At 52.8% G+C, this 115,343-nt stretch carries 100 protein-coding genes (2 of these 100 cut by a window edge); 78 read left to right on the top strand and 22 right to left on the bottom strand.

What is annotated here, in order from left to right; genetic code table 11:
* Positions 1 to 279, bottom strand: partial view of a 5-dehydro-4-deoxy-D-glucuronate isomerase gene (gene kduI, locus PRIO_RS19525; protein WP_020429209.1) — the 5' portion only. The gene continues 555 nt to the left of window position 1, outside the view; the window shows 279 of its 834 coding nt (coding positions 1–279); its start codon is at positions 277 to 279; its stop codon lies beyond the left edge, outside the window.
* 420 nt (positions 280 to 699) lie between these two features.
* Between kduI and PRIO_RS35630 the strand changes: the two genes are divergently transcribed.
* The 10 genes from PRIO_RS35630 (at position 700) to PRIO_RS19475 (ending at position 9,516) form a co-directional block, all read left to right on the top strand.
* On the top strand, positions 700 to 906 hold the full coding sequence (locus PRIO_RS35630) for a hypothetical protein (protein ID WP_231869723.1): 207 nt from the start codon (positions 700 to 702) through the stop codon (positions 904 to 906).
* Between the two features lie 94 nt (positions 907 to 1,000).
* Positions 1,001 to 2,677 (top strand): hypothetical protein, encoded by a 1,677-nt coding sequence (locus PRIO_RS19515; RefSeq protein WP_046504242.1) that lies wholly within the window; start codon positions 1,001 to 1,003, stop codon positions 2,675 to 2,677.
* Positions 2,678 to 3,526: 849 nt separating this feature from the next.
* Positions 3,527 to 4,009: an SRPBCC family protein gene (locus tag PRIO_RS19510; RefSeq protein WP_039790614.1), complete on the top strand. Its 483-nt coding sequence runs from the start codon at positions 3,527 to 3,529 to the stop codon at positions 4,007 to 4,009.
* A gap of 234 nt (positions 4,010 to 4,243) precedes the next feature.
* Positions 4,244 to 4,762, top strand: coding sequence for a YfiT family bacillithiol transferase (locus PRIO_RS19505; protein WP_020431665.1), 519 nt, complete (start codon positions 4,244 to 4,246; stop codon positions 4,760 to 4,762).
* Positions 4,763 to 4,860: 98 nt separating this feature from the next.
* Positions 4,861 to 5,112: a YolD-like family protein gene (locus PRIO_RS19500; protein WP_020431666.1), complete on the top strand. Its 252-nt coding sequence runs from the start codon at positions 4,861 to 4,863 to the stop codon at positions 5,110 to 5,112.
* 40 nt (positions 5,113 to 5,152) lie between these two features.
* Entirely contained in the window at positions 5,153 to 5,626 is a 474-nt protein-coding gene (ybaK, locus tag PRIO_RS19495) for a Cys-tRNA(Pro) deacylase (RefSeq protein ID WP_020431667.1), read from the top strand.
* A 261-nt stretch (positions 5,627 to 5,887) separates the two neighbouring features.
* Positions 5,888 to 6,583 carry a response regulator transcription factor gene (locus tag PRIO_RS19490; RefSeq protein ID WP_020431668.1) on the top strand — a complete coding sequence of 232 codons (696 nt, stop codon included), beginning with the start codon at positions 5,888 to 5,890 and terminating at the stop codon, positions 6,581 to 6,583.
* A 1-nt stretch (position 6,584) separates the two neighbouring features.
* Positions 6,585 to 7,640, top strand: coding sequence for a HAMP domain-containing sensor histidine kinase (locus PRIO_RS19485; protein WP_046504238.1), 1,056 nt, complete (start codon positions 6,585 to 6,587; stop codon positions 7,638 to 7,640).
* A 209-nt stretch (positions 7,641 to 7,849) separates the two neighbouring features.
* The gene (locus tag PRIO_RS19480; protein ID WP_020431670.1) at positions 7,850 to 8,803 is read left to right on the top strand and encodes an ABC transporter ATP-binding protein; all 954 of its coding nucleotides are present in this window, start codon (positions 7,850 to 7,852) and stop codon (positions 8,801 to 8,803) included.
* Positions 8,800 to 9,516 (top strand): ABC transporter permease, encoded by a 717-nt coding sequence (locus tag PRIO_RS19475; protein WP_020431671.1) that lies wholly within the window; start codon positions 8,800 to 8,802, stop codon positions 9,514 to 9,516. The genes PRIO_RS19480 and PRIO_RS19475 overlap by 4 nt, the downstream gene beginning before the upstream one ends.
* Positions 9,517 to 9,580: 64 nt before the next feature.
* On the opposite strand, the gene PRIO_RS19470 is transcribed toward PRIO_RS19475, so the two are convergent.
* Positions 9,581 to 10,327, bottom strand: a complete 747-nt coding sequence (locus PRIO_RS19470; protein ID WP_046504234.1) for a YdcF family protein — start codon at positions 10,325 to 10,327, stop codon at positions 9,581 to 9,583.
* Positions 10,328 to 10,496: 169 nt separating this feature from the next.
* On the opposite strand from PRIO_RS19470, the gene PRIO_RS19465 reads away from it, so the two are divergent.
* The 11 genes from PRIO_RS19465 to PRIO_RS19415 all read left to right on the top strand — a co-directional run bounded on the left by PRIO_RS19465 (position 10,497) and on the right by PRIO_RS19415 (position 25,259).
* The gene (locus PRIO_RS19465; protein WP_046504231.1) at positions 10,497 to 11,444 is read left to right on the top strand and encodes an ArsR/SmtB family transcription factor; all 948 of its coding nucleotides are present in this window, start codon (positions 10,497 to 10,499) and stop codon (positions 11,442 to 11,444) included.
* A gap of 170 nt (positions 11,445 to 11,614) precedes the next feature.
* Complete coding sequence (locus PRIO_RS19460; protein WP_020431675.1) at positions 11,615 to 12,976, top strand: ABC transporter substrate-binding protein; 1,362 nt, start codon at positions 11,615 to 11,617, stop codon at positions 12,974 to 12,976.
* A gap of 77 nt (positions 12,977 to 13,053) precedes the next feature.
* Positions 13,054 to 13,944 (top strand): carbohydrate ABC transporter permease, encoded by an 891-nt coding sequence (locus tag PRIO_RS19455; protein WP_020431676.1) that lies wholly within the window; start codon positions 13,054 to 13,056, stop codon positions 13,942 to 13,944.
* Complete coding sequence (locus tag PRIO_RS19450) at positions 13,944 to 14,750, top strand: carbohydrate ABC transporter permease (RefSeq protein ID WP_020431677.1); 807 nt, start codon at positions 13,944 to 13,946, stop codon at positions 14,748 to 14,750. Before PRIO_RS19455 ends, PRIO_RS19450 begins: the two co-directional genes overlap by 1 nt.
* A gap of 57 nt (positions 14,751 to 14,807) precedes the next feature.
* A complete protein-coding gene (locus PRIO_RS19445) occupies positions 14,808 to 16,568 on the top strand; it encodes a glycoside hydrolase family 2 protein (protein ID WP_020431678.1) in 1,761 nt (586 codons plus the stop codon).
* 309 nt (positions 16,569 to 16,877) lie between these two features.
* A complete protein-coding gene (locus PRIO_RS19440) occupies positions 16,878 to 18,476 on the top strand; it encodes a response regulator (protein ID WP_046504227.1) in 1,599 nt (532 codons plus the stop codon).
* A gap of 29 nt (positions 18,477 to 18,505) precedes the next feature.
* Positions 18,506 to 20,260, top strand: coding sequence for a cache domain-containing sensor histidine kinase (locus tag PRIO_RS19435; protein ID WP_046504223.1), 1,755 nt, complete (start codon positions 18,506 to 18,508; stop codon positions 20,258 to 20,260).
* A 99-nt stretch (positions 20,261 to 20,359) separates the two neighbouring features.
* Positions 20,360 to 21,688: an ABC transporter substrate-binding protein gene (locus PRIO_RS19430; RefSeq protein WP_020431682.1), complete on the top strand. Its 1,329-nt coding sequence runs from the start codon at positions 20,360 to 20,362 to the stop codon at positions 21,686 to 21,688.
* Positions 21,689 to 22,047: 359 nt separating this feature from the next.
* Positions 22,048 to 23,403: an ABC transporter substrate-binding protein gene (locus tag PRIO_RS19425; RefSeq protein WP_020431683.1), complete on the top strand. Its 1,356-nt coding sequence runs from the start codon at positions 22,048 to 22,050 to the stop codon at positions 23,401 to 23,403.
* Positions 23,404 to 23,488: 85 nt separating this feature from the next.
* On the top strand, positions 23,489 to 24,421 hold the full coding sequence (locus PRIO_RS19420) for a carbohydrate ABC transporter permease (protein WP_020431684.1): 933 nt from the start codon (positions 23,489 to 23,491) through the stop codon (positions 24,419 to 24,421).
* A 1-nt stretch (position 24,422) separates the two neighbouring features.
* A complete protein-coding gene (locus tag PRIO_RS19415; protein WP_020431685.1) occupies positions 24,423 to 25,259 on the top strand; it encodes a carbohydrate ABC transporter permease in 837 nt (278 codons plus the stop codon).
* Positions 25,260 to 25,412: 153 nt separating this feature from the next.
* On the opposite strand, the gene PRIO_RS19410 is transcribed toward PRIO_RS19415, so the two are convergent.
* On the bottom strand, positions 25,413 to 26,330 hold the full coding sequence (locus PRIO_RS19410; RefSeq protein WP_020431686.1) for a helix-turn-helix domain-containing protein: 918 nt from the start codon (positions 26,328 to 26,330) through the stop codon (positions 25,413 to 25,415).
* A gap of 173 nt (positions 26,331 to 26,503) precedes the next feature.
* Between PRIO_RS19410 and PRIO_RS19405 the strand changes: the two genes are divergently transcribed.
* The 3 genes from PRIO_RS19405 to PRIO_RS36915 all read left to right on the top strand — a co-directional run bounded on the left by PRIO_RS19405 (position 26,504) and on the right by PRIO_RS36915 (position 29,997).
* Entirely contained in the window at positions 26,504 to 28,618 is a 2,115-nt protein-coding gene (locus PRIO_RS19405; RefSeq protein WP_046504219.1) for a glycoside hydrolase family 52 protein, read from the top strand.
* Between the two features lie 512 nt (positions 28,619 to 29,130).
* Complete coding sequence (locus tag PRIO_RS36920) at positions 29,131 to 29,622, top strand: PadR family transcriptional regulator (protein ID WP_046504216.1); 492 nt, start codon at positions 29,131 to 29,133, stop codon at positions 29,620 to 29,622.
* Positions 29,623 to 29,637: 15 nt separating this feature from the next.
* The gene (locus tag PRIO_RS36915) at positions 29,638 to 29,997 is read left to right on the top strand and encodes a DUF4180 domain-containing protein (protein WP_020431697.1); all 360 of its coding nucleotides are present in this window, start codon (positions 29,638 to 29,640) and stop codon (positions 29,995 to 29,997) included.
* Between the two features lie 900 nt (positions 29,998 to 30,897).
* Here the strand turns inward: PRIO_RS36915 and PRIO_RS19390 are convergent.
* Entirely contained in the window at positions 30,898 to 32,004 is a 1,107-nt protein-coding gene (locus PRIO_RS19390; protein ID WP_046504213.1) for a glycoside hydrolase family 88 protein, read from the bottom strand.
* 248 nt (positions 32,005 to 32,252) lie between these two features.
* Between PRIO_RS19390 and PRIO_RS19385 the strand changes: the two genes are divergently transcribed.
* A complete protein-coding gene (locus tag PRIO_RS19385) occupies positions 32,253 to 33,695 on the top strand; it encodes a glycosyl hydrolase family 28 protein (protein ID WP_020431702.1) in 1,443 nt (480 codons plus the stop codon).
* Positions 33,696 to 33,700: 5 nt separating this feature from the next.
* On the opposite strand, the gene PRIO_RS19380 is transcribed toward PRIO_RS19385, so the two are convergent.
* Complete coding sequence (locus PRIO_RS19380) at positions 33,701 to 34,558, bottom strand: AraC family transcriptional regulator (protein ID WP_046504210.1); 858 nt, start codon at positions 34,556 to 34,558, stop codon at positions 33,701 to 33,703.
* Positions 34,559 to 34,695: 137 nt separating this feature from the next.
* On the opposite strand from PRIO_RS19380, the gene PRIO_RS19375 reads away from it, so the two are divergent.
* Complete coding sequence (locus PRIO_RS19375; RefSeq protein ID WP_020431711.1) at positions 34,696 to 36,279, top strand: glycoside hydrolase family 43 protein; 1,584 nt, start codon at positions 34,696 to 34,698, stop codon at positions 36,277 to 36,279.
* 206 nt (positions 36,280 to 36,485) lie between these two features.
* Here PRIO_RS19375 and PRIO_RS19370 read toward each other — a convergent pair whose 3' ends face one another.
* Entirely contained in the window at positions 36,486 to 36,800 is a 315-nt protein-coding gene (locus tag PRIO_RS19370; protein ID WP_020431713.1) for a winged helix-turn-helix transcriptional regulator, read from the bottom strand.
* 200 nt (positions 36,801 to 37,000) lie between these two features.
* Here PRIO_RS19370 and zwf point away from each other — a divergent pair, with 200 nt between their 5' ends.
* The 10 genes from zwf to hydF all read left to right on the top strand — a co-directional run bounded on the left by zwf (position 37,001) and on the right by hydF (position 49,243).
* Entirely contained in the window at positions 37,001 to 38,533 is a 1,533-nt protein-coding gene (zwf, locus tag PRIO_RS19365; protein ID WP_020431715.1) for a glucose-6-phosphate dehydrogenase, read from the top strand.
* A gap of 40 nt (positions 38,534 to 38,573) precedes the next feature.
* Positions 38,574 to 39,470 carry a phosphogluconate dehydrogenase (NAD(+)-dependent, decarboxylating) gene (gnd, locus tag PRIO_RS19360; protein WP_020431717.1) on the top strand — a complete coding sequence of 299 codons (897 nt, stop codon included), beginning with the start codon at positions 38,574 to 38,576 and terminating at the stop codon, positions 39,468 to 39,470.
* A gap of 631 nt (positions 39,471 to 40,101) precedes the next feature.
* A complete protein-coding gene (locus tag PRIO_RS19355) occupies positions 40,102 to 40,452 on the top strand; it encodes a Na-translocating system protein MpsC family protein (protein ID WP_020431720.1) in 351 nt (116 codons plus the stop codon).
* Between the two features lie 132 nt (positions 40,453 to 40,584).
* A complete protein-coding gene (gene fdhF / locus PRIO_RS19350) occupies positions 40,585 to 42,729 on the top strand; it encodes a formate dehydrogenase subunit alpha (RefSeq protein ID WP_046504205.1) in 2,145 nt (714 codons plus the stop codon).
* Complete coding sequence (locus PRIO_RS19345; protein WP_046504202.1) at positions 42,726 to 43,370, top strand: 4Fe-4S dicluster domain-containing protein; 645 nt, start codon at positions 42,726 to 42,728, stop codon at positions 43,368 to 43,370. The genes fdhF and PRIO_RS19345 overlap by 4 nt, the downstream gene beginning before the upstream one ends.
* The gene (locus PRIO_RS19340) at positions 43,370 to 44,794 is read left to right on the top strand and encodes a [FeFe] hydrogenase, group A (RefSeq protein ID WP_046504196.1); all 1,425 of its coding nucleotides are present in this window, start codon (positions 43,370 to 43,372) and stop codon (positions 44,792 to 44,794) included. Before PRIO_RS19345 ends, PRIO_RS19340 begins: the two co-directional genes overlap by 1 nt.
* Positions 44,791 to 45,375: a 4Fe-4S dicluster domain-containing protein gene (locus PRIO_RS19335; protein ID WP_020431737.1), complete on the top strand. Its 585-nt coding sequence runs from the start codon at positions 44,791 to 44,793 to the stop codon at positions 45,373 to 45,375. The genes PRIO_RS19340 and PRIO_RS19335 overlap by 4 nt, the downstream gene beginning before the upstream one ends.
* Before the next feature lie 50 nt (positions 45,376 to 45,425).
* On the top strand, positions 45,426 to 46,472 hold the full coding sequence (gene moaA / locus PRIO_RS19330) for a GTP 3',8-cyclase MoaA (protein ID WP_231869722.1): 1,047 nt from the start codon (positions 45,426 to 45,428) through the stop codon (positions 46,470 to 46,472).
* A gap of 6 nt (positions 46,473 to 46,478) precedes the next feature.
* A complete protein-coding gene (locus PRIO_RS19325; protein WP_020431741.1) occupies positions 46,479 to 47,933 on the top strand; it encodes an aspartate ammonia-lyase in 1,455 nt (484 codons plus the stop codon).
* Complete coding sequence (gene hydF, locus PRIO_RS19320) at positions 47,930 to 49,243, top strand: [FeFe] hydrogenase H-cluster maturation GTPase HydF (RefSeq protein WP_020431744.1); 1,314 nt, start codon at positions 47,930 to 47,932, stop codon at positions 49,241 to 49,243. The genes PRIO_RS19325 and hydF overlap by 4 nt, the downstream gene beginning before the upstream one ends.
* 512 nt (positions 49,244 to 49,755) lie before the next feature.
* Here hydF and hydG read toward each other — a convergent pair.
* The 3 genes from hydG to fdhD form a co-directional block, all read right to left on the bottom strand.
* The gene (gene hydG / locus PRIO_RS19315) at positions 49,756 to 51,171 is read right to left on the bottom strand and encodes a [FeFe] hydrogenase H-cluster radical SAM maturase HydG (RefSeq protein ID WP_046504191.1); all 1,416 of its coding nucleotides are present in this window, start codon (positions 51,169 to 51,171) and stop codon (positions 49,756 to 49,758) included.
* Between the two features lie 41 nt (positions 51,172 to 51,212).
* Positions 51,213 to 52,265 (bottom strand): [FeFe] hydrogenase H-cluster radical SAM maturase HydE, encoded by a 1,053-nt coding sequence (gene hydE, locus PRIO_RS19310; protein ID WP_081487287.1) that lies wholly within the window; start codon positions 52,263 to 52,265, stop codon positions 51,213 to 51,215.
* 126 nt (positions 52,266 to 52,391) lie between these two features.
* The gene (fdhD, locus tag PRIO_RS19305) at positions 52,392 to 53,210 is read right to left on the bottom strand and encodes a formate dehydrogenase accessory sulfurtransferase FdhD (protein ID WP_020431753.1); all 819 of its coding nucleotides are present in this window, start codon (positions 53,208 to 53,210) and stop codon (positions 52,392 to 52,394) included.
* Positions 53,211 to 53,447: 237 nt separating this feature from the next.
* Between fdhD and PRIO_RS19300 the strand changes: the two genes are divergently transcribed.
* A complete protein-coding gene (locus tag PRIO_RS19300) occupies positions 53,448 to 54,734 on the top strand; it encodes an L-cysteine desulfidase family protein (protein ID WP_020431754.1) in 1,287 nt (428 codons plus the stop codon).
* Between the two features lie 60 nt (positions 54,735 to 54,794).
* On the opposite strand, the gene PRIO_RS19295 is transcribed toward PRIO_RS19300, so the two are convergent.
* Positions 54,795 to 55,550: a DeoR/GlpR family DNA-binding transcription regulator gene (locus tag PRIO_RS19295; protein ID WP_039835841.1), complete on the bottom strand. Its 756-nt coding sequence runs from the start codon at positions 55,548 to 55,550 to the stop codon at positions 54,795 to 54,797.
* Positions 55,551 to 55,902: 352 nt separating this feature from the next.
* Between PRIO_RS19295 and PRIO_RS19290 the strand changes: the two genes are divergently transcribed.
* From PRIO_RS19290 to PRIO_RS19170, 25 genes are all read left to right on the top strand, one after another.
* Positions 55,903 to 57,054 carry an iron-containing alcohol dehydrogenase gene (locus PRIO_RS19290; RefSeq protein ID WP_046504184.1) on the top strand — a complete coding sequence of 384 codons (1,152 nt, stop codon included), beginning with the start codon at positions 55,903 to 55,905 and terminating at the stop codon, positions 57,052 to 57,054.
* Positions 57,055 to 57,081: 27 nt separating this feature from the next.
* On the top strand, positions 57,082 to 58,536 hold the full coding sequence (gene rhaB / locus PRIO_RS19285; protein ID WP_046504180.1) for a rhamnulokinase: 1,455 nt from the start codon (positions 57,082 to 57,084) through the stop codon (positions 58,534 to 58,536).
* A gap of 101 nt (positions 58,537 to 58,637) precedes the next feature.
* On the top strand, positions 58,638 to 59,894 hold the full coding sequence (rhaA, locus tag PRIO_RS19280) for an L-rhamnose isomerase (protein ID WP_020431766.1): 1,257 nt from the start codon (positions 58,638 to 58,640) through the stop codon (positions 59,892 to 59,894).
* A 52-nt stretch (positions 59,895 to 59,946) separates the two neighbouring features.
* Positions 59,947 to 60,792, top strand: a complete 846-nt coding sequence (gene rhaD, locus PRIO_RS19275; protein WP_020431772.1) for a rhamnulose-1-phosphate aldolase — start codon at positions 59,947 to 59,949, stop codon at positions 60,790 to 60,792.
* A gap of 176 nt (positions 60,793 to 60,968) precedes the next feature.
* Entirely contained in the window at positions 60,969 to 62,063 is a 1,095-nt protein-coding gene (locus PRIO_RS19270; protein WP_020431774.1) for an NADH:flavin oxidoreductase, read from the top strand.
* Positions 62,064 to 62,279: 216 nt separating this feature from the next.
* Complete coding sequence (gene miaB, locus PRIO_RS19265) at positions 62,280 to 63,887, top strand: tRNA (N6-isopentenyl adenosine(37)-C2)-methylthiotransferase MiaB (protein WP_046507168.1); 1,608 nt, start codon at positions 62,280 to 62,282, stop codon at positions 63,885 to 63,887.
* Positions 63,888 to 63,947: 60 nt separating this feature from the next.
* Complete coding sequence (locus PRIO_RS19260) at positions 63,948 to 64,364, top strand: YlbF/YmcA family competence regulator (protein ID WP_269847221.1); 417 nt, start codon at positions 63,948 to 63,950, stop codon at positions 64,362 to 64,364.
* 50 nt (positions 64,365 to 64,414) lie between these two features.
* Positions 64,415 to 65,185 carry an NUDIX domain-containing protein gene (locus tag PRIO_RS19255; RefSeq protein ID WP_020431780.1) on the top strand — a complete coding sequence of 257 codons (771 nt, stop codon included), beginning with the start codon at positions 64,415 to 64,417 and terminating at the stop codon, positions 65,183 to 65,185.
* A 12-nt stretch (positions 65,186 to 65,197) separates the two neighbouring features.
* Entirely contained in the window at positions 65,198 to 65,740 is a 543-nt protein-coding gene (locus PRIO_RS19250; protein ID WP_020431782.1) for a cysteine hydrolase family protein, read from the top strand.
* Positions 65,741 to 65,755: 15 nt separating this feature from the next.
* Positions 65,756 to 67,228 (top strand): nicotinate phosphoribosyltransferase, encoded by a 1,473-nt coding sequence (locus PRIO_RS19245; protein WP_020431783.1) that lies wholly within the window; start codon positions 65,756 to 65,758, stop codon positions 67,226 to 67,228.
* Between the two features lie 896 nt (positions 67,229 to 68,124).
* Positions 68,125 to 69,357 (top strand): family 8 glycosyl hydrolase, encoded by a 1,233-nt coding sequence (locus PRIO_RS19240; RefSeq protein WP_231869721.1) that lies wholly within the window; start codon positions 68,125 to 68,127, stop codon positions 69,355 to 69,357.
* A 420-nt stretch (positions 69,358 to 69,777) separates the two neighbouring features.
* A complete protein-coding gene (locus PRIO_RS19235) occupies positions 69,778 to 70,788 on the top strand; it encodes a 2-oxoacid:acceptor oxidoreductase family protein (protein WP_020429385.1) in 1,011 nt (336 codons plus the stop codon).
* Positions 70,789 to 70,814: 26 nt separating this feature from the next.
* Positions 70,815 to 73,121 carry a thiamine pyrophosphate-dependent enzyme gene (locus PRIO_RS19230; RefSeq protein WP_046504175.1) on the top strand — a complete coding sequence of 769 codons (2,307 nt, stop codon included), beginning with the start codon at positions 70,815 to 70,817 and terminating at the stop codon, positions 73,119 to 73,121.
* A gap of 139 nt (positions 73,122 to 73,260) precedes the next feature.
* On the top strand, positions 73,261 to 74,289 hold the full coding sequence (locus PRIO_RS19225; RefSeq protein ID WP_046504172.1) for an ROK family protein: 1,029 nt from the start codon (positions 73,261 to 73,263) through the stop codon (positions 74,287 to 74,289).
* A gap of 12 nt (positions 74,290 to 74,301) precedes the next feature.
* A complete protein-coding gene (locus PRIO_RS19220) occupies positions 74,302 to 75,501 on the top strand; it encodes an MFS transporter (RefSeq protein ID WP_020429379.1) in 1,200 nt (399 codons plus the stop codon).
* On the top strand, positions 75,498 to 76,100 hold the full coding sequence (locus PRIO_RS19215; RefSeq protein WP_020429377.1) for a DUF1349 domain-containing protein: 603 nt from the start codon (positions 75,498 to 75,500) through the stop codon (positions 76,098 to 76,100). The genes PRIO_RS19220 and PRIO_RS19215 overlap by 4 nt, the downstream gene beginning before the upstream one ends.
* 386 nt (positions 76,101 to 76,486) lie before the next feature.
* On the top strand, positions 76,487 to 76,843 hold the full coding sequence (locus tag PRIO_RS19210; RefSeq protein ID WP_020429376.1) for a NifB/NifX family molybdenum-iron cluster-binding protein: 357 nt from the start codon (positions 76,487 to 76,489) through the stop codon (positions 76,841 to 76,843).
* Positions 76,844 to 76,871: 28 nt separating this feature from the next.
* A complete protein-coding gene (gene nifH, locus PRIO_RS19205) occupies positions 76,872 to 77,750 on the top strand; it encodes a nitrogenase iron protein (RefSeq protein WP_020429374.1) in 879 nt (292 codons plus the stop codon).
* A gap of 28 nt (positions 77,751 to 77,778) precedes the next feature.
* A complete protein-coding gene (gene nifB / locus PRIO_RS19200) occupies positions 77,779 to 79,098 on the top strand; it encodes a nitrogenase cofactor biosynthesis protein NifB (protein ID WP_231869720.1) in 1,320 nt (439 codons plus the stop codon).
* Between the two features lie 20 nt (positions 79,099 to 79,118).
* Positions 79,119 to 80,438 (top strand): O-acetylhomoserine aminocarboxypropyltransferase/cysteine synthase family protein, encoded by a 1,320-nt coding sequence (locus PRIO_RS19195; protein ID WP_046504167.1) that lies wholly within the window; start codon positions 79,119 to 79,121, stop codon positions 80,436 to 80,438.
* 32 nt (positions 80,439 to 80,470) lie between these two features.
* Positions 80,471 to 81,574: an ABC transporter substrate-binding protein gene (locus PRIO_RS19190; RefSeq protein WP_020429368.1), complete on the top strand. Its 1,104-nt coding sequence runs from the start codon at positions 80,471 to 80,473 to the stop codon at positions 81,572 to 81,574.
* Entirely contained in the window at positions 81,571 to 82,572 is a 1,002-nt protein-coding gene (locus PRIO_RS19185) for an ABC transporter permease (protein WP_052741492.1), read from the top strand. Before PRIO_RS19190 ends, PRIO_RS19185 begins: the two co-directional genes overlap by 4 nt.
* Positions 82,569 to 83,378, top strand: a complete 810-nt coding sequence (locus tag PRIO_RS19180) for an ABC transporter ATP-binding protein (RefSeq protein WP_020429363.1) — start codon at positions 82,569 to 82,571, stop codon at positions 83,376 to 83,378. Before PRIO_RS19185 ends, PRIO_RS19180 begins: the two co-directional genes overlap by 4 nt.
* Before the next feature lie 28 nt (positions 83,379 to 83,406).
* Entirely contained in the window at positions 83,407 to 84,888 is a 1,482-nt protein-coding gene (locus PRIO_RS19175; protein WP_020429361.1) for a nitrogenase component 1, read from the top strand.
* Positions 84,872 to 86,194 (top strand): nitrogenase component 1, encoded by a 1,323-nt coding sequence (locus PRIO_RS19170; protein WP_046504163.1) that lies wholly within the window; start codon positions 84,872 to 84,874, stop codon positions 86,192 to 86,194. The genes PRIO_RS19175 and PRIO_RS19170 overlap by 17 nt, the downstream gene beginning before the upstream one ends.
* A gap of 62 nt (positions 86,195 to 86,256) precedes the next feature.
* On the opposite strand, the gene PRIO_RS19165 is transcribed toward PRIO_RS19170, so the two are convergent.
* The 5 genes from PRIO_RS19165 to PRIO_RS19145 form a co-directional block, all read right to left on the bottom strand.
* Positions 86,257 to 87,075, bottom strand: a complete 819-nt coding sequence (locus tag PRIO_RS19165) for an ABC transporter permease (protein ID WP_046504160.1) — start codon at positions 87,073 to 87,075, stop codon at positions 86,257 to 86,259.
* Entirely contained in the window at positions 87,072 to 88,097 is a 1,026-nt protein-coding gene (locus PRIO_RS19160) for an ABC transporter ATP-binding protein (protein WP_046504158.1), read from the bottom strand. Before PRIO_RS19160 ends, PRIO_RS19165 begins: the two co-directional genes overlap by 4 nt.
* Positions 88,098 to 88,112: 15 nt before the next feature.
* Positions 88,113 to 88,916, bottom strand: coding sequence for an ABC transporter permease (locus tag PRIO_RS19155; RefSeq protein WP_020429347.1), 804 nt, complete (start codon positions 88,914 to 88,916; stop codon positions 88,113 to 88,115).
* Between the two features lie 31 nt (positions 88,917 to 88,947).
* On the bottom strand, positions 88,948 to 89,970 hold the full coding sequence (locus PRIO_RS33990; protein ID WP_167345641.1) for an ArsR/SmtB family transcription factor: 1,023 nt from the start codon (positions 89,968 to 89,970) through the stop codon (positions 88,948 to 88,950).
* Between the two features lie 237 nt (positions 89,971 to 90,207).
* Complete coding sequence (locus tag PRIO_RS19145; RefSeq protein WP_020429343.1) at positions 90,208 to 90,723, bottom strand: MogA/MoaB family molybdenum cofactor biosynthesis protein; 516 nt, start codon at positions 90,721 to 90,723, stop codon at positions 90,208 to 90,210.
* A 204-nt stretch (positions 90,724 to 90,927) separates the two neighbouring features.
* Between PRIO_RS19145 and PRIO_RS19140 the strand changes: the two genes are divergently transcribed.
* From PRIO_RS19140 to PRIO_RS19100, 8 genes are all read left to right on the top strand, one after another.
* Positions 90,928 to 91,950 carry a CobW family GTP-binding protein gene (locus tag PRIO_RS19140; protein WP_020429340.1) on the top strand — a complete coding sequence of 341 codons (1,023 nt, stop codon included), beginning with the start codon at positions 90,928 to 90,930 and terminating at the stop codon, positions 91,948 to 91,950.
* Positions 91,951 to 92,042: 92 nt separating this feature from the next.
* Entirely contained in the window at positions 92,043 to 92,390 is a 348-nt protein-coding gene (locus PRIO_RS34965) for a four-helix bundle copper-binding protein (RefSeq protein ID WP_039834980.1), read from the top strand.
* A 184-nt stretch (positions 92,391 to 92,574) separates the two neighbouring features.
* The gene (locus PRIO_RS19130; RefSeq protein WP_052741490.1) at positions 92,575 to 93,543 is read left to right on the top strand and encodes an ATP-binding cassette domain-containing protein; all 969 of its coding nucleotides are present in this window, start codon (positions 92,575 to 92,577) and stop codon (positions 93,541 to 93,543) included.
* Positions 93,540 to 94,250 (top strand): hypothetical protein, encoded by a 711-nt coding sequence (locus tag PRIO_RS19125; RefSeq protein ID WP_020429334.1) that lies wholly within the window; start codon positions 93,540 to 93,542, stop codon positions 94,248 to 94,250. The genes PRIO_RS19130 and PRIO_RS19125 overlap by 4 nt, the downstream gene beginning before the upstream one ends.
* Before the next feature lie 39 nt (positions 94,251 to 94,289).
* Positions 94,290 to 94,754, top strand: coding sequence for a hypothetical protein (locus PRIO_RS19120; protein ID WP_020429331.1), 465 nt, complete (start codon positions 94,290 to 94,292; stop codon positions 94,752 to 94,754).
* 1,360 nt (positions 94,755 to 96,114) lie between these two features.
* A complete protein-coding gene (locus PRIO_RS19110) occupies positions 96,115 to 96,795 on the top strand; it encodes a response regulator transcription factor (RefSeq protein WP_020430801.1) in 681 nt (226 codons plus the stop codon).
* Positions 96,796 to 96,904: 109 nt separating this feature from the next.
* Positions 96,905 to 98,140 carry a sensor histidine kinase gene (locus tag PRIO_RS19105; protein WP_231869719.1) on the top strand — a complete coding sequence of 412 codons (1,236 nt, stop codon included), beginning with the start codon at positions 96,905 to 96,907 and terminating at the stop codon, positions 98,138 to 98,140.
* A 148-nt stretch (positions 98,141 to 98,288) separates the two neighbouring features.
* Positions 98,289 to 99,443 (top strand): alpha/beta fold hydrolase, encoded by a 1,155-nt coding sequence (locus PRIO_RS19100; protein WP_020430799.1) that lies wholly within the window; start codon positions 98,289 to 98,291, stop codon positions 99,441 to 99,443.
* A 133-nt stretch (positions 99,444 to 99,576) separates the two neighbouring features.
* On the opposite strand, the gene PRIO_RS19095 is transcribed toward PRIO_RS19100, so the two are convergent.
* The 3 genes from PRIO_RS19095 to PRIO_RS19085 all read right to left on the bottom strand — a co-directional run bounded on the left by PRIO_RS19095 (position 99,577) and on the right by PRIO_RS19085 (position 104,996).
* The gene (locus PRIO_RS19095) at positions 99,577 to 100,833 is read right to left on the bottom strand and encodes a winged helix-turn-helix domain-containing protein (protein WP_039790178.1); all 1,257 of its coding nucleotides are present in this window, start codon (positions 100,831 to 100,833) and stop codon (positions 99,577 to 99,579) included.
* 215 nt (positions 100,834 to 101,048) lie between these two features.
* Positions 101,049 to 103,139, bottom strand: coding sequence for an ABC transporter ATP-binding protein (locus PRIO_RS19090; RefSeq protein ID WP_020430796.1), 2,091 nt, complete (start codon positions 103,137 to 103,139; stop codon positions 101,049 to 101,051).
* Between the two features lie 108 nt (positions 103,140 to 103,247).
* Complete coding sequence (locus tag PRIO_RS19085) at positions 103,248 to 104,996, bottom strand: ABC transporter ATP-binding protein (protein ID WP_020430795.1); 1,749 nt, start codon at positions 104,994 to 104,996, stop codon at positions 103,248 to 103,250.
* 533 nt (positions 104,997 to 105,529) lie between these two features.
* Here PRIO_RS19085 and PRIO_RS19080 point away from each other — a divergent pair.
* Complete coding sequence (locus PRIO_RS19080; RefSeq protein ID WP_020430794.1) at positions 105,530 to 105,847, top strand: HesB/YadR/YfhF family protein; 318 nt, start codon at positions 105,530 to 105,532, stop codon at positions 105,845 to 105,847.
* Positions 105,848 to 105,933: 86 nt separating this feature from the next.
* Here the strand turns inward: PRIO_RS19080 and PRIO_RS19075 are convergent, their stop codons facing one another.
* Positions 105,934 to 106,449, bottom strand: coding sequence for a hypothetical protein (locus PRIO_RS19075; RefSeq protein ID WP_020430793.1), 516 nt, complete (start codon positions 106,447 to 106,449; stop codon positions 105,934 to 105,936).
* A gap of 113 nt (positions 106,450 to 106,562) precedes the next feature.
* Here PRIO_RS19075 and PRIO_RS19070 point away from each other — a divergent pair, with 113 nt between their 5' ends.
* The 3 genes from PRIO_RS19070 (at position 106,563) to PRIO_RS19060 (ending at position 109,423) form a co-directional block, all read left to right on the top strand.
* Complete coding sequence (locus PRIO_RS19070) at positions 106,563 to 108,311, top strand: ABC transporter ATP-binding protein (protein ID WP_046504144.1); 1,749 nt, start codon at positions 106,563 to 106,565, stop codon at positions 108,309 to 108,311.
* Positions 108,312 to 108,458: 147 nt separating this feature from the next.
* On the top strand, positions 108,459 to 108,878 hold the full coding sequence (locus tag PRIO_RS19065; protein WP_020430790.1) for a MerR family transcriptional regulator: 420 nt from the start codon (positions 108,459 to 108,461) through the stop codon (positions 108,876 to 108,878).
* Positions 108,875 to 109,423, top strand: coding sequence for a hypothetical protein (locus PRIO_RS19060; protein ID WP_020430789.1), 549 nt, complete (start codon positions 108,875 to 108,877; stop codon positions 109,421 to 109,423). Before PRIO_RS19065 ends, PRIO_RS19060 begins: the two co-directional genes overlap by 4 nt.
* Before the next feature lie 85 nt (positions 109,424 to 109,508).
* Here the strand turns inward: PRIO_RS19060 and PRIO_RS19055 are convergent, their stop codons facing one another.
* Together PRIO_RS19055 and PRIO_RS19050 are read right to left on the bottom strand one after the other, a co-directional pair.
* On the bottom strand, positions 109,509 to 109,952 hold the full coding sequence (locus PRIO_RS19055) for a DUF441 domain-containing protein (protein WP_020430788.1): 444 nt from the start codon (positions 109,950 to 109,952) through the stop codon (positions 109,509 to 109,511).
* 79 nt (positions 109,953 to 110,031) lie between these two features.
* A complete protein-coding gene (locus tag PRIO_RS19050) occupies positions 110,032 to 111,018 on the bottom strand; it encodes a YpdA family putative bacillithiol disulfide reductase (protein WP_020430787.1) in 987 nt (328 codons plus the stop codon).
* Positions 111,019 to 111,210: 192 nt separating this feature from the next.
* On the opposite strand from PRIO_RS19050, the gene PRIO_RS19045 reads away from it, so the two are divergent.
* The 4 genes from PRIO_RS19045 to rsgA all read left to right on the top strand — a co-directional run bounded on the left by PRIO_RS19045 (position 111,211) and on the right by rsgA (position 114,795).
* Positions 111,211 to 111,807, top strand: a complete 597-nt coding sequence (locus PRIO_RS19045) for a DUF2087 domain-containing protein (protein WP_039834996.1) — start codon at positions 111,211 to 111,213, stop codon at positions 111,805 to 111,807.
* Positions 111,808 to 111,928: 121 nt separating this feature from the next.
* Entirely contained in the window at positions 111,929 to 112,387 is a 459-nt protein-coding gene (locus PRIO_RS19040; RefSeq protein ID WP_020430785.1) for a DUF3939 domain-containing protein, read from the top strand.
* Between the two features lie 140 nt (positions 112,388 to 112,527).
* Positions 112,528 to 113,199 carry an HAD family hydrolase gene (locus PRIO_RS19035; protein WP_020430784.1) on the top strand — a complete coding sequence of 224 codons (672 nt, stop codon included), beginning with the start codon at positions 112,528 to 112,530 and terminating at the stop codon, positions 113,197 to 113,199.
* Positions 113,200 to 113,706: 507 nt separating this feature from the next.
* Positions 113,707 to 114,795: a ribosome small subunit-dependent GTPase A gene (gene rsgA / locus PRIO_RS19030; RefSeq protein WP_020430782.1), complete on the top strand. Its 1,089-nt coding sequence runs from the start codon at positions 113,707 to 113,709 to the stop codon at positions 114,793 to 114,795.
* Between the two features lie 188 nt (positions 114,796 to 114,983).
* Here the strand turns inward: rsgA and PRIO_RS19025 are convergent, their stop codons facing one another.
* Positions 114,984 to 115,343, bottom strand: the 3' portion of a protein-coding gene (locus PRIO_RS19025) for an FMN-dependent NADH-azoreductase (protein ID WP_020430781.1). 267 nt of this gene lie beyond the right edge of the window; only the last 360 of its 627 coding nucleotides appear in the window; its start codon lies off the right edge, out of view; its stop codon occupies positions 114,984 to 114,986.

Below are 115,343 nucleotides of genomic sequence, written 5' to 3'. Positions count from 1 at the left end.
TGTTCCGTCTACAACAACCGAACCTTTGCCTCCGACATTGATCACACCCAGTTCACGGCGTTCCAGGAAATAAGTAACCCCAAGCTCTTTCAGGTCGGTGGTGAGCGCTACATCTTTATTCACCGGATTAGCGCCGCCTACGATCATACGGTCTTCATGGGTCAGGACAAGCTTCAGTTCATCCGGAGCAAAAATGACTGGAATGTGGAACTCCTTGCGCAGACGCGCGGTGTCAAATTGCTTCACTTCATTGGGATGGGATGCGAAACGTCTTTCCATTGAATATTCAATCTCCTTCGCAAACATATTTTCGTTCGTATAGGTACAATTTAATCCATATAAGTTCATTTTGCAAGAGATAATCTTTTTTATTACGTTTATTTTAGTTTATTTATTAGGTTTAGATATTGCCATGTGAACTGAAAGCGTGCACAATAGAACTGGAATAAGAATGAATTTCCAGCTGGAGAGACTGCGGAAAGAGCTCTGCGTGAACGTGGCAGTCATCCCGGAAACGAGATTCAATCATTAGAACATTCCGCTGGGCAAGTGATTGCAGCAGAGTTTCTGGCAGAGGGCCGTGACGGGGGTGGGGGTATCACCGGTATGAATGCTGCCGATCGGCAAGACCGTGCAGAATAGGTGGGTGCGCTGAAATGAAAGGTAGAAGTGCCTTTGAATTGGCTCGACGTACCGGATTTGGCGAAATCAAAGGTAGAAATACCCTTGAATTGGCTCAGCGTACCGGATTTGGCGGAAATCAGAGGTAGAAATACCTTTGAATTGGCTCGACGTTGCGGATTTGGCGAAATCAAAGGTAAAAATACCCTTGAATTGGCTCAGCGTACCGGATTTGGCGAAATCAGAGGTAGAAATACCTTTGAATTGGCTCGACGTTGCGGATAGGCCGGAATCAAAGGCAGAAATACCTTTGATTCCGCCACTCATGCGCGGGCAACAACATATTTAGAATAAAAGAAATGGTGGGGGGCGAACGGAAGTGGGAGAAATTAAATCTGCGGCGGGTGCGTATCAGGCCCGGCAGAACGAAATTATCTATAATATCGCAATCGAGGCGGAACGCCTCCCGCTGCTGGACAGCGGGCTGTGGTTCCATGATGATGTGCGAAACAACTTTTATTATGCTTCATATCTATTTGCTGCTGCGGTGGAGCCCGGCTTTGAGCTGCCTTTTGACCGGGAGGCCGGCAAGCGCAAAGCCGAGGCTGTGCTGCTGGAAACGGTGCTGCTGCAGAACCGGCAGCCTGGCACCCGTTTATACGGGCATTGGCCGCTCGGCCTGCATCCGCTGCCGCGCGAGGCAGCGCCGCATGAATTGCCCGTGGAGATCATGGGCAGCCTGATGGTCTGGTTCTGCAAGCATTACGGAAGCAGGCTGGGTGCCGGATTGCGGATTGCTTTTCATACAGCGATCGGGCATATTTACCGGAGCGGCTTCTACCGCAAGCCGGTGGTTCACTTTGGTCACCATGAGGCCAAATATACGGTGGCGAAGCTGATTTTCGGCAAGCTGTTCGAAGATGAGGAACTGCTGGCAGACGGGCGGCAGAGCCTGGAGAAAACACTGGCGTATATCCGGGACAAGGGAATGCCGGAATACGGCAGTCTGCCGTGGTTTTGGCACTGGGTGCAGGCATTCACCTGCGCGTGGGAGCTGGAGGAAGACAGCGGGCTGAAGAGTACGCTAGCTGAAATGCTGGATCACCTGTGGAAGGAGCGAGGCCAGTTTTATCTGCAGGGAGCCTGGGTGGGCGCGCATTCCCGGGGCTGGCCGCATGATGTTCCGGCGGATGGCAACGTGCTGCACGACTATGTGCAATTTGGGGATTTCAAGCTGCCGCAAGCTATTCCCCGCACCGAGTACGCCGGATTCCTGTTCTATGAAGCGCCGGGTCAGGTGCGGGCGGCAGCGATGAACCGGCAGATCCCGGTGGAGGTCGCCAAGGTTACGCAAAAAGCCGTTCCCGAAGATCCGGGCCCGCAGCCGCTGATTCATTCGTATGCGTATATTACTGAGAGCTTTGCAGCAGGCGGACTATGGGAGCGTGTAGATGAGTTTGACAATGAGCAGCTGCGTTGGGCCTTTTCACTGCCGGTGTCTCCTGAATATGCCGTGAACCGGCTGTATTTCTTCCATCCCGGTCAAGGCTATCACGCGGGCGATCCCCGTCATCAGAGCCGTTATATGGAGGTGCTGTATCATCAGGGCATTATCCTGGCCTTGTTCCCGGTGCCGGAGGGTGAAGCGGACACGATTGTGGGTGTGCTGCCCAATGGCCAGTGGATGAAGGAGCCCGCCGCGCTGTTCGGCAAGGCAGGGGAGGTCTATTTTGCCGTATATCTGTCCCATACCTATCAGCTGAAAGAGCGGGAAGGATACCTCGAAGTGTCTGCCCAAGGGATGCGGAGCGGAGTGGTTGTGGAGGCCATTAGCGTTAAAGAAGCTGCCGGGCGGGGGACCGGTGATCTTGCGGCATTTGCGGCAGAACGGGCAGCACAAGCTCCATCTTTTGAAACAGGAGCCGTCTTGGCAGTTCAATATAACTCCATCAAAGGAGACCACTTGCAATTAAGCACAGATCGTCTTACTTCAACAAAAGCTCTACTGAACGGCAGTCCCATCTCATTGGACCATTATACGGTTAGCAGTAGCTAGATAGGTGAACTTGTCCAGTTGATTTCTGAAATGTGAAAAGAACCCGCAGGCACCTCGTGGCCTCCGCGGGTTCTTTGTTGTATAGGAAACTATGGTTACTTCTGCAGGTGGATAAAATTCTGCTTAAAATTGTAGAATAAATACTTTGAAACGAACAACGGCAGAATTACCGTTGTTGGAGCGTCGAAGGCCGAGTTCTGAGGGGGGAGCCGTTCCGTTTCCACTTAAAGAGTTGCCGCAGAATTCATGGAGGATGGGGCTCCATCCGCGAACTGAAGCGGACCGTGGAGCCCTTATTCTGCCAAAAATCTTGTTTTTTCAGCAGTTACGGACTCAGGAGCCGTTATATCGTTCGATGGGGCCTGGAATGATGGGGAAAGGGACAAATAAAGGCACACTCAGTCCGTAGTCCTGCGGAAAAGAAGAATCTTCCTTCAATAACGGTATTCCTGTCCGTAACGGCTGCGGATCAATCGTGAAGGAATAGGGCGGTCCGTCTTCAGCATGCCCCCGCTGATTTTGGAGTGGTTGGGAATCCGTGCGGCCATAAGCCCCGGTTGCTATTCACCCGCCAGGGAGATTTGGTTCTTCCTGCCACAGGGACGGATTCAAAACCTTGAAATCTTTTAAGGGGTCTGTACACAGCGGGATGTATTTCAGGGTCAATTACAAAATGCCACCGCTTGTGGTGAATAGCACCTCGCCTGCTGAGCCTTGCATCCTCCCCCGATTTGCTATTAGACTGGTTATCCTTTACAGTAAAATAACTAAAGACATCTATTTCGTTGCCAATTTCCGAACAGGGAACAGTGACTGAAAATGTACATCTACAACAGGGAGGAACATCAAATGATTGCTGCACTTCAAGCCTCCCCACAGGGAGCAACCGCTGTGTTTGAACGCTATTACAAGCATCCGGTGAACAGGGTATGGGCAATGCTGACGGATAATACGCTGCTGGCTAAATGGTTTCCAGAACTGAGAGTCCAGGACCTGTCGGCAGGCGGGAGCATGAAGTTCGACATGGGGGACGGCCATTTTGAAGTGATGGAAATTAAGGATATGATCTTGAATTCCATCCTGGAGTATACCTGGGGGAACGACAGGGTGCGTTTTGAGCTGAGTCCTGATGGGGACGGCTGCCGGCTGCTGCTGATCGAGAGCATAACCGAAATCACCGGGCATACGGCCAAGGACCTCTCCGGCTGGCATGTCTGTCTCGATGTAATAGGGGTACTTCTGGACGGAGGGGAGCTGAATAACCGCAAGCAGGTATGGGAGCAATGGTACGCCGAGTATACCCGGCTGGTGGCGGATTTCCGCCAAGACTGATCGGCAAAATCTGGCGGCGTTTTTTGGCAGGAAGTACCTTTGCCGTAAGCGGTTCTGCTTGGTCTCACAGCGCTTCGGCATCATGATGGTAATTGAATTCCCGCGTACACGGCAGTTGAATGACCAAGATGGAAGTCGCCTTTCGGTATTCATGCCTTTTACACGTGCCAAAGCTGCTTATGAACTATAATGGGAGTCTTATTTTAGCGACATATTTTTAGGGGGATTAGATAGATGGATATGAAATACCCGATTGGCACTTTTCAATTTGACGATGAAATTACTAGCAGTGTTACAAGTGTTTGGATCAATGAGATTGAAGCTTTACCAAGATTATTGCGAGAGGCTGTAAAAGACTTAGATAATGAACAGCTTGAAACACCATATCGTTCTGGAGGATGGACTGTTCGACAAGTCATACATCATCTTGCAGATAGTCATATGAATGCCTACATCCGCTTTAAATTGGCTCTTACAGAAGAAAATCCTATAATTAAACCATACGACGAAACGAAATGGGCAGAGCTATCAGACTATAAATTGCCAATTGAACCATCACTTTTACTCCTCGAATCCTTGCACAAACGCTGGACTACCCTTTTACATGGTCTAACTCCTGCTGATATGGAAAAGACATTTATTCATCCGGAATCAGGTAAAGTTTCAATAGGTAAAAATATAGGAATCTATGCTTGGCACGGTAAGCATCATCTTGCACATATTACTTCTCTGTGTAATCGTAAGGGCTGGTAAATGATTTTATTGAGAGCGCTGTGGTTGACGGGGAGGTACCAAAGATATAACCTAGATGATAACACATGGAAACAGACTTAACTTATTGGAGGATTAGCGTGGCAAAAGCGAAAGTGGCCAAACGGCCGACAAGAGATGAATTTGTGCTGGAGGAAATCGGCAATCAATTAACAGAAGCGATGCAGGAGGCTTCCGAGATTTTATTGACGGTCTGGGGCAAAGAGGAGCAGGTGCGGGGAACGATCGTCGGCATGGACCCGCGAACCGGCAAGGTGCATGTGAGCCGGGGCGAGGAGCTCATCAAGGTTCCTTTTATGGACATTATGGCCATGGATTATCCGAGAGATTAGTAGAGCAAGCAGATAGAGCTGCCTGAAAGGTCGATGAAGGATGCAAGTTACCAAAACCAATGCGATGCGGATTCTGGATACCCGGAAAATCGCTTACGAGATCCATATGTATGACAATGAGGACGGCCAGATTCATGGAACAGCGGTAGCTGAGAAAGTGGGGCTGCCGCCGGAGACGGTCTTTAAGACGCTTGTTGCCCATAGCGGGGTGAACCTGTATGTGTTTGTCATCCCGGTGGCCGAAGAGCTGGATCTGAAAAAAGCCGCCAAGGCGGCGGGTGAGAAGAAGATTGAGATGCTCCCGGTGAAGGATCTGCTGAAATGGACCGGCTACGTGCGCGGCGGCTGTTCTCCTGTAGGGATGAAAAAGCTGTATCCTACCTTTATTGACAGCAGTGCCGGGGCGCTCGCAACAATGGCTGTCAGCGGCGGTAAGATTGGCCTGCAGATGGAGCTGGCGCCGGAGCAGCTTGCCGGGGTTATAAATGCCGGATTCTGCGAGCTGATTAAATAGGGAGGCCTGTCAACGTTTCGCGGATAAAGATTTCCATAAAAAAAGCAGCGGCGGATGAAAATTCATCCGGTTCACTGCTTTTTGCTGTCCTGGCACGGAGACAATGTTAAATCCAACATTTCCCAAGGCGTGCTCAAGCTCTTATTCCAGCGTATCCGGAACTGGAGAGGCGCTTTGAGCGCGGCTTTTTTTGTCAATTCGAGTCCATGCGGCTCTTGTGTTATAAATGCAGTCCATTTAAAGAGGCTGGGTGGTATAAAGATGCCAAAAACGATATTAGTTGTAGACGATGATGAAGAAATCGTGAAACTCATCACCAAGAGCTTAAGGTACGAGCAATTTGCCGTAATCACGGCAAGCTCCGGGAGAGAAGCCTTATCTGCAGTCGATGATCACCATATTGATTTCATTGTTCTGGATATAGTAATGCCTGATATGAATGGACTGGATGTCTGCAGAACTATCCGGTCCTCGTATAATGTTCCCATTCTGTTATTAAGTGCACGGGATCAGGATATTGATAAAATTGTCGGTCTTGAAATCGGCGCAGATGATTATATGACCAAACCTTTCAGTATTCAGGAGCTGGCCTCCAGGATAAAGGCTCATTTCCGGAAAGTGGACAGGCTGCATAAAGAGTGGGGCGAACTTAGTCCCGCTAAAGAAAAGGCCGATGCTCCGCTCATTTTGAATGATAAAACGTTTGAAGCCTTCCTGTACAGCCGGAAGCTCGACTTATCCGCGAAGGAATTTCAAATTTTGTCTATCCTTATGCGTCACCCCAATCAGGTATTGAGCCGTGAGCAGATCTATGAGAACGTCTGGGGAGACGAATACGGAGAAATAAATACCGTAACGGTTCATATCAAAAATATCCGCAAGAAACTGGGTCCTGAACATAACTTTATTAAAACCATTTGGGGCATAGGCTATAAATACACAGAAAGAGAGCAATAGGATGAAACTGAAAATAAAGCTTCCCCTATTATTCCTGCTGATGCTGCTAATTCTTATGTTTTCTATTGGTTTGTATTTAAAGTTTGTCTTTGCAGTATACTCTCCTATACGTACCACCTTGCTGGACTCAAGATATATAGCATTGCTGCTGCCCATATTCGCCATTGCTGGCTGCATATTTTTTATTCTGATCATCTATATTCATTTTCGCATAGAGAAGCCCATTCGGCGTCTGAATACCCGGCTGGGGGAAGTAAATGTGGTTCATCCCCTGCCTCCGCTGGCTTTGAAGCGTAAGGACGAGATCGGAGAACTTTATAAGCACTTCAATAAGATGGAGCATAGGCTTCAACTCGCCCACAGAGAACAAACCGATATGATTGCAGCTATCGCCCACGATTTGAAAACACCCCTGACCTCTATTAACGGTTTTACTGAACTGCTGGCTACACACAAGGATTTACCCGAAACTGAAAAGCAGGAATATTATGAATTGATTCAAAGGAAGTCAGAATATATGGTTGAACTCCTCAATGATTTCTCCAGCTTCACCAAAGAAAAACTGGAGCTCGAATCCATGATAGCTACACCTGTAAAAGCAACAGAATTATTTGAAGACATTGCTTTTGAATATGAGTACGAGCTGGCGGGACTTGACATCGAACTGACTTGCCGCCATTCTTTCACGGACAGTATATGGCTAACGGTCAATGAACCGATGATCCGCCGGGTGTTCGGCAATCTCTTTAGCAATGCTGTAAGATATGGAGGAAAAAATAAGCTGAAGGTGTATATGACCGGATACCTGCGGGAACATTATGCCTATTTCCAAATTGAGGATAACGGAATTGGAGTGCCGGATAAGGATATGTCTTCTCTGTTCCTTAAATTTTTCACGGTAGATCAATCGCGGCAGATCCAAAAGGGCGGACTGGGGCTGGGGCTGGCAAGCTGTAAATCTATTATTGAACATCACGGGGGCGAAATTGTTGCCTACTCCTCCGAATATGGCGGTTTGGGGATCAGATTCAGCCTTCCCCTGGCAGTACAACGCTGATTTTATTCACTTCTTCTTCAACTATGCTACAGGCTGTTGCCGGGTGTGAACCCGGGTAACAGCCTTTTTTTGTTTTTAAGTTTATAGTTTTTTATATTCTCTTTAGATATATTTATTTTTCTTTTAAAAAAGCTTCATGTTTGGATGTGAAAATAAGTTGTAGCAGAACACAACAATCACTGGAACTTGACAAGTAGGAGGTCTGACGAATGAGTATTTTATCAAAGAAAAGAATCGGCAGCACGCCCGCTATACAAATTGACGGAGTGCACAAAAAATTTGGCGACTATACCGTATTAAACAATCTTTCGCTGGAGGTCAGCCGGGGAGAGATCTTTGGATTCCTGGGATTGAATGGCGCCGGGAAGACAACGACCATCAAGATGCTTCTGTCGATGATCAAGCCAACTTCCGGCAAGCTCTATATGTTAGGCGAAAAGGTCGATGCCGGAAACTCTAAATTATGGAGCAAGGTCGGATATTTGGAGGAGGCAACTTTTTATCCTGATCTGACTGTAACGGAGAATCTTGACATCGCAAGACGCATGCAAGGGTTACCGGACAAAGATGCCGTACATCAGGTGATCTATAAGCTGGGGCTTGAGCCGCACAAAAAGAAAAAAGCAAAACATCTCTCATTAGGAAACAAACAGCGCCTGGGACTTGCGAAAGCGATGATTCACAATCCGGAAATTCTAATCTTGGACGAGCCGATCAATGGCCTTGATCCCGCAGGCGTGGCGGAGATACGGAATATGTTATATAATCTGGCGAACAATTTCGGCATAACTGTTTTTATATCCAGCCATCTGTTAGAGGAGCTCTCGAAGGTGTCTACACGGATTGGAATTATTCATAGCGGCCAGCTGGTTAAAGAAGTCGCAATGGATAAGCTGGAGCAGTCCTTAGAGAAAAGCCTGGTCGTGAACGGCCGGAACAAACCTGCCTTAAAGAAGGTGCTGGAAGAGCATGGCTATGCCTTTGAGGATACCCCGGACGGCTCTATTAAACTAACCAATGAACATGCGGCAGATCATCCTGAAAGGCTGGCCGAACTGCTCGTTCAAAGCAATCAGCCGCCAACGTCGCTCCGGGTGATTACAGAGGATCTGGAAGGATATTTTCTCCGCACCATCGGAGTCAACAGGGGGATTAAAAGATGAATATTCTATCTGTGTTACATTGTGAGATTCGCAAGATTATCCGCTCCAATGTGTTCTGGATCATGTTTTTGGTTTTAGGCTTCGGGCCCGTCATGATGGGCGTCGGAAATGTATTATCCAGTGACGCCGGCGGTGTACAGTGGGAAGCGTATTTAACCGGATTGCTGGATACGCTTGCCCCGCTGGGACTGATCGGATACACCTTTGTTGCGGCATGGGTATTCGGACGGGAATTTTCGGATAGAACCATCAAAGATTTACTGGCCAAGCCCATTTCCAGAGCGAAAATTGTATTGTCCAAATTCCTTGTCATTTTAGCATGGTGCCTGTTACTTTCCATCTATATGTTTGCCGTAGGTCTTGCCGCAGGAGCCCTTCTGGGCGCCCAAGGCGGGTCAGCCGCTTTAATTTGGAGCCTGTTCATTAAGTTCCTGATCACCTCGCTGTTGTACATTTTTGTGACCGCACCAAGCATTCTTTTGGCTAATGTGACCAAGGGCTACCTGGCACCCCTGGGGCTCATCCTGATCATCGTCATTCTTTCCAATGTGCTGGCCTCTTTTGGATTTGCACCCTATTTCCCATGGACCATCCCGTCGGTATTTCAAAGCACCGGTTCTCTACAGCTGAGCAGTATAGTCATTCTTGCGTATACGGGGATAATCGGAATCGCCGGAACCTTTGCCTGGTGGAGATTTGCCGAGCAGCAATAAAAGCGGCCGTAAACTTTATTTTTCCCCAGATTGGGGCGATCCATGGTAAGCCCATTTCCCCGGATCAGAAACGGGCCGCAAGCAGACCCAGGTATTCCTTAAGTGCTGTTCCGGTATTATTCATTGCACCTGGAGAAGGCGTGAACATGGCCGGATACAGGCCGCTTCCCCGGCTATCCGTGTAATCTGTTGGATAGGCAAGCGGTGCCAGTCCGTTATCCTTGAAAAAGGCCATCGCCCGGGGCATGTGAAAAGCCGAGGTAACCAGAATGGGGTGGCTGAGCCCCTTGCTGTTCATCATGGCTGCGGTATTGGCGGCATTCTGCTCGGTATTCAGCGACCGGTTCTCGGCCAGAATATCGCGCTCGGGAACACCAAGGCCAATCAGCTGCCGCTTGGCGATATCCGCTTCGTTGCCGCTGTCGGGAAAAACCTGGCCGCCGGAGAACAGGATCGGCAGTCCGGTCTGGCGGTACAGCCGCACCGCGGTCAGCAGCCGGTTGGCTGCTGAGCCGAACAGATTGCCTTCCCCGTCGATATCCGGGGTTCCGGAGCTGGCCCCGCCGCCCAATACGACGATTACATCGCCCTGCAGCAGCTCAGGCTTATCATACTGGCGCTCCAGTCCGCCCATCAGCAGGTTACTGATCCAGGGAGTCATGGAGAGATAGAGCAGGAGGGTGACGCCGAGCAGGGCCAGGGCCGGGCGGCGGCTGCGCCGCCACAGCCAGACCGTCAGCCCCAGCAGCAGGATAACGAAAAGGCCGGGGGGCAGCACGAAGCTGTACACAAATTTTATGAAATAGATCATCGGGTTCACCTCATTATGTATATATCTGGTTGTATTGTACCATGAGCAAAGGAGCGGGGCACAGAGGCTGCGGCGCCATACCGGATGATTTTCCGGAGAACACCGGTTGATTTTGTGACTCCAAGCACGTACTATTATGGTATTACTTGGGGCCGAAGGAGTGTAGTCTGTGCTTGAACTAGGTTTTGGCGATCCGGAGAAGCTGGTGGCAGTGGCGCATGCATTGTCGACCCGTTCCCGGGTCGATATTCTCCATTTGCTGAATTCGCAGAATTTGAACGTAATTGAAATCGCAGAGGCACTGAAGCTGCCTGTATCTACGGTGGCCAGCAATGTGAAGGTGCTGGAAGCGGCCCGGCTGATCAATACGGAGCTGCTGCCTGCTTCCCGCGGGGCGATGAAGGTATGCAGCCGCAATTACGATGATATACATATTTCCCTGAATGAGGAGAAGGCTGTGCGCAAGGGGGCTGTGAGTGTCTATGAAATTGAGGTGCCGATCGGCCATTACAGCGATTGCGAGGTATCGCCGACCTGCGGCATGGCTGATGCGGAAGCCATGCTGGTCCGCGAGGATGAACCGGCGGGCTTTTACCATCCTAAGCATGTAGGCGCGCAGATTATCTGGTTCCGCAAAGGATATATCGAATATTTGCTCCCGGTGGAAGTGCCGAAGGGCTCAAGAGTCGAATCGCTGGAGGTGTCGATGGAGATTTGCTCGGAAGCGCCTAATTACGACAATAACTGGCCGTCGGATATATCGGTATGGATCAACGGGGTCGAGATAGGCATGTGGACAAGCCCCGGTGATTTCGGGGGCAGACGGGGCAAGCTGAATCCGGCCTGGTGGTGGGATTCCTCTACACAATACGGGCTGCTCAAGACATGGAGGGTCGACAGGGACAAGACAACACTCGATATGGAAAAAGTATCGGATGTAAGCCTGAGCCAGCTTAATCTGACCCAAAGCCCGAAGATCCGGCTGCGCATTGGCGTGAATCCGGAATCTGTACATCAAGGCGGCGTCAATTTGTTCGGCCGGAGCTTCGGCGACTATCCCCAGGAAATTTTGATGAAGCTGAGCTTTACCAGTGACGAAGAAGATCAGAACCATTAGTACAGTTAATCTGTAACTAATGGTTTTTTTGAGTCTATTATTACTAAAATTCGATATGAAAGCGTTGACATATCGACTAAAACTCCTTATAATCGTCATTAGATACAAAATAAATGTAATAAAACAAATAAACTGTTTTGTATCCAGAACAGAATAAAGGGGAGACAGAAATGAAGAAAAGAAACACGGGTTTTCTGGCTTTAACCTTCATGCTCTCATTTTCACTGGTACTCGGCGCTTGCGGCAGCAATAACAATGCCGGAGGCGCAACAGGCGGCAACACAGGCAGCAGCCCCGCTCCTTCTGCGGACAACAGCACAGGGGGGAATACAGGAACTGAAGGCAGCGGTGAAGCCGTCAACCTATCATTCTGGACCTTGTTCGACGGCGGCGACGGGGACAACATGCAGAAGCTGGTTGATGAATTCAACAAAAGCCACCCTGACATCAAGGTGAAGAACACGAAGCTCGTCTGGGCGGAATACTACACCAAGCTGATTACCGCTGTGGGCAACGGCAACGGCCCGGATATCGGCATTTCCCACACCTCCCGGCTGCCGGATCTGATCAACCAGGGAGTTGTAACTGATCTGGACGCAGTGGCCGGAGAAGCAGGCGTCGACTGGACGACTTTTAATCAGAATCTGCTGGATGCAACGGTTGTGGACGGCAAACATTATGCCGTGCCGATTGATACCCATCCTTTTATTATGTACTACAACAAAAAACTGCTGAAGGAAGCGGGGCTGCTGGGCGATGACGGCAAACCGGTGCTTGAGCAGTCCGCAGACGGTTTCCTGGCCTTTTTGAAGACATTGAAGGAGAAGCTTCCGGCCAAAACGACCCCGTTTGCCCTTTCCAATTCCAATGATGATCCTTACCGCTTGTGGTGGGCGCTGTATTCACAGCTTGGCGGCAATGATCTGGTATCCGATGATCTGAAGAAAGCCGAAATCGACAAGGCGAAAGGCATCCAAGCGGCTGAATATATTCAGAAGCTGTTCACTGAAGGCTATATCAAGAAAAACGATCCTGACTTCTATAAAAACTTCCAGAGCGGCACTGCGGCGATCATGATGACCGGCGTTTGGGCCACCGGAACCTGGGAAGCTACGAAGGGGCTGGAGTTCGGAGCGATGCCGATTCCCAAGCTGTTCGGCCAGGAAGCGACCTGGGGCGATTCCCACACGATTATTTTGCCGCTGACCAAGTCCGAAGACCCTGCCAAACGAAAAGCCGCATTGATCTTTGCCGACTATATAGCTGAGAACGGGCAGATTTGGGCAAAAGCGGGCCATATTCCCTCCAAACCATCGGTTCTGGAGAAGCAGGAATACAAAGACATGCCTTACCGCAGCGATTATGCCGCTGTTGCCGGTACGGTGAAATTCAACAAACCGTCGACTAAGAACTGGCAGATCCGTGATAATGTCTCCTTCAAAATCCTCAATGAAGTATGGGCTAATAAAATGAAGCCGGCTGAAGCCATGGACAAAATGGAGGCAGGCGTGCAGAAAGAGCTGGATAAATAGCCATGCAGGCGGCAATGCACAGGCCTTATGGCGGTGATTCACCGGCCTGTGCGCCGTTTTGGGGAGAGGTGACCTGAATGAAGATAAAAAAATGGAGGGCGGATGCGCAGGCGCTGCTGTTCCTGCTTCCCTTTCTGATTGTATATGGCCTGTTCACCATCTGGCCGATGTTCAAAGGCGTGGAAATGACTTTTTACAAATGGACCCTGATCCGCAAAATGGACTTTCTCGGCTGGGACAACTACAGCAAGGTCCTGCAGGACCGGGAGGTATGGGAAGCGCTTGGACATTCGCTGATCTTTGTTGTGCTGACAACACCGACTATGCTTGTGCTGTCAATATCACTGGCGCTGATTGCCAACCGGAAGTCCATGCTGCAAAAGTTTTACCGCAGTATTTTCTTCATTCCCAGTGTGCTGTCCGTTGCGGTAGCTTCCTATTTGGGCTTGTTCGTATTCCAGCCGTATACCGGACTGGTGAATTCCGTGCTCCATTTAATTCATCTGCTTCCCGGGGGGACAGAAATATTTTGGCTGACGGAAACCCGTCTCGCCTGGATTGCCATTACACTGATCACCCTCTGGTGGACAGTAGGCTTCAACTTTATTCTGCATTTATCGGCGATTCAGGAAATTCCGGACGAAATTTACGAGGCGGCCCGCCTTGACGGAGCGGGGGACCGGCAGATGTTCTGGCGGATTACGCTTCCGTATCTGGCTCCGATTACGAAGACGATTACCATGCTGCAGATTATCGCTTCGTTCAAGGTGTTCATGCAGATTTATATTGTGACAGGCGGCGGACCGCTCGACTCGACCCGGCCGATTATTCAGCTGATCTATCAGACCGGCTTCAAGAGCAATGATCTGGGCTATGCGGCGACCATGTCCTATCTGCTGTTTGTGATTCTGCTGGTGCTGTCGGCGCTGCAATATTGGATGAATAACCGCAAAGGAGCGGAGCTGTAATGAAATGGGTCTACCGTTTGGTTTCATTATTTATGGCCGTGCTGTTCGCGGGGCCGCTGGTGTGGATGCTGTTCGTATCGGTCAAAGAAGAGGGCATGAAGATTATCACTGTAACGGACTGGTTCACCCCGCCCTATTCTTTTGCGGTGTACCAGGAAATCCTTAGCGGTACAAAGCTGACGAACTGGATCGGGAACAGCCTGCTGGTTGCTGTTTTTGTCACAGTGCTGACCGTCGCTGCTGCGGCATTGGCCGGGTTTGCTTTATCAAAAATTCCGTTCCGTTACCGCACGCTGATGTTTTTTGTGGTGCTGGCCGGGCTGCTGATTCCCGGTGAAGCAACGATTATTCCGCTGTACCAGGTAGCAAAGGATATGAACCTGCTGAATTCCTATCAGGGATTGATTATTCCGGCGCTGGCTTCCCCCGTTGCAGTTATTGTGCTGAAAAGCTTTTTTGACAGCATCCCGAACGACCTGCTGGAGAGTGTCCAGATCGACGGGGGCGGAAGCTGGCGGATCTTCACGCGCATCATGCTGCCGCTCTGCCGCCCGGCGCTGGCCTCTATGGCAATTTTGACCTTCATCGGTTCCTGGAATAATTTCCTCTGGCCGTTTTTGTCCATTACCGACGATAACCTGTTTACACTGCCGATGGGCATTCCGACCCTGATAAGCCAGTATTCTGAGGATTACGTCAAGCCGATGGTCGTCAACGCGATTGCTTCGATTCCGATTATTGTGCTGTTCGTTATTTTTGAACGCCAGATTGTCAAAGGGATCAGCATGTCGGGGATTAAAGGTTAATCATTTTGATGAAAACAAATTTTATTTAGTGAAGTGGAGAGGACAGGTATAAGTACCATGACGACAAAATCTTATATTCCCAATTACCCCAGACCACAGTTTGTACGCAACGAATGGCTTGACTTAGATGGCGAATGGAATTTCAGCTTTGATGATGCCAATAGCGGAGAGGCGGAGGCATGGTATGCCACATTCCCGGAAGCCCGGAAGATTACGGTTCCCTTCACTTATGAAACGGCCGCCAGCGGGATCGGCATTCCGGAATTTCATCCCAATGTCTGGTATGAGCGGACACTGGAGCTTCCGGCGGAGAACGCCGGAAAGCGGGCGATTCTGCATTTTCAGGGCGTGGATTACCGGGCAAAATGCTGGGTGAACGGCTCCTATGTCGGCCAGCATGAAGGAGGATATGCCGCCTTTTCTTTTGACATTACCCCGTTTGTGACGTTTGGTGCCGCCAACCGGATTGTGCTCAAAGCGGAGGACAGCATGGACCGCACCCAGCCCCGGGGCAAGCAGCGCTGGATCTCCGACAGTTTTGAATGCTTTTATGTACAGACGACCGGGATATGGAAATCCGTCTGGCTGGAATGCGTAAGCGAAACACGGATAGATTCCGTGAAAATGACGCCGGATGTCGACCGGCATATGATCCGCTTCGATTTCCGCATTGCAGGCCTTAGAGAAGGGCTGGAGCTTACACTTGATACGCTGATTTCCCTGAAAGGGCGGCAGGTGAAGCGGTTCAGCCTGGGCATTGACCGTGATCTGGTGAGCCTTGAGGTGGATGTGCTACATGAAGCTGCAGGGCCTTGGCTGCAATGCCTGTGGTCGCCGGAGGCACCCAATCTGTTTGACGTTGAATTCACGCTGCTTAGCGGTGAGGAGAGTGTAGACCACGTGAATTCTTATTTCGGAATGCGTAAAATCTCCATTGACAACGGCCAGATTCTGCTTAACAACAGGCCGTTATACCAGCGTCTGATTCTGGATCAGGGGTACTGGACCGACAGCCATTTGACGCCGCCGGATGAACAGGCACTGATTGACGACATTGATTGGATTGCGGAAATGGGCTACAACGGCCTGCGCAAGCACATGAAAATTGAGGATGCCCGTTTTCTGTATTGGTGCGATGTGAAGGGGATGCTGGTGTGGTCGGAAATGGCCGCTACCTATGAATTCAATGATCTTGCTGTCGAACGCTTCACCCGGGAGTGGCTGGAGGTTGTGCCGCAGCAGTATAATCATCCTTGCATCATCACCTGGGTTCCATTCAATGAATCGTGGGGCATTCCCGCTATTGCCAAGGATGTCAGACAGCAGAAATTCACGGAGGGCATCTATCATCTGACCAAAGCGATCGACCCTTACCGTCCTGTCGTGACGAACGACGGCTGGGAGCATACCGTTTCGGATATTTTGACCCTGCATGATTATGTAGAAGCCGGAGAACAATTTCTGGGCACCTATGCCGACCAAAATTCCATCGTTAATAACGGGGTTTCCTTCAATAACTATAAGTTTGCCTGGGCCGAAGGGTATGCCTACAAAGGGCAGCCGGTCATCATCAGTGAGTTCGGCGGCATTGCCTTCCAGACGGACAGCGGCTGGGGTTATGGAAATCAGGTGAAGACCGAGCAGGATTTCCTGGAGCGCTTCCAGGCAATTACTGCGGCGATCAAAGCGACGCCATACATCAGCGGCTACTGCTATACCCAGGTAAGCGATGTGCAGCAGGAAGTGAACGGACTTCTGACGGAGGACCGCAAACCCAAGGTTCCGCTCAGCAAGATCCGTGAGATTAATCTGGGATAGATTTAGGGGATTGTCCAAAATAAGACGGTTTCAATTCGTAAGTTGAATTGGAGCCGTCTTTTCTGTTTGCCGTGGAGTACAGCATTCTAAAAAAACCGCTATTCAACCTTAAAAAGCTTCATCCCTGCGCCGGGACTGGCATGTTACAGTATAGTAGGAATTCTCTAATCCGAATAAGACATAATGGTAAATCTTGCGCACCGTGTGCAGTAGACAAAGATGAGGCAAGGTCTGATATGATAGACCTGCGGGCAACAGGCAACAGCCTCCTTTTGAACAGATACTAGACAGACTTACGGAGGGATAGCGATGAACAGAAGCATCCGGGTGCTCCTGGCCGATGATGAACCGGTCATTCTGCGCGGACTGAAAAAGCTGATTTCCTGGGATACACTGGGTCTGGATATTGTCGGCGAAGCAAGGGACGGAATCGAGCTGAAGGCGATGATTGACACCTGCGCGCCTGATCTGGTCATCAGCGATATCAGCATGCCGGGCTTCAGCGGTATTGATATTATACGGGACATTCATGAGTCGGGACGTCCGGTCAAGGTTGTTTTTATAAGCGCTTATCAGGAGTTTTCATATGCCCGGCAGGCGATACAATACGGGGCACTGGACTATATTGTAAAACCTGTGAACACAGGCCAGCTGGAGCAGGTGGTGGGCCGGGCCGTGGCAATGATCCGCCAGGAGTCCGAAGAAGAACGCAACAAGGAAATGCTCAAATCGTATGAGCGCAAACATCATTCCATAACTGTAGAGGAACTCCTTGAACGCCTGACCGACGGCAACAAAGGAGCAGCGTCCACGCTGGCCCGGATGGGAAACATAGCAATTACCCGTTATGCCAGCGTATGTGTCCTGGAAACGGATGAATATACCGGCCAAACCTCCCGCTGGGAGGAGAGGGAACGCAAGCTGGTGGAATTTGCCCTGTCCAATATTATCAAAGAAACAGTGGAGACTGCGGGCAACGGCTATGTTTTCCGCAAAGGGGAGCGTTTCGCAGTATTGCTTCAGCATGAGCAGGAAACCGAACCGGAGCAGATAATGTTGGATCTCCATCACAAGATCAACAGTTACCTGAAGCTCCAGGTTTCGATTGGCATCGGGCGGCCGGTAAGCGGAATGGAGGAAGCCGGCGAATCCTACCGCAGCGCATTGAAAGCGCTCAAAACCCGCTATTTTACCGGGCTCAACCGGGTGTTGCGGGATCAGGCGGGTAATCAGGAGACAACTGTGGCGGTATCCGAATGGGCGGCGGCTCAAGCAGCACTTACAGAAGCGCTCAAGTCACTGGACAAGGAGCAGGTGCCTGTCCTGGCGGCCAGGCTGCTGGAAACGGTCCGGCTTCTGTCCGGAGACAGCAGGAACCAGGCGGTCACGCATGTGTACAATTCCATCCTTCAGCTGGAGCAGGAGCTTGCCGGTTTTGGCGTAGATGCCGGGCTGGTGGACCCGGAAGATCAGCCGCTGCTGGAAAAGCTGGCGGATGCCCCGACCTTTGACGCGTTGAAGCAGCTGTTTGAAGGCGTGCTGAAGCGGCTGGCCGGCCAGCTGACTTGTAAGCTGAACGGCAAGGAGATGCCCCAACTGCTGCAGGTGAAGGCTTTTGTCGAAGAGCATTATGCGGAGAATATTACCCTGGAGTCGATGGCTGCTCTGGTCTATATGAACCCCTACTATTTCAGCAGCTTTTTCAAGAAGCATACCGGACAGAATTTTAAAAACTATGTTACCGAAACGAGAATGGGGCATGCCCTGCGGCTGCTGCTGCAAAGCGATCTGATGATCTACGAGATTGCGGAACGCGTCGGCTACAATAATGCCCGCCATTTCAGCGATATGTTCAAGAAGCACTTCGGCAAGCTGCCCCATGAGTATAAACAAACGGTGAAGCATTAACAGCCAAGCTTTTATCAGAGAAAAGGGGGATGTCCGTGCTGATCTGGGGGCGAAGATCCAAAAGTATTTTCGTCAAATTCTCGGCATCATTTCTGCTCGTGGGACTGATTCCCCTGCTGGCGCTCAGTTTCTTCTCCGTGAAGACCTTCTCCGGTTATGTGGAGCGGTATACCACCAGCAATCTGCAGCAAATGGTGCTGTATATGAGCTATAATCTGAACTCGGCGTTTAACCAGTACAATGAAATCTCCAAGCTGATGTATACCGGGCGTTATGAAGGTTTTATTGACAGCTATAAGCAGGACCAGACCGCCAATGTCAATGAGCTGGAGCAGATCAACACCATTCCGATCGACTCTTTTCTAAAAACAGTGCTGTTCAGTGACCCGTATATTTCAAGCGCCGTGTTTGTCCGCCAGTCCGACGGCAAGCTGTATTCCCAGGAAAAAGAAAACAGATCGCTGGATACGAATTCGTTTCCCGCAGCCGAATGGCTGGAGACGATGGCTCCCAAGCCGTCGGCAGTGGCTATCTTTCCTACACATACAGACCAGTATTTCTTCCGCTCTAACCGAAAGGTGTTCACGATTGGACGCAGCCTGATTGATACCTCAGGAAAAGTGACCCAAGCTCCCAAGGTGGTAGGCACGCTGTTTCTGGATATAGATATTTCGCTGTTTGAACAATTTTTCAGGGAGCTGAGCCTTGGCGCCAAGGATGAGCTGTATCTTCTGGATGGGGAAGGCCATGTCTACTTCAGCAATCAGAATCTGCCGGAAGGAGCGGTTGCAGCCGCCGTTCAGACGAACCGTGAGATGATCGGGCTTAGCGAGGATATTCCGTTTCTCAATGGCAGGGTGATTGCCCGGATTCACCGCGGCAGCCTGTTCGAGCAGCTGTTATCGGTCAGAGCGGCTGTCTACATTGCCATTATGATTTGTGCTTTTGTGATGGTTGTGATGGGGGCGTGGTTTTCCAGGCGCCTGGCGGCGCCGATCCGCGAAATAATCAGGCAGATGACCGTTGTGGAGTCCGGTAGGCTGGATACCCGGCTGTCTGTGAACACGAACGATGAAATGGGCAGGCTCGCTCACGGGTTCAACCGGATGGTGGAGCGGCTTCAGATCCATATTGACGAGGCGTATGTAGCCCAAATCAAGCAAAAGCAGACGGAGCTGAATGCGCTGAAAAGCCAGATCCGGCCGCATTATTTGTATAATACGCTTGAAGTGATCCGGATGAATGCTGTGGATAAGGAAGCCGGAGAGGTCGCGGATATGATTCTGGCCTTATCCAACGAACTGAAATATGTCATAGATTATGGAGAAGACCGGGCAAGCATCCGCAGCGAGCTGGAGCATCTGCAGAATTATTTTTACATTATATCTGTCCGTTTCGAGAACCGTTATGAGCTTGTTCTGGATATTGCCCCGGAGGTTCAGCTGGATTGGCCGATCCTGAAGCTTTCGCTCCAGCCGATTGTCGAGAATGCCGTCCAGCATGGGCTTCGTCAACAAGGAAAGGGGACAGTAGGGATTACGGTGGAAAAGAAAGACCGGGTGCTGGCGGTCACCATCTATGATGATGGCGTCGGCATGAGCCGGGAAGCTCTGGCGAGGATTACCCGGACACTGGAGGAACCGGAAGCGCCCAGCAAAAATGTGGGTCTGAAAAACGTGCATGAGCGCATACGCTCGACGTTTGGCGAGGCCTACGGGCTGTCCATCAACAGCCGGGAGCATGTCGGCACCTCTATCACACTGTTGTTCCCGGTAATAGACTGAACGCCCGGCATATACGGATAAAGCGCTCCGTTGGACGAATAGAGGAAGGCTGTTTGTCCGGCGTTATATGTCAAGATTCGTAGGAGGTAACAGCGAGAGATGCAGAAGAAAAAATGGATGCGGCTGCAAGCTGTACTGCTTGTACTGCTGGCGGCTATCCTCTTCCTGACTGCCTGCAGGGATAGCGGGACAGGGAATTCATCCGTCACTGCAGGCGGAGCGGGAGCGCATAAGGAAGTGCATTTCAGCATCGCATATGCTGCGGGGGACCCGGCTACCAAGCAGGCCATCGCGGCCACCATTGAGGCCTTCATGCAAGCCCATCCGGATATCATCATCCAGGACAGCAGCGAGCTGTCCTCCAGCGCATATCTGGATTGGCTGAAGATCAAGGATGCGGTAGGCGAGTTTCCGGATCTGGTGGAAATCCGGGATACCGATGCTTTTGCCAGTGCGGGAAAAATCGTGGAGCTGCCCTCCGGGCTGCTGGAGCTGTTCGGCAATCTGCCGCAGGTGAACGGGAAGGTATGGAACGCTCCTCTGTTCGTAAGTGCGCCGCAGGGAATTATATATAGTAAACAAGCATATGCCCGTGCGGGAATTACCCGGCTGCCGCAAACTTATGGCGAATTCCTGGACATCCAGGAGAAGTTGAAGGCCGGCGGAATGACACCCCTGGTGGTTGGAGCCAAGGATATTTTTCACCTGGGCTTCTGGGTGAACAAGTTCCTGATCGATGAAGTCTATGCCAGGGACCCGGACTGGAACGCCAAACGCACGGCGAAGCAGGTCAGCTTCATGGACCGGAATGTGGTTCAGGCGATGACAGATTTCAAGGAGCTATTCCTGACAGACGTCAACGAAGGCTGGCTGGGCACCAATGATAACCAAACCGCCTCTATGCTTACCTCAGGCAATGCTGCTCAGCTCTATTCGGGAACATGGATGTTCTCGCAGATCGAGGAAGCTGATCCCGATTTTGAGTATGGCTTCTACGCGCTGCCTGACCGCCGCGGCAAACGGAATGTAGTGGGGCTGCCCTCGCCAACCGGCTGGTCGCTCTCGGCTGAAGCCGCCAAGGATACGGAGAAAACGGAAGCGATTCAGGAATTCATCCGCTTTTTCTTTGCGCCTGAACCGTACTCGAAATTTCTGGCCAGCATCAATGGGCTGCCCTCCACGAAGGAGAAGGTAACCTATGATACGGGCGAGCAGATGCAGGAAGCCCTGAAACTGATGGCCGATCCGGATGTGACCAAATCGCTGATGATTAACAACTGGTGGGGGGATAATCTGATCCCGCCGGATTTCCGCAACTGGTTTTATAAACTGCTGGAGGAGATGATCCTTACTGACGGCGATGTCAGCGAATATATGAAACGGGCAGACCGGGAATATGACCGCCAGGTGCAGGACAATCAGCTGTGACGGAGAAGGTTGGGGCAGAACCGGATAGCAATTAACTGCAGATTAACTCAAGCGGGGGAACTTTGGTCCTCCGTTTTTTGTGTTGTATTGGAAACTAGACACTTCATCTGCCCGAGGATAGGGTTCTCCGGCAAATTAGTGTCCCATTTTCCACTTAAAGAGTTGCCGTAGGATTCCTCTTAAATTCACCGCATACGCGGCTTAAAAAAGTTCATTCTAACGAAAGTTCAGGAATGCTATTCTTGTAGCAGGAAACGCTTACGAACGATGATGCGCACATCGAGCCCCGGTTTCCGGCACATTGAACAAGGCTAAGCCAATACACTTTCGAACCAGAACTTATAGGGGGTTACTCTCATATGCAAAAGAAAACGATAACTAAGCTGTCGGTGCTGCTGCTGGCGGCGACAACGGTCTTGTCGGCTTGCGGAAGCAGTAATAACAACAGCAATGCAAGCGGTACCAGCGGAAATGCGGCTGGCTCGCCATCACCGGATGCCGCTGCCACGGATGCCAAGAAAGAAGTGAGCTTCTCGATCGGGTATGCAGCCGGCGACCCGGCCACCAAAAAAGCGATCGCGGCTACCGTAGAAGCGTTCATGAAAGCCAATCCCAATGTGAAGATCAAAGATATCAGCGAAACGACTTCATCGGCCTATCTGGATTGGCTGAAAACCAAGGATGCTGTAGGCGAATTCCCCGATCTGGTGGAGATGCGTGATACCGAGGTTTTTGCCGATGCCGGTAAAATCGTGGAGCTGCCAAGCGACCTGCTGGAGCTTTTTAAGGACCCGCCTCAGGTTAATGGAAAAGTCTGGAATGCCCCAATGTCCGTAAATGTGCCGCAAGGCATTATTTACAGTAAAAAGGCTTACGCCGATGCCGGAATCACCGGGCTTCCTAAAACCTATGATGAATTCATCGCTATCCAGGAGAAATTGAAGACAAGCGGAATTACGCCAATCGTGGTGGGCGGCAAGGATATTTTCCATATGGGCTTCTGGGTGAACAAGTTTCTGATTGATGAGGTCTATACCAAGGATCCGGACTGGAACTCCAAGCGCACTGCCAAAACTGTCAGCTTCACAGATCCCAATGTCGTTCAAGCCATGACGGATTTCAAGGATTTGTTCACCAATTATGTCGATAAGGGCTGGCTCAGCACAGGAGACAACCAGACGGCCTCCATTCTCGTATCCGGCAAAGCAGCCCAGTTGTTCTCCGGGACCTGGATGTTCTCGCAAATTCAGGAGGCTGACCCGAATTTTGAATTTGGCTTCTATGCCGTTCCTGACCGTGAGGGCAAAGTCAATGTTATCGGTCTGCCGTCACCCGCCGGATGGTCGCTGTCTGCTGAGGCTGCCAAGGACGCCGACAAAACACAGGCCATTAAGGATTTCATCCGTTTTTTCTTTGCGCCTGAGCAGTATGCCTCTTACCTGGCCAGCATCAATGCCATTCCATCCACGAAAGAGAACGTGACCTACGAAACCGGCGAGCAAATGCAGACAGCCCTGGACCTGATTGCCGATCCTAACGTAACCAAGTCCCTGGCGATCAACAACTGGTGGGGGGACAATCTGATTCCGCCGCAATTCCGCAACTGGTATTACAAGCTGCTGCAGGATTTAGTTGTGAAAAACGGCGATGTAGCCGATTACATGAAGCAAGCGGACACGGAATACGACGCCCAGGTCAAAGCCAACGCACAATAAACGGATCATGGTCCGGCGGGGGGGCGGCTGCGCATCCGAGGCGGCAGGCTCCTCTGACGGAACAGCTCCGGGAGGGAGAGCAATCATGGCTACAGCAGCAGAAAGAACAGACAAGCCGCTAACGGCAGCCATACCACAGAAAAAGAGGAAGTGGCAGTCCTACGCACTGTTGTTTATACTACCATCGTTTTTAATTTATACCTTGTTTGTTATCGTACCTACGGTTGGAAGCATCTATTTGAGCTTTACTTCATGGGACGGCATCAGCGAGGACGTCCGGTATATCGGCTTCGCCAATTTTGCGGAGATCTGGCAAAGTCCCCGGGTTCATAACGCGTTGAAGAACACATTGGTCATGACGGTCAGCCTGGTGCTGCTGGAGAATATTGCGGCAATCCTACTGGCTGTGCTGGTGGATAAGGTCCGCTGGTTCCGCAATTTGTTCAGAAGTGTTTTTTATTTCCCTACACTCCTCAGCGGCATTGTTATGGGTTTTGTCTGGGCGATGATTCTGAACTACAATTTCGGTGTGTTCAATCAGATTCTGGACGCCATCGGACTGGGAAGCTGGGTGGTCGACTGGCTCGGCAATCCGAAATATGCGATGATATCGATTATTTTGTCTACGGTTTGGAAGGGTGCAGGCTATTATATGATCATCTATCTGGCAGGGCTGCAGGGCATTCCAGCCGAGCTGAATGAAGCGGCAAGCATTGACGGGGCAAGCGGGTTTCAGCAGTTCCGCCATATTACTTTCCCGCTGCTCGCCGGTTCGATGACGGTATGTCTGGTCCTCTCGATGATCAGCGCGCTGAAGATTTTTGATCAGATCGCGGTAATGACCGATGGAGGTCCGGGCTTCGAGACGGAGACATTAACCTATATTATTTATAAGGTAGGCTTTGGTGAATTAAGGCAGGGCTTTGGTACGGCGCTCGCCATGGTGCTGTTCCTGATCATCATGCTTATCACTGTCATCCAAGTGAAATTCCTCCGGAAACGGGAGGTGCAGATGTAATATGACGCTGCAAGCCAAAAAAAGATGGGGAGAAGTTGCCCTGCTTGCCGTAACGGTCCTGCTGGCTGTTATTTTCTTTTTCCCGATTTTCTTCAACCTGATGTCAGCTTTTAAAAGCAATGCGGAAATCATGAAGGATGCTATTGCCTTCCCCAAAGGACTGTATCTGGACAGCTTCAAGTACCTGTTGACGGAGACGGATTTCCCCAGAGCCATTGTGAACAGCCTGATTCTGACGCTCGTTTCGATCGTGGCCCAGGTGCTGATTATTCCGATGGCGGGGTATGCGATAGAACGCAGGGATACCCGGTGGACGAAGATGGTGTTCCTGTATTTCCTGGCAGGGATGATGATTCCTTTTCAGGCGTATATGATTCCGTTATTCAAAGAACTCCGCGTGTTTGGTCTGTACGGAAGCCTGGCCGGTCCGATCCTGGTCTATGTCGCGGGTGCGGTCGGCTTCGGCTGTCTGCTCTATACCAGCTTTGTCAAAGGGATTCCGAAGGAGATTGAGGAAGCGGCGGAGATTGACGGCTGCAGCCGGTACGGGATCTTCTGGAAAATCGTCTTCCCGCTGCTGGGGCCGGTTACGGCAAGTATGGTCGTGCTGAACGGACTTGGTATCTGGAATGACTTCCTGATGCCGATGCTGGTGCTGCCTTCCGGCGAGCCGAAGACCATGGTCGTGGAAATCTACCGTTATATCGGTGAATTTTCCTCCCGCTGGGATATGATCTTTGCCGGAACCGCAATGTCAGTGGTACCTGTCCTGATCGTGTTCATAGCTTTGCAAAAGTATTTTGTCAAAGGGATAGCTTCGGGGGCGACCAAGGGGTAAGCTATTCTACAATCAAAGGGTCCGGCAAGCCATTGTTTAACCATTGGCTTGCCGGACCCTTATTTGCGTGCTGCGGCCTGCTCATTCAGGCAGCCGATTCAGCTCTCCGCTTGTCAATGACAACCGCCGTGGTGTCCGTCACGGACTTGTGAACTATTTGGACTCTGCGGTCAGCTGGCGGTAAGCCATGGGCGGCAGGCCGGTCCAGCGCTTGAACTGCTTGCTGAAATGGGAGACATCGCGGTAGCCGAGCCGGTGGGCGATGGCCTCGACAGACAGGCTGTTGTCCAGCAGCATCAGCTTTGCGTGGCGGATAATCAGACCGGAGAGGTATTGTCTGGGCGACATTCCATATATATGCCGGAATGCCCGGTTGCAGTGGTTCGGGCTGTAGCCCAGCCGTGCGGCAATGTCCTCAATGCCGCCGCCTCTGCTGCCCGTCGCTGCGGCTGTAAAGACCGATTCCTGCAGCAAGCCTTCCACTGCATTCGCAAGAGCGACGGTATTCTCTGTAACCCCCGGCTGTGCGCTGCGCGTGGCCGCAGGGGTCTCGGACAGCACCCATGCGCTGAGTGCAGCGAACAGCTGCAGGGAGGCGTTCAGCCTCACCAGCCGGTTCCGCTGGGCATCTTCAGCCTCCGTGAGAATCGCCGTGCGGATCATCACATCCAGCGCTGAGCGGATCGCCAGCAGCACGGGTGATTCGCCGCTGAGGCTGACGGCATCCATCGTCAGGAGTGTACGCCGCAGCGACAGATCATCGATATCAAAATGCAGGCAATAATAGGTCATGTCCCCGGCAGCATCAGCTCCAAGACTGGCATGTCTGACTCCGGGGCGGATGAACAGGATGTCTCCGCATTCTTGCAAATAGGCTTGCCCGCCAACAGTCATGTGCTGCCTTCCCTGCAGCACAAGGTTGATTTCGAACATTGGATGGGTATGCTCGGGGTATTGCCACTGCGCGTTGACTTTGCGCCAATGGGCGGCGTAGATGTGAAAAGCCGCCTGCAGATCCGGGGACATGCGGCCGTCTAAAGAATGTTCAATGCCGGGAAAATTCACGTTCATGAGTGTCCTCTTTTTCACTGGAATATATGAAATTATTATAGCATAGCCGGATCATTCGTTCGATTTGCCCAAATAATAGGCGGCTTTGAACCTGTCAGGTGAGCAAGGGGATAGCTAACATAAAGATAGAGTCCGGTAGTACCGGATAATAGCTGGAGGGAGTGCTTTGAGTTATGCCGAAGAATCAATTTTTTAATGCCCATCATTCACCTATTGGAGCGTTTGCGAGCTTTACCCTGGGCTTCAAAGGAGCCGCAGGCGGCTTCGATCTGGAGGCCGGCAAGCCGCCCAGACAGAGCATATTTATCGGACTTGCCCGGAAGGACGGCAACGGCTATGATACATTGCCTTTTCATGAGCAGGGCGGGGATGATGAGAGCAAGCGCTATGATATTGAAAACCCCGATCCCAATCCGGACAAACCAAGAATTCTCCATCCGTTCGCGGATGAAGAGATTACCCGTAATTTCAGCCTCAGCGTAGACAGCTGGTCGGCAGGGGATTTAACCTTCCGCATTTACTCACCGGTAAGGGCGGTCCCCGATCCGGAAACGGCCTCAGAGGAGGAGTTGAAGCAGATTCTGCTTCCGGCTCTGCTGGTGGAGCTGGAAGTGGATAATACCGCAAGCCCATCGGCCAGACGCGCCTTTTTCGGCTTCCAGGGCAATGATCCCTACAGCGCGATGAGACGGCTGGATGATATGCAGTCCGGGCTAACCGGAGTAGGCCAGGGCAGATTTCTGGCCATCGCGGCAGAGCAGGGAACCGGCGTGAAATCGGCACTGCATTTCACGATGGAAGACATCCTGCTGGCAGAGCTGGAGGAGAACTGGACCTTTGGTCTGGGCCACGTAGGCGCACAAGTGATTGAGGTGCCACCGGGAGTGAAGCAGTGCTACCGTTTCGCTGTCTGCTTCCACCGTTCCGGCTTTGTAACCACCGGGATGGACGCATCCTATTACTATAACCGTTATTTCAGCAATGTTGAGTCTGTTGCGGAGTATGCTTTGGCACACTTTGCGGAGATTAAGCAGCAGGCCGTACAAGCCAATGCCATGCTGGAGGATTCAGGGCTCAGCGAAGACCAGACCTTCATGCTTGCCCATGCGATCCGCAGCTATTACGGTTCTACCCAATTGCTGGATTATAACCAAAAACCGTTCTGGATCGTGAACGAAGGCGAATACCGCATGATGAATACCTTCGACCTTACGGTCGACCAGTTGTTCTATGAGCTGCGGATGAACCCGTGGACCGTGCGCAATGAACTGGATATGTTCGTGGAGCGGTACAGCTATACAGATACCGTCCGTTTCCCCGGCGACGAGACGGATTATCCCGGTGGCATCAGCTTTACTCATGATATGGGAGTGGCCAATGCGGTGTCGCGTGCAGGTTATTCGGCTTATGAGATGTATGGCATTGACGGCTGCTTTTCACATATGACCCATGAACAGCTTGTCAACTGGGTGCTTAGCAGCGCGGTGTATCTGGAGCATACGGGGGACCGTTCCTGGATGGAACGGAATCTGGGCGTGCTGGAAGACTGCCTCACCAGCATGGTCAACCGCGACCACCCTGAACCCGGACAGCGCAACGGCGTCATGGGTCTGGACAGCTCGCGCACGATGGGCGGGGCGGAGATCACAACCTATGACAGCCTGGATGTATCGCTCGGGCAGGCCCGGAACAATATTTACCTAGCCGGAAAATGCTGGGCGGCTTATCTTGCAATGGAAAAGATTTTCCGCGAGGCAGGAAAGCCGGAACTGTCCGCTACCGCCGGGGATCAGGCTGAACGCTGCGCTGCAACGATTGTGGTAAGTGTTACGGAGGACGGCTACATTCCGGCAGTCATCGGTGAAGGCAACGACTCCAAGATCATCCCGGCCATCGAAGGGCTGGTATTCCCGTACTTTACAGGCTGCAGAGAAGCGCTGGAACGGGATGGACGTTTCGCCGGATATATGGCTGCCTTGGAGCGGCACCTGCAGGCGGTGCTCGTCAAGGGAGTCTGCCTGTTCGAAGACGGCGGCTGGAAAATCTCCTCGACCAGCAACAACAGCTGGCTGAGCAAAATCTACCTCAGCCAGTTCATCGCCCGCCAGATTCTGGGCCTGGAGTGGACAGAGAGCGGCAGTGAAGCGGACCGGGCACATGTGGAGTGGCTTACGCATCCGGAACTGTCGGTCTGGAGCTGGAGCGACCAGATCATCTCCGGTGAAATCACGGGAAGCAAATATTATCCGCGCGGGGTCACAGCCATTTTGTGGCTGGATGAGCAATGATTATAGCTCAAATCGTGAGACGGGATGAGCGATAACTATAGTTGAGCTCGTGAGATTGGATGAGTGATAACTATAGTTGAGTTCGTGGGACTGGGTGAGCGATAACTATAGTTGAATTCGTAGGACTGGTTTCGATTAAATGACACATATATCTAACTGAAGAGGAAGTAGCGGGAAAAGTGGACTTGAATTTAGTCACACTATATCCGCTTGGGCGTGCTTCGTGGTTGAAGCAGGCTACCTAACCCCAACATTTAAAGCGGTTGCGTTATCCTGTAAAGGATGGTGCGGCCGCTTTACTTTTGTTTAGGAAATTATGTGTTTTTTCGGTTATGGATAGGGGGTGAGGGGCTTTTTGGTTGGGTTCGTCTAAAAGATCTAAAACCTGAAATCTTAAGTCACTGTCGACTTCCTGAATAACATATGATACAGTTAACATATGTTACTTAAGAAGTGGAGGTGATCTTATCTCAATCAATCACGCTATTCTAGGACTGCTGAGCCATAAGCCAATGACCGGGTATGATCTCAAAAAGCTCATTCAGGAATCCTCATTCCTGTATTGGTCCGGCAATAACAATCAAATCTACAAAGCGCTGGTGGAGCTGTTGAACGCGGGTTTTGTAACCAATGAGGTCCGGCACCAGGACAGCTCGCCCTCCAAAAAGATCTATACTATCACATCTTCCGGCCTCGCCGAACTGCGGAAGTGGGTGGTTGCTCCACCAGAGCCGCCGGAATTCAAGAAGACCTTTCTAATCCAGCTTGCTTGGGCGGATCAGTTGAGCCCGGATGAATTGAACGTGCTGCTGGCAGGATATGAGCAGGAAGTGCGCACACAGTTATTGCTCCTGAAAGGCCAGGCTGGCATTGGTAATTATGTGAACGAAGGGAATGCGAAAGGGATCAACCTATGGAAGCTAATTCACAGCAATCTGATCTCAACCTACAACAATGAATTGACCTGGCTCGCGGAATTGCGTCATGAGCTGGATCTAACTTGATCAGGAGGTATGGATATGAAGATCGAATCGATTCAAAAAGAAGGGCAGGCCTATGTTCTCTGCCGCCCTGACGATCAGCCGCTGCGCACAGAGCAGGACGTGCTCGATCTAATCTCGGGGTGCTTTGAGCATAACAGCTATAAGCTGCTGCTTCAGGAAGGAACGCTCTCTGACGAATTTTATAATCTCAGAACAGGTCTGGCAGGCACAACCCTGCAGAAATTGATTAATTACCACGTCAAGGCTGCGGCTGTAATCCACACTGAAGAGGCCACTCAAGGCAGATTCAAAGAACTGCTGACCGAACTGAACAAAGGCGAGGACTTCCGGGTGTTCGGCAGCGAGACGGAGGCATTGGATTGGCTGCTAGGTTAGAAAAGACAGGGAGAGAATCTACTGGTCTAGGTAGTTGAGACTTAAAAAAAGGTGGGGGCAAGCACGACAATTCCGACGACCGCTGCCGATGGGATGCGGGTCGGATAAAGCTACCGATGCGGACGCCGATACGGATGCCGAGACAGATGCGGGTCCTTAGGCAGATGAGGATACCGCTCCTCAACGAGGTAACAGATGCGGACACCTCTCCGATGAGGTAACAGAGTGGATGCCACACCAATGCCGCATCGATACCCCTCCCGGTACTCCACCGGTACCCTACCCGGAGCAGCTACGATGCTGAGTCGGACACGAAACTCTTACTAAATTAGTCAAAAGCTCACAATCTATTGCACTTTGTGCAGTAGATGACCCATAAATCAGTTAAAAGGCTCATTCTATTGCACTTCGTGCATTAGAATTTCCCGGAAAAGCTATTTATTACACCAAATCCGGAATTCTATTGCACGAAGTACAGCAGAATGAATTTCGACAGAGAATATTAGGCATTCTATTGCACAAAATGCAGTCACAAACGGTTTTGCGACAGCGGCGCTTGACAGTTTCGTCCGTTAGTTCACGAAGCACATTCATGCAATAATCAACTTGTCAAAATGAAGATTACATATTTCAAGTTCGTTCAGGATTTGATGGCAGCAACACCATTATAGGAATTCCGCTGTAACGGCAACAGTTTACCGGGGATATTACATAGAGTATGCTTCTCAACATAACATAAACACCAATCGCCTTGCCCTCTGTCTCGGGGGCAAGGCGATTGGTGTGTCTACAGCTGCAAGTTTCCAGATGAATGCTGCTCGTTCGGAAGCAGAACCTGAGCCTGAACCTGAACCTGAACCTGAACCTGAACCTAAGCCTAAACCTAAACCTAAACCTGAACTAGAAGATCCGGTGCTTCCATCCGTTTAGCTTCGCGACAGCTTCAATATAGTAGTAGTCTGCGTAAATCAGCGAGACTTCGATGAAGGAGTCCCCGCTGCCTGTACCTTTCGTAAGGACCGCTTCATGCTCCGGCTGATCCCAGGTGGCATAATTATCAGTCAGGGAGCGAAGGATGCGTGCTGCGGCATTGGCGTACAGACTTTTTTCGCCCGGCGGGACAACATCGGCAAGCTCCAGCAGGCCGGAAGCGGCGATAGCTGCCGCCGAGCTGTCCTTGTATTTGCGCCCGTCATCTCCGGTGCGGAAATCCCAATAGGGAACCTGATCGTCCGGCAGCGCAGCGATGAAGTAATGGGCAATCCGCTTGGCGGTATTCAAGAAACGTTCATCCCCCGTATGACGGTACGTATTGAAGAATCCGTACAGGCCCCAAGCGGCTCCGCGGCTCCAGCAGGATTCCGGCGAATAACCCTGTCCGCCGAAGTTCTCAATATAGGCGCCGGTTTCGGCATCGAAGGAGAGGATATGCTTCGTAGAGCCATCCTCACGGATACCGTACTGCATAGTGGTCTCCGCATGGCTGACCGCAATATGCTTGTAGCGCGGATCGCCGGTAACCTTGCTGGCCCAGAAGAGCAGCGAAATATTCAGCATGCAGTCGATGATGACCCAGCCATATTTGTCTTCATTCCAGGCGCGGATGAATTTGCCTGCGGGATTATAGCGGGCGGCCAGGAAGTTGGCGGCCTCAATCCCTCGGCGCAGTCCGTCCTCGTCGCCTGTCAGCGTATGCTTGATGACAGCTGTAGGCAGAAACTGAAAACCCACATCATGATGCAGCTCCACCGTCGGTTTAACGAACCATTCCTCCAGAGTGGCGTCCCAATGCCAGGCCGCTTCTTTATATAGTTCTTTTCCGGTCATGTCATGCATGATCCAGAGAAGGCCGGGCCAGAAGCCGGTGGTCCACCAGTCGGAAGCCATATCATCATATTTGCCGTCTGCACCGGCATAATGCGGACATTTGCCGCCGATTTGCTCTGCCATGCGTGTTACCTTTGTATCCAGTTTGTCCATGATTTCCTGCCAATAGGCTGTACTCATTGCGGATGCCTCCAGTATTTAAGTTTGTGTTCTGAGTATATCGTGATGCACCGGAGGAAAGTTGTAATTTGATATCCCAAAATATCGAAATCTTGTCATCCTGCCAACGGAGTATCAAAATCTTGTTGAATAATGGCAGCGCTGTTACCGCGACAAAATACCAACATTTCTGTATAACCCAGCCAAACTACGGAATGGGGGAGAGCGGTATACTCTTAGCAGGGCATATCCAGGGAGGTTAATTGAGAATGAATCAGCTGCAGGTGTATGAGGCCCCGAATCACATTCCGGGCCGGGAGGATTACCAGGTTAAGGTGAGAACAGCGGGAGGCGGATGGCAGCCGCTTTTTGTGTATGAGGTTAAAGTAGACATGCATGAGGTGCGTCCGGCATCGATGGCCTTATTTGATATGGAGGGCGAAGCAGAGGTTGAAATCATCTGTCTCTATACGGAGATTGAAAATGTAAATATTTCACCCGCCTCACGCTCAGTAGAATGCAGTCATGACAGACACAAAATCAGCTTCAGGCTGAACGGGCCGCAAAAGCTTTCGGTGGAGATTAACGGCGGCCGATTCCGGAATCTGCACCTTTTTGCCAATCCCATGGAGGTTGGGGCACCACAGCCGGATGGGGCGGGTGTCCATCTGGTTCAGCCGGGCATCCACCGTTCTCCGGATCTCCTCGCATTAATGAAGCGGACTGAAGACCAGGGGACCGGACTGCCGCAAACGCTCTATTTTGCCCCCGGAACCCATTATATAGAAGAAACCGTATTTGCAGTTCCGTCCGGAACAGTCATCTATTTGGCTGGCGGTGCGGCATTTGTCGGCTCTTTGTCCTGCGATCGGGTGGAGGATGTTGAAATTCGGGGCCGGGGTGTGGTGTATTTGGCAGAGTTCCACCGGTTTTCTGCTTTTCGCGGGGTAAGAATTGTTTTCTCGCGCCGGATCAGGGTTGAAGGCATTACGGTGATCGATCCGCCGCATTACAGCATTTTTATAGGCCAGTCTACGGATATTGCCGTCACGAATTTCAAGTCTTTCAGCACACGGGGCTGGAGTGACGGCATAGACATCATGTCCAGCAGTGAGGTTGCAATCCGGGATGTGTTCATGCGCAATTCGGATGACTGCATCGCCATTTACGGCTCCAGATGGGATTACTTTGGGGACAGCCGCAATATCAGCGTACGTGATTCGGTTCTTTGGGCGGATGTGGCCCACCCGCTAATGATAGGCACACACGGCGATTACCGGCGGGGCGGAGACATCATTGAAAATATCGTATACGAAAACATTGACATTCTGGAGCACCATGAGCCGCAGGAAAACTATTGGGGAGCGCTGGCCATTAATGCGGGCGACGGCAATACGGTACGGAACGTGCTGTACAGCAACATCCGGGTTGAACGGATCGAGCAGGGTCAGCTGTTTGATCTGCGCGTGGTGATGAATAAGGATTACAACCCTGAACCGGGTAAGGGGATCGAAAAAGTGACCTTTCGCAATGTCAGCTTTAACGGGGGCGGAGTCCATCCTTCGCGGATTTACGGGTACGATGAAGACCGGGGCGTGAACGGGGTGGAATTCATCAACCTGCAGATCGGTGGGGAATGGGTAGAAAATACGCGCACAGACCTCATCCTGTTGAATGCCTATGCGCACAATGTAGTGTTCAAACGGGAATAAACGTCTTAATTGTTTTTTCTGTACTTCAGGGGTGTGGTTCCGAGGACTCTTTTGAAGAGCTGGTTGAAGTAGGAGGCGTTCGGAAAACCGACGGCGATGCCGATCTGTTCGACCGGCATGTCGGTTGTGCTAAGCAGACGGCAAGCCTGTTTGATGCGCCGGGCTGTAAGGTAGTCCACCAGGCGTCCGCCCGTTTCCTGATGAAAGACTCTGGAGACATAGGACTTGGACAAATGGGTCTCGGCGGCAAGCTGCTCCAGATTAACTTCTTCCTGATAGTGTTCCTCGATCCAGCTCATAATCTGCTCGGAATAGCGGAGGTTTCGCCGTTCCTCCGGTTGAATGAGGGAATTCTCTCCGGTTCCGAGACAGCTCAGCAGCTGAAGGAGCATTATCGTAATATCTTCGCTGTCTTCCTCCATGGTGCTGTTGCGGCACAGGTTGTAATTCTTATAGATCCAATCCACCGCTCCGGCGCTGCTGCTCAAATCAAATCCGCAATAGGTATTCCGGCCCTGCCAGAGCGCGGAGAAGATGGCCTTGCGTTTGGCAAAGCCCGACAGCAGATTCTCGGCGGTGTGCGGATCGATATAAAAAATCGTACGCACAAAAGGACACTCGCGGGAGACCTCGGAATAAATCCGGTGCAGCTGGTAGGGCTGGAAAAAGAACAGCATGCCGGAGCGGATATCGTACATCTGCTGGTTCACGACAACGTTGCCCTGGCCGCTGTGAACATACATGACCTCACAGCACTGGTGCCAATGGTAGTAGCCTTTGTAATGATCGTCGGTATATATTTGATAGTCCCAAATCAGCGACTTGCGGTCCGTAAAAATGACAGGTTCGAACAGCTGTTTCATAAAGCCTCCATCATGACAAAATATAAACATTTCCGTATAACCCAGTATAACTTTTTACAGCTGTAACCGCTACAATAAAACGGAGAACAATTAATGAAAAGCATAGTTGCTCAGCGAATATTAGGAGGGTAAAATTCATGGCTCCAACCATCGTTAATCCAGTCCTGAAGGGCTTTCATCCAGATCCGTCCTTCCTCCGTGTAGGGGATGATTACTATATCGCCACCTCCACCTTCGAGTGGTTCCCTGGAGTGGAAATCCACCATTCCCGCGATTTGGTGCATTGGCGCCCGCTTACCCGTGTCCTGACCGAGTCTTCGCAGGTGGATCTGCGCGGCAATTCAAGCTCCGGCTCGATCTGGGCGCCGGCGCTATCATACGATAACGGAATCTATTATTTGCTCTTTACCGATGTGAAGTCACGCAAAAGTGCCTACAAGGATCTCCATAACTATCTCATCACCGCTGCAGATATCCTGGGACCCTGGAGCGATCCGGTACGGCTGAACGGCAGCGGCTTCGATCCCTTCCTGTTCCATGATGCCGACGGTACCCAATGGCTGCTGAATATGCGCTGGGATTTCCGCAAACAGCACAGTAATTTCTCCGGTATAATCATGCAGCAGTATGATCCTAAGAGCCGCAGCTTGACCGGACCTGTCCATGAGCTGTACAAAGGGACGCCTGCCGGCGTAACGGAAGGGCCGCAGCTCTACCAGAGAAACGGCTATTATTACCTGCTGGTCGCAGAGGGCGGGACGGGCATCAATCACATGGTTACGCTCGCCCGCAGCCGCAGCCGGACCGGCCCTTATGAGACCGATCCGGATTACCCGGTGATGACCACTGCGCACGATCTGGCCTTTGCCTTCCAGCAGGCAGGTCATGGCTCTCTGGTGGAGACTCAATCCGGCGAGTGGTACATGGCCCATCTGTGCACGCGTCCCATCCCGGGAACCGGAACGATGAATCCGCTGGGCCGGGAAACAGCCATCCAGCGCGTGGTCTGGACGGACGACGGCTGGCTGCGCCTGGCCCATGGCGGCAAGCTGCCCGCGCTGGCGGTAGAAGGACCGGACCTGGAACCCCATCCATTCCCGGAATGGCCTGAGCGGGATGACTTCGATTACGATACGCTGGGTTATCCTTACCAGAGTCTGCGGGTGCCGTTTGATCCCTCCTGGGTCAGCCTGACTGAGAGGCCCGGGTTTCTGCGCCTGCGGGGCAGGGAATCGCTGGCCTCGCTGCATGACCAGAGTCTTATAGGGCGTCCGATTCAGCATTTTGCCTGCACGGTGTCCACCTGTCTGGAGTTCGAACCGGATACCTTCCTGCAAATGGCCGGGCTGGTCCTTTATTATGACGACAGTGATTACTACTACCTGCGGGTGACCGCTGACGAGATCAGAGGGGTAAGCCTTGGCGTTGTAATGTGCAGAGCAGGGAAATACGATGAGATCACTTCAATGCAAATTTCAGTGAAGGCCTGGGACCGCTACTACCTGAAGGCAGCAATTGATGGCCGGGACATCATGTTCTACGCTTCACCGGATGGAGAAATCTGGACCGCCATGTGCACACCGCTTGATTTTGGCACGCTGTCCGATGAATACGGGGGCAAGCTGGGCTTTACCGGTGCCTATGCCGGCATCTGCGTCCAGGATCTGGATCAGCAGGCAAAAAAGGCGTATTTTGATTATTTCGAGTACAGGGCGGACTGAAGACGTTAAGGGTGACACGATATGGCTTTTCCCTCCGGGAGTTCGAGGTGTACGGATCGTAAGCCTGATTCTTGCAGACCCCGTCCGGCAACATAAACACTATCAAGGAAGCAACGAACGGCATGCCAAGCAGCAGGTCTCCATTTTGGAGTCCTGCTGTTTTTTCGCACAATCGAGCGTGGGAATGTTACTTGTTATTTATATGATTACAGCCATTTTAATGCCCAGGCTTCCACATGGCCCAGCGCCTCGCCCAGCTCCTGGCCTTTGGCCGTCAAAGAATATTCGGTCCGCACCGGCCGGTCAGGGATCACCACGCGAATCAGCAAGCCGTATTCCTCCAGCTCCTTCAGGCGTTCGTTCAGCATACGTTTGCTCAAATCCGGAATCATCGTATTCAGCTCACTGAAGCGTTTCGGTCCGTCATTAAGTACATGAATGATGAGACTGACCCACTTTTTCCCGATAATCTGATGGACATGCTCTGCACCCGCGAGCAGTGATTTGACATCCTCTATCATAGTTGTCCCCATCCCAACCCAGTTATTATTAATTCCTCCCTTACTATACCATAGTGATGAATTCGTGAAAATAAGTACTATCCGTAAATGTCGAAATGAGGTTGACGAATGGTTTCAGCAGTCGTATTATGAGTGTTGTAAAGTTTGTGAGTAATAATAAGTAACCTTATAAACATTTTATAACAACGGGAGGAATGAAAGTGGAATCATCAACATTTGTACTTTTTGGGGCAACCGGGGATTTGGCGAAGCGGAAGATTTTCCCTGCCTTATATAACTTGTTTGCCGATGGCAAGCTTTCCGGTCCTCTCTTTGTGATAGGTCTGGGCAGAAGAACGCTGACTAATGAATCGTTTCAGGCAGGTGTACTGGATTCACTCCACGCCTTTTCCCGGCGGAAGGTAGAGGATTCCCCGGAGCTGCAACGTTTTCTTAAGTCTTTTGAATACAGTGTGCTGGATGTGGGCCACCCTGAGGATTATAGGAAGCTGCTGGGGCATGTTCAGCGGCGTGAAGAGGAGCTTGGCCTTCCGCAGAACCGGATGTTCTATCTGTCGGTCGGACCGGAATTTTTCGGTGAAATTGCCGCAAATATCAATGCCAGCGGACTCGGGGACACCCGGGGCTGGAAACGTCTGATTATTGAAAAGCCGTTCGGGACCGATCTGGAATCGGCGCGGGTGCTGAATGACAGCCTGAACGCAGCTTTTACAGAAGAAGAGATTTTCCGTATCGACCACTTTCTGGGCAAGCCCATGGTGCAGAACCTTGAGGTGCTGAAATATTCCAATCCTGTCCTGAGAGCCTTGTGGCAGAACCGCTATATCGCCAATGTGCAGATTACGGCCAGTGAGACAGTCGGTGTGGAAGAACGGGCCGGTTATTATGACAAGGCCGGGGCACTCCGCGACATGTTCCAGAATCATATGCTTCAGCTCGTAATGATGATGGCCATGCAGCTTCCGAAGGGAAGCACTCCAGAGGATGTCCGCAGCAAAAAACGGCATGTTATCCAGTCGGTCCGTCCGCTGCTGCGGGAGAATCTGGCGCAGAATGTGATTCGCGGCCAATATGCAGCCGGAGAGATCAAAGGCCGTCCCGTGGACGCCTATACCTCCGAGCCGGGAATCGGTCCGTCTTCGCAAAACGAGACATATATCGCCGCCCGCCTGTTTATCGATGACCCGCTCTGGGATGAAGTGCCTTTCTACATCCGTACCGGCAAACGTATGAAAGAGAAGTCGACACGGATCGTTATAGAGTTCAAAGAACCGTTTAATGACTTGCATAACCTGAACAGACTGAATCTCGATCCGAATCTGCTGATTATCGACATCGGTCCGGAAGAAGGGATATCGCTGCAGCTCAATACCAAAAATCCGCGCCAGCACGGGCAGCTTGAACCCGTAAGCATCAGACATGATTCGGCCAATCCGGAGCTGCCGGAAGCCTATGAAAACCTTATTTATGATGCGCTGCTGGGCGATGCCACTTTTTTTGCCCACTGGGATGAAGTGGAATTATCCTGGCAGTGGGTTCAACCGATTATCGAGGCAACGGCTGGCGGCACGCTTCCGCTGCATTTGTATCCTGCAGGCTCCAACGGTCCGGCGGCTGCGGATGAATTGCTGGGCGATGCCCACTGGTGGCTGGATGAACCAACGTCTGATGCACACAATAAGATTACTGCCGTTCATGCTGCGGATTCGGAAGCTGTACGTCCGGGAGCATGAGAAATTCCAGGTTAACTAATACAATCGGAGGGATATAATCATGAAAGTCGGATTGATCGGATTAGGAAAAATGGGCGCCAATCTGGGCCGGAATCTGCTGGACCATGGACACGAGGTGGTTGCGTTTGATGTAAACCGGGAGGCGGTTTCGGAGCTTGAGTCCAAAGGTGCGGCTGGAGCAGACAGTCTGGCCGGACTGGTCTCCAAGCTGGGAGTGCCGCGGATTGCCTGGATTATGGTGCCGCATGCTTTTGTCGATTCCGTTATTGAAGAACTGGCCCCGCTCTTATCCAAGGGAGATATTATTATAGAGGCCGGAAATTCCCAGTACAAAGAATCCATCCGCCGTCACGGAGAGCTTGCGCAGCAGGGAATCTACTTCCTGGATGCAGGAACCTCCGGAGGGATGGAAGGCGCGCGCAATGGAGCATGCTACATGGTCGGTGGCGATGAGGAAGCCTGGGCCGTTGCAGAACCGCTTTTCAGGGACACTGCTGTCCAGGACGGATATTTGTTTGCCGGCAAGCCGGGCAGCGGACATTTTCTGAAAATGGTCCATAACGGGATAGAATACGGAATGATGGCTGCCATCGGAGAGGGCTTTGAGGTGCTGGAGAAAAGTGGGTTCGATTATAATTTCGAACAAGTGGCACGGGTATGGAACAACGGTTCCGTCATCCGCTCGTGGCTGATGGAACTGGTGGAGCGCGCCTTTTCCAAGGATGCCAAGCTGGATGAGATAAAAGGGGTTATGCACTCGTCCGGGGAAGGCCGGTGGACGCTGGAAACTGCGTTTGATCTGCAGGCTGCCACCCCTGTCATCGCCATGGCGCTCCTGATGCGCTACCGGTCGCTGGAGACGGACACCTTCACCGGCAAAGTCGTTGCAGCTCTGCGCAATGAGTTCGGCGGCCATGCCGTGGAAACGAAGGATTAAGCCGGAGCGAACGTAAGAGATTTATACTTTTTTTAAAATATAAGAATTTATATGCTTCACGCTATAAATTTTCCTTCTATTTCTCGCTGAAACGGTACCGTCCTTGTAAAGGACGGCAAAGCCGTTTCTACTTGCTGGGCTTTTTATCGGTCCTGAAGACCTGCAGATTTCCGGCTCTGCGGGTTTTTTGCTTTCCGGCGGACATCTACTCTGCATAATGTGAGTAATGTAGTTAAATCGCGGTAATTGCTCGGTTGTTTTTTGGAGGACTGTGTCCAAACGGTAACTGTATTTTGTGCAACTCAATGGGCTGGTATCGGTTCAAAAATAGATTTAACTGTAATTCGTACACTTCAATCGCACTCAATCAACAAAAACGTATTCAAACGCCATTTTTAACTGTACAGAATACAGTTAGCGCTGAAAAAAGGCGGATACGTCCTATTTTAAATGCACGAAATACAATTAGCACTCCAACGGGCACCAGCACAACCTAAACCCGTGATCTGCAAACAGCGGACTTCATTTTACGGAGCGATTTTATCAATTGACAACATTTATGGATGGGTTTAACATATGAATTGCTTATAAGAAATTCCATATAAAGGAATGCTCAGGTGAGGGTGTTTGGATGTCTGAGGCTGATTTTGAATACCAGGAGAAGATTAGAAGACTTGCCGTGAAGATTGTGAAGCATTACCGGGGGAAAGGGCCGGAGAATGTGAAGGTGAAGCTGGATAATGAGTCGCAGATCACTATTGAAATCAGGGGGATTCTCTCCAGTCTGTCGGAAATTCTGCTGAAGGAGGGCGCGGCTGATCTCGTTGCGGAGTACTGGAAGGTGCTGAAGCCTTATTTGGAGCGCGGTTTTATGGAGGAACTGATAGAGACGGTAGGCTGCAGGTTTTCATATTCTTGGAGACTTTGTGATCAGTATCATGAAGGCCGGAGCGTCATCATACAACTTAATAAATCGGTTTGATTAGAGAGAAAGGGCGTGGGTCACTTCGCTTTTTAATAAGCCATTACACGGTGTATGGAACAGTATGCTTTGTATTGGCTTATTTTTTGTTGTATATAATGTGCAAAAAATCACAAGGAGAGGTGACAAGGAATGGAAAATAAAGTATTGACTGTATGCCCTTATTGCGGCAGCGGCTGCCAGCTGTATTTGCTGGTCGAGAATGGACAGGTCGTAGGCGCAGAGCCTGCAGATGGCCGGACGAACGAGGGGAATCTTTGTCTGAAAGGCCATTACGGCTGGGATTTCCTGAATGATCCGCAGCTGCTGACCTCCCGCCTCCGCAAGCCTATGATCCGCAAGGAAGGTGTGCTGCAAGAGGTGTCGTGGGAAGAGGCGATAGGATTTACTGCGGAGAAGCTGAACGCGATCAAGGAGAAATACGGGCCGGATGCGATTATGGGCACGGGTTCGGCCAGAGGGCCGGGCAATGAGGCCAATTATGTCATGCAAAAGTTCATGCGGGCGGTTATCGGAACGAATAACATCGACCACTGTGCGCGGGTCTGTCACGGTCCGTCTGTTGCGGGATTGACATATTCGCTGGGAGATGGAGCGATGTCCAATTCGATTCCGGAAATTGAAAACACCGATCTGCTGCTGATCTTTGGCTACAATGCTGCCGTTACCCACCCGATTGTGGCCAGAAGAATTGTAAAAGCGAAACAGAAGGGGGCGGTGCTGATCGTCGCGGACCCCCGGAAGACCGAATCGGCGCGGATTGCCGACACCTGGCTGCCGCTGAAGGGCGGGACGAACATGGCGCTGGTGAACGCTTTTGGCCATGTGCTTATTGAAGAGGAGCTGTATGACAAGGATTATGTCTCCAATTTCGTTCAGGGTTTTGATGAATACAAGGCGAATGTGGAGAAATATACCCCTGAATATGCAGAGCGTATAACCGGTGTGCGGGCGGCAGACATCCGCAAGGTGATGCGCCAATATGCCAAATCCGGCAAAGCGATGATTCTCTACGGCATGGGGGTATGCCAGTTTGCGCAGGCCGTGGATGTGGTCAAGGGATTGGCTTCACTTGCGCTTCTGACCGGTCATTTCGGCAGAGAAAGTGTCGGGATCGGTCCGGTACGCGGACAAAATAATGTGCAGGGCTCCTGCGATATGGGCGCGCTGCCTAACGTCTATCCCGGCTACCAGTCTGTGGAGGATGCCAAAATCCGCAAGAAATTCGAAAAAGCCTGGGGCACATCCCTCCCCGATAAGACAGGATACCGGCTGACGGAGGTGCCGCATCTCATCCTGAAGGAGAACAAAATCAAGGCTTACTATATCTTCGGTGAAGATCCGGTGCAGAGCGACCCGAATGCCGCCGAGCTGCGGGAGGCGCTGGATCAGCTGGAGCTGGTGATTGTCCAGGATATCTTCATGAACAAAACGGCGCTGCACGCCGATGTGATTCTGCCAGCCACCTCCTGGGGTGAGCATGACGGCGTCTATTCTTCGGCCGACCGGGGTTTCCAGCGCATTCGCAAAGCGATCGATCCGCCCGGCGATGTGAAGCCGGACTGGCAGATCATCAGTGAAGTGTCTACAGCCATGGGTTACCCGATGGCATATAAGAATTCCGAGGAAATCTGGGATGAGATGCGGAAGCTGTGTCCAAGCTTCGCCGGAGCCAGCTACAGCAAGATGGAAGCACTTGGAGGGGTTCAGTGGCCCTGTCCTTCCGAGGATCATCCGGGGACCCCTTATCTGTACCAAGGGAACCGGTTTACCACGCCAAGCGGCAAAGGACAGCTGTTCGCCTGTGAATGGAGAGCGCCGCTAGAGCAGCCGGATGCCGAATATCCTTTGACGCTCTCCACGGTCCGGGAGGTCGGGCATTATTCCGTGCGCACGATGACCGGCAATTGCCGGGCGCTCAGCCAGCTGTCCGATGAACCGGGGAACATCCAGATCAGTCTGGAGGATGCGGCGGAGCATGGCATTGCGGACGGCCAATTGGTGCAGGTCTATTCCCGGCGGGGGCACATCATGGCCAGGGCGCAGGTCAGCGGCCGGATCAAAAAAGGGGCAACTTACATGACCTATCATTTCTGGATCGGGGCCTGCAATGAGCTGACGGTTGATTATCTGGACCCTGTCTCCAAAACACCGGAATTTAAATACTGTGCGGTCCGGATTGAAGCGATATCCGACCAGGCACAGGCCGAAGCTTTGGTCCGCAAACAATACGCGGAGCTGCGAAAGCAGATGCTGGTGGGGGCGGTTCCGGAATGAACCACGCCGCTTCCAATTCCCTGGTCATTGCCTATGCCGCCAAATGCATCGGCTGCAAGGCCTGTGAGCTGGCCTGCTTCGCGGTGCACAACCGTGACAACGGTGTGGGCACCGCAGTCGGCACTGTCACGATGCCGGTGCTTCCCCGGCTGTATGTCATCCGCACCGACAGCTTCACGATGCCGGTTCAATGCCGGCAATGCGAGAACGCCCCTTGTGCGGGAGCCTGTCCGGTCCAGGCGATCCGCCAGCAGGACGGGGTCATTGCCATCGACGCGGAAGCCTGCATCGGCTGCAAGGCTTGTGCCTTGGCCTGTCCGTTCGGGGCGATCAGCCTGTACAAGGCCTACAGCGGCGGAGCGGAGCTGCCGCAGCCGCTGCTGCAGGAACGCCGGGACAGCAAGCTGCAGCGCAAAACCCGGATCACTGCTTACAAATGTGATCTATGCAGGAATACGGAAATCCCCGGTGGTACTGCTGCCGGGGATAATGCCGGCGGCAAGGGGTCTTCAGCCGCCGCAGCTCAAGACCGTAATCCCTCCCCCGCATGTGTGGCCGTCTGCCCGGAAAAGGCGCTGCGGCTGGTTGAAGCGGGGACGGGCAGCTCCTGCAGCTTGAACAGAGAAGGGGGGACATTCTAATGCCGTCCAGTGAGCCCATCATTCATATTGATCCAGAGCTGTGCACCGGCTGCCGCCGCTGCGCAGCGGTCTGCCCGGTGGATGCCATCACCGGAGAGCCGGGCCAGCCCCAGGAAGTGGATGCGCACCGCTGCGTAATCTGCGGACAGTGCGTGCAGATCTGTACCGCTTATGCCCCGGACCATCTGGAAGCTTCGGATGGCCTGAAGGCCAAGCGGCTGCAGAGGGGGCAGCTGCCAAGTGTGCGGGAGCCTTTGTTCGCGGCCTATTCCACCGGCCAAGCGCTTGAAGTCAAGCGTGCGCTGGCAGATCCGGCGCTGTTTAAGGTGGTGCAATGCGCACCGGCCATCAGGGTTTCCCTGGCCGAGGAATTCGGCCTGCCCCTGGGCACGTTGACCCCGGGCAAGATGGCCGCCGCACTGCGGCGGCTGAAGTTTGACCGGATCTATGATACCAACTTCGGTGCGGACGTTACAATTATGGAAGAAGGAACGGAGCTGATCGGAAGGGTAATGTCGGGTGAGCGCCTGCCCATGTTCACTTCCTGCTGCCCTGCATGGGTCAAGCATGCTGAGACGGCTGCGCCGGAGCTGCTTGACCATTTATCAAGCTGCAAGTCACCGATGCAAATGGTTGGTGCACTCGTCAAAACCTATGGCGCCAAGCAGGACGGGGTGGACCCGGCGAAGATTTACAGTGTGGCGGTCATGCCCTGCACCTGCAAGGAGTTTGAGTGCAGCCGTGAAGAGATGGAGGTGGATGGGCTCCGGGAAGTCGATGTAGTCATCACTACCCGGGAGCTGGCCCATCTGATTAAAGATGCAGGCATAGACTTTGTGAATCTGCCGGATGAACCGTTTGATTCCCCGCTGGGCTTATATTCCGGGGCGGGATCGATCTTTGGGGTTACCGGCGGGGTGATGGAAGCGGCCATCCGAACCGGTTATGAGCTGGTGACGCATGAGACGATCCCGAACCTCCAGTTAGATTTTGTCCGGGGCGAAGAGGGGCTTCGCACGGCTACGGTCCAGCTGGGCGAGCTGGAACTGAAGGTGGCCGTCGTCGCCGGGCTGAAATATGTGTCTGCGATTCTGCAACAGGTGAAGGCAGGTCGTTGCCCTTATCATTTTATTGAAGTGATGGGCTGTCCGGAGGGCTGTGTCAGCGGAGGCGGACAGCCCAAGCTGCTGCTGGAGACCCAGCGCAAGACAGCCTATCAGGCCAGAAAAAGCTCGGTCTACCGCCATGATTCCCATCAGCAGGTGCGGAAATCACATGAGAATCCGGCCATTATCAAGCTGTATAAGGATTTCCTGGGTGAGCCTCTGGGCCATGTCCCCCATCATCTGCTCCATACAACGTATCAATCCAGGGAGAAAAACGTCTCCCCAATAAGCGCTGGGCGTAAAGGAGGAAAATTATGAACAGTTTTGTCATCGCCGATCCTGGTCTGTGCATTGGCTGCCACACCTGTGAGGTGGCTTGTGTGTCCGCCCATTCCACGGAAAATATGTTCCTGCAGCAGGAAGAGAATCCGGACTTTTATCCGCGGCTGAGGGTAACGGAGACCGACCAGGTCACCGCCCCGGTGCAGTGCCGCCAATGCGAGGATGCTCCTTGCGCCAATGTATGTCCGAATGGCTCGATAACCAATATAGGCAGCAGTATCTCGATCAACCAGGATACCTGTATCGGCTGCAAGACCTGTATGCTGGTCTGCCCATTTGGAGCCATTGCTATGGTTCCCGAGTTCCGGGGCGGGCAGAAGCAGGTACAGCCTGGACTTCGTTCGAACGCAAACGGGGTATGGGCGCGCAAGGAACGGCTGGTTGCCAGCAAATGTGATTTGTGTGAAGAGAGCGGGAACGGTCCGGCATGCGTACAGATTTGTCCCACACATGCGCTTCAGCTTGTGGTTCCCGATGATGTATCCATGGACACCGCTGCCAAAAGGGCGGCCAGTGCACAGACACTTCAGCAGTTCGGCGGACTTATCCGGCTCTGAATTGATCCACATTAGAAAGCAAGGTGAATGTCTTGTCTGATGCCCAGGCTTTGGCCGATTCTTTTGGCCGTATACACAATTATGTGCGCATCTCCGTCACGGACCGCTGCAATCTGTCCTGCGAGTATTGCAGACCGGACCAGGCGGACGCAGCTTTTTCACCGGAGCCGCTGACCTTTGATGAAATTGCCACGGTGGTGTCCGTGCTTGCAGATATGGGTGTAACCAAGGTGCGGCTTACCGGCGGTGAGCCGCTGCTGCGTCCGCATTTAGAGGAACTGGTAGCCCGTCTGCATGCGGTAAGCGGGATTGAGCGCATAGGTCTTACAACGAATGGAATACTGCTGGCTTCCAAGGCCAGGGTGCTGCGTGAAGCCGGATTGACTGATGTCAATATCAGTCTGGACTCCCTCCAGCCGGAGCGCTTCGCCAGGATTACCGGAGGTGGGGATGTCGGAAGGGTGCTTCACGCCATTGGCAGCAGCCTGAATGCAGGCTTCGAACGGGTGAAGGTGAATATGGTTGTCATGAAAGGGATAAACGATGATGAAATCGAGTCCTTTCTGCAATTGACCCTGAAATATCCCCTGGATATCCGGTTCATTGAATATATGCCGATCGGCCGGGGAACGGAGGGCTGGCAAGCAGGATATATGCCCCTTGGCGGAATTTTGGAGCGCTGTTCCAGGGCAGGCTGGGCGTATGAGCCGGTCTGCTCTGATGATCCCGGTCATGGGGCAGCGCCCGGTCGTGATGTAACAATGGACACAACGGATTCGGGGCCAGCCCGGTATTACCGCATTAAGGGGGCAGCGGGACAATTCGGGCTGATCGACCCGGTCAGCAGGCATTTCTGCATGACCTGCAACCGGCTGCGCATCACGGCCAGCGGTCATATCAAGCCCTGCTTGTACTGGAATGACGAATGGAATGTAAGGCCGTATATCGGGGAGGCTGAACTGCTCAAGCAATTGTTCCTGCGGTCGCTGGAGCATAAGCCCGGGCGGCATGATATGCCGGACAGGCTTAAGGAGAGCGGCGTAGTGCGGCCGGTTCAGGAGAATACCGTCCGCCAGATGTCACAGATTGGCGGGTGAAAATAGATGACGGATGATTCAGCGTACCGGATGGAGCGTGATGCTCTGGGCAGCCTGCCCGTTCCGCAGGATGCCTATTATGGCATTCATACCGCGCGGGCGAAGGAGAATTTTGCGGCCGGAGGGCGGCCGGCGAACCGTAAGCTGATGCATGCGATCGCCAGGGTCAAACAGGCAGCGGCCAAGGTAAACGGGCGGAATCATGCTTTGCCGCAGCAGAAGGTGCAGGCCATTCTTGCGGCATGTGAAGAGATCCTGGACGGCTGTCTGGACGCGCATTTGATCGTTGATGCCTATCAAGGGGGAGCGGGAACCAGCAGCAATATGAATGTGAACGAGGTAATAGCCAACCGTGCCATTGAGCTGCTGGGGGGATCAAAGGGGGATTACAGCATCGTCCATCCCATTGATGATGTGAACCTCCATCAGTCGACGAACGATGTCTATCCCACTGCGCTGCGCATTGCTGTTATCCCGCTCCTGCGGCAGCTGGCCGAAGAGCTGGCTTCACTTCAGGAAGTGTTCCAGGTGAAGGAACATGAATATGCGGACCTGCTGAGACTTGGAAGGACCCAGTTGATGGATGCACTGCCGATTCTGGCGGGGCAATCCTTCGGAGCCTATGCCAAGGCGGCTGCTCGGGACCGCTGGCGGCTGTACAAGGCCGAGGAACGGCTGCGGGAAATCAATATTGGAGGAACGGCTGTAGGGACGGGGATGAACGCGCCGCTAACGTATATTTATACCATAGCTGATGAACTGCGCGAGCTAACGGGGCTGGGCCTTTGCCGGAGCGATTTTCCGATGGACGGGACTCAGAACATGGATGTGTTCGTGGAAGTATCCGGTCTGCTTAAGGCCGCAGCGGTCAATCTCCTGAAGATTTCTAATGACTTCCGGCTGCTGTCTTCCGGTCCTGCCGGAGGGATCGGCGAATATATTCTCCCGGCCGTGCAGGCGGGGTCTTCGATCATGCCGGGGAAAGTAAACCCGGTCATCGCCGAGATGCTGGGCTCTGTGGCGATGCGGGTGATTGCGGACGATACGGCTGTAACGCTGGCGGCTGCAAGCGGTCAATTGGAGTTGAACGCGTTCACCCCTGTACTTGCCGAGGCCTTATTGGAATCTCTGGAGCTGCTGCTGCACGGCATTCCGCTGTTCCGGGAACGCTGCTTGAGCGGCCTCAAGCTGGATGAACACCGTTGCCGGGAGCATGTGGACCGTTCAGGGGTGCTGGCTGCTGCTACGATAACCTATCTTGGTTATGACAATGCTGCAGCACTTGCCAAGGCGGCTGCTGCTTCCGGCCGTCCCCTGGAGCAGCTGCTAGTAGAGGGCGGATGGATGACCGAGAAACAGATTCAAGAGGTGCTGCATCCGCTGGAGGTTACCAAGCCGGGAATTCCCGGCCGTAGCGGACAGTCCGGTGCTGAACATGGAAGGAGGCTCATCCCAGAATGAGCGTGAATGATACGCCGCGTGGAGAAAGAGCGCATATCGCTGTTTTTGGCCGCCGTAATGCCGGCAAATCAAGTCTGATCAATGCGTTCTGCGGACAGGAAGTGTCGATCGTCTCCCCGGTAAGCGGGACGACAACCGATCCTGTGTACCGGCCCATGGAGCTGCTCCCGGCGGGTCCGGTCGTGCTGATCGACACTGCCGGACTGGACGACACGGGGGAACTTGGTGAGCAGCGTATCCGCCAGACGCTGCAAGTTCTAAAAAAAACAGATCTGGCGCTCCTCGTGGTAGATGCAGAGGCGGGTGCGGGGGAGTTCGAGCGGGAACTGCTGCAGAGATTGGCTGCGGCTGGAACAAATGTAATGATTGTACTAAATAAAATCGATAAAATCACTTCTGACCCGCCGTCGCTCGAAGAACGGTGCAGCCAGTTGGCCTTGCGGCTGGAGGCCGGCTCTTCCATCCGGCTGTTCCCTGTCAGCACGATGAGCGGAAGCGGAATCGGCGCGCTGAAGAGGGCGGCAGCAGACAGGCTCGCCCAGGAGGAGCAGCGTTTCCGGCTGGTCGGGGATCTGCTGAGCCCCGGCGATGTGGCCGTGCTGGTGGTGCCGATTGATAAGGCTGCCCCGAAGGGCAGGCTGATTCTCCCTCAGCAGCAGGCCATCCGCGATATTATGGAATGTGATGCATTGGCTGTGGTCACTAAGGAGCAGGAGCTGAGCCACACCCTGTCCCGATTGACCGGCAAGCCGCGTATTGTCATCACGGATTCACAGGTGTTTCTGAAGGTTCAGGCGGATACACCGCCGGATGTGCCGCTCACTTCATTCTCCATTCTGTTTGCCCGGTACAAAGGCGACCTTCCCCGGCTGGTAAGCGGTGCGCGCTCCATCACCAGACTGAAAGACGGTGACCGGGTCCTGATTGCCGAAGCCTGCACGCACCACCGCCAGTCTGATGATATCGGCTCTGTCAAGATTCCCCGCTGGCTGCGGGAGATCACGGGCCGGCAACTGTTGATCGACCACGCAGCAGGCAGTGACTTCCCGGCGGATCTGGAGCAGTATTCGCTGATCATCCACTGCGGCGCCTGTATGCTGAATCGCCGGGCAATGCTGCGGAGACTGGATGAAGCGGAGGCTGCCGGTGTGCCGATAGTCAATTATGGTGTGTTTATCGCCTATGTTCAGGGTGTTTTTCCCCGGGCGATTGAGATGTTCCCGTCGGCTATGCTGGCTTGGGAGAATGGGGGCTCCGGCAATGCCCGCCAAAGCCGGAGGCCGGATACCATGCCCCTGCCCATAGTCTGAAGCAGGCTGCATCTGTTTTGAATTCAAGAGTAATGAGACTCTGATTAATTGGAATCTCATTACTCTTTTATTGTAGCCAAGTGGTGCTATTCCTTCGTTGGGGTTAAGGCAGGTGTACTGTTTGCGAGCAGCGGGGGAGCGGGGTGGAATTAGTGAACTTAGATTAGCTTAAACCGATTAGCAGAAGTTACAAATTGGAATTAGGAGAGGTAATTATAGCGGGTTCACCTGAAAGGTACGAATGGGCCTGGGCCTGGTTAGGGTTACTTATGCTTATTGTCCTTCTAATGTACAAAGTGCAATAGAATGATCATTTCGGCCGATTTAAGGCAATCCCAGCTCAAAAAGCTGCGCCGCCCCTTGAAGGGCTGCGCAGCAGTGTTCAATTCCGTTATCGATGAAAATATCCGCCTACATTTGCAAATTAATTTTTATAAGCCAGTCCCGGTGGAATACTCTGCTTTTTTTAGCATAATAGCCCCGGGGTCAGCTCTCTACCCGGCACATTCACGCTAGAACCGCAAATCCCTCTCCCCCGCATGAATCCGCTGCAGCTGCTCCCGGGTAGCTTTTCTTACGCCTTCCCGCGGGATGCGCTCCAGGTTCTCGCGGATCGTCTGCTCACCGATGGCCCGCATTTCCTCATCCGCATAATCCAGCAGGTACTCCTGGAAGGTCATCAGCGAGTTGGGCTGGCAGACATTGTGAATCTGGCCCGATTTGGCCAGCTGCATAAAGCGGTCGCCGGTGCGGCCTTCCCTGTAGCAGGCTGTGCAGTAGCTGGGCACATACCCGTCCTTGCACAGGCTTTTGATGATTTCCATAGGCGAGCGGTGGTCGCCGACGGTGAACTGCGGAGTATCCTCCTTGTTCTTATTGACACTATAGGCACCGACACCAGTCGCTGAACCCGCGCTGATCTGCGAGATGCCGAGTCTGATGATCTGATCGCGAAATTCAGAATCCTCGCGGGTGGACAGGATCATTCCGGTATAGGGCACAGCCATTCTCAGCACCGCAACAATTCTGGCAAAATCCGCATCGCTGACCAGATGGGGGTAATTGTCCAGATTCACGTTTTCGGCTGCACGCAGGCGGGGGACAGAGATCGTATGCGGGCCGCAGCCGAACGCCTGCTCCAGATGCTCCGCATGCTTCAGCATGGCAATAGTATCGTATTTATGGTCGTAGAGGCCATACAGAACCCCGATGCCGACATCGTCAATGCCAGCGGCCATGGCACGGTCCATAGCCGTTGTGTGCCAGTCGTAATCATGTTTGGGCCCTTCGGGATGGAAATTCCGATAGCTGGGCCGGTGGTATGTCTCCTGGAAAAGGATATAGGTGCCGATTCCGGCTGCCGCAAGCCTCCGGTAATCTTCTTCCGTCGTTGCAGCAATGTTGACGTTGATCCGCCGGATGCTGCCATTGTCCAGCTTGGTGTCATAGATCGTCCGGATGCAATCGATAATATAGTCGATAGAGCAGTTGCGGGGGTCTTCACCGGCCTCCAGCACCAGTCTTTTATGCCCGAGAGCCTGCAGCACCTTGACCTCTTCGGCAATTTCAGCTGCGTTCAGGCGGCTGCGCGCAAACTCCGAGTTGGAATGCTTGTATCCGCAGTAGACACAATTATTAACACAATAGTTGCTGACATACAGCGGTGCAAACAGGACGATCCGGTTGCCGTAAATCTGCTCCTTGATGCTCCGCGATACCTGATACAGCTGCTCCAGCGTTTCCTTGTCCTCTACATGGAGCAGCACGGCCGCTTCCCGGGAGCTTAGGCCTTTGCAGGCTTTTGCTTTTTCCAGGATGGCGGCTATGATCTGCGGATCGGCTGCTGCTTCCGAGCCATACCGCAAGGCCTCCATAATTTCCTCGTCTTGAATAAAATCCGCTGGCCGGCGTTCACTCACTTTGCTCACTCATATCCACTTCTTTCTGGTTTATCTTTATGATCAGGACTTCAATGTTCCTGGAGAGAGCGGGAGAGATGCTTTAAGCTGTCGCCGCGTCCCATATCCACATGGAAACCGGCGGATTTCACCCGCTGCTCCAGACAGAATCTGCACTGGGCGGATTCGTCGCCCGTACAGATTTTGTTATTGTAGAGCATATATTTGGCCCGTACAGACATAGGGGAGAGGTTGGGCATCAGGACATTCGCTCCAGCCTGCAGCGCCCGCTCCCGTCCGTTCGGATGGGCGGTGCCCATCGCAGTAGTCGCCGGAATCAGGGCATCCGGCACCATCAGCCGGGCCAAGGCAATCATGTCGAGTGTGTTCTCTACCGTTCCCGGCTGCTCGTCCCTCAGCGGAGTGTCCCGGTGCGGCAAAAAAGGGCCGATGCCGATCATATCCGGCTGCAGCTCCTGCAGATACAGCAGATCGTCCGCCAAATCGGCAGCGGACTGCCCGGGCAGTCCGACCATGAATCCCGCTCCCACCTGATAGCCGATCCGCTGCAGGGCGCGCAGGCGGTCCCGGCGGTCCGCATACTCCATTGTAGGATGGAGTGCACGGTACAGAGAGGCAGAGGCGGTTTCATGACGCAGCAAAAAACGGTCTGCACCCGCCGCGTATAGCCTTGTATAACTTTCATCATCCCGCTCACCGACCGACAGTGTCAGCGCGGCATCCGGGAACTGCTGTTTGACCGATGTGATCAACTGCACCAGCTTGTCCGTGGTATACCAGTCGTCTTCACCGCTCTGCAGCACAAACGTACGGTAGCCCAAGGTGTAGCCCTCCCGGCAGCAATCGAGAATCTCTTCCGGCTGCAGCCGGTAACGGCTTAAGGTTCTATTCCCGGAGCGCAGGCCGCAGTACAGGCAGTTTTGTTTGCAGATATTTGAGAATTCGATAAGTCCGCGCAAGTAAACGGCGGTGCCGTAGGCTGTGATTCTTGCCTTATGGGCCAGATCATACAGCCGCCTTCGGAGAGCTCCTTCAAGATGGCTGATCAGATCCGCCAAATTCTGCTGGCTCACTGATCCGCCAGACGCTAATTGTTCCAATATCGGGTACGTTGCGCATCCCTCCCTCGGCTGTCCGACATAGTCACATAAAGGTTGAACATGACTTGTAAATATTGTAACAAAAGTAAATTTACAGAACAGTGAGCTTTATGCTTGAAATTGCTTGTTTTATCGTTTCATTTCCAGTGGCCCCAGGTCGCTGATCCGCTCGGGATGTGAATACACATTGCAGGAATTTTGCCGGATGAAGCCTACCGCGGTGATCCCCAGCTGCTCTGCCAGTTCAACAGCCAGGCCCGTAGGAGCAGATTTGGATAAAATGATCTCACACCCGATTTTAGCCGCCTTGAGCAGAATCTCCGAGGAAATGCGGCCGCTGAAGGCGATGATCTGATTGCCGGGATCGATGCCTGTCCTCAGGCAGTGCCCGTAAATTTTGTCCAGCGCATTGTGGCGTCCAATATCACTGCGGGAGAGCACGATCCCTTCCGGATTACAGAGGGCGGCACAGTGTACGCCTCCAGTCCGGTGGAACAGCTCAGCGCCGCTAAGCACCTCATCCATGAGGCGGAAGCAATCATCGAAAGTAAGCAGGGTATGAACTCCTGTTATACTTTTGGCGGTCCGTGCATCATTGACATAGACGAACCCGTGGCGGCTGGACCCGCAGCAGGAGGTGACATAACGTTTGGCAAAAAGCTGGCGGTGGAGCGGATTCCAGCGGTCTGTAGTTACATGCACAAAGCCTTCTTCTTCCTGTGTCCACAGCTGCCGGATATCCTGCATTCCCCGGATAATACCCTCCGATGCCAAATACCCGACAACCATATCCTCGATATACTCTGGTGTGCAGACCAGGGTAACGAATTCTTCGCCGTTGATTTTGATGGTTACCGGTTGCTCTGCCACAATCGAATCCTCTTCCCGGCTTAGCTGGCCGCTGCGGTAGCGGATGATGCTTCCATGCTGCTCCGAATGCTGTTCCATGGTTATCCTCCGAATATGTAAAATTTAAGACCAGTAAAAATAACTTAAAATGTTAAAAATTACTATCCTGTACATTCCTACTACAACACGTTTTCCAAAGTCTGTCAATTTCACTTCTCACAATGCTGGCTGCCGGATAAGATAAGGGGTTCCCTGGAGCTTGCCGCTGATATATTATATAGAAACAAACTTCTGGGTCAGAGAGAACCAGAGAAAATAGAGAGTAGGAGAATTTATATGTTGAGCTTATTGGAAATTTTGCATAAGGAAGTAGTTCCGGCGGAAGGGTGTACTGAACCGATTGCAGTTGCCTATGCTGTTTCCTTGGCGGCAGAGCTTCTTGAGGAAGAAATCACATCCATCCGGCTCCAGCTCAGCGGCAATATCATTAAAAATGCTATGGGGGTGGGCATACCCGGCACAGGGCAGACCGGACTCCCCATTGCGGCGGCACTCGGTGCGGTAGTGGGCCGTTCCCATAAAGAGCTCGAAATCTTGTCTAACCTGACACCGGCAGAATTGAAGCAGGCGAATTCGCTGCTGGACCGGGGGCTTTTGGAAGTAGAGCTGAAGGACACTCCCGAGAAACTGTATATCGAAGCTAAGGTGTATTCCCGGAATCATCTGGCGACAGCCATTATTGCCGGAGAGCATACCCATATAGAGTTTCTGGCACTGGACGGGGAGAAGATCACTCCGCCAAAATCCAAAGCAGACTGCGGCAAGCCGGGGCGGGCGGATTCCGGCTATGCCGGTTCTGTTGACCGGATCTTTGAGTTTATCCATACGGTTCCTTTCGGGGATCTCAGCTTTCTTCTGGAAGGTGCCCGGATGAACAAGGCCATATCCGATGAGGGATTGCGGGGCAATTATGGCCTGCAGGTCGGCAAAAAGATGAGCCAGCAATCGGCGGTGAATTTGTTCGGCAATGATGTGGCCAGCCGGATCATTGCCGCGACGGCAGCGGCCTCTGATGCGCGGATGGACGGCAGCGCCATGCCGGTGATGACAACGGCCGGCAGCGGGAATCAGGGCATCGCCTGCACGCTGCCAGTGATTGCACTGGCAGAGCTTTTGGGCAAGGACGAGGAGAAGCTGGCACGGGCGCTCGCGCTGAGCAATCTGGTCACAGTCCACATTAAGCATTACATCGGGCGGCTCTCGCCGCTATGCGGTTCGGGGATTGCGGGCGGAGTGGGGGCGAACAGCGGGATTATTTATCTTATGGGGGGCAGCCTGGCGCAGATCAAGCATGGAATACAGAATACAATAGCTTCCTTGTCGGGCATGATCTGTGACGGCGCGAAATCAACCTGTGCGCTGAAAATTTCCACCTCCACCAATGCGGCCATCCAGGCAGCCACACTGGCGATGAACAACATTGCTCCAACCACGAAGGATGGTGTTATTTTCGAAGAGGTTGAAGATACGATCCGCAACATGGAGCGGCTGGTTCAGGAAGGGCTGGCGGATACCGATACTGCGATTTTAAATATCATGCTCTCCAAAGGCGGAGCGGTGTAGCACCATATGCAAGACCGCCCGGTTCCCTGCACAGCAAACGGCAGGGACCGGGCGGTCTTTTTAGTACAATACCTCGATATTTTCTTCAGCCAGCCGTGTCAGCCAGGATTCCGCAGGCCGGCGGTCCGTAATGAGCACGTCAATGCTGCTAAGCTCCACCAGCCTGGTGAACGCTGTTTTGTCGAATTTGGTATGGTCGGCGAGAAGCACAACCTTCTGGGCCTGGCGCAGCATGTACTTTTTCAGCTCGCATTCCGGCTCGTTGGAATCCGTAACTCCCCGCTCCATATCAATGCCTTTGCAGCTGATGACTGCGGTGTCCACGTTGTAGCGCCGGATGGTATCATGGGCGACCGGCCCGACCAGTGACAGCGAACGGTGGCGCAGCGAACCGCCGGAGGATATGATATTCATACCTGAGCTGGCGAACTCATGCAGAATATTAATGGAATTTGTGATTACAGTCAGATTGTTTTTGTTGCCCAGCAGCTTTAGAAACTCGAAGGCAGTAGAGCTGGGGTCCACCATCAGGGTATCTCCATCGTTAATCAGATCCAGCGCCTTAAGCGCAATATTGCGTTTCATATCAGTGTTAAGCGCATTGCGCGTCACAAAGGGCAAATCCTCATTGGTATGCCTGTTCAGCATCGCCCCGCCGTAAGTCCGGCTTAGAATGCCGTCCTTCTCCAGCTTTTCCAGATCCCGCCGGATCGTTTCTTCGGTTACCTCGAACATCCGGCTGAGATCGGAGACGAGCACCCTTTTGTCCTGATGCACAAGATCTATGATTTTTTTGCGTCGTTCGGCTGCAAGCATATGTATCACCTTTCCGGAGCTGTATGGAATAACTATAGACTTAAATATCTGTGTTTTGCAAGAAAATATGTGAAAATCACAGGGAATACATAGATGTTTCTTTGTGAAACGGACATTAAACAAATAAAAACAACATTATTTATATTTTATTTGTTGACAACAAAGATTTATGGGAATACGATGATGATGTTAATGCTTTGTTTGTAAGCGATACCTTTTTGAGGGGTGCCAGTGCCGGTCGGCTGTTTTGTACTCAGTGGCCAGCCTGAGGTGCCGCAGCCGCATAGAGCTTCCAGCTTGCGAAGAAGAACATTAACCGCTTTAACAAATTGCCTGGGAGGCTGGTCAATCAATGAGTACTCATGTCTATTATGTTCCGTCCACCAACATTATGGGAAAAGGCTGTCTGAAGGAAATTGGTCCTTACATTCAGGAATTGAAGCTGAAGAAGGCGCTTGTGGTCACCGACAAATTTCTGGTCAAGAGCGGCATCGCGGGCAAACTGCTGGCAGTACTGGATGAAGCGGGAATCCAATATGCCCTCTATGATGAAGTCAAACCGAACCCTACGTGTAAAAATGTCCATGACGGCTTAGCTTTCCTGAATGCGCAGGGCTGTGATTATCTGATCTCTATCGGCGGCGGCTCGCCGCAGGATACGGCAAAGGCCATCGGAATTATCGCCACCAACGGCGGGCATATCAAAGACTATGAAGGTGTGCACAAATCCAAAAACAAATCCCTGCCGATTGTAGCGGTCAATACTACCGCAGGCACCTCTGCCGAAGTCACCATCAACTACGTCATCACAGATGAAGAACGCAAAGTGAAGATGGTTATGGTTGATAAAAACAGCATCGCCACCATTTCGGTCAATGATCCGGAGCTAATGATCGACAAACCGGCCGCACTAACGGCGGCAACCGGAATGGATGCGCTGACCCATGCCATCGAAGCCCTGGTTACTCCTGGAGCCTATCCGGTAACCGATGCTACCGCGCTTGCTGCGGTAGAGCTGATCTTCGCCAATCTGGCCCGGACGGTAAAGAACGGCCATGATATTGAAGCCCGGGAGCAAATGGTGTATGCCATTTTCCTCGGCGGTCTGGCTTTCAATAATGCCGGGCTAGGTTATGTGCATGCGATGGCGCACCAGCTTGGCGGCGTATATGATCTGCCGCATGGTGTATGCAATGCGATGCTGCTGCCTTATGTGGAAGAAGAAAATGCGAAGCATGTGCCGGAGAAGTTCAGAAGCATTGCCAAGGCTATCGGCCTCCAGATTGAAGGCAAAAGCGATCTGGAATGTGCCGATTTCGTTATTGAATCGATCAAAGCACTTTCCAAGGAAGTCGGCATCCCGTCCAAATTATCTGAGCTTGGTGTAACTGAGGTCGATCTTGACCTGCTTGCGGAGAACTCGATGAAGGACGCTTGCGCACCCGGCAATCCGTTCATTCCCACCAAAGAAGAAGTGATCACCCTGTTCCGCAAAATTCTCTAGAACAACCTCTAAGTAAGGAGAGCTTCTATGAACAAACATATCGCCGTCGATATCGGCGCCTCCAGCGGCAGGCTGGTGGTTGGGACTCTTCAGGAGGGGAAGCTCAGCCTTGAGGAAATCCACCGCTTCAGCAATGGCTTCAAGGAGCGCGGCGGCTCCTGCTTCTGGGATATTGATTATTTATTGGATCAGATTATCGTTGGACTCCGCCAGGCCAAAGCACTGGGCATCACGGAGTGTACGTTAGGCATCGATACGTGGGCGGTGGATTATGTACTCCTGGATGCGGCTGGAAGCCGCATCCAGGAGGTGTATGCCTATCGTGACCGCCGTACGGAGGGGGTTATGGAGGAAGTGGCCGCCATCCTTCCACCTGACACAGTGTATGCCAAAACAGGGATTCAGCAATTAACCTTCAATACCTTATATCAATTATATGCCCATGACCGCAAAGAGCTGGCCCAAGCGGATCAAATTCTGCTGGTGCCGGATTATCTCTACTATAGATTAGGCGGGCGGAAGATCAATGAGGTCACGAATGCCTCTACCACCCAACTGTTGAATTTACAGACGGGCGACTTCGACTCCGGGCTGCTGTCGTTTCTTCATTTGCGAAGAGAGCAGTTTGCCCCGCTGACAGCTCCGGGTGAGAGTCTTGGATTTGTCCAGGATTCGCTTGTCCGCCAGTATGATCTGCCCCGCTGCCAGTTGATCTGTGTAGCCACACATGACACCGCCTCTGCAGTGCTTGGTGTACCTGTGCAAAAAGGCCGGTCTGCAGCTTACATCAGCAGCGGCACCTGGTCGCTGCTGGGTGTGGAGCTTGACCAGCCGATCAACAATCCGCAGGCGATGGCGGCGAATTATACCAACGAATGGGGAGCCTACGGTACCTACCGGTTCCTTAAGAATATCATGGGACTCTGGCTGATCCAGGAGGTGCGCAGGCTGGACGGCGAACGCTACAGCTTCGCCGGGCTGGCCCGGCTGGCCGGAGAAGCCGAGGGCTTCCGCAGCCTGATCCCGTGCAACGCGACGCGTTTCCTCAATCCTGGCAACATGATTGAGGAAATCCGCTCCGCCTGTGCGGAGAGCGGCCAGCCTGTCCCGGAAACACCGGGACAACTTGCCCGCTGTATATTCGACAGCCTGGCCTTGTCCTACCGGAGTTATCTGCAGGAGCTGGAAGAGCTTACAGGAACAGCGGTGGAGGTGCTGCAAATCGTCGGCGGCGGGGCGAACAACGGGCTGCTGTGCCAGCTGACTGCCGATGTGGCCGGCAGAGAGGTGCTGGCCGGACCCACGGAGTCAACGGCACTGGGAAATCTCGCGGTTCAGCTGATTCACGCTGGCAGTGTAGCCAATATTTCCGAAGCCAGAGCGATCATCGGGAATTCTTTTCCCATGGCCTCATATACCCCGCGCCCCGTTCCGCAGCTGGAAGAGCTGCTGGACCGCTGGGAGGCCCTTCACCACCACTAGGGAGCAGATGCTCACCAAACTAAGTGGATGCTTTCGAAGCGAGTTTTGAACGTAGTCAAATCAGGGAGCAGATGCTCACAAAACTTTTGGGAGGTTGCAGCATGGATCAGAGCATCATCAATAGTTATAACGAGGCCAAGAAAGTATATGCAGCCCATGGAATCCATGTGGATGAAGTTTTGGAGAAGTTGGCACAGATCAAAATTTCACTCCACTGCTGGCAGGGCGATGATGTCAAAGGGTTTCTTTTTAAAGACAAGGAACTGAGCGGGGGCATTGCAGTAACGGGCAGCTACCCTGGCCGCGCCGGTACACCGGATGAGCTGCGCAAGGATTTGGAGAAGGCCTTGTCGCTGATTCCGGGCAAACACAAGGTGAATCTGCATGCCATCTATGCCGACACGGATGAACAGGTGGATCTGGATGAGCTGGAGCCGCGCCATTTTGCGCCTTGGGTCGAGTGGGCCAAGGAACAGGGGCTGGGTCTGGATTTCAATCCGACCTGCTTCTCCCATCCCAAAGCGGCAGACGGCTTCACCTTAAGCCATGCGGACGGGGAAATCCGCAGCTTCTGGATTCAGCACTGCAAGGCTTCGCGCCGGATTGCTGAATATTTTGGCCGCGAGCTGGGGCAGCCCTGCGTGACGAATTTCTGGGTGCCCGACGGCTATAAGGATACCCCGGTGGACCGGCTGGCTCCGCGCATGCGGCTAAAGGATTCGCTGGATGAAGTGTTCAGCGAGGAGATTGATCCGAAGTTCAACATAGATGCGGTAGAAAGCAAGCTGTTCGGAATCGGTTCAGAGAGTTATGTTGTTGGTTCTCATGAATTCTATATGGGCTATGGGCTGACCCGGGGCAAGGCGATCTGCCTGGATGCCGGACATTTCCATCCGACCGAAGTCATTTCCAATAAACTGTCCTCCATTCTGATGTTCAGTGAACAGCTGCTGCTGCATGTCAGCCGGCCGGTCCGCTGGGACAGCGACCATGTCGTCACCCTGGATGACGAGCTGCTCGAAATCGCCCGCGAGCTTGTCCGTGGAGATTTGCTGGGCCGGACGAATATCGGCCTGGACTTTTTTGACGGCAGCATCAATCACATCGCCGCATGGGTCATCGGCGCGCGCAATACCATCAAGGCACTGCTGCGGGCCATGCTGGAGCCGGTGGCCGAGCTGAAGGCGGTTGAGCTGGCTGGTGATTATACCTCCCGTCTGGCCCTGACCGAGGAATTCAAGTCCTATCCGTTCGGTGCCGTCTGGGATTATTACTGTGCCCAGCAGAATACGCCTGTCCGTGAGCAGTGGCTGGTTGAAGTGAAGCGCTATGAGCAGGAAGTGCTGGCTGCAAGATAAGGGCGGCTGCGGCCGGAAGTCCGAACCTTCGTATATAAAGGAGAGAAAACATATGAGCACATCCGTAATTGAATCCAAAGGTTATATCGCAAGCGTGGAAGCGCCATTTATCCGGGAGATGTCTGAAATCACCCACCACATGTGGTCGCTGGGCTGGGATGAGCTGAACGGCGGCAACGTGAGCTGCCTGCTGGATGAGGAAGAGGTAGCCAAATATATTAGCATCCGGGAGCCGCTGCGGACGATTAAGCTAACTTTTCCTGTACAGGAGCTGGCCGGCAAATATTTCATTGTTACAGGTTCGGGGAAATATTTCCGCAATGTGATCAAAGATCCGGAAGCGAATCTAGGTGTGCTGCGTGTCAGCGGCAGCGGGGAGAGCGTAGAAGTATTATGGGGTCTTCGTGACGGGGCAGTGCCGACGAGTGAACTGGCTTCACATTTCATGAGCCATATCGAGCGGCTGAAGGTTGATCCTTCACACCGCATTGTGCTGCATACTCATGCCACGAATGTCATCGCCATGACCTTCACCCATGACCTGGATGAGCTGAAATTTACCAAAACCCTATGGGAAATGTGCACCGAATGTCTGGTCGTCTTCCCGGACGGGGTCAGCGTGATTCCGTGGATGGTTCCGGGCAGCAGTGATATCGGCCGGGCAACCGCCGACAAAATGAAAGATTACCGCGTAGTGGTCTGGCCGCAGCACGGGATTTTTGTCACAGGTGCGACAATGGACGCCACCTTCGGACTTGTGGAAACGATCGAAAAAGCAGCCACCGTCTACAACCTGATCGGCGGCAGAGCAATCAGGCAGAAGATCACGGACCGGCAGCTGGCCGATTTGGCTGCGGCATTCCGCGTAACCCCAAGAGCCGGAATTTTGGAAGGATAGAATCCTTATTTAGAGCATACACAGATGATCTTTGATTTAAGAGCCGGGATAAGCAGGGAACTGCGGTGTTTCGGTTTTTTTATGGATGAATTTGGAATGTCTCATTTGCTTTTGTCCGCTGCAAAAGGCATAATATGCTTACTTAAAGTAATTATATTGTGAAATGGAGGCTGGATATGAACACCGATAAATTGTTTGCCCCTTTTCGGGCAGGAAGCCTGACACTTGCCAACCGTATCGTGATGGCCCCTATGACCCGTGTGTTTTCGCCGGATGGCGTTCCGGGTGAGGATGTTGCTGCTTATTACCGCCGCCGTGCCGAAGGCGGAGTCGGATTGATTGTTACGGAAGGGACGGCCATCAATCATCCTTCAGCCGTCAGCCACCAGAATATCCCGAATATCCACGGTGAAGCCTCGCTGAAGGGCTGGGCAAAAGTGGTGGAAGAGGTTCATGCTGCCGGGGGCAAAATCGTTCCGCAGCTCTGGCATGTCGGCATGGCCCGTACCATTGGCGAGCTGCCGAATGCGGATGCGCTGCCGGTCGGTCCTTCCGGGCTGAATCTGGCCGGTGAGCAGATTACAGAACCGATGACCAAGGAGGAAATCAGCGGGATTGTCGCTGCTTTTGCGCAGGCAGCCGCGGATGCCAAGGCTGTGGGCTTTGACGGCATTGAGCTGCACGGGGCGCACGGGTATCTGATCGATCAATTTTTCTGGGAGAAAACCAACAAGCGCACCGATGAGTACGGCGGCGACCTGGAGGCACGGACAACGTTTGCCGTTGAAATCATCGACGCTTGCCGACGTGCGGTAGGACCGGATTTCCCGATCATCCTCCGTTTCTCGCAGTGGAAGGCCGGGGACTATGCGGCCAAGCTGGCACAGACGCCGGAAGAGCTGGCCCGGTTCCTGACTCCGCTAAGCAATGCAGGCGTGGATATTTTCCACTGCTCCACGCGCCGTTTCTGGCTGCCGGAATTTGAAGGCTCCGAGCTGAATCTGGCCGGATGGACGAAGAAAATCACCGGCAAACCTACGATTACCGTAGGTTCGGTAGGGCTGAGCAGTGAGTTCGGTTCCGCAGTAACAGAACAAAATGAAGAAGACAATCTGGACCGGCTGATGGAGAAGCTGGAGAAGGCAGAGTTCGATCTTGTAGCTGTCGGCAGAGCACTCATTAGTGATCCTGCATGGCCAGCCAAGGTGCAGAGCGGCAGAAAAGACGAAATTATTGCTTTTACTCCCGAAGCAACGAGAACACTTTATTAATCATACAAGCAGGATAACAGCTTTGCCTTGAAAACCGCCCCCGAACAGGGCGGTTTTTTGATCGATTGTTCCGTTCACGGAGCCAATTCAACAAATATAATGGCCTGCCGCCCACCGATTACCGGAATGGCTGATTTATGCTATAATTTTTACTTGAGTATTACAAACTTAGCCTTGCAAATGCTGCAGAGCTTGATGAATAAAGGACGTGAAACCATGACGAGGGAGAATAACTCACCGGACTTAAAATCCGGCAAGGGTGGTTCGAAGGATTACTCCAAGTATTTTGATTTCTCTGATGCCAAAGTCATCAGTGAGGAAGAAGGCAAGACGACCTACCGGATCAAGGGCCGGACGGTCCAGATCAACTCCAATCCGGATTACAAGGAAGGCAAACGCCGGGGCAAGCAGGATATAGAGGTTATTGATTTCGACAATGCGGAAACGAATAAGATTATGGAAGAGTTCAGAGAGATCAACCGCCACAAGCAGCATTATTACTCGATAGCCACCTACGGCTGCCAGATGAATGAGCATGATACCGAGACCATGAAGGGGCTTCTGGAGCAGATGGGCTACCTGGGCACCGAGGACCGCAACATGGCGGACATCATTCTCCTGAACACTTGTGCTATCCGTGAGAATGCCGAAGATAAGGTGTTCGGGGAGCTTGGCCATCTCAAAAATCTGAAGCTGGAGAAGCCGGGCCTGCTGCTTGGGGTCTGCGGCTGCATGTCCCAGGAGGAAGGCGTGGTCAACCGGATTATGTCCAAGCACGGCTTCGTGGATATGATCTTCGGCACCCATAACATTCACCGCCTGCCGCAGCTGGTCAAGGAAGCGTATTTCAGCAAAGAACTGGTTGTAGAGGTCTGGTCCAAGGAAGGCGACATTATTGAGAACCTGCCGAAAAAACGGGAGGGCATGCGCGCCTGGGTGAATATCATGTACGGCTGCGATAAATTCTGCACCTATTGCATTGTGCCGTTCACACGGGGCAAAGAGCGCAGCCGCCGGCCTGAAGACGTGATTGCCGAGATGCGGGAGCTGGCCCGCCAAGGCTTCAAAGAAGTCACTCTGCTGGGGCAGAATGTAAATGCCTACGGCAAGGATTTTACAGATATAGACTATACATTCGGGGACCTGATGGACGATATGCGGAAGATCGATATTCCCCGCATCCGTTTCATGACCTCGCATCCCCGTGATTTTGACGATAGATTGATTGAAGTGCTCGGCAAAGGCGGCAACCTGACGGAGCATATCCACCTGCCGGTACAATCGGGAAGCACAGCCGTGCTTAAGAAAATGAGCCGTAAGTACAGCCGCGAGACGTATCTGGAACTTGTCCGGAAGATCAAGGCCAGTGTCCCGGACGCCGTGCTGACGACCGATATTATTGTCGGTTTCCCCGGCGAAACCGAAGAGCAGTTCGAAGAGACACTGTCGCTGGTGCGCGAAGTGGGCTATGATATGGCATATACCTTCATTTATTCCCCGCGCGAAGGGACGCCGGCAGCCTCGATGGAGGATAATGTGCCGCCAGAGGTGAAGAGTGAACGCCTGCAGCGCTTGAATGATCTGATTAAGGAGCAGAGCCGGGTCAGCAATGACCGGATGCTTGGCGAGACCGTCGAAGTGCTTGTGGAAGGCGAGAGCAAAAACAATCCGAATGTGCTGTCCGGCCGCAGCCGGGCCAACAAGCTGGTGCATTTTGAAGGGCCGAAGGAGCTGATCGGCACCTTTGTGCAGGTTAGAATTACGGATACGAAGACATGGTACATCAAGGGAGATTGCGTGGCGGAGGCCGTGTCAATTCTATAATCATAGAGGAATGGGGCGATAGCAGTGAGCCAGGAAGAACCGCGTCTGAACGATTACGGCATGCAGACCTACAACACCCGTGACCTGATTGTGCGGGAGGATATTATGGGCAAGGCGAAGGAGCTAGCTTCACTCATTTCCACCAGCGAGGAAGTGAAGCACTTCCAGCAGGCTGAACAAAAGATCCAGAATCATGAACGGGTGCAGAGCCTCATTGCAGCCATCAAGAAGAAGCAGAAAGAGATTGTGGCCTTCGAAAGCTTCAAGAACAAGGAAATGGTCGCCAAAATCGAGCGCGAAATTGAAGTGCTGCAGGATGAGATCGACGAAATTCCGGTTGTCAATGAGTTCCAGCAGAGCCAGAGCGACATCAACTATCTGCTGCAGCTGGTGATTTCTGTAATCCGGGACACCGTCTCCGAGAAAATCAATGTAGAAGCGGGTACGGAAGCTCCTCCTTCAACCTGCGGGGATTAAATCAAGGATGCAACACTTATTAAATAAGCAGCGGCAAAGGATGATTCATTGTGAGCGAGAATGAGGAACAAACCTATAACGTCAAAAAATACCGCACACCGGATGGGGTTCCGGCCGATATCGTCATGTTTACGCTAACCAAACGCGAGCGGAAGACCGTCACCAAGACGCTTCCGCTGCGCGAACTGAAGGTGATGCTGGTCAAACGCAAAAAATGGCCATATGCGGGGATGTGGGCGCTGCCGGGGGGCTTTTGCCAGGAAGATGAATCCATCTATGATGCCGCAACCCGTGAGCTGAAGGAAGAAACCGGTGTGGACGGCGGACATCTGGAATATCTGGGTGTCTACAGCAAGCCTGGCCGCGATCCGCGCGGGTGGATTATCAGCCATGCGTTCTTTGCGCTGGTGGAGGAATGGATGCTGGAGCACAGACAAGCTTCCGATGATGCGGGAGAGGTGGGGCTGTTCACACTGCAGGAAGCGCTTGAGGAGCTTGAGCTCGCTTTTGACCACCATGACATTATTACCGATGCCTACCTGCGGATTCAGCAGCAAATGCTGCAAACGACGATTGCCCGGCAGTTTCTGCCGCACCATTTCACACTAAGCGAGCTGTATCAGGTGATCCAGACGGTTGTGCCTGAATTCAAGGAGCCTAATTTTATCCGCAAAATCACTTCAACCCGCAGCCGTCAGGGTATATTAAAAGAAGTACGGGATGAAGCCGGCAATCCGGTCAGCTCCAACCAGTATTCGCAGCGTCCGGCACAGCTCTATATGTTCACGGATCATGAGCCTTTGTTATCCATCTATACTTAGGAGGTAACCGCAATGAGAGCCTTGATCGTAATTGACTTCACCAATGATTTTGTGGACGGCAGCCTGCCGGTGGGACAGCCCGCTATAGATATCGCACCGCGGATCAGCGGACTGACACAGGCGTTCGTAGACAGCGGCGACTACGTTGTAATGGCGGTGGATCTGCACGAGGAGAATGATCCTTACCATCCGGAGGCCAAGCTGTTCCCGCCGCATAATCTGCGGGGCACCGCAGGCCGCGAGCTATACGGCAGCCTCAAGGACGTTTACGAACAGAACCGCGATTCCATCTATTGGATGGACAAAACGCGCTACAGTGCCTTTTGCGGCACGGACCTTACGCTGAAGTTGCGTGAACGGGGCATTACTGAGCTGCACCTGGCCGGAGTCTGCACTGATATCTGTGTCCTCCATACGGCGGTGGATGCCTATAACAAGGGTTTCAGCATTGTCGTTCATCAGGATGCTGTGGCCAGCTTCAATCCGGAAGGGCATCTCTGGGCGTTGGGTCATTTCAGCGGAAGTCTCGGAGCGAAGGTAGTCAGAGTAGAATAGCTAGGAGATGAGGATTTGAGGAGAGAACTTGCTCTACATACAGACAAATATCAGATCAATATGATGTACGCCCACTGGGTGAATGGAAGCCATAAGCGGAGAGCGGTGTTCGAAGCCTATTTCCGCAAGCTTCCGTTTGGCAACGGCTTTGCCGTATTCGCCGGGCTGGAGCGCATCACCCAATATATCTCTGAGCTGCGTTTTACGGAAGAGGATATCCGCTACCTGTCGGAGCAGGAAGAGAACTATGCGCCTGCTTTTCTGGAGGAACTGCTGCAGTTCCATTTCCAGGGCAGTATCTATTCCATGAAAGAGGGGGCGCTGGTTTTCCCGGATGAACCGCTGGTCCGGGTTGAGGGCACCATCATGGAGGCGCAGCTCGTAGAGACGGCTATCCTGAACTTCATGAACTACCAGACCCTGATCGCCACCAAGGCATCCCGGATTAAACAGGTGGCTCCGAAGGATACGCTGCTGGAGTTCGGCACCCGGCGCGCGCAGGAAGCAGATGCGGCTGTCTGGGGCGCCCGCGCGGCTTATATTAGTGGCTTCCATGCCACCTCGAACATGCTTGCCGGCAAGAAATTCGGCATTCCCACCAAGGGCACCCATGCCCATTCCTGGGTACAGAGCTTTGCCAGCGAGCAGGAGGCCTTCGATGCGTATGCCAAGGTGATGCCGGATGGCGTTACCCTGCTGGTGGATACCTTTGATACCCTCCGCAGCGGTGTGCCGCATGCGATCAATACAGCGAAGATGCTGGAAGCGGCGGGCAAGCGGATGAACGCCATCCGGCTGGACAGCGGCGACTTGGCTTATTTGTCCATTCAGGCACGTAAAATGCTGGATGAGGCAGGTTTGGACTATGTGAAGATCGTAGCCTCCAATGATCTGGACGAAAATACGATCATGAACTTGAAATCGCAAGGAGCGGCAATTGACACATGGGGTGTCGGCACACAGCTCATCACAGCCTCAGACCAGCCTTCCTTGGGCGGGGTGTACAAGCTTGTGGAGATTGAATCGCCTAATGGTGAAATGGTGCCGACGATCAAGATATCCTCCAACCCGGAGAAAGTATCTACGCCCGGCAAAAAGGAAGTCTTCCGGATCGTCGGCCCCAAAGGCAAGGCCTTGGCCGATTATATCAGCTTCCCTGGCGAGCAGGAACCGCGCAGCGGCAGACGTTTGAAGCTGTTCAATCCGCTGCATCCGTATCTGCAGAAATATGTGGAGAAATACGAGGCGGTATCGATGCTGGAACCGATTTTTGTGAACGGGTTCCAGGTCTACAAGCTGCCGGTGCTGGATGAAATCCGCCGATATCATCAGGAACAGATTGATTTGTTCTGGCCGGAGTATTTGCGCAAGCTGAATCCCGAAGTGTACCGTGTGAATCTGAGCGAATTGGTTTGGACCCGCAAACAGCAGCTGATTGCCGAACATATGATGACGGATCTGAACGATGGGCCGAACTCTGAAATATAAGCTGTGCCAGGATTTGAGGGCTGTCGCTGTAGGAGAATCTCTTACAGGACAGCTTTTTTTAAAAGAATTTATATGTTTTGTTTTGGAAGAAGAGAAGCATCCCCCAATTTTTGGACGAATTTGTAACGAGCAACGGCAGAAATGCCGTTGCCGGAGTGCCGAAGGCAGGGTTCTGAGGGATTCGCGGTCTAGATATCCTAATTCCAGCCAGCAATTACTGACCAGCTTCTTCGCAGGTGCTAGTTGGAAAAAGGGAACTTATTTTTCCGGAAATCAAGAAATCCTGAGAGTTAAGTGGAAAAAGTAAACTTAATTGGGCCAGATTTCTTGTCCAATGGCGAAAAGAACTGAATTAGTGTCCCTTTTTCCACTTCATCTGCCCGAGGATAGGGTATTCCGGCAAATTAGTGTCCCTTTTTCCATTTAAAGAGTTGACGTAGGATTCACGGGGAGTCGTTCTCCAAGTAACGCTAGAACCAAGACGGCTCCGCTATCCCGTGGAGGACGGCACAGACGTTTTTGTTCAAATATAAGAATTTGTATGTTTCACGCTATAAATTATTCTTCTATTTCTCGCTGAAACACCCCGTCCTTTAAAAGGACGGCGTAGCCGTTTCCACTTGTATACGTATTGACATTGATAGATTGGAATAATATATTAATTATGTACTTATTTGCAATTTCATTGTGTGTGGGGCTCTTCTTTTTTTGTTGCAAAAGTTAAAGCGCTTTAACTTTAACATGCTGCATGCTGCCAAACAGATGCTGCCAGGGAGGTGAGGAACCAGACTGCATTACCGATTATCCGAAATGTTATTAACAAAGGGTATGCTTCCAGGGTGAGTTTGCACAAAGCTTTTTGAAGCTGAGGTCTACCAAACTTTGAGGAGTGATTGATGATGAAAAATCAGGGGAAGCGTATGTGGCACTGGAAATCTTTCGTATTGTTATGTCTGGCGATCTTTATTCTGCCTGCGGGCTCAGCATTTGCAGCAGTGAACAAACCGTTTCCCCAGCATACCGCGTATACTAGCGGGACAATCAAACCGGATAATGTGACGCAAACGGTGATGGACAATGCCGTGAAGACCAAATGGGATGCATGGAAGGCGGCATATCTCAAACCTGCCGGCACCGGTAAATATTATGTCAAATATAACTCGGCCGGGGAAACGGTATCTGAAGCACACGGCTATGGCATGCTGTTCACGGTGCTGATGGCCGGTTACGACAGCAACGCCCAGACGTACTACAACGGCCTGTATAACTATTATACTGCGCATCCCAGCTCCATCGACCCTTATCTAATGTCCTGGAAACAAAACAGCAGCTTTCAGAACATTGAAGGCGAGGATTCCGCGACCGACGGAGACATGGACATCGCCTTCTCGCTGCTTCTAGCCCATAAACAATGGGGAAGCAGCGGTACGGTCAACTATCTGCAGGCAGCCAATAATATCATTAACGCCATAATGGATAACGAAATTAACCAGAGCCAGTGGACGATCCGGCTCGGGGATTGGGCTAACAGCGGCACGTACAATACGGCCACACGCCCTTCGGACTTTATGCTGAATCATCTCAAAGCCTTCCAGGCGGCGACGGGGGATTCCCGCTGGCAGAACGTGACGGACAAAACCTACACCATTATTAACAGCCTCTACAGCGGATACAGCTCCAGCACCGGACTCCTGCCTGACTTTGTCGTGTATTCGGGAGGCGTCTACAAGCCGGCGGCAGCGGGCTTCCTGGAAGACGCAAATGACGGAAATTACAACTATAACTCCTGCCGGACGCCTTGGCGCATTGCAACGGATTACCTGTTAACCGGAGATAATAGAGCCTTGAACCAGTTGAATCAGATGAACAATTGGATCAAAACGAAGGTCAACAGCACTCCGGGAAATATCAAGGACGGCTACAAGCTGAACGGCTCCACATTCGGAAGCTACAACAGCGGCGCTTTTTACGCTCCCTTTGGCGTCAGTGCAATGACTTCCTCATCCAATCAGGCCTGGCTGAATTCACTTTGGAGCCATACCTCCGGCAGTGCAGCGGAAGACTATTATGAAGACAGCATCAAGCTGTTTTCGATGATCGTAATGTCCGGCAACTGGTGGACTTACTAATTAGATGAAAAGTTGGCGATGAAGCACAAGCCTGTCCGGCAGCGGACGGGCTTTTTTAAATTTGGGCGGGACATGTTTCAAGCCTGTGATATTTATCATGTTTTATGTGACAAATTTAACATCTTAATTTTTAATTTTATTGCTAAATTAAGGGTGACATTCGTTCCACTTTTGACTTGGGAAAATGCAATTTGACACGAAATTTTCACATTTTGTCGTTTTTATGGCAGATTATCTTCTATTAAAGTAACGCAGCACTGTCGCGTATAAAGAAATCGATTGAAATCCATAAATTATTGTGATTCCCCAAGCGTGGAAAATGCAAGATTTGTCACTTCGCGACCCGCGAAATCAAGTTACAATCGTTGAAAAAGTCATAAGGATGTTATTCTACTTGACACTTAGAAAGGGGTTAGGTCGGTGGTACAATTACCAATTGTTAACGATCTTGGATTTTTTGAGATTCGTCTGGAATCCATTGGAGGCTTGGGAGCGAACCTGGCAGGCAAGATGCTCGCGGAAGCGGGAGTGGTCGGGGCAGGGCTGAATGGTGTCAGTTTCTCGTCTTACGGCTCGGAGAAGAAGGGGTCTGCCGTTAAGGCGCATATCCGCTTCTGTGATCTGAACACGCCTATCCGCGATACCTCGCCGGTAGAACGTCCGCATGTTGTGGGCGTGTTCCATGAAGCGCTGGCCAAGACCGTCAACGTGACCAGCGGTATCCTTGAGCACAGCACGGTACTGGTGAATTCGGCCAAGTCGCCGGCGGAGCTGAAGGAGCTGCTGAAGATGAAGGCCGGAACCATTGCCGTGATCGATGCAACCAGCATTGCCCTGAAAGAGAAGAACCGTGTAAATATGGCAATGCTGGGCGCGCTGTTCCGGCTCTGTCCATTTCTCGATACCGAAACCATGAAGGGCGTTATTGAGAAGTCCCTCGGCAAAAAATATCCGCAGGCTGTACAGTCGGCTATTTCGACGTTTGAGCGCGGTTATAATGAAGTGGAATTTATGCAGTTTGAGCTGGCTGCCGGTGACAGCATGCCTGAATATGTCCGTTCCGATATTGGCGTCCTGGGTTACGACACTCAGCCGATGGGCGGCTCGATTATTAATCCGGGCAGCACATTTCTGAAGAATCTCAGCATTTCACGCTCCGGTATGCTCCCGGCGTTTGATCTCGAAGCGTGCATTCACTGTGCCCAGTGCGATACGGTATGTCCGGATCAGTGTTTTGTATGGGAGGAACGGGTTGACCGCAAGGGCCGTTCGCAAATGTACCTGACAGGCATCGATTATCAATATTGCAAGGGCTGCCTGAAATGTGTGGGCGCATGCCCGACCTCGGCGTTGTCAAGCCAGCGCGAGAAGGAAGGCTATGCGGACAGCCATACAGTGCACCACCAGTTTGATCTGGTAACCCAGGCTTAATATTCGGAAGAAAGGTGGAATGAATCATGGCTATTGATTATGAAAAAGAAGTAGGCTCTGCCAAAGTGGAGCAGAAATTCCTATATGAATCCGGCAACGAAATGGCTGCTTATGCCGCCCATCAGATCAACTATCATGTGATGGGTTATTTCCCGATCTCGCCATCGACTGAGGTTGCCCAGTTCCTGGATACCATGAAAGCCAGCGGACAGCATGACATCATGCTTGTTCCTTCAGATGGTGAGCATAGCTCTGCGGGGATCTGTTACGGCGCATCGACGGCGGGCGGACGTGTATTCAACGCAACCAGCGCCCAGGGTTATATGTTCATGCTGGAGCAAATGCCTGTACAAGCAGGTACACGCATGCCTATGGTCATGAACCTGATCTGCCGCTCGATCTCAGGCCCGCTCAACATTCACGGCGACCATTCTGACTTGTATTTTGCCCTGAACACCGGCTGGCCGATTCTGATGTGCCGGGACCCGCAGTCTGTCTACGACATGAACCTGATGGCCCTGAAGCTGGCTGAGCACGCGAAGGTCCGCCTTCCGGTCATGGTCGCTTCCGACGGCTATTTCACGTCCCACCAGAAGCGCCGTGTCCAGGCTTTTGCCCACCGCGAAGATGTTCATAAGTTCGTAGGCGAGCAGCCCCCTGTAGGCTTCACAGACACACTGGACCGCAACAATCCGGTAACTGTCGGCCCGTACATGAACGAGCCTGATTATATCAACAACCGTTACCAGCAATCCGTTGCCATGTACAATGCCGGAGAAGTCTTTGAAGAGATTGCCCAAGAGTTTGCCGAGCTGACCGGACGTTACTATCCGATGATCGAGCAGTACCGGATGGAGGACGCCGATGTTGCCGTGTTCCTGATGAACTCCGCATCGGAGATTATCAAGGATGTGGTCGACCAGCTCCGCCTGCAAGGAATCAAAGCCGGAGCTATCTCCCCGAACATGATCCGTCCGTTCCCGCAGAAGCAAATTGCTGAAGCGCTGAAGAATGTGAAGGCTATTACAGTTGGGGACCGTGCGGATTCGGTCGGCGGACACGGCGGCAATATGGTCAATGAAATCAAGGCGGCGCTGTTCACATATGGCAACACCACTACCAAGGTAATCAGCCGTATTTACGGCCTGGGCGGCAAAGACTTTTACGCCGAGGACGGACATCATTTCTTCCAGTTGGCAATGGATGCAGTGGCTGCTGACCGGGTGGATATTCCGTTTGATTACTACGGCCACAATCCGGGAACGCCGGACAAAGCGCCTAAGCGTCTGCTGAAGCCGATGAGTTTTGAATCCTTGAAGACAGGTCTCATCACTGTGAAGCAGAATGAAGAGACAGGCAAGCTTAGCGTAAGGGTTCCGCCGGTCCGCAGCCTGATGAAGAAACCAAGACGCTTGTCACCGGGACATGGCGCGTGCCCGGGCTGCGGCATTTTCTCCGGCCTGGAGCTGTTCTTCAAAGGCATCGAAGGGGATATTGTAGCCCTGTACCACACCGGCTGCGCGATGGTCACGACTACCGGCTACCCTTATTCGGCTCATAAATCGACGTTCATCCACAACCTGTTCCAGAACGGCGCAGCTACGCTGTCCGGTGTCGTGGAAATGTTCTGGGAACGCAAACGCCGCGGTGAGCTGGATGGACTTGGCCTGAAGGAAGACTTCACCTTTGTCATGGTTACTGGTGACGGCGGGATGGATATCGGTATGGGCCCGGCCATCGGTGCGGCACTGCGCGGCCACAAGATGATTATTGTAGAGTACGACAACGAAGGATACATGAATACAGGGGCTCAGCAGTCATACTCCACACCGCTCGGCCACCGTACATCGACTTCAAGCATCGGCAAAACGCAGCAGGGTAAAGTAACCCAGCATAAGGATACTGCACAGATCATGGCGGCCACCAATATTCCTTACGTATTCACCGGCTGTGAGGCTTATCCGCAGGATTTGCTCAAAAAGGCAGCCAAAGCCCAGTGGTACGCACAGAATGAAGGCCTGGTCTACGGCAAGATTCTTATTGCCTGCCCGCTTAACTGGATGAGTGAAGACAAGGACGGTACGGATATTGTATCGCTGGCAGTGGAATCCTGCTTCTTCCCGCTGTATGAAGTAGAGCAGGGGACGACAACGATTACGTACAACCCTGAAGACAAGGACAAACGGGTAGAAGTTTCTGCATGGCTGAAAACGATGGGCAAAACCCGCCATCTGCTCAAGCCGGAGAACGAACCTGCGCTGCGCGCTTTCGAAAGTGAAGTACAGCGCCGCTGGACCCGTCTCAAAGCCAAACACGAGCACCCGGATTTGTAGGATTTATACTATCTGTAATCATTTATTAATTTGCAGCCTGGCAGGATTCATCTGCCAGGCTTATTTATATCCTCACACAATAAAAAAACATTTATTAAAATTCTTTTATAAAGTATTATAATAAATGAGGTGAGGGCAGATGAAGAACATCGGAGGCAATGCCCTGGTGATCAAGGAAGTGAATATCAACCTGGTGCGGCGCGTCCTGAAGGAACGCAAACAGGCTACCAAACGGCAGATCGCCGAGGACACGGGACTCAGCATTGTTACCGCCGGCTCCGTGCTTGAGGTGCTGGTCCGGCAGAATGAGGTGCTCGCGGCGGGGCAGATTTCATCCAGCGGGGGAAGGCCTGCCCGGCAATACATATACAATGATGAGCATGCTTTGGCGCTGATCCTGTTTCCTTTTGAAGAGCGCGGGGGCATCTGTATCCGCTGTACGGTGGTTACACTTTTTGGACGCTGTCTGTATGAAGTTAACCGGCCAGTAGAACAGGTAGATTTGGCCTGCTTCGAAGCCATTATTGATGAATTGCTTAACCGGTATCCTGCTATACAGGCGATTGGCTTCGGATTGCCCGGTGCTGAAGCGGGTGGAAGGCTGGTGTTGTCTGATTATGAGGCCCTGCGCGGTATTCCTGTAGCAGAACATTTCCGGGAACGCTATCAGAAAAGGGTCATTATCGAAAATGATGTGAATGCGGCGGCGATCGGCTACCATAGCAGAACCGGGAGGGCAGCGGCGGCTTCGGCGGTGTATTTATATTTTCCTGACCGTTTTCCTCCAGGGGCAGGGATTATTATTAACGGCAAGCTCCATAGGGGGAAGAGCGGTTTTGCCGGTGAGGTAGCCAATATCCCTTTGGGCATTTCCTGGAGCGGCAGCGAATGGCAGTCTTCGCCAGCGGGACTGATGGAAGCAATCGCCAGACTGACGGCTACAGTCAGCAGCGTGCTGAACCCGGACGCTGTTGTGCTGTACGGCAGCTTTTTGCAAGTGGACCATCTTAGCGGCATTATGGAGCAATGTGCGGGGCTGCTGCCGCCCGGTGCGGCTCCGCAGATTGTGCTGAGCACGGATTTTGCCGCGGATTATTTGGATGGCATGATTGTTTCAACGCTCGCAACCCTGGAGACGGGGCTGCAATTGACCAAATTTGAAGCTTAGGTGGTAGACATTATGGCTACGGTTTTTCTGATTATTATTTATTTGGCTTTTATCAGTCTTGGCTTGCCGGATTCCATGATTGGAGCGGCCTGGCCGATGATGCGCCCCGATTTCGGGGCACCGGTGGATGCGGCGGGGCTGCTCTCCATGATTGTGGTTGCAGGTACAATCGTCTCCAGCCTGGCCAGCAGTGTGGTGCTGAATAAGCTGGGTACGGGGAAGGTTACTTTTATCAGCGTCGCCGTTACGGCAGTTGCTTTGCTGGGCTTTTCATATTCGCCTTCGATTCTCTGGCTGGCAGTGCTCAGCTTTCCGCTCGGGCTCGGTGCAGGCTCTATTGATGCCGGGCTGAACAATTATGTGGCTACTCACTACAAAGCCCACCACATGAGCTGGCTTCACTGCTTCTGGGGGGTAGGCGCTATGCTGGGCCCGATAATTATGTCGCGTTATATTGCAGCAGGTGATTCCTGGCGGCAAGGTTTTTTGACAGTCAGTCTGATACAGTTCGCCCTGGTTATACTGTTGTTTATGGCGCTGCCGCTCTGGAAGCGGGCCGAACCCGCAGATCAGGTGCCGGACGGGCAAATTCAGCAGGAGATTATCTCGCCGCAGGTTCCGGGGACAGGAGTGCTGCGCATCAAGGGCGTGAAGCTGGCCTTGACTACCTTTCTTTTTTATTGCGGGGTAGAAGCGACGCTTGGGCTCTGGGGCAGCAGCTTTCTGGTCAATGTAAAAGAGCTGTCTGCGGCAACCGCTGCCGGCTGGGTGTCGCTCTATTACGGGGGGATCACCGTAGGCCGGCTGATCACCGGTTTTGTCACCTTCCGTTTTAATAACCGCCAGCTGATCCGCACCGGCATATTGGTCTCTCTACTGGGGGCGCTGCTGCTGGTCCTGCCGCTGCCGGCTATATTTTCCTTATTCGGGTTTATTCTTGTGGGCCTTGGCTCTGCCCCCATCTTTCCGTGTATGCTGCATGAGACGCCCGCCCGCTTCGGCAAAGAGCATTCCCAGAAAATCATGGGCTATCAGATGGCTATGGCCTATACCGGAGGCGCTTTTCTGCCTCCTATGCTGGGATGGATTGCTGCGCGCAGCTCGTTTATGATTCTTCCGTTTATGCTGGTGGGATATATTATTGTAATGCTGATAAGCTCTGAGAAAATTAACGCGGTAATGAAGAACCGGAAAGAAGAGGTGTCGATGTGAGAAAAACTGTGAATTGGCAGAGTGGAGTCTGGAGCAATGAACCGGTCTCCGCCAAGGTTCTGGATGGAGCCTTCATAGTAGAAGCGGCGGAAGGCAGCGATTATTGGGAGCAAACGATGTACGGCTTCCAGCATGACAACGGGCACGCGCTGCTGGCTTCCTGGGAGGATAGTGAAGCGGTGGAGGTCAGCTTTTCATTGCAGGGGTTCACGGAGCTGTATGACCAGGCAGGGATTATGCTGTGGCATAGCAGCACGGAATGGATCAAAGCCGGTATTGAGCTGAACGACGGTGTGCCGCATATCGGTGCGGTGGTAACGGACGGATATTCCGACTGGTCGCTGTCGCCTGTACCGGAATGGACGGGCGGGGTGGTTACCATCCGGGCTTCCCGGTTGAATGATGCAGTGGTGATCAGAGCCAGAGCGGACAACCATCCATGGCGCACGATCCGGGTGGCGCGGTTTCCTTATGAGACGGGGAAAAAAGCAGGGCCCTTTGTCTGCGCACCCACCCGTGCCGGACTGCAGGTCACGTTCACACGCTGGGCATATACGGCACCCGATAAGGATATCCATGTTGATCCTCCCACGGACTGAAACATTGTCCGGATGGCAGATCCCGGGCCTGGACAGGAGCTAATGATCACAAAACCTTCACCATTTCAGGGATTGATCTTTGCGCCCTCCTTAGGTATATTAATACAAAGTAAATCAATTGGTATTTGTTAATTTAGCCGAGCGGTTAACCGCAGGCCGGTATTAGCATCCGCAGGCAGGGTGCTGTTCCGGCCTTTTGCTTTTATATGTGATTGTGAATTGCGTCACATAATTGCTGATGCTTACAGCCAGAGCATACACATCAGAAGAAGAGAGCATCTGCGAGATTGGGCCGACTGGACCACAATCCGGAGGTCAAACCAGCACCAGAAGAGGTGGGCGGTTTGGCCTCTTTGTGATTTTGCAAATCAACAGGAGGGATGCAGGTGAGTTGGAGGATTGCCGTCGGAAGTGCAGACGGATATGCCATCAATGAGCATTTTGGCAGATGCGGCCGCTTTTTAATCTATGAGATTGAGCAGGATGGCACTTACAGCCAGATTGAGAACAGGAGCTGCGAATGGAGGCGCGGGCAAGACGGCCACGATGTGAATCATCTGCAGACGGCTGCTACAGTGCTTGCCGATTGTGCCTTCGTGCTGGTCGGCCAGATTGGGCCGGGAGCCAGAGCGGTTCTGTACGACAACGGGATACAGGCCATGGCTGTGCAATCACCCATTGAGCTGGCGCTGGCCCGTCTGGCTCTGTTTCTCATCTCGGGCCGGGAATCCATTCTGCATTAGAATCATACTCAGCAAAGGAGTGTCGTCCATGACTAAAAAAATCAAACAAATTGCGATATACGGCAAAGGGGGTATAGGGAAGTCGACTACGACTTCAAATATCAGCGCTGCCCTATCGGTCGCAGGCTATAAGGTGATGCAGTTCGGCTGTGATCCCAAAAGTGATTCCACCAATACCCTGCGGGGCGGAGAATACATACCGACGGTGCTTGATACGCTGCGTGATAATCATGCGGTACGAGCCCAGGATGTGATCTTTGAAGGCTTTAACGGCATTTACTGCGTGGAGGCGGGCGGTCCCGCTCCGGGGGTTGGCTGCGCGGGCCGGGGGATCATCACTTCTGTCTCCCTGCTGAAACAGCAAAGAATATTTGAGGAGCTGGATCTGGATTTTGTCATTTACGATGTGCTGGGTGACGTGGTCTGCGGCGGATTTGCAGTTCCTGTGCGTGAAGGTATTGCAGAGCATGTCTATACGGTAACCTCGGCGGACTTCATGGCGATCTATGCGGCGAACAATCTGTTCAAGGGCATTCAAAAGTACTCCCAGGACGGCGGCGCACTGCTGGGTGGTGTAATTGCCAATTCGATTAATGCGCCTTATGCCAAGGATATCGTAGATGATTTTGTCAAACGTACGGATACCCAGGTGGTTGAATATGTGCCCCGTTCCGTGACGGTGACTCAAAGCGAGCTGCAGGGGAAGACGACGATTGAAGCCGCGCCGGATTCCGAGCAGGCGAAGGTGTACAGGAATTTGGCCCGGAAAATTGCCGATCACACCGTGTCCAAAGTGCCTGCGCCGCTGGACACCCAGGAGCTGCGGCAGTGGGCAGCGGAGTGGGGCAAGCAGTTGGTTGCCTTGGAGTCAGGTCTGGTCGCCCCGGCGGCGGTGGGGAATCTGTAGCATGCAAGTGCTGGAAGGAGGGAGCGCAATGCAGGACATCCACCGGCATCCCTGCTATGACGAGCTGGCGCATGAGGTTTTTGCCAGAATGCATGTAGCGGTTGCACCAAAATGCAATATTAACTGCAATTATTGCAATATCAAATACGACTGCGTCAGCGAGAGCCGTCCGGGTGTGGTCAGCCGTGTATTATCTCCCGGGGAGGCTTACCGTCAGGTACAGGATACGCTTAAGGTTCTGCCGCAGCTGACAGTGGTCGGCATTGCCGGGCCGGGGGATCCGCTGGCAAATCCGGTTCAGACCTTTGAGACTTTCCGGCTGCTGTCGAGGGAAATGCCGGATTTGCAGTTATGCCTCAGTACCAATGGGTTGAAGCTTCCCGATTATTTGGAGGAGATCAAGGAATGCGGCATCCGGCATGTAACAGTTACGATGAATGCGGTGGACCCGGTAATCGGTGGGCTCATCTACCACTCTATCTATTACAGGGGCAAGGCTTATCGTGGTAAAGATGCGGCAGAAATTTTGATCTCCCGCCAGCTTGAGGGAATCCGGGCAGTTGCAGCGCTCGGAATCAAGGTCAAGGTCAATTCTGTGCTGATCCCCGGCATCAATGACGGGCATCTGCTGGAGGTGAGCCGTGTTGTCAAGGCAGCCGGGGCATTCTCGCATAATATTATGCCGCTCATTATTTCACCGGGCAGCCGCTTCGAGCGTGACGGCCGCCAGCCGCCGGACCCTGAACTGACCCTGAAGGTTCAGGAAGATTCCTCCCGGGTGCTGCCGGTGATGCGCCACTGCCGCCAGTGCCGTGCCGATGCGGTGGGGCTTCTGGGTGAAGACCGCAGCGGCGGCGTTCTGTCAGCGCTGCCGGTATACACCCTTGAAGAGCGGGAAAATGAACTGCAAAAGCTGGATAATGAGCTGCAGGTCCGCAGAGACCGGCGGCAAAATGGCACTGCTCCCGGGAGCGGCGGGATTAGAATTGCTGTTGCATCCCGGGGCGGGGGCAAAGTCAATCAGCATTTTGGCCATGCCAGGGAATTTCTGGTGTATGAGGTGAAGGCAGAAAGCGCCCGCCTTCTGGGCGTCCGCAGAATCCAGGCTTATTGCAACGGGACGGCGGCATGTGCCGGGGAGGAGCAGGGGGCCGGGATTCTGAAGGAAACTGTAGAGATGCTGCGTGACTGCCGCTTATTGCTATGTGCGGGCATTGGACCCGTGCCGCAGGAGGTGCTGCACCGGGCGGAGATTACGGTAATTGTGACCAAAGATGCAATCGAATCCTCGTTGGTGAAGTACGGGCGTCTGTTGTCCTACTTTACACCTGGGGCTGTTCCACAATAAGAAGCGGAAGAGGGATGAATATGACTGACAAAAAGCTGGGCTTCGACACCCTGAAGGTGCGGGCCGGTTACGATTCGCGGGAGCATAATTATGCGGTGGCTGTGCCGATCTACCAGACAGCATCCTATGATTTGGGAAGTGTGGAGCGGGGGGAAAAGCTGTTCGGGATGGAAGAGCCCGGCTATCTGTATACCAGGATCGGCAATCCGACGGTTGCCGTGCTGGAACAGCGCCTTACAGCACTGGACAAAGGCACAGGGGCGGTAGCTGTAGCTTCCGGCATGGCGGCTGTAACCTATGCGCTGCTGAATCTGGCGGAAGGCGGAGGCCGGATTCTGACCACGCCACGGCTCTACGGCGGGACGTTTGATGCGCTGAAGCATCTGTATCCGAAATTCGGTGTCCACGTGGATTTTGTGGAGGATTCCGATGATCCGGAAGCGTTCCGGAGGGATATAGGCCCGGACACGAAGGCCATTCTGGTCGAGAGCATCAGCAACCCCAATTCCACGGTACTGGATATTGAAGCGATCGCAGAGGCTGCGCATGACAACGGTATTCCGCTTGTGATTGACAATACTTTTGGTACTCCCTATTTGTTTGATTCGTTCGCCCATGGGGCAGACATCGTGATTTATTCGGCGACCAAAGCGATTGGCGGACATGGGACTACACTCGGCGGGGTGATTCTGGAGAACGGCAATTTTAACTGGGCTAATGGCAGGTTCCCGCATTTTGAGGAGCCGCAGTATTTGCTGCGGGAAGCAGAAACCGGCCGGGAGCGGAGCATTCTGGAAGTGTTCCCGGATGCGCCTTTCACGGCGAGAGTCCGGCTCAATTATCTGGCGTACTTCGGCGCTGTACTGGGTCCCTTCGATGCTTTTCTGCTCCTTCAGGGGATAGAGACGTTATCCGAGCGGATCTCCAAGCAGGTGGCCAATGCCCTTCGCATTGTGGACTACTTGCAGAAGCATGACCAAGTAAGCTGGGTGAGCCATCCCGTTGCAGAGGGGAACCCTTACAAGGGGCTGGCGGATAAATATTTCCCGAAGGGTGCCGGCTCTATCTTCACTTTTGGTTTTAACGGCAGTGAGGAACAGAGCCGCATCTTTCTCAATGCGGTGAAGCTGTTCAGCTACCATGCCAATGTGGGGGATGCCCGGTCGCTGATTATCAATTCCCCCAAAACCACACACGGGGAGCTGAATCCCGAAGACCAGAAGGCAGCGGGAATTGCACCGGAAACGATCCGGCTGTCCATCGGTCTGGAGGATGCGGACGATCTGATCCGGGATCTGGAGCAGGCTTTTGCCACAGCGTTTGTGGAATCTCTGGTATAAGTGGATCTTCTTATAGAGAAAGGAAGACTTTGATGAAAAATAAGAAAAAACTGCCTGCGGTTCTGCTGGCCACCTCTGCACTGCTGGCCGCCACAGCTTGCGCCAATACTGCTTCTGAGAAAAATGCATCGTCTAACAACCATAATCATTCAGTGAATGGAACGGCTGTTGCTCCTAGTGCACCGGCAGGCAATGCCTCGGGCACGAACGGCAGCAAAGCCGCTCCGGCCAGCTATAAATACGGCAAGCTCAAAATCCAGGCGCTCAGCGGAGCGGTCTGCGGCGCACCGAGCTACGTGGCGTATGAAAAGGGTTTTTTTGCCGAAGAAGGTCTGGATGTTGAACTGGTCAGCGGTTCGATGGATGCGATGAAAACAGGGCTGACCACTGGCGAATTCACGGTCACTAACGGTGACTTTGTGTGGTTTACCTCAATCCAGCAGGGCCTTGATCTCAAGGTCATCGGGGGACTGCATCACGGCTGCATCAAGCTGGTGGTCCCTCCCGGTTCAAGCATTAAGACTGCGGCTGATCTGAAGGGCAAAAGAATTGGTGTCGATGAAATCGGGGGTGTGCCGATGGCCGTTGCAAGTGTTGTTTTGACCAATGCCGGGCTGGACCCGCAAAAGGATGCAGAGTGGCTTGCGTATCCGCTGGATCAGCTGCAGGAAGGGGTTAAGAAAGGCGAGATCGATGCCTATGCGGCGTGGGACCCGTTCGGCAAGCTGGCAGAGGTCAATGACGGTTATACCGTACTGGCGGATATCTCAACCGATCATAATTTTGCCGGCAAAAGCTGCTGCTTCCTCTACGCCTCCGGCAAACAAATCAAGAAAGATCCGGAACGTGTCGCTGCCATCGCCCGTGCCTATCAGAAAGCCGCTGCCTGGATTGCCGGGCACCCGGAAGAAACCGCCAAGCTGGAGATTGATAAGAAGTATGTGGCCACCGATGATATAAAGCTCGTGACCGATCTGATTAAGAGCTATCATTTCAATTACACTACCGATGCCGCCCGGGAGGATATCCGCTATTTCGTGAAGCAGTTCAGCCAAACCGGATTCCTCAAAAAGGACACGGACCCTGAGGCCTTTCTGAAATCGGCTTACTATGATGTGTTTGGAGCAAAGCAATGAGTATTGCCGACCGGAATCTGGCACTGGGCAGCCGCATCCGGACCCGCAGTACGGCAACCTTTCCCGATTGGCTGCGTGCTGTGCTCCCCACATTGTCTTTTGGTGCTGCTCTGGCGGTGAGCGTGGTGATTCCAACGCGCCAGGAGGTAGATCTGCTGCCTTACCGGATTGTGCTGCTGGCGTTCATTGGTTATTTTGCGCTTCGGATCTCTTTCAGCAGATTAAGCAGTAAAAGATGGCAAAAGGTATTGTACGGAGCCCCTTTTTATTCGGTGCTGGGTGTGGCGTTGGCGGTCTGGGATCTGCTGACAACGAAGCTGGATTGGCTGCCGCTGCCGTTTGTGCCGGGGCTGGCGCAGATTATTCGAGTGATGACAGAGGATGCGAATACACTGCTGATCAGCACAGCGTACTCCTTGCGGCTGCTGGTTATCGGCTTTCTGATCGGCAGCTTTATCGGGATTGTGCTGGGTGTGCTGATCGGATGGTACCGCAAATGGAGCTATTGGATGTTTCCGGTACTTAAGGTCATGGGTGTGGTTCCAGCCACAGCGCTGATTCCGATTGCGATGATTGTGGTGCCCTCCAGTTTTTACGCCGGAGTGCTGCTGATTGTGATTGCAGTATGTTTCCCCGTGGCGTTCATGACAAGTGTGGGGATCGCCAATGTGCAGAATACGTATTTCGAAGCGGCGCGGACGTTGGGGGCGGATGAACGGTTTCTGATTTTCCGTGTGGCGATTCCCGGGGCTATGCCCTCCATCTTCAGCGGGATTTATACGGCCACAGGGATATCCTTTGCTACGCTGGTGGTTTCGGAAATGATTGGGGCGAAGGCGGGGCTTGGCTGGTACATCAACTGGGCGAAGGGCTGGTCCAATTACGCCAAGGTGTATGTGTCGATCATTATTATGGCGGTAACCTTCTCGATGGTGATGGCGGTTATTTTCCGGGTCAGGGACCGGGTATTGAAATGGCAAAAGGGGCTGGTGAAATGAGCGAAGCGCAGGCTCAGGCCAAAGTGGGCAGAGGTGCTGTGGAAATCCGCGGAGTAAGCCGAATCTATGAAGAAGCATCCGGCCAGAAATTTATTGCGCTGAAAGAGATTGACCTTGAACTTGCTCCAGGCTCCTTCGTCTCCTTCATCGGCCCGAGCGGATGCGGCAAAACCACTCTGATGCGCCTGATCGCCGGGCTTGACGATTGCACAACCGGTGAGATCACCCTTGACGGCGCGCGGATTCAAGGCACGCATTATGAACGGGGATATGTGTTCCAGCAGGCCAACCTGTTCCCGTGGATGAATATCCGCCAGAATATCGCCGCCGGATTGAAGGCGAGAAGGGTGTACCAGCAGAACCGCAAGAAGCCGGATGAATATCTTGAGCTGGTTGGACTCAGCGGCTTCGGCAATGCTTATCCGCATCAGGTATCGGGCGGCATGGCACAGCGTGCCTCACTGGCCCGGGCGCTGATTAATGAGCCGAAGGTACTGATGCTGGATGAGCCGCTCGGGGCGCTGGATGCGTTTACCCGGATGAATCTGCAGGATGAGTTGCTCCGGCTGTGGAGGCTGCGCGGCACGACGATGATTCTCGTCACCCATGATGTGGATGAGGCGGTCTATCTCAGCGGCAGAATCGTCGTGATGTCCTCAAGACCTGGGCAGATCAAGGAGATTGTAGAAGTGGGAATGGCGCATCCGCGTGACCGGAACAGCCAGGAGTTTATACATTTGCGTTCCAGAATTCTGGAAACCCTGCACTTCGCGGGTAGCAGCAAGAGCTTGGAGTATTACCTGTAGGCCTGTTGGCCAGGAAAGGGAGAAGAGCATGAGCAAAGTAAACTTGAACACCCCCGAGGTTCCGGTCCGCGAGCTGCGCCTGGGGTCGATTACCGGATTCGCCGGTACAGCGGCCGGGCTGTTAAGCTGCTCCAATAACGGCGGTATGAAGGACGGATCGCGCTCGTTCAGCCAATGTATGGGCTGCAGCTCCGGCAACGCCTTTTGCCAATTGTCGATGATTACGGATGCGGCCATGGTCAATCACGCCCCCGTAGGCTGTGCCGGAGATTTCTTCGGCTACAATTTCGTCTACCGTGTAGGCCAGATGGAGCGTAACCTGCCTCCGGTAATCGGACGCTATTTCAATACGAACATCGAAGAGATGGATACGGTCTTTGGCGGAGCCCGCAAGCTGGAGGCCACCATCAAGCTCGCGTATGAGCGGGTGAAGCCGAACGCTATTTTTGTGACCACTTCCTGCGCTTCGGGGATTATCGGCGATGATGTGGAGAGTGTTACGAACAAAATGACCAAGGAGCTGGGCATTCCGGTCGTGACCTGCTTCTGCGAAGGCTTCAAATCTAAAATCTGGACCTCCGGCTTCGATTCCGCCTACCATTCGATTGTCCGCAAAATTGTGAAACCGCCGGAAAAGAAAACGAACAAGGTCAATATCATCAACTTCTGGGGCAGCGATGTGTTCTCCGGCCTGCTGAACAAGCTGGGCTATGAAGCGGATTATATTGTGCCGTTCTCGACTGTAGCCCAGCTGGAGCGGATTTCCGAGGCTGCGGCGACAATTCAAATCTGCCCGACGCTGGGAACCTATCTGGGGGCTGCATTGGAGCAGGTCTATGGCGTTCCCGAGATTAAGGCACCTGTCGCTTATGGTGTGGCAGGCACCGATGCCTGGATGCGCGAGCTTGGCCGGGTGCTGGACCGGGAGCAGGAGATTGAAGACATCATCGCTGAGGAAAAAGCGGCTGTTCTCCCGCAGCTTGAAGCGTACAGAGCCAAGCTGGCGGGGACGACCTGCTACATTACCGCGGGTTCAGCCCACGGCCATGCCTTGATCGCGCTGCTGCGTGAGCTTGGAATCAATGTGCAGGGCGCGGCGATTTTTCATCATGATCCCGTATACGACAATGGCGATCCGGCGGCAGATATGCTGGATCATACGGTCAAAACTTATGGGGATGTTCCGAATTACAATGTCTGCAACAAGCAGGCCTATGAACTGGCTAATATTCTGAACCGTGTCTGTCCCGACCTGATGATTGCCCGCCATGGCGGCATGACCCATTGGGGAGCCAAGCTGGGCATACCGACACTGCTTATTGGGGATGAGCATTTCAGCTGGGGCTATCGGGGCTTGCTGAACTATGCGGAACGTATCCTGGAAACGCTGGACAACCGGGAATTTGTGACGAACTTAGCCAAACACAGCACGATGCCTTACACCAAATGGTGGATGGAGCAGAATCCGTACACTTTCCTGGGAGGCAATGTTCATGTCGAAGCTTATTGAGCAGCCGCGTTACTCCTGTGCCCTTGGTGTGCAGCAGTCGGTGATTGCGATCCAGCGTGCGGTACCGGTAGTCCATGCGGGGCCCGGCTGCAGCACCAAAATTCATGGCTTCCTCGGCCAAGGTGAGGGCTATGCGGGGGGCAGTACCATTCCTTGCACGAATTCCAGCGAGGCGGAAATTGTTTTTGGCGGGGAAGGAAAGCTGCGGAGCGTCATTGACGGGGCTTTTAAAGTGATCGATGCCGATCTGTATGTGGTGCTTACCGGCTGCACCTCTGATATTGTGGGGGATGATGTGGGCCAGGTCACCCGTGATTTTCAGGATTTGGGCCAACCGGTGGTGTATGTCGAGACCGGAGGCTTCAAAAGCAACAATTATGTCAGCCATGATCTGGTCATCCAAGCGATCGTGAAACAGTATGTGGATAAGTATGCAGTGGATAAGGATCAGATGATTCCCGGGCTGGTCAATGTTTTTGCTTCCGTGCCTTATCAGGACCCCTACTGGATCGGCAATCTGCAGGAGCTGAAGCGGATACTTACCGGTATCGGCCTGAAGCCTAATGTGCTGTTCGGTCCGGAATCCGGCGGGGTGGACGAATGGCTGTCGATCCCCCGGGCGGAGTTCAATATTGTGGTGTCGGCATGGCCCGGACTGAAAAGCGCGGAGCTGCTGGAGAACAAATACGGTACCCCCTTTTATCATTTTCCCTATCTGCCTGTCGGCGGAATTGAAACCGGACGTTTCCTGAGGGAAGTGGCGGACTTCAGCAGCGTGGACAGGGCGGCGGCAGAAGCTTTTATTCTGGATGAGGAACGGAAGTTCTACGCTCATATTGAACGGACGGCGGATTTCATGCTGGAATTCCGTTACGGGCTGCCGCGTGTGTTCTACACCATGCTGGATGCAACTTACGCGGTTGGATTCGCCAAATATTTATTGAATGAGCTGGGCATTCTTCCGGCGGAAACGCAATATGTCGTCGACAATACGCCGGAGGAATACCGTGCAGGTATAGCGGAGCAGTTCCGGAAGATTTCTTCCAGACGCTCGGCCAAGGTGGAGTTTGTGGAAGACGGGGGAGCCATTCAAGAGGATATCCGCCAAAAAAAGCCGAAGCAGCGCGCGCTGATCCTCGGCAGCGGCTGGGAGCGTGATCTGGCGGATGAGCTGGGCGCTGATCTTCTGCCAGTCAGTGTGCCGGTCACCTACAGGCTGCTCCTGAACTGCGGTTATGCCGGGTACAATGGCGGCCTGCGGCTGATTGAGGATATTTATGACCGGGTGCTGAACACGTACCGCTGACGATATGCCGCTTCGGCGGCGGACACGAATTGCATTCATTCATTTATTCACTCGGCCGGAATCTAGAATAAAGTCCAGTTTCCTTTCTTGCGGGCGTGTTTTTCAGCCCGGTAGAGCACATAACGTGTACAGAAGACAAGGGTGATACTGCCCGCCAGCAGGATAAAAAACGCCCGCCACCAGCCAGTACCGATATGGCCGTACAAGGCTCCGCGTACCAGAATCAGGCTGTAGGTGACCGGAAACAGCGCGGACAGCCCGGTGGCCCAGACCGGGAATACGCTAGGAGGAATGCGAACCCCGCCGAACAGCTCCATGGGAGTCTGAAATATGTAGTACAGAAACGAAGATTCCCGCGAGAACAGCGAGACTGCGCACAGCAGCGCGCCCCAGATGACTGCCGCCGCCATAATCAGCAGCAGGGCAGGAATCAGGGCGATCCAGTTCACGGTAGAAGCATCGGAGACGAACAGAAAGGTCAGCAGCGAAAAAACCGCGAACATCCAGATCCCATGAAACAGGGAATACAGGGAACGGCCGTACAGAAAAGCCATTTTGGGCGCTGGTGTCAGAAAGACAGCCTCCACAGTACCGCCCTTGCGTTCCAGCTCGAACAGCCAGGCCGCCTCGACAACTGTCCAGAACAGCTGAAATACCAGATAGCCGCTCAGCAGAAACAGAGGGATTCGCTCATCGGGAATGATTTGCGAGAGTACAGAGCCAGTGCCGCTGCGGTACGGCTTCATGGTGAAGTAGGAGGTCAGGAAGCCGAGCGCCGGCCACAGCAGCAGTGAAAAGAAAACAACCTTGCCTCTGGAGCGGTTGCGGTGCTGTTTGGAGAGCTCAGCTAATGTAGTGGGCCATAAACTGCCTGTATTCATGATACCCTTCCTTCCGAGAGCAGGATAATCGCGTCCTCCAGATTGGGCTTGTCGCAAGTGAAGCCGTTAATCCGAAGTCCGTATTGCGTGGTCCAGGGAAGCAGCTCGGTAATCAGCATGTCGGCAGAGGTGGACCGCACGGAAATTCGGTAAGAATCCTCAGACTGGCTGCCGGAGTTTCCATCACTGCCCTTCACTCCGCTGATCAGCTCTGCCGGATGTCCCAGCTTGCCGAGGTGCTCCTGCAGCAGCGGGCGCAGTGCCTCATCCCATCCGCTAACCTGCAGGTGGGCGGTCTGCAGTCCCGCAACCTTCGTGACGATCGCATCAGGCTTGTCACACAGCAGCAGCCTGCCGCGGTTCAGCACGTAGACCCGGTCACACAGTTCTTCAACCTCCTGAAGATAATGGCTGGTCAGCAGGATGCCTTTGCCATGCTCTTTGGCGAGGCTGCGCACAGTACCGCGAAGCTGTCTTGCAATCGGCGCATCCAGACCCAGCGTTGGTTCATCCAAAAATAAATACTCAGGATCGTTGATCAGGCCGCGGGCAATTTGCAGACGCTGCTTCATCCCTTTGGAGTATTGCTCCACAGGCTGATCTGCTGCTTCCGTGAGTCCCACTTCGGCCAGCAGCAAGTCGCTTAAGCTGCGGATCTCCGCAGCATTCAGCCCGTAGAGCCGGCCGAAATACTGCAGATTTTCCCGGCCGGTGAGCCTCCAGTACAGCATGCGTTCGCCACCGGCAATCATGTTGACTTTTTGCTGCACAGTGCGGCGGTTGTCTGCCATGGGCATTCCGTCGATCTCAATGCTCCCTGAGGTGGGGTCGAGCAAAGTGGACAGCATGCGGATGGTTGTGGTTTTGCCGGCGCCGTTCAGACCCAAAAGCCCCACAATCTCACCTTTGGCGATGCTCAGTGTCAGGGATTGGACGGCGGTCACGGTCCGGGTTTCCGCGCGGAAGAGTCCGAGCCTGTTTTTGGTTTCATATATTTTGGTCACTTCATTCATTTGGATCATGTTTTCTCATTCCTTTCATGCTTGATGCTTCTCAAATAATCCCCGTTCCACCAGACGGTTGCTCCACATCCCCACAGCTATGTATACCAGGCTAAGCAGAAGTGCCGGCAGTGTGTCACGCAGCGGGATCGCTTCACCCGTAAGGAGCGTTCTCCGCAGAAGCTGGAGGGAAGAGGTCAGCGGGAACACCTCACCGGCCGTCTGCAGAAATCCGGGCAAATATTGCCGCGGGAACTGAAAGCCGCACAGCAGCGTGGTTACCGCGAACAATGTATTTTGAACGATGTAGGTATCGCGTGTGTACAGCATGATGCTCCCCAGCACCAGAGCCATAGCATAACAGGAGAGTATAAAAAGCACCCCGCCTATCCCTGCCGAAAGCAGAGGAGGTGCAGAGAGACGCATTCCCGCTAAAATTCCGAATACGAGTACAGCAAGCAGAACCATTCCGCTGCGGTAAAACTGCTGAAGGGCCGTGCCCAGAAAATAGCCGTTCCGGCTGGAAGGGGAGAGCAGCAGCGCCTCCAGCGTACCTTCACGCCATTCGGTAATAAGTGCTCTAGACACATTCATCATCATACTGATGGAGAATACATTCAGTGCCCCGCCAATGATGGCGTAAGCCAGATAATTGCCGCTTCCGGCATAGAGTGCGAATCTGTTATCCAAATCCCCCTGGATGAGATAGACGTAGGAGAAATAGGAGACGAGAACAAGGTACCCTCCTTCAATCATATGCCCCAGGGTAAAAGCCCAGGGAAAAGCTCTGAGATTAGCTCTCTGGTTCCTGGCTGCAGTTGCAAAAACGGTTTGCCACACGGGCGGACAACTCCTTTACGGGTATCGGGTCTTATTGTTCAAGGTACTGCCGCTGCAAAACAATCAGTCTGCCGAAGGCCTCTTTATGACTGGTGTAAAACAAATAGTTCCCCTTGCGCTCGGCTCCTGCCAGACCTGCTTCACTTAGCAGCTTCAGCTGCTTGGATACGGCGGCCTCCGAGATTCCCAGAATGGGGGCGAGCTGTTTCGTGCAGTGCGGCCCTTGCCAGAGCAGCTTGAGAATCCGCAGCCGTGTGGCATCGCCAAGGGCTTTGAACTGGCGGAGCAGATCCTCCGGCGGCGCTTCGCTGCAGGGCAATCCGGGAATATCCACGGCAAGCGGCAGCACGAGGCTGTCTGCTGTCCAATCGATTAGCAGATGCGGGAAGATGAAGGTGGAAGGAAGCACATACACATTCTGCAAATCTTCATAGGCAAAATAGTACGTTACCGCCTTCTGCGCTGTAATTCTCCCTTCCGCAGCCTGAAGACGGGGGTGAAGGGTGTTCAGCGCTTTTTCCGCAGAACGGGAGACGGACTCCTGAAACTGGGCAGCAGCCGTGTTAATCCAAGGCATCACATAGTCCCATTCCTTGCGGAAATAATCCCGTTCATACGTCTCCAGAGTCTTGATCAACTGAGTGCGGACAGCTGCTGTATGCTGAAGCAGGTATTGGCTGGTTTCATCGGGTCCGTCGCCGGACTTGCGGTTTGCCCCGCTGCTTCCTTGCTGCCATTCCAGTATGGTCCCCAGAGAAACTTTGTTGTTCAGCAGCAGATGAATGAATTCGGCGTCAGGTAAGTCGTTTAGCAGGTTAATTCCACCTGCTGCCGGCAGCGGTGCACCGCTGCGTCCGGGAAGCATCAATCCCATCCATTCATCGGATAACCGTCCCAGGGTGTCTATGGCTTCCAGCAGGTCAGGGGGCATTTGGCGCTTGATATCCCTGGCCCATTGCAGGCGTTTCGGATGATGCTCCGGCTGGTATAGCACATGCAGGCTGCACAGCAGCTCATGAAAGGGACTGACGACAGTTGTGACTTTGCGTTGCAATTGTTGGAGTGAGCTCATCTCTTCCCTTTCCGATTAACCATTTAGTTAATCAAAAACCACTTTCGCGAAAAGTGTTCAACAGTATAAGGACAACAGTCCAGGATGTCAATGAAATCTCTAACTCTAGCAAAAAAAGCGAAAAAACCAAGTGCAGCTCTCTGAGCGCGCCTGGTTCTTTCGCCTAGATTGGGCTTCTAATTGAGAGAACAGACCGGCCTTCTAATCTTAGATGAACGATTATGAGCCCTTGTAGATCTCCCGCATAACATGCCTCAGCTCCGGGATGATCAGCCGCTCCATAGCGAGCTTGATCGCGCCGGTAGAACCGGGCATGGAGAAGACTGCCGTGCTGCCGATAGTGCCGGCAATCGCCCGGCTAAGAATCGCAGCCGAGCCGATGTCATCGGTGAAGCTGAGCAGCCGGAAAATCTCTCCGAAGCCGGGGAGCGTTTTATCCAGTAAAGAGGCCACCGCCTCATAAGTGGTATCCCGGGGCGATATCCCCGTCCCGCCAGTCAGAAGCACGGCTTCGATGCCGGAATGGACTGAGCTTTTATAGACCAGCTCACGGATATCTTCATAGTCGTCCTTGACAATCGTACTGCCGGCAACCACATATCCGGCTTCTTCAAGCATGGTTCGGATCAGCGCACCTCCGGTGTCGGTTTCCGGTGTACGGGTGTCCGAAACCGTAATCACATAACAGGCCACACTCTGGGGCGCTTCGCGCCGGTGCTCATCTACGGATGACAAGCGGACCAACTCCTTTTTGCATCGATATATTTCTCATGATAGGGGATGGCCGGGGCAAAGACAAGCCGGGGGAGCAGAGGGAAGGCCGATTGTGCATCTCAATATATAATGGATATGCTTCTGCCTGTCCGGCACCTTGCACCGCAAAGGCACTTGTAGTACACTCGCTACCATAACGGAATTTTGTGCAGGGAGAGATGAAACATGGAACAGGCTATGCCGGTTTATATATTGTCAGGATTTCTTGGAAGCGGCAAAACCACCTTGCTGCAGCGCCTTTTGGATCACTGGAAAGCTCAAGGGCTCCGGCCGGCGGTCGTCATGAACGAGCTGGGAGAAGTGAATCTGGACGGATTGCTGGTTGAGCAGTCGGTGCCGATGGCCGAAATGCTCGGGGGCTGCATCTGCTGCTCGATCCGCGGCGATCTAAGCACAGAGCTGGCTACGCTGATCAAAAAAGAGTCACCCGATGTTGTCGTGATCGAGGCAACCGGAGCCGCTAACCCGCTGGAGATTGTCGATGCGGTTACTGAAATCTCATTGTATCAGCTGGTGGAGCTGAAAGGCCTGATCACGGTCGTGGATGCCGCACACCTTATCGAGCTGTACCGGTCCCAGCAAGGAGCGACCTACCGGCTGATGCAGGAGCAGATCCGCTGCGCATCGGTGCTGATCCTGAACAAAACCGACCGCGTAACTCCACAGGAAGCAGACGAGATCACTGTGATCCTGCGCAAGTGGAATGCCTATGCTGAAATCCTGCCTGCGGTGCGCTGTGCGCTGGAGCCGGAAGCGCTGCTTGAAGGAATGGGGGGCATTCATGCCGAAGCCCGCTTCCAGGAAGACGATGAGATGCAGGCTGGACATGCCGGCGATTCCAGTGAAGCGGGGGCTGCGGTGCATGGTTCCCATGACCATGTAATGGCCTATACCCACTACTTCAAACGTCCTGTGAACAGTGAGGAATTTGAGCAGTTTGTGAAGGAACTGCCACGGGATGTGTACCGCGCGAAGGGGATTGTCACGTTCAGCGATACCTCCAGCCGCTTTCTCTTCCAGTACGCCTACAGAGAGGCGGATTTTATGAAAATCACCCCTCAGGGAGATGTGCCGGATGTAGCGGTTTTCATCGGAGAGCACTTCTCCTCCAGTGAACTGCGGACCCGACTTCTCCAGCTGGAGAAGCGTATTTTGGCCAGGCCGGCTGTTATTAAGAGGAGTTTGTAGCAATGTCCCCCTCCCACAGGCAGTGGTTCGTTCCTTATCTTGCAGGTTAATACATAGGCATACCCTATAAAAATTGCAGGAGGTTAAAGGCTATGACCCGAATTCAATATCAGGAGTGCATCGACGCTTGTATCCAAACTATGAACGCCTGTAACTATAGCTACGTCTCAAGCCTGAAACAATATGATCTTGCGTCGCTTCGTGAAAGCATCAGACTGGACCGGGAATGTGCGGATATCTGCTCTTTTGCTGTTCAGGCCATGACCCGTCAAAGCCCGTTTGTTGCAGAAATTCTCCGCCTGTGTGCAGAGATCTGTGAACGCTGTGCCGATGAGAGCAGCAAGCATATACACACTCATTGCCAGGAATGCATCAATGCCTGCCGTGCTGCTGCAAGAGCCTGCCGTTTGATCAGTGATACGGTAGAAGTCTACGCTTAATTTATTTCCCAACCCTTTTATATATTGTCTAAGAGCATGATTCCAAAACCAGAGGTTCCGGCAGTTTATACTGTGGGCATCTGGTTTTTTGCTTTAATAGTAATCAATCTGTTTATTTCAAAAGGAAATTGGTGCACTCCCGGCGAATTAAGTGTAGGAAGAACGTTAAGGGGATGATAATAGAATGACCCTTGCAGGTTTCAGTACACAGAGGCGCGATGTGGGCAAGGCTTCGCCGCTTATTGAGCTTACCCGGGCCACGAAGTTTTATGGACGCCGTCCTGTGCTGAATGAAGTGTCCTTGCTTGTGGAGTCCGGAACGGCAACGGCACTGATCGGAAGGAACGGTTCCGGCAAAAGCACACTGCTCTCCATCCTTGCCGGATTGACGAAGATTTCGTCCGGTACATTGGTGCGGTATGAACGCAGACTGACCATAGGATATGCCCCTGAAGCTTTTCCGGGACTGAAATTTACGGCCGAGCAATATTTGCTCTGTATGGGCAAGCTCGGAGGTCTTGCCGCTGCGGCAGCAGAAGCCAGAATGACAGAATTGCTGGAGGTCTTTCATCTGGAAGAGTTCCGCAGGCAGAGTATGGCCGGATTCTCCAAAGGAATGCTGCAAAAAGTGAACCTGATTCAAAGTCTGCTTGCACAGCCGCAGCTGCTGCTGCTGGACGAGCCGATGTCAGGTCTGGATCTTCCCGCCCAGCATACAGTGATTGGGCTGCTGCAGGAGTTGAAACGCGAGGGAACAGCACTGGTGTTCTCCGTACATGAGCCAGAGACAGTAGAAGCCTTGGCAGACAACGTACATGTGCTGCAGGCTGGCAGAACCGTCAAGATTATCTATGGCCAAGAAAATATGCGGGTTGCGCCCGCTGCTTACATAGTTTGTAATAATATTTCAGAGCAAAGTAAAGAGGACATTTTGGGGATGCCCGGGATTATTTACATACATAATGAACCGGATGGTGTTTCCGGGGACGATTTTGGAGTGACTATAGAGGCTGCAGCGGCAGATGGCTATCTTCTCCGGGTGCTGAAGGCGGGTGGATCGGTAGTGTCTGTTGAGCCCTGTGGCGGTTTGAGTGCGGGTGGCCTGGAGCAATGGATGGACCCCAAACCGGCCAGAGGAGGAGCTGCGGAATGAGGGCGTTAATGGTCTATCTGCTTCGCAGCTATACGATTTCCCAGCGGTATTTCGGGCCTGTTGCCGGTACGATTATTGCGGTACTGATCCTCTATTCCTATACCCCTAATCCTGTAATGAACAGCTATGCAGCCACAGCCATTATCCTTTTTGCCGGTTCTGCCTGGTTGGGGCTAAGCTTTCTGAATCACGAGCATCCGGTACAGCGGCAGGTATCGATTGTTCAGGCAAGGAGCAAGATGAGATATAACCTCGGTACATTGCTTACCCTGGGTCTGTTTATCTTGCTGCTTGCCCTGCTGATTGTGATCTTTCCGGTGGTTACCGGAAAGTTTGATGAACCGGCAGGTTTATACAGAATGACACTCGCCTTCGCCGGACATTTTCTGCTGGGTCTGTTAGGTACGGCTGTCTCTTTGTATCTTCAGGCTTCCTGGGTACCCAAAACCAGCTACGCCGCCGGTCTTCTGCTTACGGTTCTTATAATCTCCATAGGGGCGAACAAAATGAGCGCAATCATTCCAGGTCCTTATGTACATCTTCTGCTTCCACCGGCAGCTCCGGTGATGGATGTTCTGATGAATGCCGATAACTTGTCTTTAATGCGGGTGACTGGAGCCTTTGTGCATGCGCTGGTCTATATAGTGCTGTTAATCGGATTTTATCTATACCGCTCCAGCCGGATGGATGACCGCAAAAGCTTGTGAGTCATTAAATTATAGAAAGAAGGAGGAACGGGAGGAACGATGAAGGACACGCAAGTACCGGAGAGTGAACAATCCAAAGAGCTATTTGCTTATTTCGGTCTGGCCGTCTATTACTGCCAGGCACTGGAGCAGCAGTTGACCAACCTGCTGCTGCTTACGAAGCTGTCTCAGGGGGAAACGCCAACAGAAGCGGATCTTGCGGAACTGTATCAGCGCAAGCTGAGTAATTCACTCGGCCAGCTCATCAAAGAAATCCAGCATCACTTCCCCTTTTCAGAAGAGGAAACCAATCAGCTGCAGGCCGTATGGAAGCAGCGTAACCATATTGTACATGACTATTTCAAGGAACGGATTCAGGAAACCTTCACGCCGGCCGGCAGGGCACATATGATCCGTGAACTGAAGCGGTTCAAGAATAAAGCCTGCAGGCTAGAGATTAAGCTACAGGGTTACTGTACCGAGCTGTATAGCAAATTGGGACTTGAAGAAGAGAATTTGATCTGAGCGGCCTGGTTATTTATACTCTTTCACTGATAAAAGCCACCTCGAATGTTTTACGGGGTGGTTTTTTAAAAGATAATTTATATGTTTTTGGGGAAGCGACTTACCCCTAATTTATTGTATTAGGAAATTATACAGTGTAAAAAATTCCAACTATATAAGCTTTAGTTTTACATTGTGGGGTATGGTCGTAACTGCGGGGAATGTTTGGACTTCCAGCCGCTGTTGTCGTAAGAATTTCTTGATTGGAACCGCCTTTTGCGGTTGAAATCCTGTGACTGATTATGCTTCCGATGCTAGCTTTCCTACGGAAAGCTTTCAGGCGGACGCTACCGCTCTGTAAGTATCCAAACTTCCCCTCCGTACTTCTACCCTTTTTATGAATTCTTTATGTTCAACTTATATAGCAAGTTACTTACCGGTTTCTTCGCAGGTGCTAGTTGGAAAAAGGGAACTTATTTTTCCGAAAATTAAGAAATCCTGAGAGTTAAGTGGAAAAAGTAAAACTAATTGGGCCATTTTTACTGAACAATGGCGAAATGAGCTGAATTAGTGTCCCTTTTTCCACTTCAACTGCCCAAGGAGGGTACTCCAGCAAATTAGTTAACCTTTTTCCACTTAAAGAGTTGCTGTAGGATTCATGGGGAATCGTTCTCCAGGGTAACGCTAGAACCAAGACGGCTGCGCTGTCCCGTGGAAGATGGGACAGCCGTCTTGGTTCTTGTAATAGGAAACTATACAGTGTAAAAAAATGCGGATATCTTGGAAGCCTCACTGGACATAAGCGATGCAGGAGGATGGGGTTCTATTCGCGGACTGATGCGGACCGAGGAGCCCTTATTTTGCCAAAAATCTTACTTTTTCAGCAGATACGGACTCAGGAGCCGTTATATCGTTTGATCGAGCCTGGAATAAAGGGGAAAGGGACAAATAAAGACATCTCTGAATTAGACTCAGTCCGTAGTCCTGCGGAATAGACGAATCTTCTATAACGGCTCTCTTGTCCGTAAGGGCTGCGGATCGATCGCAAAGAAGTACAACGGTCCGTCTTCAGCATGCCCCCGTTGATTTTGAAGCGGTGGGGGATCCCTGCGGCCGTGAGCACCGTGTTGCTATTCACCCGCCAGGGTAATTTTGTTCTTGTTTTATTTCTATCCGCCCAATCATCTCAACAAACGCATGGCGGCTCATCTTGGTAAGTGGAAGCCGATGCCATATCGCAGAATATTCACCGAAATGGTAGACTTGCTGTGCAAACCAATTCGATATACCTTAATTTCCTGAGCTGCGGGGTTAAAGTTCATATTGAGTTCATACAGTTGTCGTAAAATGTGGCGGCATAGGCCGAAAGGGGGGGAGGCGGATGCCCAAAGTACTGGTTGTAGACGATGATGCAAATATCCGTGAACTGGTGCGGCTCTACCTCGAAGACGAAGGAATTGAAGTCGTGCAAAAGGGAAACGGTGCCGAAGCGCTGGAATACGCTGAGAACTATCCGCCGGATCTGGTTGTCCTGGATATCATGATGCCGGGAATGGACGGTTGGGCCTTGTGTGCCAGGCTCCGCGAGCTTGGAGACATGCCGGTGCTCATGATTACCGCGAAAGGCGAGCCGGCGGACCGCATCAAAGGCTTCAAGCTAGGTACCGATGATTATCTCGTCAAGCCGTTCGACCCGATGGAGCTTGCGCTTCGGGTCAAGGCGCTGTTGAAACGCTACCGGATCGCCTATTCCCAAACGATACGCCTTGGCGATCTGCGGTTGGACCGCAAAAGCTACCAGGTGGTGAACAAGGACGGTCTGGAGCTCACCCTGCCCATGAAAGAATTTGAACTGCTCTACAAGCTCGGGAGTTATCCGGGGCAGTTGTTCACCCGGAATCATCTGATCGCGGAGATTTGGGGCATCGATTACGAAGGAGATGAGCGGACCGTGGATGTACACATTAAGCGGCTTCGGGAGCGCTTCGCCGGACACGAGTCGGATTTCCGCATTGTAACGCTGCGCGGTCTCGGCTACCGTCTGGAGGTGTACCGGGATTAAATCGCTGTATACCCGCATCGTCCTTACCTTCATCGGTGTCATTGTTGCCAGTCTCATCATCGCTTCTATCGCGTCTACGCTACTGTTCCGTGAACCGTTTGCTCACACGTTGGAGAACAGCTTGCTGTCGAACGGCAAGCAGATCATTCAGACCTACCGTTCGTCCGCTGGAACGGAATTGATTCCTTTCATGAACAACGTTTCCAGCATATCCATTTATGCGGTTCAACTGTTCGACGCCTCCGGCAATCCGCTGCTGGAAGACAGATCGGAGCCTGTCGTTCCCGGCTCGGAACGGATTCGTCACGTGTTGTCCGGCGGGGTGACGAGAAACATCGAGCATGAAGGCCGGTATCCGATGGTCGGACTTCCATTTCCGGTTGATGGTCAGTCGTATGCCTTATTCGTCATGCTGAAGGGCAATGAATTGTGGCTGCAGTCGAGCAAAGAAGTCAACACGGAGCTGTTAACCGTGTTCCTGATCGGAAGCTTCCTCGTACTGGCTGCCGCCCGGTCAATTGTGAAGCCGCTTCTTCGGCTGAGAGATGCGGCCGGGCAAATGGCTCAAGGGCATTTTGACATGCAGCTCCGGACGAACCGCAAGGATGAGATCGGACAGCTAAACACGAGCTTTAACGAGATGGCGCAGGAGCTTGCCAAGCTGGACCGGATGAGGCGGGAATTCGTGGCGAACGTATCGCATGAGATCCAGTCACCGCTGACGTCCATCTCCGGCTTCGCCAAGGCTTTGAAGCAGAAACGGATGAGCGAAGAAAGCCGGATGCATTACCTGACGATTATTGAGGAAGAAAGCGAGAGGTTGTCCAGGATTAGCCAAAACCTGCTGCGGCTTTCTTCCTTGCAGCACGATCGCCATCCCGCCCAACCGGCGGCTTTCCGGCTGGACGAACAGCTCCGCAAGGTCGTTATCGCGCTAGAGCCGCAATGGTCCGGTAAAGAGATCGCCGTCGAATTGGACCTGGAGCCGGTAACCGTCCATGCAGACGAGGATCAACTCAGCCAGGTATGGACGAATCTGCTGGGCAACAGCATTAAATTCACTCCGGTCCATGGAAGGATCTGCATTCGCGTCTATGCCGGCGGCCGGTCGGCGGTCGTCCGCATAACGGACAACGGCATCGGAATACCGGAGGATCAGCGGACGGATATTTTCAAGCCGTTTCACAAAGTGGACAAAGCCCGCGACCGCGCCGTCAGCGGAAACGGACTGGGTTTGTCCATCGTCAAGCTTATCGTGGAGCTGCACGAAGGGGAGATCCGGGCGGATGAAGAGCCCGGCGGGGGTTCGGTTTTCACGGTGAAGCTGCCGCTCAGGAAGGGCTAATAACAACCGTACAGCTGCTTATGTTATCTGATTTAATCACAATCGGAGGCCTCTGGCCCCCGATTGTTTTTTTGTAACGCTCCGTTCATCTTCATTTCAAATAAGACGGGTATAGTGTCTTTGGATGAATGAAAAGGAGAGAGCTTGCATGAAACAGATAACCGGTTCCTCCACCCCCGGCCATAGTCTACGTGCATCGCGGCTGGACCGGGGTCATTCGGAGAGAAAGCAGGAAAACATTACTTTTACAGTGGGAGGAAAGATTATGCGTTTATCTATTAGAACCTGGGTAAAGCGTGTGACCATCATCGGCTCTATCCTTGCAATCGCGCTGGTTTCGACCGGGGGCATTTATGAACAGGCAGCCCGCAGCCGGGCTATTAAGGATTTCCCGGCGCCCGGAAGGCTTGTGGACATAGGCGGCCGCCAGATCCATCTGAATTGTCAGGGCCGCGGCACACCGCTTGTCTTGCTTGAGGCGGGTGCAGATACAAGCGGATCTGCGCTATGGCAACCCGTCCAGGAACAGGTCGCCCGGTTCACGCGGGTTTGCTCCTATGACCGGGCCGGCATTATGTGGAGCGATCCGGCCAAGGGTCAGCGGAACAGTCACGCGATTGCCGAAGATCTTCACAAAGTGCTGCGTGCTGCAAATGAACAACCGCCATATATTTTAGTCGGTGCGTCCATGGGTGGCCCGTACGTCATGACGTTCACCAAATACTACAGAAAAGAGGTCGCCGGGATGGTTCTGGTCGACGCCTCACACCCTGATCAGACCGCGCGTCTTGCTCAGGCCACCGGCGAGCCGGCGAGCAATCCGATTCCAATCGCGTTCCGCGCTCTCGCCGCAGTGGCGTGGACCGGTTTGCCGAGGCTAGTGCTGCCTGCTGCCGAGGTTCCGGAGTTGCCGTCCCAGACGGCGAAAGCCATCACGGCTTATCAGCCGACATCCCTTGCAGCCGCCTTCGCGGAGGCAGCCGTATTCGAAGACTCGCTACGTGAGGCCGGCACATTCCGCACCCTTGGCCATCTGCCCCTGGCCGTGCTCTCCAGGGGAAAACCTTGGAGCGCTTTCAGCGAAGCCGAACGGGCCGCAGGTGGACTCACGCGCGAACAGTTCAATCGTGCGGAAGCAGCTTGGGCCAGCATGCAAGCCGAAGAAGCCGGTTGGTCCTCCAATAGTACCCACCAGGTCCTCACCGACTCCAGCCACGTTATGCAGTTGGAGCGCCCGGACGCGGTCATCGCTGCGATCAAGGATGTCGTTGGAAAGGCGACACACACTGATGCAATTCCCTAGAGGCAGCAACGGATCGCGGACTGCGCATCCAGGGGGATATCGCTTTGATTGGAGGGGATAACGGCGAAAATACGGTTGAAATATTGGATGTCCTGGTATCCCGCTGCTTCACCAGCCTGTTCAACGGACAGTTCTAAGGTTGAAGGCGGGCTTCCAGCTCCCGAAGCCCGTTGCTCTCTGCCACTCCGGGAGCGAACTTAACCGACGATGCCCGCGTACACTTCGCGAGTGAACCAAGAGCTGCTGTAAGCGCGGGGATCATCTCCGCGCTTACGTCTGTGCCTGGCTCCCACCACCAGCGCAGAATATTCAGTACCCCGTTCTTCTTATCCATTACCGGTTCAAACCGTGCGATGAAACGGTCTCCATAGAGCAGCGGCAGCACATAATAGCCGTACTCCCGTTCAGCAACCGGCTTGTACACCTCCCAGCGGTAGGTGAATCCGAATAATTGCCAGATCAGCTCTCTGTCCCAGAGCAGGTTGTCAAGCGGGGCCAGCGCGGCGGCGAAATCAGCACCTGGGTCAGCCCCGGCTGCATCAGCGGTATCTCCGCGCAGCAGAATCTCTTCCAGTCCGGGCGCATCCGCTGTACGCATATATAGGGGAAGCTTCACCCCTTCAACGCGAACCTCCCGGAGGGAGCCGCTTAGCAGCAGACGCTCAATCGCGGCTGTCCGCTCCTTGCTCTTCAGACCTGCGATGCCAAGCCATCCGTCTCCGGATTTGTTCCACTGCAGGCCGATGCTGCCGATTCTCCGCAGCACATACCAGTCAAAGTGCTGTTCAGGTGTCACGTTAGGGTCCTCAGCGTCAAGCAGATGCCCAGGCAGCAGCTTCGCACTGAAATCATAGTAGCGGCGTGTATGGACCCGATGATGTACAGAAAGCTCGCCCCAATAATACATACTCTCCATGGCAGCGCGGGATAGGCGTGCCGGGGCCCAGGCCCAATCTATCTTGTCAGTGCTCTCCAGATCCAGCGAGGAGAGCGGACCGCGCCGGGTCAATTCTTCCCGGACATGCGACACCATGGCACCGAGTGCCTCTTTCCCTTGATAGCGTTCTGCCGCCATCGCTCTGCGCCGCTGAAAGTACGGCCAGTCCTCCGTGCAGTAGATCGACATATTTTTGTCCCAGCCGTCGATCAGCAGCCTGTCCTTGTAGAGCAGCTCCGAGGCCAGCTCCGGGACGAAGCCGGGAATCCGCGCCTGCAGCACAAGTTCATGATTATGCCCGGCAATGCTGAGCGGATCATATTGTATACAGCCTACATGGCGGACGAAGTCGTAAATGGCCTCTTTGCCGGGGGGCAGGCCTCCGGATATGAGCCGCTGATGCTGAAGCAGGAAAAGCCGGGCTTGCTGTTTGCTGAGACGATAAGTGGTCACGTTTTCCACTCCGATCTTATAATATATTTCCATTATACGGAACAAATGTTCTCAGCACAAGCAAATAAAAACCCCTGATGCTGATTCCTGCATCAGGGGAGTATAGCTGCTGATAACCCTCTGTGTATTCCCGGCTCTGCCCGGGCAGCTTCCTAGCTTACAGCCTGATCTTCACGGGTGAAGATCAGGCTGCGGGCGGGATAACAGCTGTTGCGTTATACTTGCTTGACCGATGGCCGCAGGGGAGCACCGGATACCTGAACCGCCGCAGGAGCCGGAAGCTCGGTTCCGCCGCCTGCTCCAGCGCCAAGCTGCAGCTGATACATGCGGAAGTATCTTCCGCCGAGGGCCATCAGTTCATCATGGCTGCCGCGTTCCACAATCTCCCCGTGGTGCAGCACCAGGATCTGGTCGGCACTGCGGATGGTGGAAAGGCGGTGGGCGATGATGAAGGTGGTGCGGCCCTTCTTGAGCACCTCCAGCGCATCCTGAATCAGGCTCTCCGTTTCGGTGTCGATATTGGAGGTGGCTTCATCCAAGATCAGAATCGCCGGATCAAAGGACAACGCTCTGGCAAAGGAAATCAATTGGCGCTGTCCGGCCGACAGCGTGCTGCCCTTTTCCACCACGGGCTCATCAAAGCCATGGGGGAGATGGGCCAGCAGCTTATCGGCGCCAACCTCCTGCAGCGCCCGCTCCACACGTTCACGGGAGATCCGCTCGTCTCCAAGGCTTACATTGGAGGCGATGGTGCCCGTGAAGAGGTAAGGGTCCTGCAGGACGATGCCCATGTGGCTGCGCAGCCACTGCTTCGGTATGCTCTTGACCTCCTGGCCGTCAATCGTGATGGTTCCGCGCTGCGGATCGTAGAAGCGGAACAGCAGATTGATGATCGAGCTTTTGCCGGACCCGGTATGGCCGACGAGGGCAACGGTTTCGCCCGGGCGCGCTTCGAAGGAGATGTTCTTCAGGACGAAGTCTTTTTTATAAGCAAAAGAGACATCCTTGAACACTACATTCCCCTTGTAGCGCGGCATGGTTCCGTCTGTCACCGGTTCCCCCGGTTCGTCCATCAGCGTAAACACCCGTCCGGCTGAAACCATGGAACTGTCGAGATTGGCGAGCTGGTTGACCATCCCGGTAATCGGCTGGAACATCCGTCCCAGCACATCAACGAACGCATACAGCACACCCAATGACACAAAGGTGGAGCCGTCCAGACTCCCAAAACCGAAATACCACAGCACCAGCACAAAAGAAAGGCTGCGCAGCGAGTTCACCAGATTGTGGGACGTGAAGGCGTTCAAATTCAGCATTTTGTTCTGATATTTCAAATAGTCATCGTTGAGCTTCTCGAACTCCTCCGTACTCTGCTTCTGGCGGCGGAAAATACGGATGATCGACATCCCCTGAATCGATTCATTGATAATCGCATTGATCTCACTGAGACGCGAGCGGATAATCGTGTTGTATTTGGTGGCGATTTTGCGGTAGAGCACGATCCAGAGAATCACAATCGGCACGATGAACAGACTGACCAGGCCGAGCCGGATATCCAGCAGGAACAAAGCGACATATACGCCGATAATATTGATAATCCCGGTGCTGAAATTGGACAATACGGCGATGAACAGATCTTTTACCGCTTCCGTATCATTCGTCACCCGGGACACCACCTTGCCCGCAGGCAAATTGTCAAAAAAGTATACCGGCAGCCGCTGGATATGCGCGTACACATCGGTCCGCAGCTTGCGGATGACCTGATTGGCCGAGGATTGCAGCCAGTAGGTTTTGCCGAACTCGGCAAAGATCGAGATGACCAGGAATAAAGCGTACAAGCCTACAAGCTCGTAGATTCCGGGAAGCTCCGGTTTGTAGAAGGAAAACAGCTCATCCGCCGACAGCTTCACCGCCGGGTAGACGGCTTCGGTATCCCCGCGCTGGATATGCAGCTTTCCCTCGCGGAAGGTCCGCTCCCCCTCGGGCTGGGCAACAGGCATATTGATGAAATAAAAGCTTTTTCCTGCCTGCAGCAGGCGGATTTCCTGGCCTTTGGCTTCATCCGGTGCGAAGCGGTCACCGCGTTTGTAATAGGCGTTCTTATACTCAGCCGCTTCCTCGGAGGAGGAGGTCTGGAAGTAAGGTTTTTCGATGGCCAGCATGTGATTGTCGATCATGCTCTTGGCGATAAAAGGGCCTGCCAGCTCTGCCGCCACTCCGATGGAAAGCAGCAAAAGGGCTGCGATAAAGGTCTTTTTGGCAGTTAAAGCATACTGCAGCAGGCGTTTGCCTGTACTCTGTGTCAACGGTGACACCTCCTGAAAGTGTTGTAAGCGTAACTTCTGAAGCCACTTTGAACCGAACCGGCATTGATGGGCAAAAGTTACACGTAATGGTTGGTTTAATGGATAGGGTTAGTCATTGGTCAGGTTGTTCTCCACCTGCTGGCGGTCGAATTGCTCACGGTACCAGCCGTTCATATCCAGCAGCTCCTGATGGGTGCCGCGTTCGATGATCTTCCCGTTATCCAGCACGACAATCAGGTCGGCATGCTCGATAGCGGAAAGGCGGTGGGTGGAGATTAATGTTGTTTTGCCTGCCCGTTCATCACGGATATTCTCAATAATCCTGGCTTCGGTCCGTGCGTCAACAGCGGAAAGCGCATCATCCAGAATCAGAATATCGGGATTGGCAATGAAAGCTCTTGAGATGGAGACACGCTGCTTCTGGCCCCCGGAAAGGGATACGCCGCGTTCACCCACCAGGGTATCCAGACCGTCGGACAAGGTGCCGAGATCGTTCTGGAATGCCGCTGCCGTAATTGCACTCATAATCCGCTCATCGCTGGCGCCATGGTGGCCGAACTGGATATTCTCGCGCACCGATTTGGAGAACAGGATCTGTTCCTGCGGCACATAACCCATCCAGCTATGGAGCTGGTCAAGTGCAATCTTGTCAATCGGAACATCCGAGATGAGGATTTCGCCCCGTCCGGTCGGATATTCGTGCAGGAGCTGCTTAAGCAGTGTAGATTTACCGCTGCCCGTGCGGCCGACCACGCCGAGGGTCTGACCCTGGGTGAGCGTGAAGCTGACCCCGGTGAGGTTATCTATCGTTGAGGTCGGATAACGGAACGTGACGTCCTTCAGCTCGATGGAGGTCGGTTGCGCCACTGGTACCGGCAGGGCGGCATCCTGCACATCCGGTTTCGAATTCAGCGTTTCGTCGATCCGCTCCAGAGAAGCGCCGCCGCGCTGCATAATATTGATCAGCTCGCCGATGGCGAACATCGGCCAGACGATCATCCCGAGATACATATTGAAGGAGACCAGGTCGCCCAGTGTAATCTGATTGCGGAAGACCAGATAAATACCGAAAGTCAGAGCAATGACATAGCTGAGTCCCACACAGAGCCGGATGGTTGGCTCGAAGAACGAATCGACCTTGGCTACAGCCATGTTCTTGCGGTACACATCCTCCGTAATCTCCCCAAAACGCTTCTCATCAAGGCGTTCCTGCACATAGGCACGGATGACCCGAATCCCGGATACCGATTCCAGCACCTGATCGTTCATATCACCGAAGGCATCCTGCGCCAGACTGTAGCGGTCATGAATGGCTTTGCCGTAGAAGATCATGGCGATTGCGATGAGAGGCAGCGGCAGCACAGCGGCAAGCGTCAGCTTCCAGCTGACCAGGAAACCCATGGCCAGCAGCACTACGGTAAGAAAAATCGTCGAATCGACAAGTGTAAGCATCCCGAAGCCCACAGTTGCGGAGACAGCCCGGATATCGTTCGTGGCGCGGGCCATCAAGTCACCGGTCCGGTTGCGTTCAAAGAACGAAGGGGTCATGGTCATCAGATGATTCATGAACCGGGAGCGCAGCAGACGCTCTACCAGGTTGGACCCTCCGAACAGCTTGTGCATCCATATGTAGGTGATCCAATAGATTATCAGCAGCATGAGTACAATCAAGCCGATATACTTCATAAGCGAGCCTGCGGTTATTGAACCGTTGACAATGTCATCAATGGCATTGCCCAGCAGACGGGGAGGCAGAAGCTCCAGTACCCCTGCGACAATCAGTAAAATAAGTCCAATAGCATAGCGTTTCTTTTCGCGGCGGAAAAACCAGCCGAGATTGCGGAGAACGGAGAACAAGGGAAATCCCTTCCTTTCGTGTTGAAATGTTGTCGGCTTGTCAGCAAATCATTTTTTGACGGATAGATTAATGAAAGTGTTAATTCGTCACAGCATGCAAAAAGGCATACCATCCGGTAACGGATGATATGCCTGTAATTAACATCAGCTATCATGTCCACGGTGCTGTATTGCAGCACAGAGACATGGAGGAGAGTTGCCTGGCCTGAGTTCAAAGCGGTACGCGTCACACGCTAGAGTCTCAGGAGGTTTCCACTGCCGGGGCTGCTTCGGTATTCTGTTGTGTATTACTGCCGACAATAGTGTAAAAATATACAGGTACAAGGTTAAACACCGCGCTCACCCCTTTCATTAATTTTGGTAATAACTTGAAGACGCTTCGTTATGTTCCGAGTTTATCACCCGGCCTAAAGAATTGTCAAATGTAATTTTGGATGGATTGCAAATCAGCCGGTAAATGATATCCGCTTAAATCATTTGGAATATGGCCATATTTTCAGTATGATTAGACCATACAGGAGGTGCTTAAAAAGATGGAGATGTTAATCAGCAATGAGGCCGCCGCCTGGTTCAAGCGGGAACTTGCGCTGCCGGAAGGGGCATATATCCGTTTATTTCCCCGCTACAGCTCGGGAGGCGGACTGCATCCGGGCTTCTCGCTGGGGATTGCGAATGAACCTCCTGGCCGTCAAGCTGTACAGACGGAGCAGGCGGGAATTGTCTTTTATATGGAGGAGCAGGATCTTTGGTATATGGAGGGTTATAATCTGTCGATTGTGTATTCGGAGGCCGAAGATGATATTGAGTATGTCTATGTGCCGGAAGCGGCAGCCGGGGTGCTAAAGGAATAAAGCTGTTTTCTTATATGGACAAAAAGCCCTTGCCACAAGGCAGGGCTTTTTGTATGGCGCCTTTCGCGTGATGAGCTGGTGACGCATTAATGCGAGCTGCGGAAGGTTTCTTCCTCCATCGCAAAGTCAAAATCGTCAATATCATACACCTGAACAGGGACTCCGCCTTCAATGATGCGCTGAATCAGCTCGAATTGATCGGTCAGAATGGGCACCTTCTCCCGCTGGGAGGCCAGGAGCAGCTCTGTTTCGATAGGATCGAAAGTCTCTCCGTACGTTGCGTTATCAACACTGTTGATAATGGTGATCTGTGCGTGGCTGCCCAGCAGAATGCCTGAGCTTTTGGCCCAGGGGATGTTCAGGCAGCGGTTGATTTTCTTGGAATTCAGCGGTTCCTCGAAATAGGCTATAAGTTCGCGGATTTTGAGCTTCACATGCTGGTCATCCTCTGCATGGCTCATCAGAGGCTCGTCGCTGTCCCGCAGTTCGTATAATTCCATCACAGTAGTGTAAGGCACTATATATTCTACGGGGCTTCGCGGAACAAGAAGCTGGCCGTAAATCGCCATCATGACGGCTTCGGTCACAAATTGTCTGGACATCGTTATCCTCCTGAATTTCGGGTACCTATGGACTTAAAATTATAAAAACACTGTGGAGCGCAAATGTCAACAGTACCCAATCAACACGGTAAAGAGAAAGGATATCATATATTGTGAAGCAATGGAAATCCTATTATAGTTTTGTACGGCCTTATATGAAATGGATTGTGCTCACCCTGTTCATAGGCATGATCAAATTCAGCATACCGCTGACTCTGCCGCTCATTTTGAAATATGTAGTCGATGTTCTGCTCAACAATCCGGTCCTCTCCGTCACGGAGAGGGTGTCGAAGCTGATGATGGTACTCGGCGGCTCCCTTGTGCTGTTCGTAATCATCAGGGGACCTGTGGAGTATTACCGCCAGTATTTTGCGCAATTGATTACCAGCAGAGTGCTGTTTGACATGCGCAACAGGCTGTATGGGCATCTGCAGCGGCTCTCACTCCGCTATTATCAGAATACCAAAGTCGGTGAAGCGATCTCCCGGTTTATCAATGATGTCGAGCAGAGCAAAAACCTCGTCGAAGTCGGGATGATGAACGTCTGGCTGGATATGTTCACACTGGTGTTCGCCCTGGCTTTTATGTTCTATCTGAATCCCGTGCTGGCTCTGGTGTCCATTGCTATTCTGCCGCTGTACGGCATTGCGGTGAATACGCTTTACAAGCGGCTTAAGCTGCTGACCAAAGACCGTTCTCAGGCCCTGGCGGCGATTCAAGGTTATTTGCATGAGCGGATACAGGGAATTGCGATCATCCGCAGCTTCACGATGGAGCGGGTGGACAAGAAGCAGTTCAAAGACATCAACGGCAAATTCCTGGAAAAAGCGATGGCCCAGACGCGCTGGAACGCTTTTACGTTCGCCATTATCAATACGCTGACGGACATTGCGCCGCTCTTGGTCATCGGATACGGAGGATATCAGGTCATTCACGGAAATCTGTCGCTGGGGACCTTCGTGGCCTTTTTCGGCTACCTGGACCGGATGTATGCGCCGCTCCGGCGGCTGATTAATTCCTCGACGGTGCTGACCCAGGCTTCCGCCTCGCTGGAAAGGGTGATGGAACTCCTGAACGAGCCGTATGATATCATCGATGAGCCGGGTGCAAAGCCGCTGGCGGCACCGGCTGGAGCCATAGAGTTTCAGAAGGTGTGGTTCAAATACAACGATGAAAATGACTGGGTGCTCAAAAATATCGAGCTAAGTATCAGTCCGGGACAGACAGTGGCTTTTGTCGGGATGAGCGGGGGAGGGAAGTCTTCACTGATCAGCCTCATCCCGCGTTTCTATGATATTACCGAAGGCAGCCTGCGCATGGACGGTCACGATGTCAGAACGCTGACGCAGGAGAGCCTGCGGCGGGCGGTGGGGATGGTGCTGCAGGACAATTTCCTGTTCAGCGGCTCGGTGCGGGACAATATTCTGTTCGGCAATCCTGAAGCGGGGGAACCGGAGATTATCGCAGCAGCCCAGGCGGCGAATGCCCATGATTTCATCATGCAGCTGCCGGACGGGTATGACACCGAGGTTGGCGAACGGGGTGTGAAGCTGTCGGGAGGACAGAAGCAGCGTGTCGCCATCGCCCGGGTCTTCCTGAAAGACCCCAAGGTGCTGATTCTCGACGAAGCTACCTCGGCGCTCGATCTGGAGTCGGAGCACTTGATTCAGCAGGCCTTGCAATCGCTGGCTTCGGAGCGGACCACATTAATCGTGGCCCACAGGCTGTCCACCATTACCCATGCTGACCAGATCGTCGTGCTGGAGCACGGAGAGATAACCGAGCGTGGCACCCATGAAGAGCTTATGGCTCTGGATGGCAGTTATGCCCGGCTGTTTAATGTGCAGCGGCTGGATGCCTGAGGTGTGAAGTCTGATGGTTTGATTCTTTTCCCATTTGATCTTCCCGGCAAGGATATTGTATTTCAGTATTTGTTACAGTATACTGTAACCAATACACTTATGTGTAACGTGTGGAGAAGAATCAAACCATAACAGGAGATGAACCTGATGGAAGTGTATACTGGCAAGCAGCTGGCAGATATCCTTCAGCAGGAGGATGCGGACATGAATTTGAGGACAGTCCGGTATTATACGCAGATAGGCATGCTGCCGCCCCTGGAGCTGGTGGGGAATAAAAGGGTATATACCGGCAGGCATTTGGAATATTTGCGGGCTATCCTGACTTTATCCAAAAGCGGTGAGAGCCTGGCGGATATTCAAGTGAAGCTGGCAGCGCTCTCCCCTGAGGAAATTGCCGGCCTTGGCGCCCGGCTAAAATTCTACCAGCCGCAGCATATTCTGCAGCACGAGACGCTGGTGATTAACGACGATGTGATGCTTACAGTAAGTCCGCAGATCACGCCGGAACAGAGGTCAGAGATGATTGAGGCGGTCACCCGGCTGCTGAGAGGAGAGAACAAGCTATGACCGAACAATCATTCCAGGTAGAATTCCGCTTCGCCAAGTCCTACCTTGAGCATGAGGAAGGAATCAATCATCTGTGGATCAAGCTCGAACCGCTTGCCGGGGTAAAGCTGGCAGCAGTCCGGCTGCAGCTGCCTAAGGGGATCTTTTGGACTGAAGATGCGGGAGTTTACCCTATTGATGCAGACAGTCAAATTAGACTTGAGTCCTCAAATCCGCCAACCGAGCTATTGCTGGAGATGTATACGCTGCAGCCGGTTAGCCCCGGACTGGCAGAGCTTATCTTTACCGTGTCCTGCATTGCGGCGGGCGGCGTAGAACGGAGTGAAGCATTTGCTGTTCCTCTAAGGATCGCAGATGAAGAAGAGGCGGAGCCGCCCTTCATGGATAATGAGATCGTCCAGAAAGTTAAAGAACGGCGTTGGAAGAACAATCATCCTAGTGATCATGGCAACAAAGAGCCGCTTGACTGCACACCCGGAAGGCTAATCCGTTACGACCCTCATTTCCGGTCGGAACTCGAGAAGCAGTACAGCATCGAGGGCTAATCATGCTATTTTTTAAAAAAGGTAAAAAGGCTGCCTGGCGCTTTTTGGAAGCGTCCGGGCAGCCTTTTATAGTCAGCAGCAGCCTTTATCCTCTGCCGATCAGCAGAGATAGAATCCCGGCAGCAATCAGCGGCCCGACCGGAACCCCCTTGAAGAAAGCGACACCCAGTACGGTGCCGATCAGCAGCCCGGCGACAACGGTGGGCTGACTGCCCATCAGCAGAGCGCCACGGCCCCCGAGATAGGCGACCAGCATGCCGATGCCGATGGCCGCGAGCGACTTCCAGTGCAGGAAGGAGTGCCAGATGGTGTCTAATGATATTTTTCCGCTGGCCAGAGGTGTCATTACGCCGATTGTCAAGATAATGATTCCGGCTGTCAGTCCGTACTTTTCCAGCCAGGGAAATGTCTGTTGAAGTCCAAGCACACGCAGCAGCAGCAGGACGACCACCGCTATCGTGACCGGTGAATTTTTGCTGATGATGCCCAGTGCCGCAAAACCGAGCAGCAGTAAAGAGGTAATATCCATGAAGGCGGTACACTCCTTTTCTGAGATACACACAATGCTTATCATATGGACCGGATACGGAGTTTATGAAACCCGGATGCTAGTCAGCGAGACGTTTGGAAATAATGTGGTCTGCGATCAGCTTGCCGTGCCCGCGTCCGGTTTCGATAAATACCTCATTGGCGTTGCGCCCGGAGGCAATGACACCTGCGATATAAAGTCCGGGCACATTGCTCTCCATAGTGGAGGGATTGAAGGCCGGCTTCTCTTGGGTCTCGTCCATGCTTACTCCGGCTGAGGAGAGCAGCGTTCTGCTCGGCCTGAATCCTGTTAAAGCCAGTACAAAATCGTTATCCAGCTCCTTCACCTCGCCGTTCCGCCCTGTGATATGCACCGAGCCCGGTGTGATTTCAGTTACCCGTGACTCCAGATGCAGAACAATCTTGTCCTTCGCCACCATACTCTCGAAGATCGGCCGTACCCAAGGTTTGATGTTCTCCGAAATACTGGCACCCCGGTAGACCATATCCACTTCGGCACCGACCCTGAGCAGCTCCAGTGCCGCATCGACAGCGGAATTGCTGCCCCCGATGACGGTAACCTTCATCCCTGTGTACGGATGGGCTTCCCCAAAATAATGGGTGACCTTGGGAAGCTCCTCTCCCGGAATGCCAATCAGGTTCGGCTGATCGAAATAGCCGGTAGAAATAATGACGTTGGCAGCCGTGCGGGTATAAGTCTCCCCGCGTTTGTTGCGGGTATGTACTGCAAAGGTCCCGTCTTCCAGCGGCTTCACGGAGAGGGCTTCCTCATAAGCGGCAATGTCCAGCCCGTGTTGTTCGGCGGCGCGGCGGTAGTAGACCAGTGCTTCATGGCGGAAAGGTTTGTCATTCGGTGAAGTAAAAGGCACATCCCCGATTTCCAGCAGTGCGGTTGTGCTGAAAAACTGCATGTTGGTCGGATAAAGATAAATGGAATGGACAATAAAATTCTTTTCGATGATCAGGCTGGACAACCCGCGGCGCTGGCATTCAATGGCTGCGGATAGTCCGCAAGGGCCTGCCCCGATAATGATGACATCTTTCATAAAACGATGAACCTCCCGAAGTATAAATTGCGTTTACTATAAAGCGTACCCTAAATATTAAATTTTCGCCATTCCTCCCGGCAATTCCGGTGAATATGCTTGCTCAGGTTCATTGGATGGTATATAATTAGATATATATCTAAATTATTGATTTTATAAAATTTGCCTGTATTTATTAGGAGAGTGACCCTGTTGCAGCTTGAGAAAATTGTCAATTACCACAAGGCCTTGTCCGACCCTACGCGTCTGCGGATTCTGCTGCTGCTGTCCAAGGGGGAGGTTCACGGGCAGGCCCTGGCCGAGAAGCTGAATCTGTCGCAGCCTACGGTTACCCATCATGCCGCCAAACTGCGGGAAGCTGCGCTCATCAAAGAGCGAAGGGACAAGAACACGGTTTATTTTGCGCTGAATCCCGAGTTTATCCAGGCCGGTTCAGAGGCATCGCTGAAATTTATTTTTGCTAAGGGAGTGGAAGAGATGGAGGAAGTGTCTCCGGATGCAAGGCTGAAGGAATCCGTGTTGCGTAATTTTTTTGCCAAGGACGGCCACCTGCGGCAGATTCCCTCACAGTATAAGAAGAAGCTGATCGCATTGCAATATATGGCCGAGAAGCTGGAGCCTGGTGTAGTTTACACCGAGAAGGAAATCAATGAGTTCATCAAGCCCTTTCACGAGGATTATGCTACCATTCGCCGCGAGTTCATTATGCATCAATTCATGTACCGCGAGAACGATCACTATGAGCTGAACCCGCCGGAGTTGTGGACACATTGGGAAAATGTCAAATAATGATCTAAAATTTGGGTATTTTTTGTGACAAAAGGCGGGCAAGCTGATTAAATGTCTGATTAACGAATAAAATGGAATTGTAAGCGTTGTCTGACATATACTTCGAAAGGAGACTTTCAGTATGATATTCAAGCGCGCCAAGAAGAATTCGCCCACTGTCCCTCTTACTGTTACCTTGCCGCAGATCAAACAGGCTGTAAGGCAATTTGAAGAAGATATGCCCGCTCCCATCAACCGCACGGCCCTGATTATGGAGGATAAAAGCATTGACTTAAGCCGGCTCAAACGTTACTTAGGCGGAGTGCCTGAGCAAAAGTTCTATATGTCACGCGAAACCTTTGAGATATTTGAGGAGTCCGACAAGCTCGTGCCTTATTATCTTGACCTGGTTCAATCGGCTGTCGATAACTACATCAGCGATACCGGCAAGCTTCCGCTTGTTGAGGATGCCTGGCTGCCCGAGGTACATTACCGGCTTCTGGCCACGGAACGGTATTTGAAGGAGACGCCGCCTTTTCCATTGTATATTACTGAGGAAGAAATGATGCTTACGCACCGGCCGGAGTATTTTGAGTCCTGATTTCTGAAACTGCAGACTGTTCAGCAGAAGGAGGTGTGTGGCCTTTTTTGCGGAATGGTCTTTTCTTTGCGTGTTCCCCCATAGTACAATGGATTTCTGACTGGATACGGAATGAAATTCAGGTATAAGGGGAACTTGGAATGAAAGAAGTACAAGCTTTGCTGTTCGATCTGGACAACACATTAATGGACCGCGACCACACTTTCCGCAGCTTCAGCAGGAAGTTCGTACAGGATTTCCTCGGGCATATGGACCCGGAAGAGGCGGAGCGCACCGTGGAGGATATTATCGTCAGAGATGCGGACGGATACCGTGATAAGGATGGTTTTTTTGCCGAACTGAGCGATGTGCTGCCCTGGAGGAAAAAAGTGACCGCTGCGGATATTCGGGCTTATTACGACAGAACATATATCACCCATGGAGCGCTTATGAAGCATGCCGTAGAGATACTGGAATACTGCCGGGAGCGCGGCTATACGCTTGGACTGGTCACGAACGGCAAGAAGGATATCCAGTATGGCAAAATCGATCTGCTTAAGCTCCGGGGTTACTTCAAGGCCATCGTCATCTCCGGGGAGGCCGGGATCAGTAAGCCTGATCCGGAGATCTACCGCCTTGCCCTTGAGCGCCTCGGGACGAAGGCAGAGGAAACATTGTTTATCGGAGATCATCCGGTAAATGATATCTGGGGTGCAGCCAAGGCAGGCATGGAGACGATATGGCTGAAGCGCAACCATCCGTGGGATGAAAAGCTGGATGCACATCCGTGGAAAACCATCCATGAGCTGGATGAGCTGAAGTCTATTTTATAGACGGATGAGATTTGCAGGTTGACAAAATAATGCAGCTCCGTTTATCATTACACCATATTAGTTCGGAAGGAGACGATGTTATATGACAGTTTATACGGTTATTTCGTTATCGTTGAATACTGCTTGTGATACGTGTCTTCCGGGAACAGCGGCTGCAGTGTAGGAATTGCAGCTTAGCGGGCCAGCTCTATGTTGCCTTTTAGAGCCGCCGGGAACCGTATCGGTTCCGGCGGCTTTTTTGCGTGTGCATATAGCACTAAGGTATAGCTGTACCTGTGCACGCACGGAAATTACCGGCCTGTCCCGCCATGGGGAAGAGGCCGTACTTTTCGTATATGTTCTGCAAGCTTTTCTTTTGCCTGTGGCCGAAGAGAGGTTCTGCAGGGGATGCCGCCGGAATGGATTTCCGGCGGCTTTTTATGTTCCTGGAAATGCGTGAAGCAGGATCAGAATCAGACAGGTTGTAATGCGGAAATTTCAAAAAGTTAAACCATTCAGGAGGCAATAATGACAATAGAACAATACGGCTGGAATAAGAATTGGCAAAGCAAGTGGAATGAAAGGCTTACAGGGAATGAAGGGAAGGGGTATGTTCCGGGAAGAATCGTGGGCGACTTTGGCAGCAAATACCGGGTCATGGCGGAGAACGGGGAGACATGGGGGGAACTGGCCGGCAAACTCAGACATTCGCTGACAGACTCCGGAGAATACCCGGCTGTCGGGGACTGGGTGGTTCTGGCGCTGCAGGATGGCGGGGAGCATGCGGTCATTCACGGTGTCCTGCCCCGGCACAGCGTGATTTCACGAAAGGTTGCCGGAAATACTCTGGAGGAGCAGATTGTTGCCTCCAATGTGGATACATTATTTCTGGTCAGCGCACTTAATGATGATTTCAATGTCCGGCGGATGGAGCGGTATCTGATCATGGCGTGGAACAGCGGGGCGAATCCGGTGATTTTGTTAACCAAATCCGATTTGTGCCCGGATGCCGAGCATAAAATCGCCGAGATGGAGCGGGTGGCACCCGGTGTAGCCATCCATGCGGTCAGCGCATTGCTGGGCGACGGGCGGGAAGAGCTGCTGCCGTATATCGGCATAGGGCAGACCGTAGCCCTTACCGGTTCCTCAGGCTGCGGCAAATCAACGATGGTCAACTGGCTCAGCGGCCAGACAATTCAGCTAACCCAGGATGTAAGAGAGGATGACAGCCGGGGCAGGCATACGACTACCCACCGGGAGCTGTTTGTTCTGCCGGATGGCGGCATCATTGTGGACACTCCGGGAATGCGCGAGCTGCAGTTATGGGAGGATGAAGGCGGACTTGATCTTGCTTTCGGCGACATCACCAGATTGGCAGCCGAATGCCGTTTCGGTGATTGCAGGCATGAACATGAAGAAGGCTGCGCTGTACTTGAGGCTGTAGCCAGCGGAGAGCTGGAGGAGAAACGGCTGTTGAATTACCGGAAAACCCAGCGGGAACTGCAGTATCAGAGCAGCAAAGAGGTGAAGCAAAAGCGGAAAACTGCTGCTGCAACAAAGTCAGCGGGCTCACGTACCCGTAACTCTAACTGGCGGCATGAGCTGGACGAATATTGAGGGAAATCGAAAGGGACACCCTGCAGCCTAGAACTGCAGGGTGTCCCTTATCTTGTGTCCGGCGAAGCTTCTTAAAGAAGCACTCTGCCAAACTATATATAAATAAAAGTCCGGCTGATGTAAAAAGGAGATGTCTGTAAAAAGTGCGGATGTCTAAAAAAGAACCGGACTTTTAACGCTTCTGGCAATTAGAACGATGCAGCGGCAGTTTTAGCCAGTTCCAGGCCTTTGGCGATAATTTCTGCAGACTGCTGCGGATTCTGGTTGTGTCCTTCGATAATGACCTGAGTCGTTTCTTTGAAGCCCCAGAAGTTCAACATGCCTGCCACAAAGTTAACAGCCATTTCTGCACTGGCAGCAGGACCTTCGGAGTAAACGCCGCCTCTGGCATTCAGAATCACTGCTTTTTTGTCAGTTACCAGTCCAACCGGACCTTCAGCAGTGTACTTAAATGTAACGCCTGCCTGGCTCAAGTAATCGATGTAGGTATGCAGTACAGCCGGAACAGTCATGTTCCACAGCGGGAAAGCAAAGACTATTTTGTCAGC

Source organism: Paenibacillus riograndensis SBR5, assembly GCF_000981585.1.
Classification (GTDB): Bacteria; Bacillota; Bacilli; order Paenibacillales; family Paenibacillaceae; genus Paenibacillus_AQ; species Paenibacillus_AQ riograndensis.
This window is presented reverse-complemented; position numbering and strand designations above follow the sequence as displayed.

Coding starts and splice junctions, on each gene's coding strand:
- PRIO_RS36920 (WP_046504216.1), top strand. CDS start 29,131: ATGACCGGGTATGATCTCAAAAAGCTCATTCAGGAATCCTCATTCCTG.
- PRIO_RS19290 (WP_046504184.1), top strand. CDS start 55,903: ATGAGTACTCATGTCTATTATGTTCCGTCCACCAACATTATGGGAAAA.
- miaB (WP_046507168.1), top strand. CDS start 62,280: ATGACGAGGGAGAATAACTCACCGGACTTAAAATCCGGCAAGGGTGGT.
- PRIO_RS34965 (WP_039834980.1), top strand. CDS start 92,043: ATGACCCGAATTCAATATCAGGAGTGCATCGACGCTTGTATCCAAACT.
- rhaA (WP_020431766.1), top strand. CDS start 58,638: ATGGATCAGAGCATCATCAATAGTTATAACGAGGCCAAGAAAGTATAT.
- PRIO_RS19100 (WP_020430799.1), top strand. CDS start 98,289: ATGAAACAGATAACCGGTTCCTCCACCCCCGGCCATAGTCTACGTGCA.
- PRIO_RS19125 (WP_020429334.1), top strand. CDS start 93,540: ATGAGGGCGTTAATGGTCTATCTGCTTCGCAGCTATACGATTTCCCAG.
- PRIO_RS19405 (WP_046504219.1), top strand. CDS start 26,504: ATGCCGAAGAATCAATTTTTTAATGCCCATCATTCACCTATTGGAGCG.
- PRIO_RS19075 (WP_020430793.1), bottom strand. CDS start 106,449: ATGTCCAGACAATTTGTGACCGAAGCCGTCATGATGGCGATTTACGGC.
- PRIO_RS19385 (WP_020431702.1), top strand. CDS start 32,253: ATGAATCAGCTGCAGGTGTATGAGGCCCCGAATCACATTCCGGGCCGG.
- nifH (WP_020429374.1), top strand. CDS start 76,872: ATGACTAAAAAAATCAAACAAATTGCGATATACGGCAAAGGGGGTATA.
- PRIO_RS19420 (WP_020431684.1), top strand. CDS start 23,489: ATGGCTACAGCAGCAGAAAGAACAGACAAGCCGCTAACGGCAGCCATA.
- PRIO_RS19425 (WP_020431683.1), top strand. CDS start 22,048: ATGCAAAAGAAAACGATAACTAAGCTGTCGGTGCTGCTGCTGGCGGCG.
- PRIO_RS19295 (WP_039835841.1), bottom strand. CDS start 55,550: ATGCTTGCAGCCGAACGACGCAAAAAAATCATAGATCTTGTGCATCAG.
- fdhF (WP_046504205.1), top strand. CDS start 40,585: ATGGAAAATAAAGTATTGACTGTATGCCCTTATTGCGGCAGCGGCTGC.
- PRIO_RS19380 (WP_046504210.1), bottom strand. CDS start 34,558: ATGAAACAGCTGTTCGAACCTGTCATTTTTACGGACCGCAAGTCGCTG.
- PRIO_RS19050 (WP_020430787.1), bottom strand. CDS start 111,018: ATGAAAGATGTCATCATTATCGGGGCAGGCCCTTGCGGACTATCCGCA.
- PRIO_RS19415 (WP_020431685.1), top strand. CDS start 24,423: ATGACGCTGCAAGCCAAAAAAAGATGGGGAGAAGTTGCCCTGCTTGCC.
- PRIO_RS19325 (WP_020431741.1), top strand. CDS start 46,479: ATGACGGATGATTCAGCGTACCGGATGGAGCGTGATGCTCTGGGCAGC.
- PRIO_RS19390 (WP_046504213.1), bottom strand. CDS start 32,004: ATGAGTACAGCCTATTGGCAGGAAATCATGGACAAACTGGATACAAAG.
- PRIO_RS19060 (WP_020430789.1), top strand. CDS start 108,875: ATGACCGAACAATCATTCCAGGTAGAATTCCGCTTCGCCAAGTCCTAC.
- PRIO_RS19410 (WP_020431686.1), bottom strand. CDS start 26,330: ATGAACGTGAATTTTCCCGGCATTGAACATTCTTTAGACGGCCGCATG.
- PRIO_RS19335 (WP_020431737.1), top strand. CDS start 44,791: ATGAACAGTTTTGTCATCGCCGATCCTGGTCTGTGCATTGGCTGCCAC.
- ybaK (WP_020431667.1), top strand. CDS start 5,153: ATGCAAGTTACCAAAACCAATGCGATGCGGATTCTGGATACCCGGAAA.
- rhaB (WP_046504180.1), top strand. CDS start 57,082: ATGAACAAACATATCGCCGTCGATATCGGCGCCTCCAGCGGCAGGCTG.
- PRIO_RS19190 (WP_020429368.1), top strand. CDS start 80,471: ATGAAAAATAAGAAAAAACTGCCTGCGGTTCTGCTGGCCACCTCTGCA.
- PRIO_RS19250 (WP_020431782.1), top strand. CDS start 65,198: ATGAGAGCCTTGATCGTAATTGACTTCACCAATGATTTTGTGGACGGC.
- rsgA (WP_020430782.1), top strand. CDS start 113,707: ATGACAATAGAACAATACGGCTGGAATAAGAATTGGCAAAGCAAGTGG.
- PRIO_RS19480 (WP_020431670.1), top strand. CDS start 7,850: ATGAGTATTTTATCAAAGAAAAGAATCGGCAGCACGCCCGCTATACAA.
- PRIO_RS19370 (WP_020431713.1), bottom strand. CDS start 36,800: ATGATAGAGGATGTCAAATCACTGCTCGCGGGTGCAGAGCATGTCCAT.
- PRIO_RS19165 (WP_046504160.1), bottom strand. CDS start 87,075: ATGAATACAGGCAGTTTATGGCCCACTACATTAGCTGAGCTCTCCAAA.
- PRIO_RS19110 (WP_020430801.1), top strand. CDS start 96,115: ATGCCCAAAGTACTGGTTGTAGACGATGATGCAAATATCCGTGAACTG.
- rhaD (WP_020431772.1), top strand. CDS start 59,947: ATGAGCACATCCGTAATTGAATCCAAAGGTTATATCGCAAGCGTGGAA.
- PRIO_RS19260 (WP_269847221.1), top strand. CDS start 63,948: ATGCAGACCTACAACACCCGTGACCTGATTGTGCGGGAGGATATTATG.
- PRIO_RS19230 (WP_046504175.1), top strand. CDS start 70,815: ATGGCTATTGATTATGAAAAAGAAGTAGGCTCTGCCAAAGTGGAGCAG.
- hydF (WP_020431744.1), top strand. CDS start 47,930: ATGAGCGTGAATGATACGCCGCGTGGAGAAAGAGCGCATATCGCTGTT.
- PRIO_RS19430 (WP_020431682.1), top strand. CDS start 20,360: ATGCAGAAGAAAAAATGGATGCGGCTGCAAGCTGTACTGCTTGTACTG.
- PRIO_RS19300 (WP_020431754.1), top strand. CDS start 53,448: ATGTTGAGCTTATTGGAAATTTTGCATAAGGAAGTAGTTCCGGCGGAA.
- PRIO_RS19195 (WP_046504167.1), top strand. CDS start 79,119: ATGACTGACAAAAAGCTGGGCTTCGACACCCTGAAGGTGCGGGCCGGT.
- PRIO_RS19035 (WP_020430784.1), top strand. CDS start 112,528: ATGAAAGAAGTACAAGCTTTGCTGTTCGATCTGGACAACACATTAATG.
- PRIO_RS19160 (WP_046504158.1), bottom strand. CDS start 88,097: ATGATCCAAATGAATGAAGTGACCAAAATATATGAAACCAAAAACAGG.
- PRIO_RS19355 (WP_020431720.1), top strand. CDS start 40,102: ATGTCTGAGGCTGATTTTGAATACCAGGAGAAGATTAGAAGACTTGCC.
- PRIO_RS19505 (WP_020431665.1), top strand. CDS start 4,244: ATGGATATGAAATACCCGATTGGCACTTTTCAATTTGACGATGAAATT.
- PRIO_RS19485 (WP_046504238.1), top strand. CDS start 6,585: ATGAAACTGAAAATAAAGCTTCCCCTATTATTCCTGCTGATGCTGCTA.
- PRIO_RS19455 (WP_020431676.1), top strand. CDS start 13,054: ATGAAGATAAAAAAATGGAGGGCGGATGCGCAGGCGCTGCTGTTCCTG.
- PRIO_RS19130 (WP_052741490.1), top strand. CDS start 92,575: ATGACCCTTGCAGGTTTCAGTACACAGAGGCGCGATGTGGGCAAGGCT.
- PRIO_RS19445 (WP_020431678.1), top strand. CDS start 14,808: ATGACGACAAAATCTTATATTCCCAATTACCCCAGACCACAGTTTGTA.
- PRIO_RS19340 (WP_046504196.1), top strand. CDS start 43,370: ATGCCGTCCAGTGAGCCCATCATTCATATTGATCCAGAGCTGTGCACC.
- PRIO_RS19475 (WP_020431671.1), top strand. CDS start 8,800: ATGAATATTCTATCTGTGTTACATTGTGAGATTCGCAAGATTATCCGC.
- PRIO_RS19220 (WP_020429379.1), top strand. CDS start 74,302: ATGGCTACGGTTTTTCTGATTATTATTTATTTGGCTTTTATCAGTCTT.
- PRIO_RS19440 (WP_046504227.1), top strand. CDS start 16,878: ATGAACAGAAGCATCCGGGTGCTCCTGGCCGATGATGAACCGGTCATT.
- PRIO_RS19470 (WP_046504234.1), bottom strand. CDS start 10,327: ATGATCTATTTCATAAAATTTGTGTACAGCTTCGTGCTGCCCCCCGGC.
- PRIO_RS36915 (WP_020431697.1), top strand. CDS start 29,638: ATGAAGATCGAATCGATTCAAAAAGAAGGGCAGGCCTATGTTCTCTGC.
- PRIO_RS19345 (WP_046504202.1), top strand. CDS start 42,726: ATGAACCACGCCGCTTCCAATTCCCTGGTCATTGCCTATGCCGCCAAA.
- gnd (WP_020431717.1), top strand. CDS start 38,574: ATGAAAGTCGGATTGATCGGATTAGGAAAAATGGGCGCCAATCTGGGC.
- PRIO_RS19080 (WP_020430794.1), top strand. CDS start 105,530: ATGGAGATGTTAATCAGCAATGAGGCCGCCGCCTGGTTCAAGCGGGAA.
- PRIO_RS19040 (WP_020430785.1), top strand. CDS start 111,929: ATGATATTCAAGCGCGCCAAGAAGAATTCGCCCACTGTCCCTCTTACT.
- PRIO_RS19270 (WP_020431774.1), top strand. CDS start 60,969: ATGAACACCGATAAATTGTTTGCCCCTTTTCGGGCAGGAAGCCTGACA.
- PRIO_RS19170 (WP_046504163.1), top strand. CDS start 84,872: ATGTCGAAGCTTATTGAGCAGCCGCGTTACTCCTGTGCCCTTGGTGTG.
- PRIO_RS19175 (WP_020429361.1), top strand. CDS start 83,407: ATGAGCAAAGTAAACTTGAACACCCCCGAGGTTCCGGTCCGCGAGCTG.
- PRIO_RS19435 (WP_046504223.1), top strand. CDS start 18,506: ATGTCCGTGCTGATCTGGGGGCGAAGATCCAAAAGTATTTTCGTCAAA.
- fdhD (WP_020431753.1), bottom strand. CDS start 53,210: ATGGAACAGCATTCGGAGCAGCATGGAAGCATCATCCGCTACCGCAGC.
- PRIO_RS19240 (WP_231869721.1), top strand. CDS start 68,125: ATGATGAAAAATCAGGGGAAGCGTATGTGGCACTGGAAATCTTTCGTA.
- PRIO_RS19180 (WP_020429363.1), top strand. CDS start 82,569: ATGAGCGAAGCGCAGGCTCAGGCCAAAGTGGGCAGAGGTGCTGTGGAA.
- PRIO_RS19055 (WP_020430788.1), bottom strand. CDS start 109,952: ATGGATATTACCTCTTTACTGCTGCTCGGTTTTGCGGCACTGGGCATC.
- PRIO_RS19490 (WP_020431668.1), top strand. CDS start 5,888: ATGCCAAAAACGATATTAGTTGTAGACGATGATGAAGAAATCGTGAAA.
- PRIO_RS19120 (WP_020429331.1), top strand. CDS start 94,290: ATGAAGGACACGCAAGTACCGGAGAGTGAACAATCCAAAGAGCTATTT.
- PRIO_RS19065 (WP_020430790.1), top strand. CDS start 108,459: ATGGAAGTGTATACTGGCAAGCAGCTGGCAGATATCCTTCAGCAGGAG.
- nifB (WP_231869720.1), top strand. CDS start 77,779: ATGCAGGACATCCACCGGCATCCCTGCTATGACGAGCTGGCGCATGAG.
- PRIO_RS19225 (WP_046504172.1), top strand. CDS start 73,261: ATGAAGAACATCGGAGGCAATGCCCTGGTGATCAAGGAAGTGAATATC.
- PRIO_RS19185 (WP_052741492.1), top strand. CDS start 81,571: ATGAGTATTGCCGACCGGAATCTGGCACTGGGCAGCCGCATCCGGACC.
- PRIO_RS19460 (WP_020431675.1), top strand. CDS start 11,615: ATGAAGAAAAGAAACACGGGTTTTCTGGCTTTAACCTTCATGCTCTCA.
- PRIO_RS19450 (WP_020431677.1), top strand. CDS start 13,944: ATGAAATGGGTCTACCGTTTGGTTTCATTATTTATGGCCGTGCTGTTC.
- PRIO_RS19510 (WP_039790614.1), top strand. CDS start 3,527: ATGATTGCTGCACTTCAAGCCTCCCCACAGGGAGCAACCGCTGTGTTT.
- PRIO_RS19140 (WP_020429340.1), top strand. CDS start 90,928: ATGGAACAGGCTATGCCGGTTTATATATTGTCAGGATTTCTTGGAAGC.
- PRIO_RS19375 (WP_020431711.1), top strand. CDS start 34,696: ATGGCTCCAACCATCGTTAATCCAGTCCTGAAGGGCTTTCATCCAGAT.